Annotated in this window: 92 protein-coding genes, 3 tRNA genes and 1 pseudogene (1 of these 96 running past the window's edge); 53 read left to right on the top strand and 43 right to left on the bottom strand. The window is 40.4% G+C overall.

The features are described 5' to 3' along the window. A protein-coding gene (locus VK159_RS20010) for a glycerol-3-phosphate dehydrogenase/oxidase (RefSeq protein WP_324231948.1) crosses the window boundary here: on the top strand, positions 1–981 show its 3' portion. The gene continues 570 nt to the left of window position 1, outside the view; the window shows 981 of its 1,551 coding nt (coding positions 571–1,551); the start codon falls outside the window, past its left edge; it ends in the stop codon at positions 979–981. Positions 982–1,102: 121 nt separating this feature from the next. Continuing rightward, complete coding sequence (locus VK159_RS20005; protein WP_324231947.1) at positions 1,103–1,813, top strand: MIP/aquaporin family protein; 711 nt, start codon at positions 1,103–1,105, stop codon at positions 1,811–1,813. On the opposite strand, the gene arsB is transcribed toward VK159_RS20005, so the two are convergent. The 3 genes from arsB to VK159_RS19990 are packed head-to-tail and all read right to left on the bottom strand — an operon-like array spanning position 1,814 to position 3,897. Further along, on the bottom strand, positions 1,814–2,890 hold the full coding sequence (gene arsB / locus VK159_RS20000) for an ACR3 family arsenite efflux transporter (protein ID WP_324231946.1): 1,077 nt from the start codon (positions 2,888–2,890) through the stop codon (positions 1,814–1,816). Between the two features lie 6 nt (positions 2,891–2,896). Continuing rightward, complete coding sequence (locus VK159_RS19995; protein WP_324231945.1) at positions 2,897–3,514, bottom strand: protein-tyrosine-phosphatase; 618 nt, start codon at positions 3,512–3,514, stop codon at positions 2,897–2,899. A gap of 47 nt (positions 3,515–3,561) precedes the next feature. Beyond that, on the bottom strand, positions 3,562–3,897 hold the full coding sequence (locus VK159_RS19990) for a metalloregulator ArsR/SmtB family transcription factor (protein ID WP_324231944.1): 336 nt from the start codon (positions 3,895–3,897) through the stop codon (positions 3,562–3,564). Positions 3,898–4,089: 192 nt separating this feature from the next. Between VK159_RS19990 and VK159_RS19985 the strand changes: the two genes are divergently transcribed. Both VK159_RS19985 and nifJ read left to right on the top strand, forming a co-directional pair. Next, on the top strand, positions 4,090–4,596 hold the full coding sequence (locus tag VK159_RS19985; protein ID WP_324231943.1) for a DinB family protein: 507 nt from the start codon (positions 4,090–4,092) through the stop codon (positions 4,594–4,596). Between the two features lie 300 nt (positions 4,597–4,896). Then, entirely contained in the window at positions 4,897–8,454 is a 3,558-nt protein-coding gene (gene nifJ / locus VK159_RS19980) for a pyruvate:ferredoxin (flavodoxin) oxidoreductase (protein ID WP_324231942.1), read from the top strand. A gap of 78 nt (positions 8,455–8,532) precedes the next feature. Here nifJ and VK159_RS19975 read toward each other — a convergent pair whose 3' ends face one another. From VK159_RS19975 to VK159_RS19895, 17 genes are all read right to left on the bottom strand, one after another. Beyond that, positions 8,533–8,778 (bottom strand): hypothetical protein, encoded by a 246-nt coding sequence (locus tag VK159_RS19975; RefSeq protein WP_324231941.1) that lies wholly within the window; start codon positions 8,776–8,778, stop codon positions 8,533–8,535. Between the two features lie 55 nt (positions 8,779–8,833). Further along, a complete protein-coding gene (locus VK159_RS19970; protein WP_324231940.1) occupies positions 8,834–9,286 on the bottom strand; it encodes a DUF1569 domain-containing protein in 453 nt (150 codons plus the stop codon). Further along, positions 9,277–9,684: a hypothetical protein gene (locus tag VK159_RS19965; RefSeq protein ID WP_324231939.1), complete on the bottom strand. Its 408-nt coding sequence runs from the start codon at positions 9,682–9,684 to the stop codon at positions 9,277–9,279. The genes VK159_RS19970 and VK159_RS19965 overlap by 10 nt, the downstream gene beginning before the upstream one ends. Before the next feature lie 22 nt (positions 9,685–9,706). Further along, positions 9,707–11,110, bottom strand: coding sequence for an NADH-quinone oxidoreductase subunit N (locus VK159_RS19960; protein WP_324231938.1), 1,404 nt, complete (start codon positions 11,108–11,110; stop codon positions 9,707–9,709). Between the two features lie 9 nt (positions 11,111–11,119). Further along, complete coding sequence (locus VK159_RS19955) at positions 11,120–12,610, bottom strand: NADH-quinone oxidoreductase subunit M (RefSeq protein ID WP_324231937.1); 1,491 nt, start codon at positions 12,608–12,610, stop codon at positions 11,120–11,122. A 1-nt stretch (position 12,611) separates the two neighbouring features. After that, positions 12,612–14,543, bottom strand: coding sequence for an NADH-quinone oxidoreductase subunit L (gene nuoL, locus VK159_RS19950; RefSeq protein WP_324231936.1), 1,932 nt, complete (start codon positions 14,541–14,543; stop codon positions 12,612–12,614). Between the two features lie 3 nt (positions 14,544–14,546). Next, complete coding sequence (gene nuoK, locus VK159_RS19945; protein ID WP_324231935.1) at positions 14,547–14,861, bottom strand: NADH-quinone oxidoreductase subunit NuoK; 315 nt, start codon at positions 14,859–14,861, stop codon at positions 14,547–14,549. After that, positions 14,858–15,373 (bottom strand): NADH-quinone oxidoreductase subunit J, encoded by a 516-nt coding sequence (locus VK159_RS19940; protein ID WP_324231934.1) that lies wholly within the window; start codon positions 15,371–15,373, stop codon positions 14,858–14,860. The genes nuoK and VK159_RS19940 overlap by 4 nt, the downstream gene beginning before the upstream one ends. Positions 15,374–15,401: 28 nt before the next feature. Then, positions 15,402–15,881: a 4Fe-4S binding protein gene (locus VK159_RS19935; protein WP_324231933.1), complete on the bottom strand. Its 480-nt coding sequence runs from the start codon at positions 15,879–15,881 to the stop codon at positions 15,402–15,404. Between the two features lie 9 nt (positions 15,882–15,890). Continuing rightward, positions 15,891–16,967: an NADH-quinone oxidoreductase subunit NuoH gene (gene nuoH, locus VK159_RS19930; protein ID WP_324231932.1), complete on the bottom strand. Its 1,077-nt coding sequence runs from the start codon at positions 16,965–16,967 to the stop codon at positions 15,891–15,893. A 71-nt stretch (positions 16,968–17,038) separates the two neighbouring features. Beyond that, positions 17,039–18,154, bottom strand: a complete 1,116-nt coding sequence (locus VK159_RS19925) for an NADH-quinone oxidoreductase subunit D (protein ID WP_324231931.1) — start codon at positions 18,152–18,154, stop codon at positions 17,039–17,041. A 3-nt stretch (positions 18,155–18,157) separates the two neighbouring features. Further along, positions 18,158–18,616 (bottom strand): NADH-quinone oxidoreductase subunit C, encoded by a 459-nt coding sequence (locus tag VK159_RS19920; protein ID WP_324231930.1) that lies wholly within the window; start codon positions 18,614–18,616, stop codon positions 18,158–18,160. After that, on the bottom strand, positions 18,613–19,155 hold the full coding sequence (locus VK159_RS19915) for an NADH-quinone oxidoreductase subunit NuoB (RefSeq protein WP_324231929.1): 543 nt from the start codon (positions 19,153–19,155) through the stop codon (positions 18,613–18,615). The genes VK159_RS19920 and VK159_RS19915 overlap by 4 nt, the downstream gene beginning before the upstream one ends. 35 nt (positions 19,156–19,190) lie before the next feature. Continuing rightward, entirely contained in the window at positions 19,191–19,541 is a 351-nt protein-coding gene (locus VK159_RS19910; RefSeq protein ID WP_324231928.1) for an NADH-quinone oxidoreductase subunit A, read from the bottom strand. Positions 19,542–19,752: 211 nt separating this feature from the next. Continuing rightward, positions 19,753–20,472: an FAD-dependent oxidoreductase gene (locus tag VK159_RS19905; RefSeq protein ID WP_324231927.1), complete on the bottom strand. Its 720-nt coding sequence runs from the start codon at positions 20,470–20,472 to the stop codon at positions 19,753–19,755. A gap of 260 nt (positions 20,473–20,732) precedes the next feature. Further along, entirely contained in the window at positions 20,733–21,152 is a 420-nt protein-coding gene (locus VK159_RS19900; RefSeq protein ID WP_324231926.1) for a lipocalin family protein, read from the bottom strand. Positions 21,153–21,344: 192 nt separating this feature from the next. Further along, positions 21,345–22,181, bottom strand: coding sequence for a dienelactone hydrolase family protein (locus VK159_RS19895; RefSeq protein ID WP_324231925.1), 837 nt, complete (start codon positions 22,179–22,181; stop codon positions 21,345–21,347). A 405-nt stretch (positions 22,182–22,586) separates the two neighbouring features. Here VK159_RS19895 and atpD point away from each other — a divergent pair, with 405 nt between their 5' ends. From atpD to VK159_RS19875, 4 genes are all read left to right on the top strand, one after another. Next, on the top strand, positions 22,587–24,086 hold the full coding sequence (atpD, locus tag VK159_RS19890; RefSeq protein ID WP_324231924.1) for a F0F1 ATP synthase subunit beta: 1,500 nt from the start codon (positions 22,587–22,589) through the stop codon (positions 24,084–24,086). A 21-nt stretch (positions 24,087–24,107) separates the two neighbouring features. Continuing rightward, positions 24,108–24,359, top strand: a complete 252-nt coding sequence (atpC, locus tag VK159_RS19885; RefSeq protein ID WP_324231923.1) for an ATP synthase F1 subunit epsilon — start codon at positions 24,108–24,110, stop codon at positions 24,357–24,359. A gap of 101 nt (positions 24,360–24,460) precedes the next feature. Beyond that, a complete protein-coding gene (locus VK159_RS19880) occupies positions 24,461–26,344 on the top strand; it encodes a mucoidy inhibitor MuiA family protein (protein WP_324231922.1) in 1,884 nt (627 codons plus the stop codon). Positions 26,345–26,512: 168 nt separating this feature from the next. Continuing rightward, positions 26,513–27,571 (top strand): VOC family protein, encoded by a 1,059-nt coding sequence (locus VK159_RS19875; protein WP_324231921.1) that lies wholly within the window; start codon positions 26,513–26,515, stop codon positions 27,569–27,571. 37 nt (positions 27,572–27,608) lie between these two features. On the opposite strand, the gene VK159_RS19870 is transcribed toward VK159_RS19875, so the two are convergent. Both VK159_RS19870 and VK159_RS19865 read right to left on the bottom strand, forming a co-directional pair. Next, positions 27,609–28,235 (bottom strand): TIGR04282 family arsenosugar biosynthesis glycosyltransferase, encoded by a 627-nt coding sequence (locus VK159_RS19870; protein WP_324231920.1) that lies wholly within the window; start codon positions 28,233–28,235, stop codon positions 27,609–27,611. Positions 28,236–28,606: 371 nt separating this feature from the next. Then, entirely contained in the window at positions 28,607–29,158 is a 552-nt protein-coding gene (locus tag VK159_RS19865) for a YqgE/AlgH family protein (RefSeq protein WP_324231919.1), read from the bottom strand. A 167-nt stretch (positions 29,159–29,325) separates the two neighbouring features. Between VK159_RS19865 and VK159_RS19860 the strand changes: the two genes are divergently transcribed. Continuing rightward, positions 29,326–30,654 carry a HAMP domain-containing sensor histidine kinase gene (locus tag VK159_RS19860; RefSeq protein WP_324231918.1) on the top strand — a complete coding sequence of 443 codons (1,329 nt, stop codon included), beginning with the start codon at positions 29,326–29,328 and terminating at the stop codon, positions 30,652–30,654. On the opposite strand, the gene VK159_RS19855 is transcribed toward VK159_RS19860, so the two are convergent. Continuing rightward, complete coding sequence (locus VK159_RS19855) at positions 30,655–31,065, bottom strand: hypothetical protein (RefSeq protein ID WP_324231917.1); 411 nt, start codon at positions 31,063–31,065, stop codon at positions 30,655–30,657. A 220-nt stretch (positions 31,066–31,285) separates the two neighbouring features. On the opposite strand from VK159_RS19855, the gene mraZ reads away from it, so the two are divergent. The 13 genes from mraZ (at position 31,286) to ftsZ (ending at position 48,118) form a co-directional block, all read left to right on the top strand. Beyond that, positions 31,286–31,744 carry a division/cell wall cluster transcriptional repressor MraZ gene (gene mraZ, locus VK159_RS19850; RefSeq protein ID WP_324231916.1) on the top strand — a complete coding sequence of 153 codons (459 nt, stop codon included), beginning with the start codon at positions 31,286–31,288 and terminating at the stop codon, positions 31,742–31,744. 3 nt (positions 31,745–31,747) lie between these two features. Next, positions 31,748–32,704 carry a 16S rRNA (cytosine(1402)-N(4))-methyltransferase RsmH gene (gene rsmH / locus VK159_RS19845; RefSeq protein ID WP_324231915.1) on the top strand — a complete coding sequence of 319 codons (957 nt, stop codon included), beginning with the start codon at positions 31,748–31,750 and terminating at the stop codon, positions 32,702–32,704. Positions 32,705–32,761: 57 nt separating this feature from the next. After that, positions 32,762–33,088, top strand: a complete 327-nt coding sequence (locus VK159_RS19840) for an FtsL-like putative cell division protein (protein ID WP_324231914.1) — start codon at positions 32,762–32,764, stop codon at positions 33,086–33,088. Then, on the top strand, positions 33,088–35,193 hold the full coding sequence (locus tag VK159_RS19835) for a penicillin-binding protein (RefSeq protein ID WP_324231913.1): 2,106 nt from the start codon (positions 33,088–33,090) through the stop codon (positions 35,191–35,193). The genes VK159_RS19840 and VK159_RS19835 overlap by 1 nt, the downstream gene beginning before the upstream one ends. Continuing rightward, positions 35,193–36,659 (top strand): UDP-N-acetylmuramoyl-L-alanyl-D-glutamate--2,6-diaminopimelate ligase, encoded by a 1,467-nt coding sequence (locus VK159_RS19830; protein ID WP_324231912.1) that lies wholly within the window; start codon positions 35,193–35,195, stop codon positions 36,657–36,659. The genes VK159_RS19835 and VK159_RS19830 overlap by 1 nt, the downstream gene beginning before the upstream one ends. 75 nt (positions 36,660–36,734) lie before the next feature. After that, positions 36,735–38,012: a phospho-N-acetylmuramoyl-pentapeptide-transferase gene (gene mraY, locus VK159_RS19825; protein WP_324231911.1), complete on the top strand. Its 1,278-nt coding sequence runs from the start codon at positions 36,735–36,737 to the stop codon at positions 38,010–38,012. A gap of 235 nt (positions 38,013–38,247) precedes the next feature. After that, positions 38,248–39,588, top strand: coding sequence for a UDP-N-acetylmuramoyl-L-alanine--D-glutamate ligase (gene murD, locus VK159_RS19820; protein WP_324231910.1), 1,341 nt, complete (start codon positions 38,248–38,250; stop codon positions 39,586–39,588). A 47-nt stretch (positions 39,589–39,635) separates the two neighbouring features. Next, positions 39,636–40,877: an FtsW/RodA/SpoVE family cell cycle protein gene (locus VK159_RS19815; RefSeq protein WP_324231909.1), complete on the top strand. Its 1,242-nt coding sequence runs from the start codon at positions 39,636–39,638 to the stop codon at positions 40,875–40,877. Then, positions 40,874–41,968, top strand: coding sequence for an undecaprenyldiphospho-muramoylpentapeptide beta-N-acetylglucosaminyltransferase (gene murG, locus VK159_RS19810; RefSeq protein ID WP_324231908.1), 1,095 nt, complete (start codon positions 40,874–40,876; stop codon positions 41,966–41,968). The genes VK159_RS19815 and murG overlap by 4 nt, the downstream gene beginning before the upstream one ends. Further along, positions 41,965–43,335: a UDP-N-acetylmuramate--L-alanine ligase gene (gene murC, locus VK159_RS19805; protein WP_324231907.1), complete on the top strand. Its 1,371-nt coding sequence runs from the start codon at positions 41,965–41,967 to the stop codon at positions 43,333–43,335. Before murG ends, murC begins: the two co-directional genes overlap by 4 nt. Before the next feature lie 5 nt (positions 43,336–43,340). Then, complete coding sequence (locus VK159_RS19800) at positions 43,341–44,552, top strand: hypothetical protein (RefSeq protein ID WP_324231906.1); 1,212 nt, start codon at positions 43,341–43,343, stop codon at positions 44,550–44,552. A 195-nt stretch (positions 44,553–44,747) separates the two neighbouring features. Continuing rightward, positions 44,748–46,148, top strand: coding sequence for a cell division protein FtsA (ftsA, locus tag VK159_RS19795; RefSeq protein WP_324231905.1), 1,401 nt, complete (start codon positions 44,748–44,750; stop codon positions 46,146–46,148). Between the two features lie 110 nt (positions 46,149–46,258). Next, positions 46,259–48,118, top strand: a complete 1,860-nt coding sequence (gene ftsZ, locus VK159_RS19790) for a cell division protein FtsZ (RefSeq protein ID WP_324231904.1) — start codon at positions 46,259–46,261, stop codon at positions 48,116–48,118. 175 nt (positions 48,119–48,293) lie between these two features. Here ftsZ and VK159_RS19785 read toward each other — a convergent pair whose 3' ends face one another. Continuing rightward, positions 48,294–48,701, bottom strand: a complete 408-nt coding sequence (locus VK159_RS19785; RefSeq protein WP_324231903.1) for a hypothetical protein — start codon at positions 48,699–48,701, stop codon at positions 48,294–48,296. A 573-nt stretch (positions 48,702–49,274) separates the two neighbouring features. Between VK159_RS19785 and VK159_RS19780 the strand changes: the two genes are divergently transcribed. Then, entirely contained in the window at positions 49,275–50,003 is a 729-nt protein-coding gene (locus VK159_RS19780; protein ID WP_324231902.1) for a hypothetical protein, read from the top strand. 86 nt (positions 50,004–50,089) lie between these two features. Beyond that, a complete protein-coding gene (locus VK159_RS19775; RefSeq protein ID WP_324231901.1) occupies positions 50,090–50,938 on the top strand; it encodes a hypothetical protein in 849 nt (282 codons plus the stop codon). 257 nt (positions 50,939–51,195) lie between these two features. Here the strand turns inward: VK159_RS19775 and VK159_RS19770 are convergent, their stop codons facing one another. Next, a complete protein-coding gene (locus VK159_RS19770; protein WP_324231900.1) occupies positions 51,196–55,350 on the bottom strand; it encodes a hybrid sensor histidine kinase/response regulator transcription factor in 4,155 nt (1,384 codons plus the stop codon). A gap of 712 nt (positions 55,351–56,062) precedes the next feature. On the opposite strand from VK159_RS19770, the gene VK159_RS19765 reads away from it, so the two are divergent. The 8 genes from VK159_RS19765 to VK159_RS19730 all read left to right on the top strand — a co-directional run bounded on the left by VK159_RS19765 (position 56,063) and on the right by VK159_RS19730 (position 69,391). Beyond that, positions 56,063–56,671, top strand: a complete 609-nt coding sequence (locus VK159_RS19765) for an RNA polymerase sigma-70 factor (protein WP_324231899.1) — start codon at positions 56,063–56,065, stop codon at positions 56,669–56,671. 150 nt (positions 56,672–56,821) lie between these two features. After that, positions 56,822–57,055, top strand: coding sequence for a hypothetical protein (locus tag VK159_RS19760; protein ID WP_324231898.1), 234 nt, complete (start codon positions 56,822–56,824; stop codon positions 57,053–57,055). 208 nt (positions 57,056–57,263) lie between these two features. Continuing rightward, positions 57,264–60,368, top strand: a complete 3,105-nt coding sequence (locus tag VK159_RS19755) for a TonB-dependent receptor (protein WP_324231897.1) — start codon at positions 57,264–57,266, stop codon at positions 60,366–60,368. Between the two features lie 18 nt (positions 60,369–60,386). Further along, positions 60,387–62,213: a RagB/SusD family nutrient uptake outer membrane protein gene (locus VK159_RS19750; protein WP_324231896.1), complete on the top strand. Its 1,827-nt coding sequence runs from the start codon at positions 60,387–60,389 to the stop codon at positions 62,211–62,213. 85 nt (positions 62,214–62,298) lie between these two features. Further along, the gene (locus VK159_RS19745) at positions 62,299–65,298 is read left to right on the top strand and encodes a SusC/RagA family TonB-linked outer membrane protein (RefSeq protein ID WP_324231895.1); all 3,000 of its coding nucleotides are present in this window, start codon (positions 62,299–62,301) and stop codon (positions 65,296–65,298) included. Between the two features lie 30 nt (positions 65,299–65,328). Further along, complete coding sequence (locus VK159_RS19740) at positions 65,329–67,086, top strand: RagB/SusD family nutrient uptake outer membrane protein (RefSeq protein ID WP_324231894.1); 1,758 nt, start codon at positions 65,329–65,331, stop codon at positions 67,084–67,086. Between the two features lie 31 nt (positions 67,087–67,117). Further along, complete coding sequence (locus tag VK159_RS19735) at positions 67,118–68,146, top strand: DUF5627 domain-containing protein (protein WP_324231893.1); 1,029 nt, start codon at positions 67,118–67,120, stop codon at positions 68,144–68,146. A gap of 111 nt (positions 68,147–68,257) precedes the next feature. After that, positions 68,258–69,391: an endo-1,4-beta-xylanase gene (locus tag VK159_RS19730; protein ID WP_324231892.1), complete on the top strand. Its 1,134-nt coding sequence runs from the start codon at positions 68,258–68,260 to the stop codon at positions 69,389–69,391. Between the two features lie 593 nt (positions 69,392–69,984). Here the strand turns inward: VK159_RS19730 and VK159_RS19725 are convergent. Together VK159_RS19725 and VK159_RS19720 are read right to left on the bottom strand one after the other, a co-directional pair. After that, positions 69,985–70,068: transfer RNA gene (locus tag VK159_RS19725), tRNA-Leu, on the bottom strand. Between the two features lie 88 nt (positions 70,069–70,156). Then, positions 70,157–71,305, bottom strand: coding sequence for a HAMP domain-containing sensor histidine kinase (locus VK159_RS19720; RefSeq protein ID WP_324231891.1), 1,149 nt, complete (start codon positions 71,303–71,305; stop codon positions 70,157–70,159). 39 nt (positions 71,306–71,344) lie between these two features. Here VK159_RS19720 and VK159_RS19715 point away from each other — a divergent pair, with 39 nt between their 5' ends. The 5 genes from VK159_RS19715 (at position 71,345) to VK159_RS23705 (ending at position 73,305) form a co-directional block, all read left to right on the top strand. Next, on the top strand, positions 71,345–72,385 hold the full coding sequence (locus VK159_RS19715) for a glycosyltransferase family 2 protein (RefSeq protein ID WP_324231890.1): 1,041 nt from the start codon (positions 71,345–71,347) through the stop codon (positions 72,383–72,385). 52 nt (positions 72,386–72,437) lie between these two features. Continuing rightward, a complete protein-coding gene (locus VK159_RS19710; RefSeq protein WP_324231889.1) occupies positions 72,438–72,641 on the top strand; it encodes a hypothetical protein in 204 nt (67 codons plus the stop codon). A 124-nt stretch (positions 72,642–72,765) separates the two neighbouring features. Then, a tRNA-Gly gene (locus VK159_RS19705) sits at positions 72,766–72,838 on the top strand. A 91-nt stretch (positions 72,839–72,929) separates the two neighbouring features. Then, positions 72,930–73,015 (top strand) — tRNA-Leu (locus tag VK159_RS19700). Positions 73,016–73,053: 38 nt separating this feature from the next. Further along, positions 73,054–73,305, top strand: a complete 252-nt coding sequence (locus VK159_RS23705; protein WP_414672833.1) for a GIY-YIG nuclease family protein — start codon at positions 73,054–73,056, stop codon at positions 73,303–73,305. Positions 73,306–73,482: 177 nt separating this feature from the next. Here VK159_RS23705 and VK159_RS19695 read toward each other — a convergent pair whose 3' ends face one another. Further along, positions 73,483–74,322 (bottom strand): hypothetical protein, encoded by an 840-nt coding sequence (locus tag VK159_RS19695; RefSeq protein ID WP_324231888.1) that lies wholly within the window; start codon positions 74,320–74,322, stop codon positions 73,483–73,485. Between the two features lie 70 nt (positions 74,323–74,392). On the opposite strand from VK159_RS19695, the gene VK159_RS19690 reads away from it, so the two are divergent. The 3 genes from VK159_RS19690 to VK159_RS19680 are packed head-to-tail and all read left to right on the top strand — an operon-like array spanning position 74,393 to position 80,063. Continuing rightward, positions 74,393–75,517 (top strand): DUF3667 domain-containing protein, encoded by a 1,125-nt coding sequence (locus tag VK159_RS19690; RefSeq protein ID WP_324231887.1) that lies wholly within the window; start codon positions 74,393–74,395, stop codon positions 75,515–75,517. A 3-nt stretch (positions 75,518–75,520) separates the two neighbouring features. Next, positions 75,521–76,303 carry a nucleoside triphosphate pyrophosphohydrolase gene (gene mazG / locus VK159_RS19685; RefSeq protein ID WP_324231886.1) on the top strand — a complete coding sequence of 261 codons (783 nt, stop codon included), beginning with the start codon at positions 75,521–75,523 and terminating at the stop codon, positions 76,301–76,303. 4 nt (positions 76,304–76,307) lie between these two features. After that, positions 76,308–80,063: a sensor histidine kinase gene (locus VK159_RS19680; protein WP_324231885.1), complete on the top strand. Its 3,756-nt coding sequence runs from the start codon at positions 76,308–76,310 to the stop codon at positions 80,061–80,063. Positions 80,064–80,099: 36 nt separating this feature from the next. Here VK159_RS19680 and trxA read toward each other — a convergent pair whose 3' ends face one another. The 4 genes from trxA to VK159_RS19660 form a co-directional block, all read right to left on the bottom strand. Further along, on the bottom strand, positions 80,100–80,474 hold the full coding sequence (trxA, locus tag VK159_RS19675) for a thioredoxin (RefSeq protein WP_324231884.1): 375 nt from the start codon (positions 80,472–80,474) through the stop codon (positions 80,100–80,102). 87 nt (positions 80,475–80,561) lie between these two features. Continuing rightward, positions 80,562–81,329 carry a glucose 1-dehydrogenase gene (locus VK159_RS19670; RefSeq protein ID WP_324231883.1) on the bottom strand — a complete coding sequence of 256 codons (768 nt, stop codon included), beginning with the start codon at positions 81,327–81,329 and terminating at the stop codon, positions 80,562–80,564. A 108-nt stretch (positions 81,330–81,437) separates the two neighbouring features. Next, a complete protein-coding gene (locus VK159_RS19665; protein WP_324231882.1) occupies positions 81,438–81,998 on the bottom strand; it encodes a dihydrofolate reductase family protein in 561 nt (186 codons plus the stop codon). Positions 81,999–82,026: 28 nt separating this feature from the next. Further along, on the bottom strand, positions 82,027–82,590 hold the full coding sequence (locus tag VK159_RS19660; protein WP_324231881.1) for a GNAT family N-acetyltransferase: 564 nt from the start codon (positions 82,588–82,590) through the stop codon (positions 82,027–82,029). Between the two features lie 216 nt (positions 82,591–82,806). Here VK159_RS19660 and VK159_RS19655 point away from each other — a divergent pair, with 216 nt between their 5' ends. The 10 genes from VK159_RS19655 (at position 82,807) to VK159_RS19610 (ending at position 99,094) form a co-directional block, all read left to right on the top strand. After that, positions 82,807–83,022 (top strand): hypothetical protein, encoded by a 216-nt coding sequence (locus tag VK159_RS19655; RefSeq protein WP_324231880.1) that lies wholly within the window; start codon positions 82,807–82,809, stop codon positions 83,020–83,022. A 65-nt stretch (positions 83,023–83,087) separates the two neighbouring features. Further along, positions 83,088–83,798, top strand: a complete 711-nt coding sequence (locus tag VK159_RS19650; protein ID WP_324231879.1) for a DUF421 domain-containing protein — start codon at positions 83,088–83,090, stop codon at positions 83,796–83,798. A 556-nt stretch (positions 83,799–84,354) separates the two neighbouring features. Beyond that, positions 84,355–84,960, top strand: a complete 606-nt coding sequence (locus VK159_RS19645) for an RNA polymerase sigma-70 factor (protein WP_324231878.1) — start codon at positions 84,355–84,357, stop codon at positions 84,958–84,960. A gap of 60 nt (positions 84,961–85,020) precedes the next feature. Further along, positions 85,021–86,253 (top strand): hypothetical protein, encoded by a 1,233-nt coding sequence (locus VK159_RS19640; RefSeq protein WP_324231877.1) that lies wholly within the window; start codon positions 85,021–85,023, stop codon positions 86,251–86,253. A gap of 89 nt (positions 86,254–86,342) precedes the next feature. Beyond that, positions 86,343–87,545 (top strand): FecR family protein, encoded by a 1,203-nt coding sequence (locus VK159_RS19635; RefSeq protein ID WP_324231876.1) that lies wholly within the window; start codon positions 86,343–86,345, stop codon positions 87,543–87,545. 229 nt (positions 87,546–87,774) lie between these two features. Then, the gene (locus VK159_RS19630; protein WP_324231875.1) at positions 87,775–91,143 is read left to right on the top strand and encodes a TonB-dependent receptor; all 3,369 of its coding nucleotides are present in this window, start codon (positions 87,775–87,777) and stop codon (positions 91,141–91,143) included. Between the two features lie 10 nt (positions 91,144–91,153). Next, positions 91,154–92,932 carry a RagB/SusD family nutrient uptake outer membrane protein gene (locus VK159_RS19625; protein ID WP_324231874.1) on the top strand — a complete coding sequence of 593 codons (1,779 nt, stop codon included), beginning with the start codon at positions 91,154–91,156 and terminating at the stop codon, positions 92,930–92,932. Between the two features lie 194 nt (positions 92,933–93,126). Beyond that, positions 93,127–94,689: a sulfatase gene (locus tag VK159_RS19620; protein WP_324231873.1), complete on the top strand. Its 1,563-nt coding sequence runs from the start codon at positions 93,127–93,129 to the stop codon at positions 94,687–94,689. A gap of 330 nt (positions 94,690–95,019) precedes the next feature. Next, a complete protein-coding gene (locus VK159_RS19615) occupies positions 95,020–97,884 on the top strand; it encodes a glycoside hydrolase family 2 protein (RefSeq protein ID WP_324231872.1) in 2,865 nt (954 codons plus the stop codon). Between the two features lie 4 nt (positions 97,885–97,888). After that, complete coding sequence (locus VK159_RS19610) at positions 97,889–99,094, top strand: hypothetical protein (protein WP_324231871.1); 1,206 nt, start codon at positions 97,889–97,891, stop codon at positions 99,092–99,094. A gap of 229 nt (positions 99,095–99,323) precedes the next feature. On the opposite strand, the gene VK159_RS19605 is transcribed toward VK159_RS19610, so the two are convergent. Beyond that, positions 99,324–100,388 (bottom strand): hypothetical protein, encoded by a 1,065-nt coding sequence (locus VK159_RS19605; RefSeq protein WP_324231870.1) that lies wholly within the window; start codon positions 100,386–100,388, stop codon positions 99,324–99,326. A 281-nt stretch (positions 100,389–100,669) separates the two neighbouring features. Here VK159_RS19605 and VK159_RS19600 point away from each other — a divergent pair, with 281 nt between their 5' ends. Next, positions 100,670–101,527, top strand: a complete 858-nt coding sequence (locus VK159_RS19600; protein ID WP_324231869.1) for a helix-turn-helix domain-containing protein — start codon at positions 100,670–100,672, stop codon at positions 101,525–101,527. A gap of 19 nt (positions 101,528–101,546) precedes the next feature. Here the strand turns inward: VK159_RS19600 and VK159_RS23700 are convergent. Together VK159_RS23700 and VK159_RS19595 are read right to left on the bottom strand one after the other, a co-directional pair. Beyond that, positions 101,547–101,888, bottom strand: a pseudogene (locus tag VK159_RS23700) (DUF2441 domain-containing protein); the annotation flags it as partial. Between the two features lie 104 nt (positions 101,889–101,992). Continuing rightward, positions 101,993–102,178, bottom strand: a complete 186-nt coding sequence (locus tag VK159_RS19595) for a hypothetical protein (protein WP_324231868.1) — start codon at positions 102,176–102,178, stop codon at positions 101,993–101,995. Between the two features lie 9 nt (positions 102,179–102,187). On the opposite strand from VK159_RS19595, the gene VK159_RS19590 reads away from it, so the two are divergent. Beyond that, the gene (locus tag VK159_RS19590; protein WP_324231867.1) at positions 102,188–107,728 is read left to right on the top strand and encodes a PAS domain S-box protein; all 5,541 of its coding nucleotides are present in this window, start codon (positions 102,188–102,190) and stop codon (positions 107,726–107,728) included. A 103-nt stretch (positions 107,729–107,831) separates the two neighbouring features. Here the strand turns inward: VK159_RS19590 and VK159_RS19585 are convergent, their stop codons facing one another. The 3 genes from VK159_RS19585 to VK159_RS19575 all read right to left on the bottom strand — a co-directional run bounded on the left by VK159_RS19585 (position 107,832) and on the right by VK159_RS19575 (position 111,055). After that, entirely contained in the window at positions 107,832–108,380 is a 549-nt protein-coding gene (locus VK159_RS19585) for a hypothetical protein (protein WP_324231866.1), read from the bottom strand. A 120-nt stretch (positions 108,381–108,500) separates the two neighbouring features. Further along, the gene (locus VK159_RS19580; RefSeq protein ID WP_324231865.1) at positions 108,501–110,147 is read right to left on the bottom strand and encodes a helix-hairpin-helix domain-containing protein; all 1,647 of its coding nucleotides are present in this window, start codon (positions 110,145–110,147) and stop codon (positions 108,501–108,503) included. 419 nt (positions 110,148–110,566) lie between these two features. Beyond that, positions 110,567–111,055: a hypothetical protein gene (locus tag VK159_RS19575; RefSeq protein ID WP_324231864.1), complete on the bottom strand. Its 489-nt coding sequence runs from the start codon at positions 111,053–111,055 to the stop codon at positions 110,567–110,569. Between the two features lie 147 nt (positions 111,056–111,202). Between VK159_RS19575 and rimO the strand changes: the two genes are divergently transcribed. Beyond that, positions 111,203–112,522, top strand: a complete 1,320-nt coding sequence (rimO, locus tag VK159_RS19570) for a 30S ribosomal protein S12 methylthiotransferase RimO (protein ID WP_324231863.1) — start codon at positions 111,203–111,205, stop codon at positions 112,520–112,522. Between the two features lie 334 nt (positions 112,523–112,856). On the opposite strand, the gene VK159_RS19565 is transcribed toward rimO, so the two are convergent. From VK159_RS19565 to VK159_RS19545, 5 genes are all read right to left on the bottom strand, one after another. Continuing rightward, the gene (locus VK159_RS19565) at positions 112,857–113,342 is read right to left on the bottom strand and encodes a Spy/CpxP family protein refolding chaperone (RefSeq protein WP_324231862.1); all 486 of its coding nucleotides are present in this window, start codon (positions 113,340–113,342) and stop codon (positions 112,857–112,859) included. Positions 113,343–113,352: 10 nt separating this feature from the next. Further along, positions 113,353–113,655 carry a hypothetical protein gene (locus VK159_RS19560; RefSeq protein WP_324231861.1) on the bottom strand — a complete coding sequence of 101 codons (303 nt, stop codon included), beginning with the start codon at positions 113,653–113,655 and terminating at the stop codon, positions 113,353–113,355. Positions 113,656–113,693: 38 nt separating this feature from the next. Then, positions 113,694–114,248, bottom strand: coding sequence for an RNA polymerase sigma factor (locus tag VK159_RS19555; protein ID WP_324231860.1), 555 nt, complete (start codon positions 114,246–114,248; stop codon positions 113,694–113,696). 76 nt (positions 114,249–114,324) lie between these two features. Beyond that, positions 114,325–115,071 carry a LytTR family DNA-binding domain-containing protein gene (locus VK159_RS19550; protein ID WP_324231859.1) on the bottom strand — a complete coding sequence of 249 codons (747 nt, stop codon included), beginning with the start codon at positions 115,069–115,071 and terminating at the stop codon, positions 114,325–114,327. Beyond that, positions 115,068–115,343, bottom strand: a 276-nt coding sequence (locus tag VK159_RS19545) for a hypothetical protein (RefSeq protein ID WP_324231858.1), incomplete at its 5' end; no start/stop codon positions are given. The genes VK159_RS19545 and VK159_RS19550, both read right to left, overlap by 4 nt.

Genomic DNA, 115,343 nt, shown 5'->3' with positions numbered 1-115,343 from the left:
TTGATTCATGAACAAGGAAAAGTAGCAGGTGTACATATTCATGATTGTTTAACCGAGGAAACATACGAAGCAAGAGGCACTGTTGTGATCAACGCAACAGGTGTGTTTGTAGATGATGTGTTGAAGATGGATGATGATGGGTTAACAAAAACGGTATCGCCTTCGCAGGGAATTCATATTGTAGTAGAGAAAACATTTTTCCCCGGCGATCAGGCTTTGTTTATACCACGTACTGATGATGGACGTGTATTATTTGCCGTTCCGTTTCATGATAAAGTAATTATCGGTACAACAGATACCAGTGTTGAGACAGCGGTGATTGAACCATTACCATTGGAAGATGAAGTGGAGTTTGTGATCAATCATTTCAACCGCTATGTGCATACCGGTTTAAAACGCAGCGATGTAAAAAGTGTGTTTGCCGGTTTGCGTCCGTTGGTGAAAGTGCCCGGACAAAAGAAAACGGCTGTGCTTCCCCGTGATCATACCATTTGGGTATCAAAAGGAGGCATGATCAATATCAGCGGTGGTAAATGGACCACGTATCGGAAGATGGCACAAGAGGTCATTCTGAAAGCACACTATGAAGGTGGGCTTGCATACACCCGTTGCCAAACAGAAACCATGAAGCTGCATGGCTGGATGAAGAAAGTTGATTTTGATGATCCGCTTCATTATTATGGAAGTGATGCAGCCGCTATTCGCTATCTGCAACACCAGGGTTATTCGCAATTGATTCACCCAAATCTCCCGTACACCGTTGCAGAAGTTTTTTGGGCTGTGGGTCATGAAATGGCAATGACGTTGGAGGATGTATTGTCGAGGAGAACAAGAGCATTGATCCTTGATGCAAAAGCAGCGATTGAAGCAGCGCCGTTGGTTGCGGATATTATGATGAAGGAATTGAATAAAGATGAAGTGTGGAAACAACAACAGATCGAAGCGTTCAATGAAGTGGCGAAGGGGTACGTGTTGAAGTAGGGACAGAGTTGATAGTTTGTAGTTTTTTGTTAACTGCACTCTCAGCTGTCAATCTCAATTTGTAAAATTTGAATTGCGGGCATAACTACCAACTATAAACTACAAACCAAACGACTGCCATATGTCACCCTTCCTTGCAGAATTCATCGGTACCATGTTTATCATCTTACTTGGTAATGGCGTTGTTGCCAATGTATTATTAGCGAAATCAAAAGGACAAAACGGGGGATGGATCGTCATCACATTTGGATGGGCCATTGCTGTATTTGTAGGAGTGTACAGTAGCGCAACCGTAAGCGGCGCACATCTCAACCCGGCTATCAGTATTGCGTTGGCAGCAATTGGAAAATTTGAATGGGCTTCTGTTCCGTACTATATACTTTCACAGGTGTTGGGTGCTATGACAGGTTCTTTTTTAATGTGGCTTGCTTACCGGAAACATTTCGATGAAGTGAATGATGCAGATGCTATGATGGCGATCTTCTGTACAGCCCCTGCTATCCGGAATACAATTGCTAATCTCACGACAGAAATCATTGGGACATTTGTATTGATGTTAGGAGTGTTATTTATTGCAGCACCACAAAATAGTTTAGGTGCATTGGATGCATTGTCTGTTGCATTACTGGTGTTGGGAATTGGTTTGAGTTTGGGCGGACCAACGGGTTATGCCATTAATCCCGCACGTGATCTTGGTCCACGTATCATGCATTTTATTCTGCCGATAAAAAATAAACGCAACAGCGATTGGAGTTATAGCTGGGTGCCGATTGTTGGTCCACTCATCGGCGCATTGATTGCTGTTGGAGTCTGGACCTTGCTGCAAGGCTGATCATACAGCCTGTTTTTGAATGTAATATTTATCCCGTAACCAAAACGCAACATTCACCAAGGCGATCAAGGCAGGCACTTCCACCAACGGACCAATTACACCGGCAAAAGCTTGTCCGCTGTTGATGCCGAATACACCGATGGCTACTGCAATCGCTAATTCAAAATTGTTGCCTGCTGCTGTAAATGCAATGGATGCATTGGTAGAATAATCAGCGCCCATTTTTTTACCGATGAAGAAACTCACTAAGAACATAATAGCAAAGTAGATCACCAACGGAATTGCAATGCGTACAACATCTAATGGAATTTGCACGATCAATTCACCTTTCAAACTGAACATCACGATGATGGTGAACAACAATGCAATTAATGTGATGGGTGAAACAAACGGAATAAATTTCGTTTGATACCATTCTTCCCCTTTCAGCTTTAATAAAAAATAACGTGTAAGAAAACCAGCTAAAAACGGAATGCCTAAATAAATAGCAACGGTCTCTGCAATTTCGCCGATCGTGATATTTACAACTGATCCGCTGAAACCAAACAGTGGAGGCAACACAGTAATGAACACATAGGCATAGATACTGAACATCAGCACCTGGAAAATACTGTTCAGCGCAACCAGTCCTGCTGCATATTCACGACTGCCTTCTGCCAGTTCGTTCCAAACAATCACCATGGCAATACAACGAGCAAGGCCAATCAGGATCAATCCAACCATGTATTCCGGATAGTCGTGCAGAAAAATAATTGCCAGCGCAAACATGAGTATGGGTCCAATGATCCAGTTGAGCAGCAATGAAACACTCAACACTTTTGTATTCTTAAATACTTCTTTCAGTTTGTCGTATTTCACTTTCGTAAACGGCGGATACATCATCAGGATCAATCCAATGGCTAATGGAATATTGGTGGTGCCCGATGAAAATGAATTGATGAACGTAGCCGAAGAAGGAAAGAAATAGCCAATGCCAACACCAATGGCCATTGCTAAAAAGATCCACAAGGTTAAATACCTGTCTAAAAAGCTTAACTTCTTTCGCTCGTGTGCAGGGGCACAGTTGTTTGCACTCATAATAGTTTAGTTGTTTACAACTTTTGAAAATACATACAAGCATTCCATGGCAATCTGATTGCTGCGTTCTGTATATTTTTCATCCTGCAGAATGGTAGTATCAAATGCTTTTGGATCGTTGTAGGTAGTACCGATTCGCAGATCACAACCGGGAATGAACGGACAATTATCTTCTGCATCGGAGCAGGTCATGATGGCTGCAAAGTTTTGCGCTGGATTTATTTTGTGGTTGTATACTTTTGAAAAACAAGTGGTGAATTCATCTTCAGCAAAGTACACTTCGTAAACAGGGTTCGTTGTTTCCGTTGTTTTCTTTACGGTGAATCCTGCTGCTGTAATTGCCTTGATCGCATTTGGGTTGAACGCAGTTGCTTCTGTGCCGCCGGAAAACGTATGCACATTGCTTATGTTATAATAGGCTGCTGCTACTGCAGCCCACACCTGGCCTAAATGGCTGCGACGGGAATTGTGCGTACACACATAAACAAGATTGATGGCTTCGTTTATTGCAGCTTTGCCGCTGATGTAAGCCGCAATTTTTTCCAGCAGTTCTTTACGCTCTGCCGGAATTTCTTTAAAGTTTTTTACCAGTGCTTCGCAACGTTCTTTGATTGGTTGGTACATGTATGATGTATTGTAAATTGAAATAATTTTTTAATCGAAGAAGATGTTTAACAGCATCCGTTTTCTTTTGCCGCAGGAAGACTATGAAAGAAACCTGTAACCAGTGTTTCTACTTTTTTCCATTCCTTTTCATTAATACAATAGCTTACACTTGTGCCTTCGGTGCAGCCTTTGATGATGCCGATCTGTTTTAATTCTTTTAAATGCTGCGAAATAGTAGCCTGCGCCAAACCCAGTTCTTCCACCAGACTGCCGCAGATGCAATGCTCTGCTTCCAGTAAATGTTGCAGAATGGCAATACGAGCCGGGTGCGCCAAAGCTTTAAGTGTAGCCGCCAGCTTGTTTTGCTTTGCTGTAAAAATTTCTGTTTTAGTTGTTCCCATTTCATCGCAATATTACGATCGATAGGGGAGCTGGCAAATTAATTTTGTTTGGTTGAAGATTAGTAGCCAAGTCTCGTTCCTTACAATAACCATTATTGAGCTGTTACTGGCAGCGATAATAAAAACTGCCATTCATTATTATGTAAACAAGCCTTAAATTTATAGTTCAACAAAAACCTAAAAAAACATAACATGAGCTTACAGTCCGTAATAATTAACAACGTTGATTACAACGTGTGGGTATCACAACAGTTAGTAAATTGGCTAAGTAAACATCCCGAGGAAGTGCTGAATAAAGAATGCCTTTCAAGTTTTAGTTCCATTGCAAAAACGCTAAAGCACATCAGCGATACTCAATTATACTGGTCGTCTATGATAAGAGAAACAGCAACACCACAATTTGATTATATAGCAACCGAAGTGGATGTTAAAAACGAAATGGATAACCTCGTGAATGAAGCTTTACTTTTGGCTGCTTATGTAAAAGAGAATGTGGCAGCTATGCATGAGAACTATTTAATTGAGTCGCCGTGGTTTTCTTCCAATTTTCCGAAGTATGAATACTTACAACACTTAATCATCCACACCACTTATCATCGTGGGCAAATAGTAACCATTGGCAGGAATACAGGAATCACCGATGCTCCAATGCTGGATTACAATTTTTGGAATGTAAAGCAGCAGGCGAATCAGCAATAAATTCGGTTTCATTAATCATCGTATTGGAAATAAAGGCGGGTAAACTTGCAGTCGCAATTTGCGGTTGCAAGTTTTAGGTTATTTGCAAGGGTTGCAGACCAATGCGTCTGCAACCCTTGCAATGCTGCAAATGATATGTGGTACAAGAGTGCGACGCAACAGTTGATGCCATAGAACACAACTGCTGACCAACACCCATGCTTTCCCTGTTTTCCTCACCGCAATTAGTTTTTTTACTGATAAGCGTCATTCACCACCCATGCAGGGTCGGGTAATTTCGTTGCTTCAAATCAACTGAACATGGAAGCAACAACCAACCCCGTAGCACAAGACAAAGCATTGTATGAAGTAATGGATGGCAATGAGGCCGCCGCTTATATTGCCTATAAATGCAATGAAGTATGCGCCATTTATCCTATTACACCTTCGTCAACAATGGGCGAGTGGGCCGATGAATGGAGTGCCAAGGGCATGAAAAATATTTTTGGTACCGTTCCCCGTATTATGGAAATGCAAAGTGAAGCGGGTGCGGCAGGTGCTATCCACGGTGCCTTACAAGGCGGTGCATTGGCTTCTACATTTACAGCATCGCAGGGTTTGTTGCTGATGATTCCCAACATGTACAAAATTGCAGGTGAATTAACGCCTACTGTATTTCATATTGCCGCACGTAGCTTGGCTACGCATGCGCTTTCTATTTTTGGTGATCATAGTGATGTGATGGCGGTACGTTCAACAGGTTTTGCCATGTTGTTTGGTAACAATCCGCAGGAAGTAATGGATATGGCATTGATCGCTCAATCAGCTACATTAAAAGCAAGAGTTCCTTTTCTGAATATTTTTGATGGCTTCCGTACTTCGCATGAACTCAATGAGGTTGAAGTAATCCCTGATGAAATCATTGAACAAATGATGGATATGGAAGCCATTCATGCACATCGTAACCGTGCTTTGAATCCGAACAATCCTTCGATTCGTGGTACGGCACAAAACCCTGATGTGTTTTTCCAGAACAGGGAAGCGGCCAATACCTATCATGCAAATGTTCCTTCCATTGTACAATCAACCATGGATGAATTTGCAAAACTGACCGGACGTAAATACAGTTTGTATGAATATTACGGACATGCACATCCTGATCGTGTAATTGTGATCATGGGTTCCGGTGCAGGTGCAGTAAAAGAAACCGTTGATTATTTAAATGAGCGTGGATCGCATGTCGGTATGATCGTTGTGCGTTTGTTCCGTCCGTTGGATGTGCAGGCATTTATCAATACGATTCCAAAAAGTGTGGTAAGCATTGCTGTACTCGACAGAAGCAAAGAGCCAAACGGAATTGGTGAAGCACTTTACATGAACGTGGTGAATGCATTGAATGAAGCACAGGAAAATCATCATGCACATGTGATTGGCGGACGTTATGGTTTATCGAGCAAAGAGTTTACACCGGCGATGGTGAAAGCAGTGTTCCGTGAATTGAAAAAAGACAAACCAAAAAATCACTTTACCATTGGTATTGATGATGATGTTACGCATACAAGCTTAGAATACGATAAAACATTTAACCTGGAAACACAACATAAGTTCCGTGGTTTGTTTTTTGGATTGGGTGCTGATGGTACAGTGAGTGCCAATAAAAACTCTATTAAAATTATTGGTGATAAAACCAACGATCATGTGCAGGGATACTTTGTGTACGATTCAAAAAAATCAGGATCGTTAACGGTATCGCATTTACGTTTTGGTGAAAATCCGATTCACTCAACTTACTTAGTGCAATCTGCAAATTTTGTTGCTTGTCATCACTTCAACTATCTCACGAAGTATGATATTTTGAAAGATGCAGAAGAAGGAGCAGTGTTCCTTTTAAACGCACCGTATGATAAAGAGGAGCTGTGGGGTATGTTGCCGAAGAAAATCCAGGAAGAGATCGTTCATAAGAAATTAAAATTCTATGGTATCAATGCTTACACCGTAGCGAAAGAAGCCGGTATGGGTAACCGTATCAATACCATTCTGCAAACCTGTTTCTTCGCCATCAGCAATGTATTGCCGAGAGAAGAAGCGATTGCAAAAATTAAAGAAGCGATTTACGATACGTATTGGAAGAAAGGTGAAGCAGTGGTGCAGAAGAACTATGAAGCAGTAGATCAAACGCTGGCGAATTTATATGAAGTTGATTATTCAAAATATTTAATAGGTAACAGACCGATTGGTGATGCCGTGCCTGATTCTGCACCTGACTTTGTAAAAGAAGTGTTGGGTAAAATTATTGCAGGCGAAGGTGATGAATTGCCTGTGAGTGCGTTCCCGATTGATGGTACATTCCCAAGTGGTACAACCAAATGGGAGAAACGCAATATTGCAGATGCAGTGCCTGTTTGGGATACATCGTTGTGTACACAGTGTGGTAAATGTTTTATCATTTGTCCGCATGCAGCCATTCGTCCGAAAGTGTACGACAAATCATTATTAGAAAATGCACCTGCAGGTTTTCAACATGTAGATCCGATTGGTAAAGAGTGGAACAAAGAAACTGAAGCATACACATTGCAGGTGTCAACAGAAGATTGCACCGGTTGTACATTGTGTGTGGAGTTTTGTCCCATTACCAGCAAAACCGATCCCGGTCATAAAGCCATCAACATGATGGATAAAACGCCTATCCAGGAAAAAGAAAAAGAGAATTGGGATTTCTTCCTGAGCATTCCTGAAGTAGATCGTACAAGGGTGAATAAAAATACCGTGAAAGGTTCGCAGTTTTTTCAACCATTATTTGAGTTTAGCGGTGCATGCGCCGGTTGTGGTGAAACACCATACTTGAAGTTGTTGACTCAATTGTTTGGTGAGCGTATGATCGTTGCCAATGCAACAGGATGTTCTTCCATCTTTGGTGGTAATCTTCCCACCACACCATGGACAACGAATAAAGCAGGTGTTGGACCGGCATGGGCTAACAGCTTGTTTGAAGATAATGCGGAGTTTGGTTTGGGTATCCGCATGGCGAGTGAAAAGAAGAAAGAAATGGCGTTGCAATTAATGGATGAGTTACGTCCGATGATTGGTGAAGAGCTGGTTGATAAGATCATCAATACAGATGAAACAACAGAAGCAGGCATTCATGAAAAACATGAATTGGTACTTGAACTGAAAAACCGTTTGAAGCATGAACGCTCCATGGCTGCGTTGAACCTGTACCATCTTGCAGATTTTCTTGCAGAGAAATCGATCTGGATCATTGGCGGTGATGGTTGGGCATATGATATTGGTTATGGTGGATTGGATCATGTATTGAGCACAGGTGAAAATGTAAACATCATGGTATTGGATACTGAAGTGTACAGCAATACCGGTGGACAAAAATCAAAATCAACTCCGTTAGGTTCCAGTGCGAAGTTTAGTGTGAATGGAAAGACAACAGGTAAGAAAGACCTGGCGATGCAGGCCATTGCACATGGTACAGCGTATGTTGCACAGATTGCGATGGGTGGAAATGATATGCATACCATCAGAACAATTCTTGAAGCAGAAGCATATCCAGGTCCGTCTTTGATCATTGCTTACAGTCATTGTATTGCACACGGTATTGATATGGCCCATGGTGCAGAAGAACAGGATTTTGCTGTGAAAAGTGGTTACTGGCCTTTGTTCCATTACAATCCGATGAAACCAAAAGGACAACGCTTTGTGGTTGATTCAAAAGATCCTTCACTCGACCTGGCTGAGTTTATGTATCATGAAAACCGTTTCAATATCATTAAAGCAAAAGATCCTGAACTCGCTGCACGTTTTATGGAACAGGCACAGGATGCAAAAGTGAGCAGATGGGAACGTTTGGAAACATTAAAAGGATTATAGTGTATTGACCCATATGAATAAAGAAAAGGGAGTTTCGTGAGAAGCTCCCTTTGTTGTTTTGGGTATTCAATGCTTGATTTATTTCTTTCTCGAATCCAACTCTGCTTTAATCTTTTTCAGATTCATGAAGTTAATGATTGCAATAGGCATAAAGGCAAATGGTAAGATAGCCGTAACGCTGAAGCCCTTTTTCATGTAAGAAAAAACAGCAGAGATAAACATGATGATGATGGAGACAATAATTACTGTAACTGCGATCGTCATCATCCGCATGTTTTTCTTTAACTCTTCGTCGGTCATTTCCGAAAGTTGCTTCTGCGCCATGGTATGTGGTTGGTTTGATTGAAAAAAGAATGTGCTGCAAAATAATGCAAAAGGATTACACTCCAAACTGGCGTAGATGATGATCGAGATGTTTCCACATACTCTTGCCCCATTGCTCTGCTTTCATGGGACCAAACGTAGGATGCATTTTATCGCCAATGCCATTTGCTCCTCTTTCATGAAATGCTTTTACGATGGAAAGCATTTCTGCTTTTTCTTTTTCAAAATCACGATCGTCTTTAATAATAAAGTTGGGGGCAGTTGGTAAACTTTTCCGGTAAGGTCTTGAATTATACAACACAGGACGAAAGATCCAGCCGATATAACTGATGGGCAGTCGCTTTAATTTTTTACTTGTGAGCGGAACTTTATAGGCCTCTTTGCAATGGGCCAGCATTTGTGCAGCTGTCATCTTGCCCCATTGACGTTCACTGGTTGCCGTTAGGTTTTGCAGACGAATGATGATCTCTTCATAAGCCTGCTGATCAAACAAATTCTTTACTTCCATTGATGACTGTTTTCGTCTACAGAAAAGTAAGGGATATTGTCGCTGCTTGTTGTTTCTTCCTGTTGCCAGTAAGCCAGCGTTACAACACGGTTATCTTTTGTTTTCAATAAACGACCGAAGACGGCGTTCGTTGCATTGAATGTAACATCAGTAACACCAACCGTAAATGTTTCAGGTGTCGGTGGGGCAGGCGCTGCTTCTACCGGAGCTTCACCTTCTACAGGTTTTGGAGCAGGAGCTGCTTTTGGCGGAGGCGATGGAACAACAATTACTTTATAGCGATTGAATTCAAGCAAGTCTTTTAAAAACGCAACACGTTCTTTTGATGCATTCTTTTGCACGACAGCACATTTTACACCGTCCAGGTCTTCGAATTCATGATTTTTATTAATAGCCATACACGAAAAGTTAAACACGAATTTATTTTACCAATGAATAAATGTATTCATAAGCACCGCTTGCAATGCCGGTGATCACAATACCGGCCACACAAATTGCCATTGAAAGTTTTGGTGCCCAGGTCATCTCTACTTTTTCAATCGGCGTTTCATTGGCATCCATAAACATGGCTTTGATGATACGCAGATAATAATAGAGCGATACCACCATGTTCAACGCTGCAATGGTAATAAGCGGATAATTATTTTTTCCTGCACCTGCCAGTATCAAAAAGAATTTACCAAAGAAACCGGCTGTTGGTGGAATACCTGCCAGCGAAAACAAAGCGATCGCCAATACCCATGTCAACAATGGATTGGTTTTATAAAATCCTTTGAAATCATCAATCGTTTCTTTTCCTTTTTCCGAACTTACCAAGCTTAACACGCCAAACGCAGCAAGGTTGGAGAAGATATAAATAAGTACAAAATAAATGACCGAACTGTGTCCGATGGCACTTGCGCCGGTTACACCAATCAAAATAAAACCAACCTGCGAAATAGAAGAGAAGGCGAGGAATCGTTTTACATTTTGCTGACGGATGGCGAAGAGATTACCGACGATCATTGATAGAACAGCCAGCACAGCAATGATATTATACCAGTGAAAAATTAATTGACCGAAGACAGTGAACAACACTGTTGTCATGGCAAAGATCATACTGCCTTTGGAGATCACGGATAAATAGGATGTAACTGCAATGGGTGAACCTTCATACACATCGGCTGTCCATAAATGAAAGGGAACTGCTGATATTTTAAATCCAAAGCCAGCCAGGATGAGGATAAAAGAAAATAAGAATAAAGGTTGATCAGACGCTGCTGTTTGTAATTCTGCAAAACTCACCGTGCCGGTAACACCATACATCATAGAAATACCAAATAATAACAAGCCGGATGCAAATGCAGACGACATAATGTATTTCATGGCTGCTTCAGATGAACGTCTTTTCTCCAGGTCGAAATTGGCCAATGCTGCCAGTGGAATACTTGCCAGTTCCAACCCTACATAGAACATCAAAAGATTACTGCTGCTCAGCATAAAGAACATGCCCAGCAAGGTAGAGAGCATCAGCAAATAAAATTCTGTTGCATGTTTGTGTTTTAATAACCAGTTGTACGATTGCAAGGAGATAAGTAAAGTGCCGAGGTTGAGAATATTTTTTTCGAGTCGAAGCAGATCATTTTGCTGAAACATATCGCCAAACAAAATTCCTTTTCCTTGAAAGAAAAATCCGGCAGCAAGGTTGATCGCTAATAAAACATTCACTACCAGCAACACATTCTTTGTCTTCCATTCCACTGTACTCAGCTTCATGAATAGTAGAATAAAGATGATTGCTGTTAACAGCAATTCCTGTTGCATCAAAAGAAAAAAGTTACTCATTGCTTCGTTTTACTTTATCGATCCTAACTTTTGTATAATTACTTGTGTCCCAGGGTTAATAAGATCTGTTAACCAGAAAGGCACAATACCCATCATTAATATTCCAACCAATAGAACAACGGCTGCTGTTTTTTCATTCCAGCCGGCATCACTTAATTGCAGATGTTCATTATTTTTTATTGGTCCCATGATCGATGAACCAACTGCTCTTAAAATATAAACCGCTGTTACTACAATGGAAGCACAGGCAACAATCGTAGCTGTGTGATAGAATGCACCTGCACGTTGCCAGCTACCCATGAACACGGTCATCTCTGCAACGAAACCACTAAGGCCGGGTAAGCCAAGTGAGCACAAACCTGCAATTACAAATACAGATGAAATAAATGGCATCACTTTTAATAAGCCGCCAAGTTGTGCAACCTGTCTTGTATGTGTTCGATCATAGATCATGCCGATGACAGCGAAGAAAAGGGCCGTCATCAAACCATGACTCACCATTTGCAATACCGCACCATTGATGGATGTTTTGGTTAACATGCCAATACCCAGCAATACAAAACCACAATGGTTTACGGAAGAGTATGCATTGATGTATTTGAGATCGGTCTGCATCATCGTCGCAAAGGCACCGTATAAAATTGCAATGCAGGATAAGATGATAATGATGGTTGAATAATACTCAGCGGCATCAGGCATTAAATACGTTGCTACACGTAAGCAACCATAACCACCAAGCTTCATGGAAATGCCCGCCAAAAACATTGATGCTGCTGTTGGTGCACTTGAGTGACCATCGGGCACCCATGTATGAAATGGAAACAGTGCAGTGAAAATACCAAAGCCAATAAATGCAAAGGGGAAGAATAAATTCTGCAATGCGGGTGAAATATTCTGTTTTGAAATCTCTAAGAGATCAAACGAATGAACGCCGTTGATGCTGGTATTAAAATATAAACCGGAGAGTCCCACAAACACTAATGCAGAACCGGCCATCAACATCAACGCCAGTTTCAGGGCACTGTATTCTTTCTTGCCGCTTCCCCAAATACCGATCAACAAGAATTTCGGGATCACTGCAACCTCCAGGAAGAAGAACATTGTAAAGAGATCGAGTGAAATAAAGAATCCGTATGCGCCTAAACTTAAGAAGAGCAGTAAGAAGAAAAATTCTTTGTGCATTGTTTCCTGCTTCCATGAAACCAACACACCTGCCAATACCACGAAAGCTGTTAAGAGTATCATCGCTACTGAAATACCATCTACGCCAACATGATAACCAATGTTGAGTGCTTTGTACCATGTATGATTCTGTTCAAACAAAAACGCTGCATTGTTCGTTGCCCGTTCTGCAAGGAACTGAATCAACAGGAATAAACCAGCACCTAATTGTACAACGGCTGCAACTAAAGCAACGAGGCGTACCTGTTTTTGTCCCTTCACTACTAACAACAGCAGCGAAAACACAAGTGGCAATATGAGTAGTAACGTGAGGTTCATATTATGGTTTCCAGAAGTAAATAAATATGATTAAGAATGCAGCAAGTCCACCAAAGAAATACAAGGTGTAGTTCTGTATTTTACCTGATTGCAGATTTTTGATAAGGCTGGATATTTTTCCTGTGCTTGTTGCAATACCATTCATCAACCCATCAACAATATTACGATCGATCCATGCGGCTGGCCGGCCAATAAAATTGAAGATGACCTTTTTTGTAATGAAGAGGTACAATTCATCTATATAAAATTTCTTATAAGCTGCTTTGTACAATCCGCCGAGTGCAGTTGCAACCTGCTGTGGTTTGTTGTTTTCATTTTTGTACATCAGCATGGCAATTAAAATACCAGCAAGGCCAAGCGCCACGGGTGCAATAGAGAAACTTAAATGAAAATGTGATTCGAGTGCTTTGCCATCTGCGGAAACAAATACGCCAAACGGAATAAAGCCGGCAGCAAGTGTACAAACTGCTAAAAGGATCAGCGGAAGTTTCATGGAGAAAGTTCCTTCACCGTGGTTGTTGTGAACTTCTGTTTGTTTATTCCAGAATATAGAAAAATACAAACGGAACATATAGAAAGCAGTTAGTCCTGATGTTAGCAATGCAACCACATACACAATCATACTTGAATTATATGCCGCCAACAGAATTTCTTCTTTGCTGAAGAAGCCTGCAAATGGAGGAACACCTGCAATAGCAAGACATGCAATTAAAAAGCTGATATGTGTAATGGGCATGTATTTGCGCAAGCCGCCCATATCTTTCATGTCGTTGCTGTGAACTAAATGAATAACAGCACCTGCACCGAGGAACAATAATGATTTAAAGAATGCATGTGTAAATAAATGAAACATGGAAGCTGTGTATCCTAATCCATTTTCACCACCGGTACCACTTACACCTAATGCAAACATCATGTAGCCGATCTGGCTCATGGTAGAGTAGGCGAGCACACGTTTAATATCTGTTTGTGTACAAGCGATCACCGCAGCAAACAATGCAGATACTAAACCAACAATTGTAACAATGGACAGTGCTTCTTCATTTACTGCGAACAAAGGGAATAATCTTGCAACTAAATAAACACCAGCCACCACCATTGTTGCGGCATGGATCAATGCAGAAACAGGAGTAGGACCTTCCATTGCATCGGGTAACCAGATATGTAATGGAAACATCGCACTCTTACCGGCACCACCCATAAACACCAGAGTTAATCCCCACGTTAAGGCTGATACACCAATGAATGATGCAGAAGTGATGGCAACAAACTGTGATGATTGCTGTGCCGTTAAATTTTGCAGAATGGTATTAAAATCCAAGCTTTCACCATAAAATGCCAATACCAATATGCCGATGAGAAAACCAAGATCAGCAAAGCGTGTAACAATGAACGCTTTTTTTGATGCTGCCACTGCTGATGGTTTCTGGAAATAATAGCCAATGAGCAAATAAGAAGATGCACCAACTAATTCCCAGAACATGTATATCTGGAAGAGATTAGATGACACCACCAATCCCAACATTGAAAAAGTAAACAGGCCAAGGAATGCATAATAGGTTGCAAAGCGTTCTTCGCCTTTCATATATCCAAGGCTGAAGACGTGTACCATCAGTGAAACAAATGTTACCACTACCAACATCATCACCGAAATTGGGTCGAGAATGATGCCCATATCGATGGAAACATTTTCAGAAAATGATAACCAGGTAAATTTAAATGCAGTGATGGTTTGATAGGTGTCGCCCACTTTACCATCAACAAAAAAATACTGATAGGCAGTGTAAATAGAAAGCACAGTTGAGATCAACAGCAAACCTGTTCCGATAATGCCTGCTGACTGATTCATGTATTTCCTGCCAAACATACCGAGCAACACAAATGCTGCAAGTGGTAATAAAGGAATCAATGCGATGTATGAAGCGTAATTCATGTCTTAGTATTTCAGTTCAGTGGCGTCTTCCACATCAATTGAATTATGACTGCGGTAGAGATTGATGATGATGGCAATCGCTACGGCTGCTTCGGCAGCAGCAATCGTAATAATAAAAATGGTAAAGAAGATGCCGTCTAATTTATCGGGATACAAATATTTGTTGAATGCTACAAAGTTGATATTAACACTGTTCAGCATTAGTTCAATGGCCATGAGCATGGTGATCAGGTTTCTTCTTGTAAACAAACCATACATGCCAATGAAGAACAGGGCCGTGCTGACGAATAAAATATGTGAAACAGGAACTTCGCTCATTTTTCTTCAGGTTTTGTTTTTAATGCAATAACAATACAACCAACCATGGCTGCCAGTAATAACATACTCACTACTTCAAATGGTAAGGAGTAGCCACCTTGTTCTGTATTCAACATTGCTTTACCAATGCGTGCAACATCATTATCAAAGGGCTGGTCAATGGTGACAAAGCCATATTGATCAATTAACAAATAAGTAAACGCAAAGCCAAACAATACGGCCAATGCACCGGCGATAGTTCTTACCAATGGTGCTTTAGGCATTTCCTTGCCCGATTGCTGCGTTAGAAAAATGGAAAAGATAATGAGTACAACAATACCCCCTACATACACTACAATTTGTACTGCAGCAATAAACTGCACATCCATCCAGAAATAGAGACCGGCTATACCAACTAAAGAGAACAGCAGCCAGATAGCCGAACGGAAAATTTTTCTCGTGGTTACTGATAGCACACCCATGCTCAGAATAAAAGCTGAGATGAGATAAAATATAATTTGTGATGCAGTCATTTCAGTTCGTTATAAAACCAATATTCAATTATTCAACACCCGCCCTGATCTTCGATCCGGGTTGGTTCAATGTCTTTGTAAGTTTACTTCTGTCGAACACACTGTGTTCAAATGTTTGCGCCATCTTAATTGCACCTGTTGGACAAGCCTCTACACATAAATTACACATGGTGCATAATTCAAGATGATAGACGAATGTGTCAATCGCCTTTTTCTTCTTGCCTGTTTCTGCATCCACATCAAACTTGGTAATGATCTTGATGGTGGCGTTGGGACAAGCCAATTCACAAGCAGTACAACCCGTGCACGCATGTTCATTGTTCTCATCATGTATCATTACCACTTCGCCTTTGAAGCGTTCGGGCAATACCAATGTATCCCTGTTGTCAGGATATTGTTCGGTGATGATCTCTTTGTGGTGGGTGAAATAATAGCCGGTACGTTTCATACCTGTTGCTAATGATTTCATTGCACCCCAGACGTCTTTTATGTATTGTTTTAAAAACATAATGCTATATTAAAAATGCCAACCCAATATGGCGATCACCGTTACCAGTAATAAATTAAACATGCTGATCGGCAATAAATATTTCCACTCAAGATTCAATAACTGATCAATACGTAACCGTGGGAATGTCCAGCGGAACCACATGATCAGAAATATTAAAAAGAATGTTTTTCCAAAGAACCAGATGCTTGATGGAATATAATCCATCACATGATTGAATGCTTCCCAGTTACCAATGTGAAACGGCATCCATCCGCCTAAAAATAAGGTAGCACCAATTGCACAAACAATAAACACATTCACATATTCAGCCAGGAAAAAGAGTGCGAATTTCATTCCTGAATATTCTGTATGAAAACCTGCTGTTAATTCACTTTCTGCTTCCGCCATGTCAAATGGTGCACGGTTCGTTTCTGCTGTTACAGCAATAATGAAAATGATGAAGGAGATAATAGCAGGAATATGTCCTTTAAAAATCCACCAGCCATCGGCTTGTGCATTAATGATATCGCTTATACGCAAGCTTCCTGTTAAAACAACAATTGCAAGGATAGCAAGACCGGCAGATAATTCATAACTCACAATCTGTGCACCGCTGCGCATTGCACCAAGCAACGAATATTTATTGTTGCTGGCCCAGCCTGCCATTAAAATGCTGATGACTGAGATAGATGATACTGCGGTAATATACAATACACCAATGTTGAGATCCCATAGTTGAAAATCTTTGGCAAAGGCGATGGGCGCCATCAACAACATTGCAACAATCATGGCCACAAACGGTGCCACATTAAATAATAATTTATCAGCGCCACCGGGTGTCATTCCTTCTTTCACCAATAACTTTAAGGTATCTGCTAATGATTGAAACATTCCCTTCGGACCCACACGGTTCGGTCCTAAACGGATTTGTATCCATGCCGATACTTTGCGTTCCATGATCACCAATATTAATCCCAGCATTGCAAATAAGCCAATCACTGCCACACCTGCTATCAGCATTTCAAGTATAAGTGCCAATGTTGGGTTAAAGGTTTCATTGAGCCATTGATCAATGCTTGTTGCTATGTTACTTAAGCTCCACATTCAATTTTCGATTTATGATTACAGATTGCGGATTTAAATCTAAAATCTGCAATTGCTAATCTGCCATTAAACTATCTGTCAATATCCGGTATCACCAGATCCAATGTTCCCATTGCGGCAATCAAATCGCCGATCTTTCCACCTTTCACCAAATGATTCAATGCTGATAAATTGGAGAATCCGGGTGAACGGAATTTAATACGGTAAGGAGTTGTTCCGCCTTCGCTCACAATGTACACACCCAACTCGCCACGTGCTGTTTCTGCTTTTGTATAGAATTCACCTTTGGGTAATTTCAACACAGCTTTTGTTTTTGCCTGAAAATCACCTTCCGGAATATTATCAATTAATTGTTCAATAATGCGGATCGATTGTTGCATTTCACGAATGCGAACCATGTAACGTGCAAACGAATCGCAACCTGTTTCCAACACTTCATCAAATTCCAGCTTGTCGTAAATTTCATAAGGATATAATTTGCGCACATCGCTGCTTACGCCGCTGCCTCTTGCTACCGGTCCAGTACAACCGTAGGAGAGCACATCTTCCGGAGAAATAATACCAACACCTTTCATCCTGTTCTGGAAAATGATGTTGCCGGTTACCATTTCATCGTATTCGTGAATTTTACTTTTGTATTGCTGGATAAAATCCTTCACCCGTTTTTGAAAGTTGGGATGAAGATCGTGCATCACACCACCGGGCACCATGTAGTTCATGGTCAATCGTGCACCACATGTTTCTTCCATAATATCATTGATGCTTTCACGTTCACGAAACGCATGAAAGAAAGGAGTGAAGGCACCAAGATCCATCGCCATTGCTCCCCACCATAATTCATGTGAAGCAATACGGGTAAGCTCATCCATCAACACACGGATCACTTGTGCTCTTGCAGGAACTTCTATTTGCATTCCCTTCTCCACACACATGGCACATGCATGATTATTGATGTGTGCAGAAAGATAATCCATGCGACTGGTTACATAAATGAATTGGCGGTAGGTGAGGCTTTCGCACATTTTTTCAATCGAGCGATGAATATAACCAAGATGCGGTTCTACATTCTTAATGGTCTCGCCGTTTAACGTAATTACCAAATGCAACACGCCATGTGTAGCAGGATGCTGTGGTCCTACGTTAATGATTAAATCGCCTTCTGTTGTTGTACCTACTTCTTCAAACATAAATTAGAGTCTGATCATGTTAATCGGATCTTCAAAATCTTTCAGCATGGGTTTCTTTCCTTCCCATCCATCGGGTAAGATCAGCAAACGCAGATCTGGATGATTCAGGAATTTTACACCAAACATTTCATAAACTTCACGTTCGTGAAATTCTGCAGTGCGCCAGATATGGCTCACGGTTTCTATTTCAGGATTTGTTCTGTCGAGTTTTGCTTTAACTACTATTTCATGACGATGAATGGTGGAACGCAGATGATACACCATTGTGAGGTGCGTTTTCCAATCAACACAAGTCAAACAAAAAAGAAAATTGAATTGCATTGATGGATCGTTCCGCAATTGTTGTGCGAAGGCTAACCAATCAGTTGCATCAACGTTGATCGTCAGGAAATCGCTGCCATCTTCAATTACTGCAGAAGCTAACAGCGTTGGAATACTTGTCTTTAATTCTTCGTTCGTCATATACTTTCTTTTCCTTCCTTTATTTGTTCTCTTGTTAAACCACTTTTGATCTTTTCCTGCAATGAGATCAATGCATGTAATAATGCTTCGGGGCGTGGCGGACAACCGGCCACATATACATCAACCGGTATTACATGGTCTGCACCTTTTACAACGGAGTATGTATTATAAAAGAAAGGGCCTCCGCTGATGGCACAGGCACCCATTGCAATCACATATTTTGGATCGGCCATTTGATCATACAAACGTTTCAGCACCGGTGCCATTTTATTTACAATGGTACCTGCAATAATAATAACATCGGCCTGGCGTGGTGTGGCACGTGCTACTTCAAAACCAAAACGGGAAAAATCATATTTGGCACCTGCGGTACTCATCATTTCAATACCACAACAACTGGTGGCAAACGTAAGTGGCCATAATGAATTGGAGCGTGCCCAGTTAATTACATCATCCAATTTGCTGAGGACAATACCACCGCCCGGTGTTTCGTGGATCTGTCCGGGAAAATCTGTTGCGGTATGTTGTTGTTCTGTCATCTGGTACTTTTGGTTGGGTGTAGTTTATGATTATTTTATTTCCATTTCAATGCACCTTTTTTATGTGCATACAAAAAGCCCATAAATAAAATGAAGAAGAAGATCACAATTTCAATGAGTGCCAGCCAACCCACTTGTTTGGCTGCAACGGCCCACGGATATAAAAAGATCAGCTCCACATCAAAAATTAGAAAGATGAGAGCGAATAAATAATAACCTACATTAAATTGAATCCAGCTGGGGCCAACGGTTGGTATACCGCATTCGTATGGTTCAGCTTTTTGTTGATTTTTTGTGGCTTTCGTCACCACTTTTGCGATAAGAATAGCACCCGCCGAAAAGGCGCAGGCAGCAAGTATTAACAGAATGAGTGAGGCAGCACCCATAAACAGATTGGTTTGTTTGTGGTTAAATTACATCATTTCTTTCTTTCACCTGTCGTTATTGTTTAAAAACTTATTCAGAATTGTTGTTATGAATAAGTTTCCGACAAGCGATTATAATTTGAAAGGCGAAAGGTCGCAGTTGAATGAGTTGCAGCAATTGATGACAGTCATCAAAAAAACTGTTTCCTCTCATCTGTTACAATGATGAATATTATCCATATAATTCCTGATGAATCGCTTTCTTATCGTAACCCATATCCATGATTCGTTTCTTTGTTTCATCGATCATGGCTTTCCATCCGCATAGATAAAAACTTGCTTCTTGTCTATCGCTGCATAACTCTTCGTAGATCGGGTGTACATAACCTGTGCGACCTTCCCATTCCTCACGTGACAGAGTAGGGATATACTGAAAGCCCGGAAGATCCTGCTCCAGTTGTTTTAATTCTTCGTAATAAAGCAGGTCAGCTTTTTTGCGTGTGCCAAACAACAGGTAAATATTTTTATGCGGGAGATTATGCAACTTAATATAATGTGCCATACTGCGGAATGGAGCAATGCCGGTTCCCGTACAAATAAAGAAAAGATCTTTTTCAATCGGGTCTGGTAAGGTAAACACACCCATAGCACCACGTACAGGAAACTCGGTTCCTACAGTTGCGTTATTAAATAACCAGGTTGTGCCTGCACCTGCTTCATTTAATACAATGAGCAGTTCAAATACATTGGTGCCGTCGGGCCATGATGCAATGCTGTAACTGCGTAGGCGTTTGCTTTGCTGTTCGTGAATCGGAAATTCAAGCTGCACAAATTGACCGGGCTTAAAATCAAACACGTCCAGTTCTGAAAGTTGAATCCAGTAACGTTTTGTATTGGGAGTTTCGTCAACAATACGAATGATCTTGCCGGTACGCCAGGGTTGAAGCGCCATGAGTTGGTTGTTTTAGTGCCTCAATTTATTTTATATGAAGGTATTAACCAATCTTTTTTACGAAAACGAGTGCGTGCTGATACGTATTTTAAAGAAAAATGTTTTATATCATAGTTTGATGAAGCTGATTGGCAGGTTGAGGATTTGATAAAACTTGCCGGTTAATGTTTACCGTGGAGAATTATAATTTAGAGTAGCAAGAAACGAAAAAGGGAACCGATAATTCGGTTCCCTCTTATTTTACAAAAAGAGATTAGAAATTACTGCTTGGTAAAAGTAGTAACAAGCTTATAGTTTCCTCCGATATCTTCAGAAACTTCAAAACTGTTACACTTATTAACTACAGTTCCACTAAAATCATATCCGCCACCAGAAGTTTGAGAAATCGTTAGGGAACCACCAACAACATCCCAATCGCCGGCACCATCTCCTGAAGGATTACATTGGGTACCAGCATCGTCAAACACGAGCGTTTTATCCGCTTTAAGTTGATAAACATCATCTTTTTCACAAGCATCCAAATACTGATCTATAACAGATTGACCAGCTAATGTAATATTTGTGATTTTGTAATTACCCGCAAGAGCAGCAACAGTGTTGTCGCAAGATGTTTTGTCGTTCTTTTTGCAGGAAAACAGGAGAGCAGAGGCAGCAACTGCTGCGAAGAAATAATTTTTCATGAGATACAATTGATTTTGTTTCGACGAAAATAGTCGCTGGCATTTAGAATTGCTCATTTTTCAAAAGTCAATTAGCAACTGCGCAGAAATTGAGATAAATGTGTTTTTTAAATGCTTGTTCTTCGGAATTTACGGGTTCAAATAATAAAAAAGGGCTTTCAAAAGAAAGCCCTTCCATCAATCGACTGATGATTACGGTTGTTGGAACAGCGACGTAAAAAAGTCTTTCATATCCTTCCAGCTGGCGGTATCGGCAGCTGCATTGTACTTGATCGGTATGTTGAATTTCTCGCCCATGGCTGTTGCGTTGGGGTTAGTAAATGCATGTACTGCATCTGCATATTCTTTAAATGTATATTGTATGCCGGCAGAATCCATTTGTTGTTTGAAGGTAGCAACTTCAGTTGCCGGTACAAAAGGATCGGCTGCGCCATGACAAACCAGAATTTTAGCTTTCAACAAGTCTTTATTTAAAGGAGTGCCAACTACGTTGCCGTGGAAACTTACCACTCCTTTTACATCCAATCCCATACGGGCTGTATTTAATACCATCGCACCGCCAAAACAATAACCGATGGCGGCAATATTAACAGCATCAGTTTGTGGATAGCTTTTAAGTTTTGCAATAGCTGCTTCCATGCGTGTTTTTGCCATTTGCGGGTTTTGATAGAATGGACCTGCTGCTGCACCTGCACTATCGGGGTTATCAGCTATTTTACCATTGCCATACATATCCATTGCCATAGCTATATAACCAAGCTTCGCCAACTCACGGGCACGCATCATAGCATAATCGTTCAAGCCCCACCATTCAGGTACGATCAGAACTGCCGGACGGGCACCTTGAATATTCTCATCATATACCACAAAGCCATTCATAGTAATGCTGTCGCCGGTATAGGTAATACTTTCTTCTTTCAGAACAGGCTCTTTGGTTTCAGTTGTCGCTTTTGTTTCTTCATTATTACAGGCTGCCAGGGCAACAATTGCCAAAACAGGCAGCAGGAAACGGAACTTCATTTTTTTCATGATTCTCATTTTAAGTTTAAACATTGGCCTTAATAACCACAAAGGGAACAAAAAGTTTGGAAAGGTGAAGCTGTTATTTTGCTGAGGCAGGCACTCGGTTCATGGGCTGCCGGACAGCAGCGGTAGCTCCCCGCCCCAAGCGGGGACTACGAGCGGATGGCCAGAATCAAAGTTGATGAAGGAAAACTAGGATGAAAGCCCCCAACTTAAAACAATTATAACCAGCAGATTCGGGCTTTTTCCAAAGTTTTCCTCATTTCTAAATTATCCTATTTTCCATTTTTCATTTCCCCTTCAGCCCCTTACCTTTGCGGCCAAATAAAACAAAGGTTTTATTCAGCGAGGCAAAAAGAAATAAAAAATAACGAGCTAATTTTAAAACTCTCTTTTTTAAATACATTCAATATGGCCAATACTGGTAAGGTAAAACAGGTTATCGGCGCCGTTGTAGACGTTCAGTTCGACGGCACACTCCCCGAAATTTACAGCGCTCTTGAACTTAAACGCCCTAATGGTGACGTACTCGTAATGGAAGTACAGCAGCACTTGGGAGAAGACAGTGTTCGTACCATTGCAATGGACGGTACTGAAGGTCTCGTTCGTGGTATGGAAGTAACTGATACAGGTAAGAATATTACCATGCCTACCGGTGAATTGATCAGCGGCCGATTATTTAATGTAACAGGTGATGCCATTGATGGTTTGCCACAAGTAAGCAAAGAAGGTGGTCGTGCAATTCACGCCAAGCCACCGGCTTTCGAACAATTGAGCACAACCAACGAGATATTATTTACAGGTATCAAAGTAATTGACCTGATCGAACCATATGTAAAAGGTGGTAAGATCGGTTTGTTTGGTGGTGCCGGTGTGGGTAAAACAGTATTGATCCAGGAATTGATCAACAATATTGCAAAGGGTTACGGTGGTTTGTCGGTATTTGCCGGTGTGGGTGAGCGTACCCGTGAAGGAAACGATCTGTTGCGTGAAATGATCGAAGCAGGTATCATGAACTATGGTGATGCATTTAAGCACAGCATGGAAGAAGGTGGATGGGATCTGAGCAAAGTGGATATGGAAGGTTTGAAACAATCAAAAGCAACCTTCGTATTCGGTCAAATGAACGAACCTCCAGGTGCACGTGCTCGTGTGGCGCTTTCTGGTTTGACAATTGCCGAGTATTTCCGTGATGGAGATGGTACAGGTAAAGGAAAAGATATCCTGTTCTTCGTTGACAATATCTTCCGTTTCACACAAGCCGGTTCTGAAGTATCGGCGTTGCTAGGCCGTATGCCTTCAGCGGTGGGTTACCAGCCAACGCTTGCAACTGAAATGGGATTGATGCAGGAGCGTATCACTTCAACACGTAACGGTTCAATTACATCTGTACAGGCGGTATATGTACCTGCGGATGATTTGACCGATCCGGCACCTGCAACAACTTTCGCTCACCTGGATGCTACTACGGTATTGGATCGTAAGATCGCTGACTTAGGTATCTATCCAGCGGTAAGTCCTTTGGAATCTACTTCACGTATCCTTACTCCACAAATTGTAGGTGATGCACATTATAATACAGCAAACCGTGTGAAGTTGATCCTTCAGCGTTACAAGGAATTGCAGGATATCATTGCGATCCTTGGTATGGATGAATTGAGTGAAGAAGATAAAATGACTGTATTCCGTGCACGTAAAGTACAGCGTTTCCTTTCTCAGCCATTCCACGTAGCGGAAGCGTTTACCGGTTTGAAAGGTGTATTCGTAAGCATCGAAGACACGATCCGTGGCTTTAACATGATCATGGATGGTGAAGTGGATGAATATCCTGAAGCATCATTTAACCTTGTTGGTACAATTGAAGATGCCATCGAAAAAGGTAAAAAGTTAATGGCAGCAGCGAAAGGATAATTCAAATTTTCAAATTAGCGTATGAATCTCGAAATATTAACTCCACTCGGAAAAACATACAGCGGCGAGGTAATTGGTGTACAGTTGCCTGGTATTGCCGGTAGCTTTGAAGTACTGGATAACCACGCTCCGTTAGTAAGTGCGTTGAAAGCCGGACAGTTAAAAATACTGGTTGAAAAGAACCGTAACGAACTGTATAAGATCCAGGGTGGTTTTGTAGAAGTGCTGAACAATAAAGTAACAGTACTGATTGAAGGAAGTGAAGCTGTGTAAACAGATTTAGATAAGTTTTGAAAGGTCCCACGTTAACAGTGGGACCTTTTTTTATGTAATTGTATTTCTCCCTGCATCCATCGTTCATAAAACAATTGTTTATGAAAACGAAATGGCTGCAATTCCTCTTGTATGTTCTCCCTGTTACATTAGTTGCCCAATCAGTAAAACGTATTCCTGTTGAATCAAAAATGGAACAGGTAACCGTGTTTATGAAAGGGGCACAGGTTAAACGAACCGTGAAACAATCCATTTCTGCAGGCAAGCAGGAGATTGTGTTTACCGGTATCTCCACCGATATTGAAAAGCAAAGTGTGCAGGTGAAAGCCGATGGCAGACTCACTATTTTATCGGTGCGAGTTCAACGTGACTATTTAAAAGAACAGGAAGTACGGGAAGAGATCAAAACAACGCAGGAGAAATTTTTCCAACTAAATGACAAGATCAGTCTTACATCCAAAGTGCTGGAAGTATTTAAGCAGGAAGAAGCAATGATCATCAAGAACCAGCAGATAGCAGGATCAACTGTTACATTGAAACCCGAAGAGTTAAGGCAATCACTCGATTTTCAAAGAACAAGATTAACTGAAGTGTTGAAGCAACAACTGTCGTTGCAAAAAGAGATCGAGGAGTTGAATAAAGAGCGAAACAAACTATCGAATCAACTGGCTGAGATGAGCAGGAAGATCGATCTCTCTACCAATGAAATTGTTGTTCTGGCTGATGTGAAAGAAACAGCAACTGTTCCGTTTGAAATAACATACCTCGTACAGAAAGCAGGATGGTATCCTACTTATAATATTCGTGTAAAAGATGTGGTGAGTAAGCTGCAATTGGAAATGAATGCCAATGTGTACCAGACAAGCGGCGAGAACTGGAATAATATTAAACTGGTATTATCAACCGGTAATCCGAATGATAATAATTCAAAACCACTGATCAACCCATGGTTTATATCTTATGTTGATGCGCAGATGAGTAATTATATGAAGCAATGGACCATCAGCGGAAGCGACCAAATGTTGATGGGAAGAGTAACGGATGATAAAGGAATACCTATTTCTCATGCAAGCGTGGTGATCAAAGGCACAACACAAGGGGTAACAACTGATGCGAATGGATTCTATCGACTAAAAGCAAATGGAAATACACAAACTTTGGTTGTGTCATCAGTTGGATTTGAGCAATATGAGTTTGCTACCGGAAGAAGCTTTGTTAGTGTAGCAATGAAGCCAATGGCTAACAATCTGCAAGAGGTAGTTGTGGTTGGTTATGGTGCCAAAAGCGGGTATGATTCTGAGCCTTCAGAATTTATGAAAAAGGAAGTAAGGTCAAAATCGAATTCAATTCCTTTACAAGTCATCACAACTTTTCAACCCATCACAACTCAATACGAAATACAGGAAATAGCAACAGTAAATAACGATGGTAAAGTATATACAATGAGCATCAATGACAAAAGCATTGAAGCGTATTATGAATATTACGCTGCGCCAAAACTCGATGAAGCTGCATACCTCACTGCCAAGATTATTAATTGGCAGGATCTTAATTTAATTCCCGGTGAAACAAATTTATTTTTCGAAGGAACATTCCTCGGCAAATCTTATCTCGATCTGTCAACCGATTCTGATTCCTTGTCACTTTCATTGGGTGTTGACAAAGGCATTACGGTTAAACGAACTTTGTTGAAAGAGTTCAGCAACAAGAAATTCCTTGGAAATAATCGGACGGATACCAAGCAATATGAAATAACTGTTCGCAACAACAAAACTGTGCCGGTGAATATAATTGTGGAAGATCAGTTTCCAATTTCAACATTAAAGGAGATAGAAATTGACGACCTGAAATACGATGGAGCCAAATTGAACGATGAAACAAAGATCATCACCTGGACCTATACCATCGATCCAAAACAATCGAAGAAAATGGAAATGAAGTATAGTGTAAAATACCCCAAAGAAAAGAAATTGCAACTTGATTAGTAAAATTGAATCACGAAGGCACGAAGACTGAAAGGCTCACAAAGAATAGCAGATTGTATTCTTTGTGCTACTTAGCGACTTTGCGCCTTTGTGGTTCAAAAACTTACTTAGAAGCAACCTCTATTTTCTGCATCTTTCCTATCTTCACGCACTTCAAAAATTAATGATATGCGCAGGATCATCAGTGGTATTCAGCAGGTAGGTATCGGTGTTACTAACGCCGACGAAGCATTTATCTGGTACAACAAACATTTTGGAACCGATGTGGTGGTGTTTAAAGATGCGGCCCGTGCTGAGTTGATGAAGCGTTATACCGGAGGTGAAGGTCATGAACGTTATGCGATTCTTGCATTGAATATGCAGGGTGGTGGTGGATTTGAAATTTGGGAATACCGCAGCCGTAAATCGCAACCCGCTGCATTTGAAGTGCAGTTAGGTGATACAGGTATTTTCGTAATCAAGATCAAATGCAAGAATGTGAAAGCAGCTTATGCTGAATATCAGAAGGCTGGCTTAAATCTCTTGAGTGCACCAAAAGAAAATCCCGGTGGCATCGAATCGTTCTTTATGAAAGATCCTTACGGCAATATTTTTGAAGTGATGGCTGATGATAATTGGTTTGGTGACACCGGTCGACATACAGGTGGTGTTTGTGGCGTAACCATTGGCGTTAGTTCTATTGCAGAGGCGCTTCCTTTTTATGAAAAGGTGTTGGGCTACGATAAGCAATTGTTTTTAGATGAAGGACATTACGAAGAGTTCAGCAAAATACCAGGTGGGCAACATCATTTCAAACGTGTGATGTTAGGTCATACACGCAAACAGGAAGGCGCTTTCTCAAAATTACTCGGACCAACTTATGTTGAATTGGTTGAAGTGACTGATCGTACACCGAAGAAAATTTTTGAAAACCGTTACTGGGGCGATCAAGGATATATTCATGTATGCTTCGATATTAATGGTTACGAAGAGCACGAACGAATTTGCAACGAAAATGGTTTTCCATTTACAGTTGACAGCGCCAATAGTTTCGACATGGGTGAAGCTGCAGGTCATTTCTCTTACAACGAAGACCCTGATGGTACATGGATCGAATATGTAGAAACACATCGTGTACCCATTCTTAAAAAGATCGGTTGGTATTTGGATTTAAAAAACAGGAAGCCTGAAAAGCCATTACCCAACTGGATGGTGAAGAGTTTAAGTTTCTCCAGGGTTAAGGTGTAGACGTAGAACTGAGGCTAAATTGAAAAACCGCAAGTATTTATTTTGCTAACGGCGAAATTTTCTGGTCGTTCAGCAAGTGTTTTAGATCAAGCCAGTCGCTCACTGTATCCACAACTCTTAATTGATCAACTGTTGCAACAGTTAAACCTGCTGCTTCCGCATCCTTTAATGTACTGTTGTAAACTGTTTGACTGTTCCATTCCTTGTTAATAAAGAAAGGAGTGAAGAGGGAACGAAGACCAAGCAAATAATAGGCTCCATTCATATTTGGCCCAATACATACATCATGTGTTTTTAGCAGATCAAATGCTTCTTGCAAATGATGAGAAGAAAGTTGTGGGGAGTCGCTATGGATCATCAAGACCTTTTCATATTGCAACTGAAATATGAAAGCAAACGCATGCTGCATCCGTTCTCCAAAATTTTCTCCATGCTGTATTTGTTTATAGAAAAGAGTATTTTCCCAAAGATCAAGACGGTTTAAATCTTCTAAATAGAAAACAAATTTATCTGCATCTACTTTCAGTAACAAATCATGGGTATGTTGCAGTAATTGTTTATAAGCATCTGCTGCTGCAGCATTGCCAATATCTTTTGCCAACTTTGTTTTTACCTTTCCGGGTTCCGGATTTTTCACAAATACAATTACAGCTTTTTGTTTCATATAAGTTTTATTAACAGCATTCTATACCGAAATATAGTAAGCCTCAACACTCGTCTGATTTTTTAATTAACGCCAACATACACTATACTTTTGTTTTTCAAGGTGCCTGTTGTATGAACGGTATGTTATTTTCTTCACCCCGCTTTGCATGCACAATTGAATAATTTGTATCAATAATTGAGCCGTACATACCGGCCTGTGATTTCTTTTGCCTACTTTGACTAGAAGGCTGATGTCAAGCACTATTTTTTTGACAATTTTTAGTTGATATACGAGGGTTTTAAGAAAGCGGTTATTGGGTAAACTGAATTTTGATCAAGAAGTAATTTTCATCGACAACAGGGCAAATGATTGCAGTATTTATTGAAACATCAATTTAATTGCGGATCAATAGGATAGTTTATGATTTGAGTGTATTCGCCGCCCATTGATTTAACAGCTTCCTTCCAGATACTGTCTGTTTGGTTATGAAAAACGATATTGCGACTGGCGTTCACCGTTAGCCAGCTCTTTTCTTTCATTTCATCTTTCAGCTGGCCATTGCTCCAGCCACTGTAACCAAGGTAAAAACGTATTTTGTTGAGGTCAAGCGTTTCGTTTTTCAGTTTACTCAGCACGATATCAAAATCACCACCCCAAAAAATGCCTTTTGTTATTTCCTGACCACCGGGTATTTCATCGGGAAGTTGATGTAAAAAATGCAATGTATCCATTTGCACAGGTCCGCCATAATAAACAGGTACAGTATATCCTTCAAGATCGGAGATTAATTCGTTGAGTGTTTGCTCAAATGTGCGGTTGATCACCAACCCAAAACTTCCTGCTTCATCATGCTCGCATAGCAAAACAACGGTCCGCATAAAATTCGGGTCCTTTAAAAATGGATCAGATATCAGTAATATGCCACTAGCCGGTTCAATCATACACTTAATTTACAGCGGAATTTTCAATTTTCCATTTTTTCGCACATGTTCTGTCAAAGCCTCGTTAAAAGAAACAGGTGTTTAGAAATAGATGATTTCCTGTTACTTTCACAGGTATTTTTGCAGATAGCCCAAAAAGGGTGAATGCACAACCGTAAACAATACGCATGAAGAAAACGTTTCCCATCATTATTGCTTTGATCACACTGTCGTTAATGGGGATCATTTATATACAGGTGTCTTGGTTGAGAAACCTGGCTTTTCTACGGGAGGAGCAGCTAAAAGAAAAACTGTCGGCAGTTATTCAGCAGGTGGGTGAGGAGCTGGTGGTGCAGCGCAGCGATGCGTTTAATAATCTTGGCCGCATGCCCGGTATGAAGTTTCCGGGTGATGGTTATGATATCTACAAACAATTTTCTGTTACAAACAGGTTTACTATTTACGAGATCAGGGAAAAACTTCAAAAAGCTTTTATCCGGAATAATTTAAAAGACACGGAGTTTGAATTTGCAGTGGCAAGTGATAATGTGTTTGGTCATTATGAATTAAAGTCGCCACGGTTTATGGATATGGCTTCCGATACAGTGCATAATTTAAAAGCATGGTATCCGTTGGTGGCAAGCAGCGGAAGTATACTCGAAAGCTTGGCGCCCGATGAAGTTTTTGTAATTGTGGTACCCGACGTAAAAAGTTATGTACTTCAATCGCTGGGTTGGATGATTGCCGGATCAATTTTATTTACACTCATCATTATTACTGCCTTCTTCCTCACTATTCGTACGCTGTTGCGGCAAAAGAAATTGGGCGATATGAAGAATGATTTCATTAACAACATGACGCATGAGTTGAAAACTCCATTGGCAACTATTTCTCTTGCGGTTGATGCGTTAAAAAATGAAAAAGTATTGGGCAATCCTGAAAAGCTTGGATACTTCACGAACATGATCAAGGATGAGAACAAACGCATGAATAAACATGTGGAATCAATTCTGCAGGCTGCACAAATGGAACGCCAGGAAGTGCAGTTGAATTTACGTGAGCTGCATGTGCATGACATTATACGAAATGTATTAACCAATCTTCAACTCCAGATCGAAGAGAAACAGGGCAAGGTTGATGTACAGCTTTCAGCAACAAATGATCTGATGGATGCAGATGAAGTTCATCTCACCAATCTCATCAACAACCTTGTTGATAATGCACTGAAATATTCAAAAGATGATTCGTTTCAACTGCACATCAGTACAAAAAACATGGGTAAGTTTATTCGTATAACTGTAGAAGATCATGGTATTGGTATGAATAAAGAAACCCTTGCACGTGTGTTTGAAAAATTCTACCGTGCACATACCGGCAATGTACATAATGTAAAAGGTTTCGGACTTGGTCTCAGCTATGTAAAGACAATGGTGGAAGCACATGGCGGTAAAGTAAAAGCCGATAGTGTAATTGGGAAGGGAAGTACGTTTACGGTTGATCTGCCGTTGAAGAAATAATCATCGTCTTTTCGCAACTGGTATTACCAATTTCAAACCACTCCATTGCTCAGTAACAGCACACACTTTCACATCAACAAGATCGTGTGTTAATGCAAACCGGCGTATCCAATCTTCATTGAGGTCAGTAGCAATGCCCGCACTCTTTTTATACCAGCTCACCCAAAAGCTAACGTTGCCGCTCAGGCGCTTTTCAATTTGCTTGTAAAATTTCAGAAATTCTTTTTGCGATGCTGCAAACAGATGAATAAACTCAGGCCGTTCTTTTGTGCCACATAATTGTTCCGGGTAATCAGCAGATATCAATTCCCAATACGCATCAATTCCACCCGGTGGGTTAAGGATGAGGAGTTTCATCTCATCCGTAATTCCAAGTTTCTTTATAAGGGGCGTACCCGAGTAGCCTGTCATGGCAGTTTGTTTAATTCACAATGATTCTTTGGTTTTCCACAGGCTATTCACGCTAATCCACATCGCTTTTCACAAAAATGAGGGTTTAAAGGTCTCAATCCCTTTGCCAGTAAGGCTCAGGGAGTTGTGGAAAAAATAAAACTTCCCAGTTTTGGTTCAAAAGTGGGAAAAAGTGTTATTTTGTGTGTAATTGTGTAGGATTATTAATAAAATCGCTTAAATGATTGGTTTTCTGGGTGAATATGAGGTTACGCTCGACTCAAAAGGTCGCTTCCTGCTCCCGGCTGGCTTTAAAAAGCAAGTTCCGGAAGACTGGAACAACCAGTTTGTTATCAGTCGTGGCCTGGATTCATGCCTCAATTTATACCACAGCAAACACTGGGAACCCATTTTCGCCCACATCAGTTCTTTAAACGATTTTGATCCGAAGGTAAGGCAATTTCAACGCTACTTTTTGAACGGAGCAACCACCATCGAGCTTGATTCTGCAGGTCGTTTACTGGTGCCCGCTCAACTGAAAGAATTTGCAGGGCTTGATAAAGATGTGGTGTTGTTTGCCAAAGGAAACAAGATAGAAATATGGGATAGTAATAAGTACAAACAGTTCTTTGAAGCCCTTTCAGCCAACGATTTCAGCAACCTGGCGAATGAGGTGATGGTGAAACCTCCGGTGGTGTAAGAGATGGCGAAACAGAAAAAAATACAAGCTGCAGACCCGCAAAAGGTCGATCAGCAACAGGATGTTTATCACATTCCTGTAATGTTGATGGAAGCTGTAGATGCGTTAAACATAGATCCCGATGGTGTTTATGTTGATTGCACATTTGGCGGCGGCGGTCACAGCAGGGAGATTTTAAAACGTTTGAGTAAAGACGGGAAGTTGGTCGCTTTTGACCAGGACCCTGATGCCAAACGTAACCTGCCTGATGATGAGCGTATTGTTTTTGTTCCGCACAACTTCAAACATCTTACCCGCTTTTTAAAACTCAACGGTTTTGCAAAAGTGGATGGCATTTTAGCCGATCTGGGAGTTTCGAGTCACCAGTTTGATGAAGGTACAAGAGGTTTTTCTACAAGGTTCGATGGCCCGCTCGATATGCGGATGGATCCATCGCAACCGGTAACAGCTTCTTCTATTCTTCTCACTTATTCGCAACAGCAACTGCACAAATTGTTTGAACAATACGGTGAGGTAACAAATGCAAAAACGCTTGCAGCAACGATCGTTCAGCAACGTAACACCAATCCATTTCTAACAATTGAGCAGTTGAAACAGGCATTGCAACCGGTGGTAAAGGGTAATCCCAATAAATATTTCGCCCAGGTGTTCCAGGCATTGCGTATTGAAGTGAACGATGAATTAGGTGTGTTGAAAGAATTGTTAGAGCAACTGCCCGGTATCCTGAAACCCAAAGCCCGAGTGGCTATCATTTCCTTTCATTCGTTGGAAGACAGACTGGTGAAAAACTTTTTTAAAAAAGGAAGTTTTGAAGAGGAAACGTATAACCCATTTGAACGGGAAACAAAAGAACAGGTATTTAAGATCATTTCGAAGAAACCAATAGAACCATCGGCTGAAGAGCAGAAACTGAACTCAAGATCCAGAAGTGCACGGTTACGAATAGCCGAAAAACTTTAACCCTTGTAAAAACTGAAGAAACAAACAAACTGAACACAGGAAATTACAAACAAACCAATGGCAGTAAAAGAGCCGAAGATCGATTTTAAAAAGTGGTTGAATTACCAGTGGATCGTGAAGAACGTTCCATACTTTCTCTTTCTCTCCCTGCTGGCGATCATTTACATCGCCAATGGCCATTACGCCGATAACACCATCCGCAACATTAACAAAACCACCAGGCAATTAAAAGAACAGGAGTATGAGTACAAAACACTCAACGGAAAACTCATGTTCCAAAACAGGTTGAGTGAAGTGGCAAAAGCAGTTGAGCAAATTGGTTTAAAAGAAAATATACAACAGCCCATCAAATTAACTGACAGCACAAAACTGAAAGACAATTAATGGAAGTTAAAAAAGACATATTGTGGCGTGTTTACCTTGGCTTTCTCGGCTTGGGTGTATTTGGCTTCCTCATTTTAGGGAAGGCTTTTTACACACAACGAATTGAAGGAAGTTATTGGAAGAGCATGGGCGATAGTCTGCATACAAAGATTCTTGATCTTGATGCTGAACGTGGTACAATTTACAGTGAAGATGGAAGTATGCTCAGTACATCGTTACCGCAATTTGATATCTATATTGATTTTGGTGCTGATGGTTTGCGTGCAAAAGCCGGAAAGAATTTTAAAGAGAATATCGATTCATTAAGTATTGCGCTTGCAGGTTTGTTCAACGATAAAACATCTGCTACTTATAAAAAGGAATTAACGCAGGCTTATAAAGAGAAAGAACGTTACTACCTGCTGCATAAAAAAGTATCTTTTGAAGATTACAAACAACTCCGTGAGTTTCCATTGGTGCGCTTAGGTCGTAACAAAAGCGGTTTTATTGCTGAAGTAAAAACGAAACGTCTTAATCCGTTTGGTGAGCTTGGTTTCCGAACCATTGGTTTGTATCGTGAAAATTCAAAACTCGTTGGGCTTGAACGGTCATTCGATAGTGTGTTGCGTGGTACAACCGGTAAACGCCTGGTGCGTTACGTAGCAGGAGGAGTAATGATGCCTGTAGAAGGTTTTGAAGTGGAACCTGAGAATGGTGATGATGTGTACACAACTCTTGATGTGAACATCCAGGATATTACAGAGCGGGCATTGATGCGTACAATGACCACCAATGAAGCATTGGAAGGAACTTGTATTGTTATGGAAGTGGCAACAGGAAAGATCAAAGCCATTGCAAATCTGGGTCGCACAAAAGATGGAACTTATTTCGAAACAGATAATTATGCATTGCGTACTTCTGAACCTGGTTCAACAGTAAAATTGGTAACACTTCTTGCTGCATTGGAAGATAAGCATGTAACCATCAATGACAATATAGCTATCCATGGTGGTCGTTGGAATTTAAATGGAAGAACAATTGTTGATGATCATCATGGTCCGGAAGTAACAAGTATTAAAGCAGCATTTACGCAAAGTTCGAATGTTGCAATGAGTAAGCTGGCTTATCAGTATTACACAAAAGATCCCAAAGAATATTACAAGCATCTGAAGGCACTTCATCTTACTGCAAAAACAGGTATTGAGCTCAACGAAGAATTCAGTCCGCTTATAAGGAATCCCAATAAAGTGAAACCAAAGAACTGGCATCCGCAAACATTGGCATCATGGGGTTTTGGATATGAGCTGATGGTGTCGCCTTTACAGATGCTGATGGTGTACAATGCTGTTGCCAACAATGGTAAGATGATGAAGCCTTACCTGCTCAACGAAATAAAAAGTTACGGAACAGCGATCCGTAAAAATGAACCTGTTGTTTTGAATGAAGCAATAGCAAGTGAATCAACCATCAAACAATTACAGGAATGTTTAGCTGCTGTTTGCACAGAAGGTACGGCAAAGAAACAATTTGAAACTGCTCCTTATAAAGCAGCAGGGAAAACAGGTACAGCAAAAGTGAATGATGGAAAGTATAAATATCGTGATGGAGTATATCAATCAGCATTTGCAGGTTATTTCCCTGCAGAAGCACCAAAGTATTCCATCATTGTGGTGGTAAAAAACAAACCACATGCAGCTAACTACTATGGAGGATCTGTGGCAGCTCCCGTATTCAGAGAAATTGCTGACCATCTTTATAAATACAGCCAGGAACAGCAACCTTATCAATTACCTGCCATTGCTGATTCTATGCTGTACACATTCAACGGAATGAAAAAAGAACTGCAGGTGATTGCCTTGCAGTTTGGATTTAATTACGCTGATCAACTGGCAGGTAACTGGCGCAGATCTTACCTCAAGAATAATAGTGTGCAACCTATGTCAGCTGAAGCAAAAGAAAAGCTGGTGCCTGATGTAAAAGGAATGGGATTGAAAGATGCATTGTATGTAATGGAAACAGCAGGTGTAAAAGTAAAAGTAACAGGAAAAGGAAGAATCAATAATCAATCGATAGCAGCAGGCACACCTGTTGCAAAAGGACAAGAAATAATGTTGTATCTCAACTGATGGCAGTATTAAAAGACATATTATACAAAGTGCACCTGCGCAGTGTTCATGGATCAACCAATGTTGATGTGAATGATCTGCAGATCGATTCACGTATGGTGAAGCCGGGCACTTGCTTTATTGCCATTAAAGGTGTGTCGGTTGATGGTCATGAATTTATCAACAAAGCTATTGAATCAGGTGCCACAGCTGTAGTGTGTGAAGTGTTACCTGATCAACTGAATGATGATATAAACTATATACAGGTTGCCAACAGTGCAGAAGCAGCAGGCTTTATGGCCAACCAGTTCTTTGGAAATGTGAGTGAGCAAATGAAAGTGATTGGTGTAACAGGCACCAATGGAAAAACAACCATCGCTACATTATTATTTAAACTGTTCAGTGGTTTAGGTTACAGGTGTGGATTGATTTCAACAGTTGAATATCACGTAGGTGATCAAGTATTTCCATCAACACATACAACACCTGATGTAATTAATTTAAACAGCTTATTAAAACAGATGTACGATGCCGGTTGCACTTATGTTTTTATGGAGTGCAGCAGTCATGCTATTCACCAGCATCGTATTACCGGTATCCATTTCGCCGGCGCATTGTTCAGCAATATCACGCACGATCACCTCGATTATCACAAAACTTTTGATGAATACATCAAAGTAAAAAAGAGCTTTTTTGATGGACTTGGGGCTGATGCGTTTGCGATCAGTAATAGAGATGATAAAAGAGGTGAAGTGATGTTGCAGAATACAAAAGCAAAGAAGTTGTATTACGGGCTGAAGAATATCGCTGATTTTAAAGGAAAGATCCTGGAGAACAGTCTCACCGGTTTGCAGATGATGGTGAACAATGATGATGTTCATTTCCGTTTGATCGGCGAATTCAATGCGTACAATTTGCTTGCTGTTTATGGAGCAGCTATATGTCTGAAGGAAGATAAATTAAAAGTGTTGCAGGTGTTGAGTGGAATCACAGGTGCGGAAGGAAGATTTGATTACCTCATCTCGCCAAAGGATCTCATACTCGGTATTGTTGATTATGCTCATACGCCCGATGCATTGCAAAATGTATTGGCAACCATTAAAAAATTAAGAAGAGGTCATGAGCAGATCATCACAGTTGTTGGTTGTGGCGGCGATAGAGATAAAACCAAACGTCCGGTGATGGGTGAAGTGGCTTGCGAATTAAGCGACCGTGTGATTTTCACCAGTGATAATCCACGCAGTGAAGATCCATTAGAGATTCTGGCTGATATGGAATTTGGTTTGAGCAGTGCAGCAAGAAGAAAATTTATTTCAATCGCAGATAGAAAAGAAGCAATTAAAACTGCTGTGAGTCTTGCCAGGCATGAAGACATCATCCTTGTTGCCGGCAAAGGACATGAAAAGTACCAGGACATTAAAGGAGTGAAGTACGAGTTTGATGATAAGAAGGTATTGGAACAAATGTTTGAATTATTAGAAAGATGAAAATGAGTGATGAGTAATCAGGGATGAGTAAACACTCACCATTGACCATTCACCACTCACCATAAAACTGAATACATGTTAAAGAACTTATTTGATTGGTTGAACAGTATCGGGATCAAATTCCCGGGCGACAATCTGTTTCAGTTCATCACCAGCAGGGTGATGCTGGCGGTATTGTTATCACTGATCATTTCAACTGTGTTCGGCAAGAAACTCATCAACTACCTGCGCAAACGCCAGGTTGGTGAAACGGTTCGTGATCTTGGTTTAGCCGGTGAACAACAAAAGAAAGGCACACCAACAATGGGTGGGCTCATCATTATTCTTGCGATTGTTGTACCAACCTTACTGTTAGCTGATGTTAGCAAAGTCTATATCCTGCTCATGTTGTTTGCAACAGTATGGATGGGTATGATCGGTTTTATTGATGATTATTTAAAACTCCGTGCAAAACGTTTGGCTCAGGAGCAAGGTGTTAATTATAAGAAAGGCGATAAAGACGGATTAGCAGGTTGGTTCAAAGTATTAGGGCAAGTTGTATTAGGTGTTGCAGTTGCAACCACATTAATGTTTAATGATTCAGTAAGTGCTTATCGTGAGTTTAGAGGAACTGAATTGCCGGCAGGTTCTGATGTGAAAGTGGTGAAGCTCGATGGTAAGGAAAGAACAATGGTAAAAGCAAATGAACCGGTTACCACTATTCCATTTGTAAAAAATCATGAGTTCAATTATTCAAAACTATTACCCAAAGCTATTCGTGGAGCAACATGGTTGTTGTATGTCTTGATCGTGATCTTCATTGTAACAGCAGTATCAAACGGTGCAAACATTACCGATGGCATTGATGGATTGGCAACGGGCGTATCGGCAGTGATTGGAATATGTCTTGGCATTTTTGCTTACGCAAGTGGCAACATGCGACTGGCTGATTATCTCAACATCTTATATATACCCGGCATTGGTGAGTTATCCATTTTCATTGCAGCAATGGTTGGTGCATGTATCGGTTTTCTTTGGTACAATTCCTATCCGGCACAGGTGTTCATGGGCGATACCGGTAGTTTAATGTTAGGTGGTGTAATTGCATCATTGGCATTCTTAGTAAGAAAAGAATTATTGATACCCATTTTCTGCGGAGTGTTTTTAGTAGAAAACCTGAGTGTGGTGCTGCAGGTTGGCTACTTCAAATACACAAAGCGAAAATATGGTGAAGGCAGGAGGATATTCTTAATGAGTCCGCTGCATCATCATTATCAGAAAAAAGGATTTCATGAGAGTAAGATCGTCACCCGCTTTTGGATCGTAACGATCCTGTGTGTGGTGCTGGCGATTGTAACACTCAAAATCCGCTAAAGAGGTTATTGAAAAACCACCCCTGGTTTTCAATCCTTACCCAACCAATCCTATGTAAGACTTAGAAGAGAACCATCTATGTAGCACCTCTGAGATCCTGTACTAACCCATACTTGTGAAGAGCCTTTTTTATTTCTCTTGGGAAATAAGAAAAGTAGAAAAACCAAAAAAGAAAATGTTACCGGTATCCGGTTACCGGTAACATTTATCAGGAAACCGGATACTTGAAATGAACATGGCACACAAATGTTACATACTTGGTGGCGGCGAAAGTGGAGCAGGCGCTGCTATTCTTGCAAAGAAGCAAGGGTATGATGTATTTGTGAGCGATGCTGGACCTATCAAAAATATTTACAAAGAAGAACTGAAAGAATACGGGATTGAATTTGAAGAGAGCATACACAGCGAAGAAAAAATTCTGAGTGCAGATGAAATTGTAAAGAGTCCCGGTATTCCAGAGAAAAGTGAGATGATGAAGAAGATACGCAAACAAGGTATTCCTGTAATTAGTGAAGTGGAGTTGGCGTATCGTTTTAAAGGTAACAGCAAGATCGTTGCAATTACCGGAAGCAATGGTAAAACAACCACTACATCATTAGCGTATCACATTTGCAAACATGCAGGATTGGATTGCGCATTGGTTGGCAACATCGGTATCAGCATTGCAAAACAGGTCGCTATCGATCCAAAGGAAGTGTATATCGCCGAGCTTAGCAGTTTTCAGCTCGATGATATTAAAGAATTCAAAGCAGAGATCGCTGTGCTTACAAACATCACGGAAGATCATTTAGACAGGTACGAGTACAAATTCGAAAATTATATCAACGCAAAATTTAAGATCACCAATAACCAAACGAAAGACGATTTTTTCATTTACTGTGCCGATGACCCGGTTACAGCAAAGTATTTAAAAAAACTTACTCTCCAATCAACCCCATTACCATTCACCATGAAACAGGAACCACAAAAAGGCGCTTTCATCAAAGACGGCACCATGACGATTGCAGTGAACGACGACAAAGTAACAATGAGCGTAGACGATTTTAAGATCAAGGGTAAACACAACCAGTACAACACCATGGCAGCAGGTATTGCAGCGGCTACTTTAGGTATTCGCAAAGAAAAGATCAGGGAGGCCGTTACCACATTCGAAAGCCTTGAGCACAGAATGGAAATGGTGGCAATGGTAAAAGGAGTTGAATACATCAACGACAGTAAAGCAACCAACATTAATTCTACCTGGTATGCACTGGAGAGTATGACGCATCCAACCATTTTAATTCTTGGTGGTGTTGATAAGGGAAATGATTACGAAGTATTAAAAGAACTGGTGAAGGAAAAAGTAAAAGCAATTGTTTGTCTTGGGTTAGACAACAGAAAAATTCACGAAGCATTTGGTGATACGGTTTCATTGATCGTGAATACCACCAGTGCGGAAGATGCAGTAAGAGCAGCTTATCATTTTGCAGAGAAGGGGGATGCAGTATTACTGAGTCCTGCATGCGCCAGCTTCGATCTGTTTAAAAATTACGAAGACAGAGGAAACCAGTTTAAGCAAGCAGTAAGAGATCTGTAAAGAGAATTACGAGGTACGAAGTAAGAAATACGAGGAAGAAAAACGAAATGAGTCAAATCGCAAACATATCATCTAAATTTTCAACAGCTGGGTTGCGGGATAAAACCCGTGGCGATAAAGTGATCTGGGCAATCGTGGTTGTATTGTCGCTGGTGAGTTTACTGGTAGTGTACAGCGCCACCAACTCATTAGCTTATAAATTATACAAAGGCAATACCTACGTTTATCTCTTTAAACAGATTGCCTTTATTTCCTTGGGTATTATCATCGTTTACTTTGCACATAGAGTAAACTATACCATTTATTCAAGGGTAGCGAAGATGTTGTTTTACATCTCCATCCTGTTACTCATTTATACGTTGTTCTTTGGTACTAAGATCAACGATGGCAGCCGTTGGATCAAGTTGCCAATCATCAATCTCACCGTACAAACATCCGACATTGCCAAGCTGGCTTTGTTCATGTACCTGTCGAGATTGTTATCGAAGAAGCAGCATGTCATCAAAGATTTTAAGAAAGGATTTATTCCAATGATGATTCCGATTGTGGTCATCTGCGGATTAATTGCGCCGGCAAATCTTTCAACAGCATTGCTTACGGGTGCAACAAGTATGTTGTTGTTGTTCATCGGTCGTGTAAGTTTCAAACACATTGCAATAGTTGCTGCAACAGTGGCTGTTCCGGTGATGATACTCATTGCTATTGCCGGAGCTTATTATGATAAAGAAGAAGGAAAGATGAAAGAATTGCCTGCTGTTTTATCTGCAGGTCGTGTGCCAACATGGATCAAGCGTGTGCAGGATTTTATGTATGCAGGAAAAGGAGAAGCGCCTTACCAGGTACAACAGGCAAAGATCGCTGTTGCAAAAGGCGGTGTTTTTGGATTAGGACCGGGTAACAGTGAGCAGCGCAATTTCTTACCACATCCTTATTCTGATTATATCTATGCCATCATCATTGAAGAGTATGGATTAATCGGTGCAGCATTCATTGTGTTCATCTACATGGTGTTTCTTTTCAGGAGTATACGGTTGTTTAGAAAATGTCCGTATGCATTTGGTGCATTCCTTGCGTTGGCGTTGAGTTTTACGTTGGTGATACAGGCCATGACAAATATGGCAGTGAATGTGGGATTATTTCCTGTAACAGGTGTAACACTTCCACTGGTGAGTATGGGTGGTAGTAGTTTTCTGTTTACCTGTTTGTCCATCGGTATCATTTTAAGTGTAGCGAGAAATGTGGAAGATGCAGAAGGGAAAGCTGAGAACGTTAAAGAAGAATTGGCATGAGTGTAAAGATCATACTTGCGGGAGGAGGCACAGGCGGGCATATTTTTCCGGCCGTTGCAATTGCCAATGCGATCAGAAAACAACAGCCCGATGCTGAGATATTGTTTGTGGGGGCGAAGGGAAGAATGGAAATGGAAAAAGTGCCGCAGGCAGGTTATGAAATAAAGGGCATAGATATTATAGGTTTTAACAGAAGTTCTTTGATAAAAAATGTGGGTTTGCCGTTTAAGTTGATACGAAGTTTTGTTCAGGTGCGGTCGATCATCAACCAATTTAAACCAGACGCAGTGATAGGAGTTGGCGGCTATTCCAGTTTTCCGGTGTTGCGTTTTGCACAGAGTAAAGGCATTGCATCCTTTATTCATGAAAGCAACTCGTTTGCAGGAAAAGCAAATATTATGTTAGGAAAGAAAGCAACAAAAGTATTTGTAGCCAGCGATGGGATGGAGAAGTTTTTTCCTGCGCAAAAGATCATGATCACGGGTAATCCTGTTCGTGCTTCTATTTCGCTATCTACTATAACGAAGGAAGAAGGTTTGAAATACTTTGGTTTGGAAACAACAAAGAAAACGGTGCTGGTGGTGGGTGGAAGCCTGGGTGCAAAGAGTATTAACGAAGCGATTGATGCAGGCCTTGATGAATTTGAAAAGAATAACCTGCAACTCATTTGGCAAACAGGAAAAATATATGCCGACAAAGCAAAGGCAAGAGCAGAAGGGAAATACCATGTGTGGGTGAATGAGTTTATCAGTCAAATGGAACATGCTTACTCTGCAGCTGATGTAGTGATTTCGAGAGCAGGTGCCATGGCCATTGCTGAGATATGTTTGGTGGCAAAGCCGGCTGTGTTTGTTCCTTATCCGCATGCAGCAGAAGATCATCAAACGGTAAACGCTAAACATTTGGTTACGAAACATGCTGGGCTGATGGTGAAGGACAGTGAAGCAAGAGAAAAATTAGTGAGCAGCATCATTGCATTGGCAAAAGATGAAGCAATGCAAAACGAATTGAAACAACATATTGCAAAGCTGGGTGTGGCAAATGCTGATACAGTGATTGCATCAGAAGTATTGAAGTTGATAAAGAAATGATTCAGTTGAACGATATAAAAGCAGTGTACTTCGTAGGAATAGGTGGCATTGGCATGAGTGCACTGGCAAGGTTCTTTAATGAAAAGGGAGTGAAGGTGAGTGGTTACGATAAAACGGTTACACCGCTTACATCGCAACTGGAAGTAGAAGGAATTGAAGTGAATTATAGTGAAGATGTTGATCGTATTCCGAAGGATGTACAATTGGTGATTTATACACCGGCTATTCCTAAGGAGCATAAAGAGTACCAGTATTATTTACAGAATGGGTACAGTGTAGTAAAGAGGAGTGATGTGTTGCAGATCATTACGCAAAGTTCTTTGAATATCTGTGTAGCAGGTACACATGGTAAAACAACCATCAGTACCATAACGGGCCATTTGTTGCGCCACAGTGGATTTGGTTGTAATGCTTTTCTCGGCGGTATTGCCGTGAATTACAACCGCAACTTCTGGGCAAGTGATAACAATGTGTGTGTGGTGGAAGCAGATGAATATGATCGTTCATTTCATAAGCTGAGCCCGGATATCGCAGTGATCACTGCAATGGATGCAGATCATTTAGATATCTACGGAACTGCTGAAGCAATGGAAGAAGCATTCATTGAGTTTACAAGAAAAATTAAACCCGGTGGATGGCTCATCAGTAAGCATGGATTGAAACGATACAATGATCTGGTTGCAGAGAATCACATCACTTATCATCTCAATGATACAAATGCAACTGTACACTCGCTGAATCTGAAAGTACAAAACGGCAGTTATGTCTTTGATGTGGTATTTGGTGATTGGATATTGAAAGATGTGTTGTTGAATGTTGGCGGCTTGCACAATGTTGAAAATGCATTAGCCGCTATTGCGGTAGCACATGTGTTGAAGATAGATGATAAAAAAATTAAAGAAGCAGTAACTGCATTTAAAGGAGTAAAGAGAAGATTTGAATATGTGATTGCGCCGGGTGAAGGTGAGGTTGCATTTGTAGATGATTATGCACATCATCCGGAAGAGTTGAGGGCATTGATCGCCGGTGCAAGAAGTTTGTTTGCAGATAAAAAACTGGTGCTGGTATTTCAACCACACCTGTTTACAAGAACTAGAGACTTAGCTGATGGTTTTGCGGCAAGTCTTGATATGGCTGATGAAGTAGTTCTCTTGCCGATTTACCCGGCACGTGAATTACCGATTGAAGGAGTAACAAGCGAACTCATCTTAAACAAGATGAAATTGGAGAAGAAGCAGATATTATCAAAGGAAGAGTTGTTGAATGAGGTAAAGAGTAAAGTAGATAAAGATGTGGTATTTGTAACAGCAGGTGCAGGAGATATTGATGCGATGTTACAAGAGTTAAAAAAGAAGATAGAAGCATAATTATAATGAGCAGTAAGAAATTTTCGTGGAAAAAGTTAGTACTCACTGTTATGTGGACAGTGGTTTGTACGGCAACAATTGTGCTGCTGGTTGCTGCTGCCCGTAACAAAAATGGCAAACGCTGCAAAGATGTTATTGTAACCATCAAAGGTGTTGATGGAACGGAGTATGTGAGTAAAAAGCAAATACTGAATACGATCTCCGGTGGTCGTCCTGATCTGATGAAAGGGGCACCTATTAAAACATTTGATCTGCAACAGCTCGAAGAATTATTGGAACGTAATCTTTGGATTCGTAATGCAGAATTGTTCTTTGATAATAATGATGTACTGCATGCTGATATTACCGAGCGTGAACCAGTGGCAAGAGTGTTTATGGTAAATGGTCAGTCGTTTTATATTGATGATATGGGCGAACAGCTGCCAATCACAAATGACCAGGTTGCACGAGTGCCTGTGTTTACTTCTTTCCCGAATGAAACAACAGTTTCAAGAAAGAAAGATAGTTTGTTACAGGAACAGGTAAAAGAGATGGGTCACTATTTAATGAAGAATGATTTCTGGATGGCGCAGGTTGACCAGGTGAACATCAACAACTATGAATTTGAATTGGTGCCCAAACTTGGTAATCATCTTATTCAGTTTGGCAATACCGAAAAGATGGAACAGAAGTTTAATCGCTTGCTGTTATTCTATAAAAACATCATGAATAAAACCGGTTGGAATTATTACAGCGCATTAGATGTGCGTTACGATAAACAATTAGTGGCGGTAAGAAGAGATAGTGTAAGCCTGTTCAAAAGTTTTGTGGTGGAACAAAACAATTATGAAGTGAGCAGGGCTATCGATACAAGTTATATTAACAGTGATACAACATTGACAACTGAAAAACCAATTATAAACCAAGAACCAAACAGTTTGCTTACCTCCGGGGCCTATAAGAGTGCACCAACACCTACAGAGCCCGTTTTAAAGTCCGCTACTGTGAAACCAGAGACAAATGAAAATCGCAATGCGATGAAGAACCAACTCCCTACCCCTGCAAGCAGCAAGGTAGAAGGAGAGAAGACACTAGTAAAAGTCAGTGCGCAAAATCCAAAACCAACTGAACAAAAACCTAAGCCTAAGACCGAAGAAGAAAGTGTATTGAATGAGGCGAAGAGCCAACCTGTGAAAAAACAACCTAAAGCAGTGATGAAGAAGAAAGAGAATGAGTGATGAGTAATGAGAGTGTTCATCCCCTCCAGGGAGGGGCGATAGAGTGTAGCACTAAGGAATGATGAAAGGGGTGGGTTGAAGATGAATGTAAGAAAGGCGTACAAGAGTGCGACGCAACGGAGATGAAACACGCACAACAGTTGATAACTATAAAAACAAAAAAAAGTTCACACAACTAAAAAACAACATACAACTATGACAACGGAATCACCCACAAACGGAACAGCAATGAGCGCACCGGCTGTCAATAACAACCCCATCATCGTGGGATTGGATATTGGTACAACCAAGATCGCTGCTATTGCCGGACGTAAGAATGAATTCGGCAAACTTGAAATTCTCGGCTTTGGTCGTGCAAACTCCAGCGGTGTACAACACGGTATGGTGTTAAACATCGATCAAACGATTAAAGCTATTGAACAGGCTTTACAAAATTGCTATGCAAGCAACCCAAATCTTGAGATCAACGAAGTATACGTTGGTATTGCAGGCCATCACATTAAATCATTGCAAACACGTGGCGATATTGTTCGTCAGAACAACGAAGAAGAAATTGCGCAACGTGAAATTGATCAGCTCATCGGCGATCAATACAAAACATATATTCCTGCAGGTGATCAGATCATTGATGTGATACCACAGGAGTTTACAGTGGATAACTTTCAAAACATTCCGAACCCGATTGGTTATAGTGGCGTGAAAGTTGGAGCAAACTTCCACATCATCACCGGCGATAAAAATGCGATCCGCAATATTAATCGCAGTGTTGAGAAGAGCAATTTGAAAGTAAGAGATCTTGTATTACAACCATTGGCATCTGCTGCAGCTGTTATGTGCGAGCATGATCTTGAAGCAGGTGTTGCTATTGTTGATATTGGTGGTGGCACAACTGATCTTGCAGTTTTCTATGAAGGTATTTTAAAGCATACTGCAGTTATTCCATTCGGTGGTGAGAATATTACCAACGATATTAAAATGGGATTAGGTGTATTACGTACACAGGCAGAACAAATGAAAGTGCAGTTTGGCAGTGCGTTGGCTGATGAAGCAAAATCAAATGCGTTCATCACCATTCCCGGTATTCGTGGAATGGCGCCGAAGGAGATCAGTGTAAAAAACCTTGCACACATCATCCAGGCACGTATGAGTGAGATTATGGATTTTGTAACCTATCATTTAAAGCAGGTTGGTTTAGATAACCGCATGCTTAATGGTGGTATCGTGTTAACAGGTGGTGGTTCACAATTGAAGCATCTTATTCAGTTAACAGAATATGTAACAGGATTGAATGCACGTATTGGATTCCCGAACGAACATTTAGCCCCCGGTCATATTGATGAGTTGGCTAAGCCAATGTACTCAACCTGTATTGGTTTGATCATGAAAGGCTATAATGTATTTGAGAACACACAGAACAAACTGAAAGGAATAGAAATAAAAGAAGAGCCGGTTGCAGAAGTGGTGAATGTGTACGATGAACAATCTGAAACGCATGTGGTGCGTGTGAAAAAACGCAAGAGCCTGAAAGGATTTATGGATAGCATTAAAGACGGATTGATTGATTTGTTTAACGAAGAAGAAGATCGCAAGCTTTAAATACAGTCTGCAGCCGATAGTCCTTAGTAAATAGTATAGGGCTATCAACTAACTACTATCGGCTACCGGCTTCAATAAAAAACTTACTAACCCAGCAAACCCGGAAAGTTATGATACATTTTGATCTGCCAAAGGAAAAGTCATCCATCATCAAAGTAATTGGTGTTGGTGGCGGTGGTAGCAATGCAGTAAATCACATGCATGCTCAAGTTATTGAAGGAGTAAATTTTATTATTTGTAATACAGATGCACAGGCTATTGCACAAAGCATGGTGCCAAACAAAGTGCAGTTAGGTCCGCATTTAACGCAAGGCCTTGGTGCAGGTGCCAATCCTGAAATTGGAAGGCAGGCAACTGAAGAAAGTTTAGAAGAATTAAAAACCATGCTGGAAGTAAATACCAAGATGGCGTTCATCACTGCTGGTATGGGTGGTGGTACAGGTACAGGTGGTGCACCTATCATTGCAAAAATTTGTAAAGATCTTGGCATTCTTACTGTTGGTATTGTTACAACTCCATTTGGTTACGAAGGAAAGAAACGTATTCAACAGGCAGAAGATGGTATTGGCCGTTTGAAAGAATATGTTGATACCTTACTCGTGATCAGTAATGATAAACTGCGTCACCAGTTTGGTAACCTGAAAATGAAAGAAGCATTTTCAAAGGCAGATAATGTATTGGCAACTGCTGCGAAATGTATTACTGATGTTATTAACAGCACCGGGCAGATCAATGTCGATTTTGCGGATGTATGCACCGTAATGAAAAATGGAGGCGTGGCTATTCTTGGTAATGCCAGTGCAAATGGCGATAACCGTGCACAGCGTGCTATTGAAGAAGCATTGAATTCACCATTGCTGAATGATAACGATATTAAAGGCGCAAAATGGATCCTTATTAATATCAACAGTGCAGAAGGTGATCATGAATTCACCATGGATGAAGTAGAGATCATTCAAAACCATTTGTTATCACAGGCTGGTGAAAACACTGATGTAATCCTTGGTTTAGGCTATGATAGTACGTTAGGTGATAAGATCGGTATTACTTTGATTGCAACAGGTTTTGAAGCAAAAGATCCATTCGATAAAAAACCTGCTGTTGTTGAAGAAGTAAAACCGAAAACAGAAAAGATCGTTATGACTTTGGCTGAGCCAGAGAAAAAAGCATATAGCCAGCCCGCTCTTTTTGCGGAGGAGCCGAAGCCAACTCCGGCACCTGCTCCGGCTCCTGTTGAAAATGTTGCCCCTGCCGTTACTAAAGAGGTAAACCTGCAGCCAGTTTTATCAACTGAAGTACCTGTTGCAAAAGTAGAAGTGACAGCAGCACCGGTTGTTGAAACAGAAAAGATCGAATTTGTATTAGAGCCTGTTGCTCCTGTACAAACTATGCAGCCTGAAATAACAGCTCCTGTTGCTGAAGTGAAAGAAGAAGTGGTAATGCAACAGCCGGCACAGGAAGTAAAATCTACAAGTGGTTTCCTGAAGAAGCCAACCATGATTTATGTAGAAACAGAAGAAGAATCCATTCCGGAAATAAAGGCCGAAGAAAAACCGGTTGAAGCTCCAGTACAACAATTGCACATTGTAAAGGACGAGGAAGAGTCGTTCGACATGCAGTTGGTGGAGAAAAAAGAACAACCAACGGCGGAGAAAGAGCTTAGGGCCGATCAAAATGTTCATCTTGCTTCTTCGGAAGAGCCTCCGGTAACGGATGAGGCAGAAGAGCAACGGAAAAAAGCAGCCGATCGTTTACAGAAGTTGAGAAACCTCTCGTTTAACATCCATGGCAGCGATCCGAATAATGAGTTTGACACTGTGCCGGCATATCTCCGCCGTAATTTAGAACTGTATAATACAATATCGCCTGCAGAAAATTTCTACAGCAATTATACTGTACAGAGTGATGAAAATAACCAGGCACAAATCAATACCATCAATACATTTTTAGATGGTAAAAAACCAGATTAATGATTTGCTCTATGTTTCAACATAGAGGAATCTTTGTTTTATAGTTGTAAGGTGAATTTTTAGAATCGTTGATTTTTATTAGTTGTGTAAAACCCCTCTGCTTGCAGAGGGGTTTCTTTTTTTGTCAAACCTTAAACATGAGAAAACGAAAGTCAATAATTATACTTAAACGAATCTAAACATGCATTCTTGAGAAAATAATTCCGGCGATCAATGCCTGGAAAAAACCGTACAGTAACCATGTACCAATAGTGAGTAATGAAACATTAATGGCGCTATAGGTAATTAAAAGGGATGGAATTGTTGCAATTACAACATAGATCAACGCCATTTCAATACCCTGCATCAGTGTATTGCCCTTCAGCAATGTTTTAAACCTGTTCCAGAACCAGGCAAGTCCAAAAGCTAAAAAAACGGGATGAACATAATAAAGCAGGTTGCGTGATTCATCATTTACAAAAGCGGGATTATAATATTCTTCTGCCACTTTCGGTAACAGGATAGGCATCACCAATAAACACAGATACGCAAACAGAAGTAAAACTATGCTTGCAACAAAACCGGAACTGATGATTTTTTTCATTTGAATTTATTTGCATACGAAAATAAAAGCGAGGGGCTTTCATGCTGCTGACAGCGATAGGTGAGAAAGATGATCTTGATCATAGTTTAGCATATTAATGATACAGGCTTAGGCTCATTGAGAAATGGGAAATACAAATATAGTTTAGGCAGAGTGGCTAAAAATATACTGCGCCTTGTCATATTCAATAATAATAGACAGTGCGATGTGATATGAATAAGAAATGCTTGAAATCTAATTATGGGCGAAAAAAACCTTTATTTACGTAATTGATTTTTTTCTGGATTTAACCCTGCAAAAAAGCTTTTTATAAGCTGATAATGTGTAAGAGTATCTATCTTTTTTATTCTTCTTTAATCACGTCTTATACATTGATTTTGAATACGAATTACATGTTATTGTTTATGATAAGTAGATGAGATTTTCTCTTGGCACAGTTTATGATTTTATGTGGGTGTTGATTAAAAAAAACTTTATCAACATATTTAAACCTCTGAAAATATCCTCTGTCTGTATATCCGTTGAAAAGCTCACAAAGCTTTTATACTTATTCAATCATCAAAACAAAACAGTATGAAGAACAAGATGAAACAGTTATCAGCCGCGGCAGTTGTAATGCTTTTTGCAAACGCTGCTCTTGCACAGGTGAACCTTAATCTTAACAGCACAACAAGCGCTGTTACAAAAGCAACTGTAAGCACAAGTAAAGTAGCAGATGTAGTCAGTAAAACAACACAGGCTACAACAAGAGTGGTAAATGCTACAGGTAAAGTGGTGCAAACAACTGCAAATGTTGCCACACGCACAACAGCTAATGTTTCTGCAAAAACAAATGCTGCTGCAAATGCAACATTAAAAAGCAGTAATGCGAAAGTAACAAATGAAACAGCTGTTGATGCACGTTTGAAATCAGAAACAAATGTGCCCGAGCAAGGGAAAGGTATTTCTGCTGAAGTAAAAGAAATGGTAGTTGCTGAAGCACAGGGTATCCGTACAACAGAAAAAGAATTACGGAACGATGTGAAGCCCGGCTTAAACATCAGCAGCAATACCAATGCGAATGCAAACGGTGAAGTAAGTTCAAACAATGCATCTGCCAATGGCGAGATTAATGGTAATGCAGAAGTGAAAACTGATGCCAAAGCGAAAGCTGATGCAATGAAAGAAAAAGCAGAAACAAAAGCTGCCGATGCAAAGAAGAATGCAAAAGCTACAGTTAAGAAAGTAAAGAAAATAAAAGTAAACGCTAATGCTGAAGTATCTGTAAACAGTAACTCAGCAGTTTCAACAGGTCGTCAGTAAGGTGAATATTTTGTATTGACGATTGGGAAAGAAAGTCCCGCCATGGCGGGACTTTCTTCTTCAAACCTTTATCAAACCGTAAAACCATGAAAAAGTATAAACAACTGTTTTTATTTCTTGTGTTTGTTAGTCCGCTAATTATTTCTGCACAAAGTGACAGTGCCAAAGCTGATACAAGAAAGCCTGTGTTTACAGCCAACATTGCTCATCAGTCGCTTGTACATTTTCTTGGCCGTACAGATAGTTTGAGTAGTAATGCAACACTACCTATTGTCAGTTATCAATTAAAAAACGGCCTGTATGCACAGGGAGCAGCTATATTTATTGCAAACAGTGCATTGCCTTTTCAATATACCGGTGGAAGTGTTGAACTTGGATATCGTTTTCCTGAGAGCGATAAATTTTCGGGCAATGTGTTTGTGTCACGGTTTCTGTATAAAGAAGAATCAGTACTGGTGCAATCAGCATTAAAATACCAAACAGGAATTAATACGTCCCTTCAAAATAAAATTGTCAATATAAATCTTGGTGCGGATCTTAAGTTCAGCAACAATACTGATGTCGGTGCAACAGCAGGACTTGATCATTTATTCATTATACCATTAAAAGAAGGAGAGGCAAAAGCATTTGCCATCAATCCAACTATAACAGCTTACGGCGGCACGCAACGCTTTAGCGAAACATATCAGAAAAAGCAAAACGGCACAGTAGGAGGTTTGCCGGTTGGCCCGCCTCAAACGGTAACTGAAACCAGGAATGTAAATACATTTTCCATCCTTGCTTATGAATACACAATGCCACTTGTATTGGTGTGGGGAAAGTTCAATGCAGTTTTGAGTCCATCTTATGTGATTCCGCAAAACCTCATTACTTCGAACGGTGAATATGGACGCAATCGGTTTTATGTAACTGCAAGCGTGGGTATCCGCTTATAATCAACAAACAAATACAACTCCGCATATACAAAAGCCCCGATTATATGATCGGGGCTTTTGTATATGCCCGGGAGTAGCGTGGAGCGAATCACTCTGGTATCGATTTGCCGAGTTTCGAAAACTATGAAATTCAGGTTGAAATGAATAGCATTTGATATCTCACTATTAGTTCAGGCTGATAGAGGTATGTTATTCGTTATTGTCCCTTTTTTAATAATTTTCTGTGATGATCGGATTCTAACTTTGTATTACGGCATTCACTTTTTATCTCCGTCCTGATTAGATTTTCTCATCTTGTTTAAATACTCAGAAGGCAGCATATTAAATTTTGCCTTAAATGACTTTGCAAAATAATTCGGAGTGGAGAACCCTGCCGAGTAGGCTACTTCTGCAATGGTGAGCTCATTATTTTCTAAGAGCTCGGCAGCTTTGTCAAGTTTAACTGAACGAATAAATTCTACGGGTGTTTGACCTGTTAACTCAAGTAATTTATTATAAAGTGTACCTCGGCTCATGCCCACATGCCGGCTTAAGGTTTCTACAGACAACTGCGTATCTGTAAGATTTTCCTCGATATAAAGTACAATTTTTTTAATTAGTTTATCATTGTATGATTCCGCTTTTACTTTGGGAGTTAACACCTCAACTCTTTTTGTATAGGTATTCTTTAGTGTATCATTCAGTACTAAAATATTTTTTACCTTGGCTATAAGCACTTCAAAGTTGAATGGCTTTGTGATGTAGTCGTTGGCTCCGGTTTTCAAACCTTCGATTTGATTTTTTTCATCGGTTAAAGCAGTTAACAGAATGACCGGTATGTGGCTGGTTCTTTTATCTTCTTTAATTTTTTTGCATAGTTGAATGCCGTCCATGTATGGCATATTAATATCACTTACAATCAAACTTGGGTGCACGGACAGAGCTTTTTGCCAACCTTCTAATCCGTTGGTAGCTTCAAAAACTTTATACTGCAAACGAAGGTTTTCTTTGAGATAAAAACGGAAATCATCATTGTCTTCCACCAATAAAAGTGACGGTATGATTGACGTTGTATTGTCTTCAGCATATTCCTTTATTGCTTCTTCAACTATGACAGGCTCTGCAAATTCTGACTCTGTTTCAGTTGGTCGAACCACCTGTTGGTTTGTTGTTTGCAACTCCGTAAAGGGAAGATGTATGGTGAATGTACTTCCTTTTCCAACCTCACTTTCCACTTCAATTCTGCCGCCATGCATTTTTACAAATTCTCTGGTAATTGCAAGCCCAATTCCGGAACCTTGGTTCAATATTGATTCAGCCGTTGTATTCTGAAAAAAGCGTTCGAAAATAATTTCTTGTTTGTCCGGTGGAATTCCAATCCCTGAATCTTGAATTTTCATCGCTATCCATTCCACCTGGTCGGTAGTGGTGCTATTCCTCTTTTCAATCTCAAAAAAGATGCTTCCCCCTTCAAATGTAAATTTGAATGCATTGGATAAAAGATTGAAGAGTATACGTTCAACTTTATCGTGATCAAATAAGGTATTGAATTTTTCGATGCTGCAAGTAAATGAAAAACTAATTTTCTTTCTTTCAGATAAGTCCTGGAACGAATCAAAAACATCCTTCGCAAAGAAAATAAGGTCACCTTCTTTTACCTGCAATTTCAATTCCTGTTCTTCCATTTTACGGAAATCGAGCAGTTGGTTTACCAGGTTCAACAATCGTTTACCATTACGCTTGATCATATTCAGTTGAACCTTGAAAGCGTTGTTTTTTTCCTCTTTAATAAGGCTGTCAACAGGGCCAAGTATCAACGAAATAGGCGTACGGAATTCATGACTTAGATTGGTTAGAAATTTAAGTTTTAATTGATCCAGTTCATGAATTCGTTCAGCTTCTTTACGTTCCTGCTCTGCATGAAACCGTTCCTGCTCAAGTATATACTTACGTCTTATTTTTTCAATACTTCTGTGACGGAAATAGGTAAGTGCAGCAATAATGATCAACGCATACAACAGATAGGCATAAATGGTGCGCCAGAAAGGAGGTTGTACATTGATCTTTATAGACGCTCCCTGTGTATTCCAGACGCCATTGTTATTGCTTGCTCTTACACGAAAAACATAATTACCGGGAGATATATTTGTATACGATACGGTTGAAGCGTTGCCAATATTGATCCAGTCCCTGTCAAAACCTTCCAGTTTGTATTCATACTGGTTTTGTTCAGGAGCCGTATAGTTTAAGCCCACAAAATTTAAGGCAAAGTTTTGCTTGTACTTGAGATTTATTACTGCAGCAGTGATAATATTTTCCTGTATGGGTCCATCTTCGGAGGGAACTACCGACGTATTAGAAATTTTCAGGTCGGTAATGATCACAGGCGGTACAATTTCATTCCGTTTAAGGTTTGCAGGATTGAAGTAGTTGAAACCTTCGTGGCCTCCAAAAAACAAATCACCGCTTCGTAATCGTAAGCCTGATCCACGAATAAACGTATTGTTTTGAATGCCGTTATGATGATTATAGTTGTTGATCTTTTTACTGTCTGTATCAAAGCTGCTGAGCCCTTTGTTTGTACTGATCCAAAGAAGCCCGTTGTTATCTTCAAGAATTTTGTAGACATTATTGTTGTTGAGTCCTTCTTTTTCGGAGTAAGAAATGAACTCGCTTGTTTTCCGGTTAAATAATCCCAAGCCTCCGCCTAACGTACCGGCCCAAATATTTCCTTTCCTGTCTTCCAATAAGGTCAGCACCTTGTCGTTCGGCAATTTTCCATTAAAAGTTGTGTAAATCGTAAATTTTTGAGACATAGGATTATAAACGGCGACTCCTCCACCATGCGTGGCAATCCACATATCACCATTTTTAGCTTCCAGAATGTCACGAATATATCCGTTGACGGGCAATTTAATATCATTCGGCAAAGTGGGGTTAGGCGTAAATTTGAATAACGCCTTATTATCTTTCGTTAAAACCACAATGCCATTTCCGTTAGTCCCGATCCATTGGTTTCCTGTTTTGTCCTCTTTAATACAATAGATCTGATTGGAATTAATGTCTGTCGGTTTTGGTCCCCGAAGCAACTGTTCATACTTACCTGTTGAAGGATCGTACACAAAATAACCGTCACCATAGGTTCCGATCAACAGTTGATGATTCCTTGACATTGTCAAAGTCATGATCGCAAGCCGGTTGCCTCCGGGGCGACTGGATTTAATATTGATCTGCTGAAATAATTTTGTTTTCGGATCAAACAAGCTAAGCCCTCCTTCGTCTGTGCCAATAAAAACCTTCCCATCTTTAGCTTCTGCGAACGATGTAACAATGGAAGCGTTCAACCCTTGTTTGTCGAAAGGGTTGCTTTGTACCAAATTAAACAGGGTAAGATTTTTATCATACTTGCTGATACCGCTTAAAAACGTACCGATCCAGCAAATACCTTCTTTGGAAAGGTAAACACAACGAATACTATTGCCTGAAAGACTATTTGTATTTCGTGGATCAAACGTATAACCTGTAATGCGTTTTGTTTTCAGATCCAGAATGTTCAGCCCCTTTGATGTACCGATCCACAGTTTATTTGAATCATCAGCAACAAGCGAATAAATGACGTTGCCGTTGAGTGTTTGTTGATTTCCTTCGGTATGCCTGAATCTGATAAATTCTTTACCATTCTCAGCTAAGATATTTAACCCGTCGTGTGTGCCGATCCATATCGTTCCATCTTTGTCTTCCGTTATGCTGAGCACGAGGTTGTTACTTAAACTTGTTGGATCATTTGCAGAATAAACGAATTGACTGAGAGCGTTTGTTTCCGGTACATATAGAAACAAGCCTTCAGAACTTCCAATCCACATTCTGTGTTTGCTGTCTTCAAAAAGTACATTGCAGTTTTTTGTAAAACGGGAGCGGTTACCGGTGCTGAAATCGGAAATACGTTGCTTTTTTTTATCCATTATACTTATACCCTCGTAATGACCGATCCATAATTTTCCCTGGAAGTCGGTGCAGATACTTGGTATTACATTATTTCGAATGGCATTTTTGCCCAGGTAATTAGTCGGAAAATTAATGAAGTGATCTTTTTTTCGATCGTATAAACTTAGAGAGCCGCCGCTTGTACCAACCCATAAATTACCGTCTTTGTCCTCATGGAGCGATAAAATTTCATTGGCTTGCAAACTGGTAGAATCCATGGGTATGTTACGGTAAACCTTAAAATTGGCGCCATCAAATCTGTCCAATCCATCGTCGGTGGCAAACCACATAAACCCATACCTGTCTCGAAGAATTGCGTTTACATTATTTGACGACAGCCCGTCTTTGGTGGTTAGGGAAGTGAAATTTATATCCTCTTGGGCAGTGGCTGTCGGCAACCAGGCGAAGAAACATAAGCAGAAAAGTAAAAGAGATGTATTCTTTGACATTTGGGCCGTCAGGCAATTGCTTTAAATGTTACACAATACTGCATTAATTGAACTACAACTCTTCAGTTAAATTAAAATGCGATCATTTGTTTTGAAGGACTACTTGAAAACCTGTTCCGTTAGTTGATTCGAAAGATTTACTGTTTACTCAAAAGGCTGCTTTCCCTAAAACTTTAAAAAAGAACTCATTCTGGTGCACACAAAACTTCTACAAAACAGAAAGTAAAACTCATCCTCACACGGCCATTTTCTATTCAAAACAAAAAAGTGATCACAACTGCTAAAGTAAAACTTGTTTTCTAAAGTTGCGCATTGTTCTAAAAATAGGTAAAAATACAACTGATTGAATATCAATCAATCTAATCGGTTGCATAAAATCGAAATTGAACATTTGTTCTATAAGTTTCAACAAATGAGCCAGCCCTTAGAGGATTCAAAAATTAGTTTTGGATACACAAGAAGAGTTTTTAGCACGGATGATTTTTTTAATTGAATTGCTGAAAAAAATTTGAAGTGTTACCCGGCTGTATTCGGGCAAAAGCAAGGTTGACAAAATAAAGATTTGAACCCTCGCCAGCCATGTTTTATCCGGCATTCGAACGATTGTGTAGATAACCAAACATTAAAAGTTGAGCCAGCTGCTTTGAACATCAAGAGAAAGTCTTCGTGATGACATTGCATGTGATTCAAGTTTACCATTACTAATTGCCATATGGAAGTAGTTAAAGATTTGCAACGCCAAATTGCCGTACATGAGGACATGCGTGCATATAAGGAACTGTATATGCTCTTGTTTGATGGACTTCATCGATTTTCTTATACCCTCGTCAAATCACGGGAAGGCGCAGAAGAAATTGTCTCCGACGTATTTATTAAATTATGGCAGATCAGAAGTCAGCTTCTTCAAATCGATAATCTAAAGGCCTACCTCTATACCACAGCCCGTAATTTTTCCCTCAACTATATCGAAAAAAATGCAAGAAACCCGGCATCTCAGCTGCATGATGTAGATATAGAAACTGTTGTTGAGTTCAACAGCCCGGAAGATTTATTCATCTCGAATGAAACGATAAAAGGAATCGAACAAGTGGTACAGGGGCTCCCCACCCAATGTAAAATTGTTTTTCAATTAGTAAAGGAGGAGGGGTTAAAATATAAAGAAGTAGCGGCTGTATTGAATATTTCTGTTTTTACCGTACGTAATCAAATGTCAATTGCTACAAAGAAAATTGGAGATGCTCTGTCGTACCCGGTTTCTGCCCGATATGGTATGGTCATTCCAAATTTGATACGGAGCGGTAGTCCTGTACAAACAGACTAGGCGGATTACGGGTTTGCTGCTGACAACTTTTCTATAGATGGTCTCTTTTTTTCAGACCGTCAAAAGCTCTTTCAAATAAAAAATAAATGTCTTTAGTACATTTTAAATTCTTCGCTGTCTATGCTTATATAAAGCTACACAGTAATGTTTTTGGATCAGCGACTCTGGATATTATACAGTTTAAAGTTAAATGGCGAAGCAGGCAACGATAAAGAGAAATTGAACATGCTATTGAATCAATATCCTGATTATTTCAGCCGCATGATGATGCTTGAGAATTTACGGAACAAAACGGTGAACGATTCAAACGGAAGAAAAGAAAAAGCTTACGAAAAACATTTGCAACGTTTAAGAAACCACCTGGTTGAGTCATCTGAAAAATAATGAGAAGAAAGATTTAACCGGTAGGCATGTTAGCTGAAGCTTATGTAAACACACCCAATGCATAAGTAATAAACAAAGGATTTACTTATTTGAAACGATTGAAGTAGTTGCAGGAAGATGAAGTAAACGAATAATCATGAAGCATTCCGCAAGGCATGTTTCCAAAACTGACAAAATCAAGGCTTTGTATAAATTAAAAAAATCAAGTATGAAATGCGTGGCAAACAACTGGCTGCATAAGCTGACACTTGCTCTTTTCGGGATTTTATTGGCGGGGTTACCGGTTATGGCACAAGTAAGTGCTCAAACGGTTTCGGGGTCAGTTAAAGATTCTTCGGGTGTTGCCCTTTCCGGGGCTACCGTTAAGGTAAAAGGTACTGCTATTGCAACCACAACCGATGCGGCTGGTAATTTCAAAATAACTATTCCATCAAAAGACAAAACACTTTTGATCAGTTATGTTGGAATGGATGAACTCGAAGTGAATGTTGGAGATCAAAGTATCATCGAAGTCAGGTTAAGTGTTGCCCGCTCTACATTAGAAGACGTGGTTGTGGTGGGTTATGGCCGACAGAAGAAAGAGAGCGTTGTAGGCGCTATTACTCAAACAACCGGTAAGGTACTTCAGCGTGCCGGGGGTGTATCCAATATAGGTGCCGCACTTACCGGTAATGTACCGGGCGTTATAACTGTACAGGGAACAGGTATGCCGGGTGCTGAAGATCCGCTCATTTTTATACGGGGTCAGGGAACATGGAACAGTGCAGGACCACTCATTTTGGTGGATGGTATTGAACGTCCTATGGCCGGAGTTGATATCGGTTCAGTAGAAAGTGTTTCAATATTAAAAGATGCATCTGCTACAGCCGTGTTTGGTGTAAAAGGTGCAAACGGTGTTGTTCTTATCACTACTAAAAGAGGTGTGGAAGGTAAAGCCAACATTAATATTACCGTTAACTCTACAATGAAAGTTCCTTCCCGTTTGCCAGAGAAGTACGACGCATATGATGCATTAACAATCAGAAATATGGCGATCGAACGGGAGTTGGCCGTGAGTCCGGCATCATGGCAGGATTATACACCACAAGCAATTATTGAAAAATATCGTAACCCTGCAAATGCACAAGAGGCACAGCAATATCCAAATATTGACTGGCAGGCTGAGTCATTGAAGAAAATGGCGATGGCACAAAATGCCAACATCAATATTTCAGGCGGATCAAGTTTTGTAAAATATTTTACCTCCGTAGATTTCCTTCACGAAGGCGACATCATGAAAATTCCGAACAATGGTAAAGGTTACAAGCCGGGATTTTTTTATGACAGGTTAAATATTCGTGCAAACCTTGATTTCAAACTAACAAAAAGCACAACACTCTCAACTAACATTTCCACACTTTATGGAAAAAGACAGGATACCTGGAGTGGTTTTGAATATTCCTGGTACCAGGGAATTTATGGTCTTGCACCTGATCTTTTTTATCCGCAGTATAGTGATGGATCCTTCGGTTACTATCCGCTTGATCCGGTGTCAACCAATAACCCGGCTCAAATTCTCTCAAATAACGGGGTAAGAAATACGAAGACTACCCAGATGACAACCGATTTTATACTGGCGCAGGATTTAGGTATGTTGGTAAAAAATCTGTCCTTCAGAGGCACATATTCTCTGGATAACACATTCGTTGCACAGGGTGGTCAATTTGACGACGGAAGTTCGATTGTTAAATGGATTGCTCCTGATGGAAGAGTGCAATACAGAAATACAGCAGGTCCTAACCAGTTCGACTATATAGTACCGCAATGGTCAGTACGTCCCGATGCATTCCAGAACGGACAAACAAGAAGAAGGCGTGTGTATCAGTTACAACTGAATCATTCGGCTAAAATAGGACGTCATAATATCACAACCATGGGCTTGTTTATGCGCAATGAAAATGCACAGGGCAGCTCGTTTCCTGAGTTTCGTGAAGACTGGGTGTTTAGAAGCACATACAATTTTGCAAACAGATACTTTGCTGAGATCAATGGAGCCTACAATGGTTCACAAAGATTTGGTCCGGATTACAGGTTCGACTTTTTCCCTTCTGCCGCAGTAGGTTGGACATTGACGAATGAAAAATTCATGGACAGATTGCCTTGGGTATCCACGTTGAAAATCCGTGGTTCATATGGTCTGGTAGGTAATGACGCCATCGGTGGAAATTATCTTTATCTAACGCAGTGGGCCTTCGGAGGTCAATCACGCATGGGCGATAATAATGCAAACAGTCCGTATGTATGGTTCAGAGAAAGTACAATTGGGAACCCGGATATACATTGGGAAACTGTGGCCAAGGCCAATATTGGTTTAGATTTCTCATTATTCAGAGGACTCATTGAAGGTACTTTCGAGGTTTACAGAGATCAAAGAACCGATGTGTTGGTAGCCGGAAATCAAAGAGCGGTACCTGCTTATTTCGGCGGTACTCCACCAACGTCTAACCTGGGTAAAACAATCGTACAGGGATATGAAATTGAACTGAAATTCAATAAAAATTTCGGCAGAAAAAGAGAAATGCGTTTATGGGGAAATCTGGCGTTGACGCATGCAAAAGATGAAATTATCGATCGGGATGATCCTCAATTATTGGATGATTATTTAAAGCAGGCGGGTTACCAGATCGGCCAGTACAGATCGCAATTGCGTTCAGGTTATTACAATACCTGGGATGAGGTTTACGGTAGCAGTGTTGTGGATCAAAACGATAATAATAAATTGCCAGGCAACTTTAATCTGATTGATTTCAATGGTGATGGTGTAATTAACAACTTTGATAATGTACCATATGCATATCCGGAAAGACCTCAAAATACATACACTGGCAGCGTGGGATTTGATTACAAACGTTTCTCAATTTTCGTTCAGTTCTATGCAGTAAATAATGTAACAAGGAATCTTGCGCAAACAAACTTCGCTGCAAATCTGAACTCAGTTTTCAAGCAAGGAGATTATTGGACGAAAGAGAATACAGATGCCGCTTCACCACTTCCCCGTTGGAAGTCACGTTTATATAGCTATGGTGATTTCTTCAACTACGATGGTTCTTATGTTCGTTTAAAAACAGCGGAAATATCTTACACGTTAGACCCATTATGGTTAACAAAGGCGGGTATTCAATCAATGCGTCTTTATGTAAATGGTAACAACCTTCTTTTTTGGAGTAAGATGCCCGACGATCGTGAAGCAAATGTTGGTTCAAGCAATTTTTCCGGTCAGGGTGCATATCCAACCGTTCGCAGGATCAACTTTGGAATTAACCTCAGTTTATAATTGATAAATACTATGATTATGAATAATTCTGTAAAATTAGCCTTAGCTACAAGTATTATACTTATAGTGTTTGGATTACCGTCTTGTAAAAAATACCTCGACCGGCCACTGGATGCAAACATCTCAGAGAAAGACGTGTTTACCAGTTTCCGAAGCTTTCAGGGTTTTACCGAAGAGTTATATTCCTGTTTGCCTGACATGTCTAAATCTACATGGAACAGTGAATGGAATATGGGGGATGATATTTTGTCAACCACAAACGCCAATTACAGGCTCAGTTCAGAATTTGATAATGGTAATTACCGGGCTTGGCAATCCGGCGGAGGTGGCTGGGATAACAGTTGGCTCGACGACAGAGGCGCCAGCACCAATCCAAATGAATGTCATGACAAAGGACTGTGGCCATTAGCCTGGTATGGTATACGTAAAGCGAATCTTGGGCTGGCCAATCTGGATATGCTGAGTAATGCAACGCAAAATGAAAAAGATGTAATAAGAGGACAGTTATTGTTTTTCCGTGGTTTTTTCCATTTTCAATTAATGAGTTTCTGGGGTGGATTACCTTATATCGATACTGTGTTATCCAGTTCAGCAAGGCTTGAATTACCGAGATTAACCTATCGGGAAACAGCTCTTAAAGCAGCGAAAGACTTTGAGGAAGCTGCAGCTTTATTGCCAAGCAATTGGGATAATTCTCCGGTAGGGCAGGCAACAATGGGTAATAACCAACAACGTGTAACAAAGTCAATGGCACTGGGCTTTAAAGGTAAAAATCTGCTTTATGCTGCAAGCCCAATGATGAATCAGTCATCTACAGGAAATGCCGGTTACGATGTGGAATTGTGTAAGCAGGCAGCAGATGCATTTGCGAGAGTAATCAAAATGTCAGAGACTGGTGAATCCTATCATAAATTATTGCCTTGGGATAAATACAGTGAAAACTGGTTTACTATCTCCAACTACTCAAAACATCCGGGTTACCCAGAGGTAATCTTTGGCCCTCCAACCTATGTGGGATGGAAATCACGCTGGTCTTTAGTGAACATGTTTATACCGCCACCATTAGGCGGTGAAGCAGGTATTTCATCACCGGCAGCGAACTATGTAAATTATTTTGGAATGGCCAATGGTCTCCCAATCGATGCAACAGGATCTGGCTATGATATAGCTGATCCTTGGACGGGTCGTGATCCTCGTTTTTACAAATCAATTACATATGATGGAGTACGGTTAATTCGTGGTACTGCAAATGCTGCCTATCGTTTTGCCAATCTTTTTAACGGAGGAAACCTGCGTCTTGATAATACAGCGAGCCGTAGCGGATATCTTGTTCGCAAGTTTGTAACAGACGGTTGTAACAACACAGACAATGAGTGGAACAATATCAATATTGTAATTCCTTATCTGCGTTTAGCAGATGTTTATCTCATGTATGCTGAGTCGGTATTGCATGGATACGGAACACCTCAAAGCAGTCACCCTGGAAGTTTAACAGCGGAAAGCGCTGTAAACACCATAAGGGGAAGAGCAGGTGTGCCTCCTGTAGATGCCAGGTTCCTCGGCTCTAAGGATGCTTTTATGAGTGAACTAATGAGAGAGAGAGCAGTTGAACTCGCCTTCGAAGGTTTGCGTTGGCACGACCTTCGTCGATGGATGATTGCTGATCAGAAAAAATATGTTGAAAAAACTGTTATCGATTTTGACCGTGGTTCAAACGGTAAACCGATTAATCTGAGAGAGAGAGTTGTTGTAACAAGAGTGTTTGAAAAGAAACACAATTGGCTGCCTTTACCAACAAGCCAGGTGAATCTTTATCCAACCTTCGGACAAAATCCGGGATGGTAATGAACATCTGTTGATAACAGGAACAATTCAAAGATTGATATCGATTAAGCACAAACGAAACTCTTTAAGCCTTAAAAACTAGTTAATGAAGTATATTAAAATATGCGTGGTACTCTGTGCGATTGTCTCTTGCTTTACCCTTAAGTTAAAAGCGCAGGATGTTCCCCAGGTTAACATCACGTCAGTTGTTTACGATGATAAGGGTAAGCCCGTTTCCGGAGTACTGGTGTCAGGTAACGAGGGCAAAACCGTAGCTTATACGGATAATGCCGGAAAATTTTCGATTACAGTACCTGCAAATTCTGTGCTGGTGTTAACCGCCAAGGGTTTCAGAATTCAAACATTGAGAGCTACGGCAATACCGGCAAGCATCAGCCTTGCAGTAGAAAATGGATCGCAGGAAGAAGTTTACCTTCCTTTCAGGAAGATTCAGAAACAGGATGTGTCAGGTGCTATCAGCATTTTAAACCCGGATTCATATATTGATCGGGACTTTAACCTTAACGTTGAAGGTGGTATGAATGGAAGGGTAGCCGGTTTATTATGGAGTAATAATATTTGGGGATTGGAGAATGCGATTGTAATGATTGATGGTGTACGCCGTGAATTTAGCGATATCACTCTTAACGAGGTAGAACAGATTTCTGTTTTGAAAGGAGTAAACGCTGTTGCACTTTATGGTAGCCAGGCAGCGAAAGGCATTATTTTCATTACGACAAAGAAGGGTGTAGCAAATGGTCGTAAAATCGGCGTGCGTGTAAACACAGGTGTTGCCACTCCGAGTGCACTTCCTAACTACCTGAATTCTGCTGATTACATGACATTGTATAATGAGGCACGCCGTAATGATGGCCTTGCAGATCTTTATAGTGCCACTACCATTCAAAATCATCGTACCGGAAATACTTTTCGTTTTCCAAGTGTAGATTATTATTCCTCACAGTACCTGAAAAAATATCAGAATTTCACAAATGCGAATGCTGAATTTTCAGGAGGAAACAGTAATGCACGGTTTTATTCAAATGTCGGTTGGTCAAACAGTACAACCTTGCTGAATATCGGCGAAGGTAAAAATGAAAATGACAATCGTTTGAATGTAAGAGGTAACGTCGATTTAAAGCTGAATGATAAGATTTCGAGTTCTGTTTATGTATCAGCGATTTTTAACGAAAGCCGCCGGGCCCGTGGTAATTATTGGGGCAATGCTGCTTCATTATTACCTAACAGGTTTACTCCGCTTATCCCAATAGATCTGATATCCCCCAACGATAAAGTGTCTCTTGGAATTGCAAATGCAAGTCGTAACCTGATCGACGGTAAATACTTACTGGGTGGATTACAAAGTTTTCAAACGAATCCCATCGCCGACCTGTATGTTGCCGGCTATGATATAAATATCAGTCGTGTATTTCAGGTAACAAATGAAATCAATGCTGATCTCGGTTCGGTGTTGAAGGGTTTATCTTTTCATACGTTGTTCAATTTAGATTATGCAAATTCTTACCTGCAATCGATCAACAACACCTACGCAGTGTATAACCCTATTTGGAGTGCTACTGCCGATTCATTATCCCTGAGCACGAGCCAGAGATTTGGTGCAGACGCCCGTCCGGGTACGCAGAATATTAATAACTCTGCGCAAAGACAGAACATTGGTTTTTCTACCTGGTTAAGCTATGACAAAACGATAAACAGTAATCACAATATTACTTCGAAGCTGTTGGGTTATACCTCATCTACTACTGTAAATGATATCTATCAGCCAATTACCAATTCGCATCTCGGTTTGCAGGTTGGTTATAATTACAAGCATAAGTATTGGGCCGATTTTAGCGGAGCTTATGTAAACTCAACAAAGTTACCGGATGGTAACCGCACAGGTTTTTCTCCAACCATGAGCTTAGGATGGTTAGTTAGCGGAGAAAACTTTCTGAAAAATTCAAAGGCAGTAAATTATTTGAAATTGTCTGCGTCTGCAGGTATTCTAAGTACCGACCTCGATATCGCCGATTACTATTTGTATAACGATATTTATCAAAGAGGTGGATTTTTTACATGGAACGATGGTGTAGCAGGACAAAACCAAACAACGACTTCTCGATTTGGTGCGAGTCCTAATCTTTCATTTCCACAGCGAAAAGAGTTGAATGCAAGTTTGGAAGGAGCTTTGTTTAATAATCTGCTGACTTTTCAAACAACTTTTTTCAGGACACAAATGGCTGGTCTTCTTACACAGCGTTTTTCACAGTATCCAAACTATTTCAGCACGTTCATCCCTTATACCAACTACAATACAAATCAACGTACCGGTTTTGATTTGATGCTGAATGTTGATAAGAAGTTTGGAGATGTTCAATTGAATGTTGGAGCTGTCGCTACTTACTCACAATCAAAAGTTACAAAACGTGATGAACTGTTTCTGGATGATTATCAAAACAGAACCGGTAAACCTGCTGATGCCATATTTGGTCTAGTGAATGATGGCTTCTTTATGGATCAAAACGATATCAACAGCAGCCCACGACAATTGTTCAGTGAAGTAAAACCAGGCGATATTAAATACGTAGATCAAAACGGTGATAACGTGATTGATGGCAGAGACGAAATAATGATCGGTCGTTACATTGCGCCTTTTACTTACGGAATCAACTTCACCGTTGGATATAAAAACTTCAGCCTGTTTGTGCTGGGTACAGGAAACAACGGGGCTAATGGTATTACCAATAACAATTACTATTGGGTAAGCGGTGATCTTAAATATTCCGAAGTTGTACAGAACAGGTGGACAGAAGCTACAAAAGCCACTGCCACTTATCCCCGCCTCAGCTCACAGCAGAATAACAACAATTTTCGCAATTCCGATTTTTGGTTGTATAAAACTGACCGGTTTAACCTGAGCAAAGTGCAGCTTACTTACAATTTTTCTAATAGAATATTACGTAGCGCATTTGTAAAGGATCTGGTAGTGTACGTTTCAGGTGCCAATTTGTATACGTTCTCGCAAAACCGGAAAATTCTCGAGTTGTCAGTTGCCAGTACACCTCAGTTCAGGAATTACAATATCGGAATCAGAGCCAAATTTTAAAGTATGATCTCACGTAGTAAAATGATAAACATGTTTAAAAAATTACTGATACTTTTTGTTGTTGGTTTAGTGCTGGTAGGGTGTAAAAAAACACTCGCTCCACTTGACGATAACCATCGCACACTGGAAGATATTTATGGTGATCCTTATTATGCAGAAGGCATATTGATGAATGCCTATACAAGACTTCCAACAAATGGATATTCATTTAACGAAGTAGCCACCGATGATGCAGTAACCAACGATAAGTTTAATCCGCTGCTGAATATGGCAACGGGTTCATGGTCTGCTGCCAACAACCCCGTAGATCAATGGAATAATTCTTATACTGCCATTTTATATTTGAATCTGTTTCTTAGGGAGGTAGATAGTGTAAACTGGTCGCCTACCAGTAAAGATGTGCGGACTTTATTTACCGATCGTTTGAAAGGAGAAGTATACGGGTTAAGAGCACTCTTTATGTTTAACCTGCTTCAGGCACATGCGGGTTACACTGCCGGCGGTGAGTTATTGGGTGTACCCATTATAACCGAAGCGCTTGAAGCGAATTCTGATTTCAGAAAACCACGTAATACGTTCGATCAATGTGTACAGCAGATCTATACTGATCTTACAGAGTCTGAAAAATATTTACCACTCGATTATGTGAATATTACTGCCGGACAATTACCTGCAAAATATAGCAGCATGGCGGTGGCAGATTATAACCGTGTGTTCGGAACATTCAGCAGACAGCGTATTTCCGGACGGATTTTAAAAGCGATAAAAGCAAGAACGGCATTGCTGGCTGCAAGCCCTGCATATAACCCGCAGGCAACTGCCAGCAAATGGGAAAATGCAGCAAATTATGCAAGTGAAATTCTTAATTTGAATGGAGGCATCAATGGTTTAGATCCTCAAGGGGCTTTGTTTTACACCGCAGCGAATGTAAATGCAATTAATATCAATCCATCTGCCGGTGCACCAATTGAACAGCGGGAAATGTTGTGGAGAGGTAATATTGTTAACACAAATAATTTAGAGATCAATAATTTCCCTCCTACACTTTTTGGAAACGGAAGAGTGAATCCAACACAAAATCTGGTTGATGCATTCCCGATGGCCAATGGATTGCCAATTACAGATCCTGCCAGTGGTTATGTTGCAACAAATCCGTATGCCAACCGTGACCCGAGATTAAGAAACTATATCGTAGTAAACGGTGGTACTATTTCAAACAGAACGATTTTCACGAAAACAGATGCGCCTACTAATGATGCGGTGAACATACTTCCTACATCAACAAGAACCGGCTACTATCTGCGTAAATTACTTAGAGAAGATGTAAATGCGAATCCTGCTTCGAGTTCAACGCAAAAGCATTATCCTGTTCACATCAGGTATACAGAAATATTTTTGATTTGTGCTGAGGCTGCGAATGAAGCCTGGGGACCCGATGGAACAACTACACATGGACTCTCTGCCCGCAACATCATTGCAGCTATCCGGAAAAGAGCAGGAATTGCACAGCCGGATAACTATCTGGCATCCGTTACTACAAAAGAGGGTATGCGTGATTTGATTCGTAATGAGAGAAGATTAGAATTATGTTTTGAAGGGTTTCGTTTTTGGGATCTCCGTCGTTGGAAAGCAAACCTCACTGAGCCCGCAAAAGGAGTAACTATTAACAACAACGTGTTTAGCATACAGACTGTAGAAAACAGACAATATTCAAATGATATGTACTATGGTCCTATTCCGTTAACCGAGGCGTTAAAAGCCAACCTTCAACAAAACAAAGGGTGGTAACACCTATCTATAATTATTAATGCTTAATAATATGAAACGAGTTTTTTTAATATCTTTTACGTTGCTCTTGATAGTAACTGCCTGTAATAAAAAATGGGAGTTTCCAGACTACAAATACTCAACTGTTTATTTCCCGTATCAATCACCGGTAAGAACGCTTGTACTCGGAGAAGATATTATTGATAACACATTGGATAACCAGCGCAAGTTTTTGATCATGGCCACAATGGGTGGTGTGTATGAAAACAAAAAGAATATCACACTTACAGTAGCCTTGGAAAATACACTTGCACAAAGGCTGAAGTTTGGTTCTGCAAACGGTAGTGATGTTGTTGCCATGCCCAGTAACTATTACGTTCTGCCGCAAGACATGAAGATTGTTATTCCTGCAGGCAAAGTAATGGGTGGACTTGAAGTTCAGTTAACCGATGCGTTTTTTGCTGATCCACGGGCTATTAAAAATACATTCGTAATTCCCTTGAAGATTCTGTCTGTTGTAAATGCAGATTCTGTTTTGAGAGGTTCAACCACAAAACAATCTCCAGATCCCCGTTTGGCAAGCGATTGGGGTATTGCTCCAAAAGACTTTGTTCTGTATGCTGTTAAATATGTAAATCCTTACCACGGTGTTTACTTACGCAGAGGCGTAGACGAAGTAAAGGGTGGTGCCGGTAATACCGCATTAGACACAACAGTTGTGTACCGCAATGCTTTTGTTGAAAAGGATGAAGTATGCAATCTTTTTACCAAATCATTGATGCAGGATAGTATTTCCCTGAACGCTAAGAATAAAGGTAATATCAATGCTCCTTTTCAGTTAGTACTGAATTTTGATAATACCGGCAAGTGTACAGTTGCAGGACCGGCTTCAGCCAGTTACACGGTTAGCGGCAATGGTACATTTGTAAAGAAGGGCGATATGTGGGGTAATCAGAAACGAGATGTATTGCATCTGAAATATCAAGTCGATTTTGGAACAACTGTACACAACTTTACCGATACGTTGGTGCTGCGTGACAGGGGAGTAAAATTTGAAACGTTTACTCCTTTCGTGTACTAAAAAATTTCGAAAGCAGAATTAACAGATCCTTGTTTCTATTGCAATGAGCAATAGAGCTGTTAGCATTTTGCTTATAAATTCTATTCAGAACAAATCAATTTCAAAAAAAGCATGCGCACAAAGTATTTAAATATTCTCTTCGTTGTTTTCGGCGGCATTACATTCTTGAATTGCAGTAGTGTTCAGAAAACAACAGGCGCATCAGGCACACCTTCGCTGAAAGCAACTTTTAAAGATGATTTCTTCATCGGTACTGCATTGAATAATGCACAGATTGAAGAAAAAATTCCCGGCGCAGCTGTTTTAGTTCCCCAACAGTTTAATGCAGTAACACCTGAGAATATCATGAAAGCTGAGGTGATGCACCCGGAATGGAACAGATATAATTTTGACCTTTCTGACAAACTGGTTGCTTATGCCAAAAAGCATAACATCGTTGTGAATGCACATACATTGATTTGGCACAGTCAATTACCGCCATTTGTTCGTCGAATGAAAGATGCAGATTCGGTTCGTTTATTTTTTAAAGAACACATTAACACCATTGCCGGCAGATACGATGGCCAGGTGTATTCGTGGGATGTGGTGAATGAAGCATTGAATGAAGATGGCACAATGCGTAAATCTATTTTTCTTGAAAAGCTGGGAGATGATTTTGTTGTAGAAGCTTTTCGCCTGGCACAGAAAGCCGCACCCAACACAAAGCTTTACTACAATGATTATAATATTGAACAACCCAAAAAAAGAGCAGGTGCTATTGCGCTCATAAAAAAAATACAGGCTGCCGGTGTACGCATTGATGGTGTGGGTATTCAAGGACACTGGCATGTAAAAAACATTCCGTTGAAAGATATTGAGCAAAGTATTCTTGAATTTTCTGCGTTGGGTATTGATGTAATGTTTACTGAACTCGATGTAAGTGTATTGCCTAATCCCCGTGACATCGTCGGTGCCGATGTAAATCAACGTGCCGAATACGAGGCAAAGCTGAACCCTTATACAGCAGGGTTGCCTGATTCTATGCAGGTATCGCTCGCCAACGGATACGAAGATATTTTCCGTTTGTTTTTAAAACACAAGAATAAAATCAGCCGTGTTACTTTTTGGGGTGTCGATGACGGACAGTCCTGGCTCAATGGTTTCCCTGTTCGTGGAAGAACCAATTATCCACTGCTCTTCGATAAAGAGTTTAAACCTAAACCTGCTTTTTATAAAGTCATTGCATTAAAAAATAAAAATAAATAGACTTTTCCCTGCTTTATTCTGCAGAGTCTATTGAATATACTGTAAAGAAGTTTATATCTCGCATAGCAATCGATAGTTAATCGTCCGCCGTTTCTACAGCGGACTTTGCTTTAATGACAAATCAATAACAGCACAACTTCATCGTTGATCATTTCAGCGCAACTATAATGTAGCAGGCAGGAAGTAAAACAGTTCTTCCATCAAATCCGATAAAGTTTTGATAACATCCTGTATTCAACAATAAGATTGCGTATGATAGCATTACGAAAAGTAGACAGATAATAATTTTAATAGCAACGTAACTACATCGATCAAGAACAAAAGCATAACCGGTTTTATTTCATTCATGCACCTTAAAAAATTATGGGGCAGTAACAAGATGCCAACAATAGCATTAGTCAAATGTGACTAGTTTTGAAACAGTACGAAGGTCGCTTTCCAGCGGCCTTCCTTTTTAATTTAATTGAGGGATTACCAAATCGATTGCCCGGCTCAATGAACTAAGCTGTTCAAATGAATGCAGTCTGGAAAGACGCTTAGTAAAAATGAAAAAGGACAAACCGAATCAATTTTCGATTTGTCCTTTTTATTCGTGCCCGGGACTGGATTCGAACCAGCACGTCCTTTCGAACACCACCACCTCAAAGTGGCTTGTCTACCAATTTCAACACCCGGGCTTTAAGGGCAGCAAATGTAAAATGAAAAGTGCAAAGTGAAAAATTAAAAACAACCAACAACTTTCGGCTAATGGCTACCTGCTTCCACTTACTTCTTCAAAACAATCCTGAACGTAGTGCCTTTTCCCGGCTCAGAGTGTTTTACGTACAGTTGTCCTTTATGGTATTGTTCAATAATACGTTTGCTCAGCGACAAACCTAAACCCCAGCCACGTTTCTTGGTGGTAAAGCCCGGCTTAAACACACGGTTGATGTTTTGCGATACAATCCCTTTGCCCGTATCCGTTACATCAATGATGATGGTGCGTTCTTCCTCATGCATATCAACTGTAATATTTCCTTTTCCATCCATCGCATCAAGCGCATTCTTCAGCAGGTTTTCAATAACCCAATCGAAGAGCGGGGGAGAAACAGCAGCGATCATATCCGCTTTGTTCTTCTTCACTTCCAGGTGAACTTTTCCGGTTGCCCGTTTGCGGATGTATTCCACCATTTCTTCTACTTGCCGAACTACATTATTCGGTTCTAATTGTGGTGTGCTGCCGATCTTTCCAAAACGATCACTCACCAAACGTAACCGTTGTACATCTTTCTCGATCTCAGTTGCAATTTGCGATTGTGCATTTTCTTCTTTCAACATTTCAACCCAACCCTGTAACGATGAAACGGGTGTACCCAATTGGTGGGCAGTTTCCTTGGCCATACCGGCCCACACCTGGTTTTGGGTTGATTTGTTTCTGATCTGCAAAGAGAAAATTGTAATGATGATGAACAGGGCTACAATAAACAACTGCACCATTGGGTAATAACGCACCTGTTGCAGCAATACAGAATGACCGTAATAATATTTATTTATGAGCAGCGGATCTTTGCTGATCTCCAGAATGATGGGTTGATTCTGACCTTTGAATTCTTTTAGTTTGGAAGCGAGGTAACCTGGATTGTCTGCAATTTTTGCACTGTCGATATTAATATAACTGACGATGCTGTCTTTCTCATCTGTTTCAATAATGGGTATTGACTTCTGTTCGTTACGAATGAGTGAAGGGAGTTTTGTATCGGCATCAATTGGTGCCATGATCAGGAATTTACCTGCTTCCACCCATTGCTCTACTTTCAACCGTTCATCAACGGCAATTTTATCGGCGAGATAGTTCGAATAGAAAATGGTACCGGTTACAATGCCAATGGCAATAATTGCCAGTAATGTTCGCCAGTTAAAATATTGACCAAGCATGCCCTAATTTAGACAAGGTTTCACTCTCAACCGCTATTTTTGAAAAAATATTTACCACACTTGCAAACCCTCCCGTCTGTTGCTGTTGTTATTCTTAACTGGAATGGAAGAAATTTCCTGCAGCAGTTTCTGCCTTCTGTATTAGCATCAACGTATGGTAATCTGCGGGTGATCGTTGCTGATAATGCATCAACAGATGATTCGGTGCAGTTTGTACAACAAACATTTCCTTCGGTTGAAATATTAACCAGTAAAGAGAATTATGGATTTGCAAAAGGATATAATTTTTTTCTGCAACAGGTAAAGGCCGATTATTATGTGTTGCTGAACAGTGATGTGGAAGTAACGAAGAATTGGATCGAACCAATTATTGATTTGATGGAAGCAGATAACACCATTGCAGCCTGTCAACCAAAACTGCTGGCATATCACCAGAAAGATACATTTGAATATGCGGGTGCAAGTGGTGGGTGGATCGACACATTGGGTTATCCTTTTTCACGTGGCCGTGTGTTTGATGTGTTGGAAAAAGATAACGGACAATACAACGATGCAGTGCCTGTTTTTTGGGCAAGTGGCGCTGCACTGTTTATCAGGTCACAATGTTTTCATGAGATGAAGGGATTTGATGAATTCTTTTTTGCCCACCAGGAAGAGATCGATCTGTGCTGGCGATTACAGCGGAGTGGATATAAAGTATATGTATGTCCACAATCAGTCGTGTATCATGTTGGCGGTGGCACCTTACCAACTGGCAGCAGCCAAAAAGTATTCCTCAACTTCCGTAACAACCTCGTGATGATCTGCAAAAACCTGCCTTGGTCTGAATTATGGTGGAAGTTTCCGTTGCGGGTTGGGTTAGATGCAGTATCTGCCTGGAAAGAATTGCTCAGCGGCAAACCAGGCTATTGGCTGGCGGTAGTACAAGCTCATTTTGCCTTTATTAGTTGGGTATTCAGGCCAAAACAATCTTCTTCCAACGCATATCCCCGTTTAAAAACTATGTACCGGGGATCGGTTGTATGGCAGTATTTCATCCGGAAAAAGAAGATTTTTTCTGAAATTGTAAAGCTTGTCTGAAGGGTTGTAACACATCATCCCTTACATTTGCAACTGTAAAAACCTCACTAATATGGCTCAAGAGATCATCGACGAAAAGCAAAAAGATATCACCAGCAATTGGGTAACATCATCCCGCTTCCTGTTTTATGTACAGGTGTTTTGTATTGCAGCGTTTTTGCTGGGTGGATGTTACAAATTGTACAGCTACCGTTATAAAGGAAAGCCGGAGGTGCAAATACCAGAAAGCACGCTTTATAATCCCAAGTATAAATAAGAATCAAGTCATTATAAATGATCCCTTCAGCAACTGAAGGGATTTTTTTTGAAGATTTTTTGCTCTCTTTTTTGTCAATTAATAGAACGTCCCTTACATTTGCACCCCAATCGTTCTTTTACAAGCGGAAGTAGCTCATTTGGTAGAGCACGACCTTGCCAAGGTCGGGGTGGCCGGTTCGAGCCCGGTCTTCCGCTCACAGTCCCGCTCTCATGCGGGATTTTTTTTCACCTTACTGGAGACACAGGTGTTGAAAAAGCTGGATCTTAAAATATTTTTACATCACTTGCCCCGGTGGTGGAATTGGTAGACACGCAGGACTTAAAATCCTGTGACCCGCAACGGTCGTAACGGTTCAACTCCGTTCCGGGGCACAACTAAAGCAACGAAAGTTGCTTTTTTTGTTTATAGCATGTCTTATTTCGTTTACATACTTTATTCTTCTAAGTGCAACCGTTACTATATCGGTTACTCAAATGATGTTCAGGAAAGAGTAATGCGGCATAATGCAGGGAAAGTAACGGCTACACGAAACTGCCGACCATATGAACTAAAAGCGAGTAAATCATATGAAACAGAATTAGAGGCGCGCCGTGAAGAGATACGGTTAAAAAAAATGAAGAGCAGGATTTATCTCGAAAGCTTAATTAACGGTAATTGGTAGACACGCCCCGATTTTAAATCGGGGTGACCCGCAACGGTCGTAACGGTTCAACTCCGTTCCGGGGCACAAAAAAAGCGACGTTCTTCGTCGCTTTTTTTATTTATATCAATTTCAGATTTTATTTTAGTTTTTAGGTAGCATTAAGTTCATCATTGACCATTCACCATTGCCAATTGACTATTCATACCTATACGTCACATATCCCATCAACTGCTTCTGTTTACTGAAACAACTCTCTTTTGTTTTCAATCCCTGCGGATTATATTGATAGCGCCAGGTAACATAATCACTGCCGCCACTTTGCACAGAGATCATTTGCGTAAGCAAAGATTGTTCGTTGTATTCATACACATAGTCGGGCAACAAACGGCGTGCACGATCATTAAAGCGTACAATATCTGTTAAACGGTTTTGTGCATCGTAATAGTAGTACCAGTTTTGTGTTTCCTTTCCTTTTGCGGTAATGATCTCTTCACCCACATTTCCTTTTTCATCAGCTTTAAATTGTATAAACGAAGTGTCGGTTCCGTTTTTGATGCGCAACATCGAAACAGGAAATCCGGTTGAATCGTAAGTGTATTGATGGCGCACTGTTTCTTTTGTTTTGTAAGCATATGCCTGCGATACATTTTCAACAACTGCTAATCGTCCAGCAGCATCATAGGTATAACTCGAAACATTCAATGTTGTGTTACTGCTATCGGCACTGCGTATCAATTGACCTTTTGCATTGAACTGTGTTACCAATACCGATTGCATGGTGGCCATCGTTTGACTGAATGTTTTAATGATATTGAAGGATGGATTTATTTCCTGGAAGCAGATGAACTGTTCAACAGGTTCGCCGGTTCCTTCAAACGACTGCAACACCACTTTACGCACTTTGTTGGCTTTATATTGTTTGATCTGCTCCATTGTTTGGCGTGTACTGAGGATGTCTTTCTGATAGTACTGGCTTTGGCCGGCAAAAGGTAAGAGGGCAAGTAAAACGAAGGCGGATATTAGTTTGTGCATCATGTGTGGCAAAGATATTCCTGAAATAAGAAACGTATGGGTGAATCTTTTTATTTTAGCCAAAACTAAGGCTATGTCGCACGGCGAGGGAAGGAAAGAAAAAAACTGCTTAAACTGTAATGCAAGGGTCTTTGGCCGTTATTGCCATGTCTGCGGCCAGGAAAACGTTGAGCCAAAAGAAACAGCCTGGCATCTCGTGGTTCATTTCTTTAACGACATTACCCATTTTGAAGGGAAGTTCAGTAAAGCTATCCGTTACCTTTTGTTCCGTCCGGGTTTTTTACCTGCCGAGTATGCCCGTGGCCGCCGCATGAGTTATATGAACCCTGTTAGGATGTATGTGTTTACTTCTGCTTTCTTTTTTATCATTTTCTTTTCGTTGTTCAAAATAGATGATAGTGCCGTTGCGTTGAGTTATGCCAAACTGGAGCAACGGTTCAAAGACAGCGATGTGAATTTTGATGTGAACTTTATTTCAGGTGAGATCAGTGTAGGAAAACAGAGTGTTGGTAATCTCAACAGGATGGATAAACTCAATGAGCAGCTGATCGATTCGCTCATCAGGGCAAAAGCACAAAAGAAAGATTCAACACAGGCAGGAGATTCGGTGACAAAGAAAAGACCAAGAGCCTTGTTTGATTTTAATGGAAAGTTTGAATCTGTTGAAGTATATGACTCTACTCAGCGAAGCTTACCTGCAGAAGAAAGGGATGGTTGGCTTTCAACATTGGTGTTCAGAAAAGCAGCACGCATTAATGAGAAGTACGGCAAAACTCCCGGGCTTGCATTTGCACGAATTAGTGATGTGTTCCTGCATAAGTTGCCTACCATCTTTTTTGTATCATTACCCTTGTTTGCACTCATACTTTCGTTGTTATACATCCGCCAGCGCAGGCAATTTAATTTTGTGAACCATGCCATCTTCAGCATCTACTATTATATCTTCTGTTTTCTGTTGATGCTGATCTATTTTGCTGCAAACAAACTGGGTAACATGACGGGCTGGAGTATTTTCTTATGGTTGCAGATTGCTTTGGGTCTTTACTTGTTTATTTATCTCTATAAAGCCATGCGTAACTATTACCTGCAACGCAGGGCCAAAACCATCATCAAATACTTTCTGCTTAACTTCATCTTTTTCATAGTTGTTACTTTTCTTTTTGTTGGATTTTTAATTTTCTCAGCGTTTAATATTTAAATTATGCAAACAGCAACGGCCGATAGTTTTCTCCGTTTGGTAAAGATCATGGATGAACTGCGGGAACAATGCCCGTGGGACAGAAAGCAAACCATTCATACGCTGCGTCAACTCACCATTGAAGAAACCTATGAACTTACTGATGCAATTTCAGGGGAGAACTGGAAAGATATTAAAGAAGAGTTGGGCGACCTGATGTTACACATTGTCTTCTATTCAAAAATCGGAGCAGAGCAGGGACAGTTCACCATACCAGAAATGATCAATGGGGTTTGTGAAAAGTTGATTGCACGTCATCCGCATATTTACGGCGATGTAAAAGTCGATGATGAAGAAGATGTGAAACGCAACTGGGAAAAACTCAAGATGAAAGAAGGAAAAACTTCTGTTTTGAGTGGTGTGCCCAAAGGATTACCATCGATGGTAAAAGCCATCCGCATACAGGAGAAAGCTAAACAGGTTGGGTTTGAATGGGAAAATAAAGAACAGGTGTTTGAAAAAATAGAAGAGGAGATCAATGAATTAAAAGAAGTGGTGCAAACAGCTGAGCAGGAGAAAATAGAAGAGGAGCTGGGCGATGTGTTCTTCTCACTGGTGAATTATGCACGGTTTTTGCAGATTGATGCTGACCATGCGCTGGAACGTACAAATCAGAAATTCATACAGCGGTTTACCCAGATGGAGCAGGAAGCGATCAGTGAAGGAAAACAGCTGACACATATGAGTCTGGAAGAGATGGACGGTATCTGGAACCGCATCAAACAGAAAAACAGGGAAGCACAATAATATCTTGAGCCACATTACAACCATCCGCAACTTCATTTTCAAAAATGGCTACCTGCTTATTTTGGCCGGTTGGTTACTTACATTCTCTTATCTTTTTCAATATTACTGGTCGTACACTTCGGCACCTGTGCAGGTGAAAAAAACGTTACAGAAAGCCATTAATAAACGGGAAAATGATTTTACAAAAATTCTTGCTGATACTGCTTTACTGCTCGATTTGAAAAAGGGACGTGCAGAAAAGCAGGAAGTGATGAAGTTAATCAGTAAAGATTACTTCATCTTTATTGCTTCTGATGGTGCCGATGGTTTTCAAACACGCTTCTGGAATACACAAACCATTTTGCCAAATATTGAATTGTGGCAACGTGCAAATGGTATCTGGTTCGAGCAACTGATCAATGGCTACTATACTGTATATAAAGAAACAGTGAAACTGGGTGACGGCTCGTTTTGTTATGCGATGGCACTCATTCCCGTAAAGTGGAATTATTTTGTTCCCGCCAGTTATCTCAGTAACAGTTTTACTTATCTCGAAGGGATTGAAAAATATTACTCTCTCAGTGATGTGCAGCAAACAGAATTGCAGGTAAAAAGTACCGATGGTACAGGTCTGTTCTGGTTAAAAGAGCAAACTAATTTTCCGCAACCGCTGAATAAAACGACAGTTATATTACGATTGCTGGCGGTGTTTTGTTTCTTAATGTTTCTGCATAAAACAGCTGCGGCTCTTGCAAATAAGTATTCATTTCTTGTAGGTTTGTCTTTTCTTGTTGGCGCAATTATCATCATACGAACATTAAGTTATTATTTCCCGGTGCCGTTGAATCTGCGTCAGTTTAATTTGTTCGATCCTGCTGTATATGGTTCTAATAATATTCTTCGTTCCTTAGGCGATCTCTTTATCAATTCATTTTTATTGTTGTGGGTATTGTTGTTCATACGGCGGTATGGACGATCAGCAATACTGTTGCCGTTAAAGATCAACGACAAAGTTGGATTGGCTGTTACAGCAGTACTTCTGTTTACATTAACCATTCTGTTTGGAAATATTATCCGGAGTATGGTTGCTGATTCACAGATATCATTTGACGTTACGAATTTTTTCACACTCACTGTTTTCAGTTTTGCAGGGTTTAGTATCCTTGGCTCACTTGCATTGAACTATTTTTTATTGGCCGATTGGTTGTTTGGTTTCCTCAAGCGTTACAGCAATGGCAAACTCCAGATCCAGGTACTCGCCTTAACTGTTACCGGCCTGGTTTACCTCACATTTACCATCAGTTCCATTGCAGTGGTATATCATCTTATTTTGCTTGGATGGTTGTTGCTGTTGTTGATCTTAATGAACAGAGAAGGTTTGCAGTTGAGGTTCCTGCCATCAAATGGCCGGGTGATCTTCTGGCTGTTTTTCTTTTCTGTATCATTAACGCTTTTACTCATTACAGAAAATGGTCGTAAGGAATTGCAGAAGGCTACAAGTATGGCTGAGAAACTCAGTCTTCAGACCGATCCATCTGCAGAAAATCTGTTAAGTATCGCACTTCGCAATTTCAGACCTGAATTTCTTGACAATGAGTTTTACCGGTTCACTACTTCCGGTGGCAATCAGTTTTTAAAAGACAGCCTGATCAGCGAAAACTTCAGTGGATATCTTAATAAATTCGAAACAGAGATCTACACTTTTACCGGAGGAGAAGAACCGGAACCATTATTTAATATTGATTCAATTTCATTCAATACTCTCAACACTGTTTATAAACTGCAAAGTAAACCAACGAGTGTGCGAGACTGGCAGTATTACGAGGAGTCGTTTGATAAGTTCTATTACATTGCACGCAGGGATGTAACCGACAGGGAAACAAACCAGGTGATTGGTTATGTATTCATTATTTCACGCCCCAAACGTTATGCTGATGAAAAGTTTTATCCTGAACTTTTTTCCAGGACATTCAATTTGCTTCCCGATGATATGCCTTCCTATGCGTATGCCATCTACAAGAATAAAGAACTCATCAGCAGCGTAAATGATTATCCTTTCCCCATACATCTCAACGACACAAAGAAGGCCCGTTTGTTAATTGAACAGAAAAAGAAGAATGGTTATTCTGAATTGTGGTACAGTACTTCAAAAGATCTTACAGTAATTGTGGTGAAACCACAAAACAGGTTGCTGGAAGGAATTACCTTGTTTGCTTACCTGTTCTGTGTGTTCCTGATCATGCTTGCACTCTTCAGGCTTGTACAATATGTTCTGCAGTTGGGCATTAAACCTGAAAAGTGGAAAGAACACCTGCAGCTTACTTTCCGCACACAGGTACACACAACCATCATTGGTATCAGTATTTTTTCATTCCTCATCATTGGTGCATCAACCATCTTCTTCTTTATTAACAGGCATAGCCGTATTAATAAGGAACGGTTATCGAGAACAATCGGCATCATGCGTACAGAAGTTGAAGTGGCCTTAAACAATCATGCAGTTTTTGATGATGTGTTGAAAGCATATGATGATGCTGCATCAGCTGAACTCCAGGGAAAAGTTAACCGCATTTCAGAGATACATGGGGTGGATGTAAATATTTATGATCCTGCAGGCAACCTGCGTTTATCATCGCAACCTTATTATTACAACAAAGGATTACTGAGCCGTAAAACAGATCCGTTGGCGTATTATAAATTATCGCAGGAATATCTTGTACAAACAATTGAAGACGAAAAAGTAGGCAGCCGCTCTTACATGAGTATTTATGTGCCTGTTCGTGATTCCGACGGACAAACCTATGCGTACCTCAACATTCCATACTTCACATCTCAGAATGAATTGAAGCAGGAGATATCGAATTTTCTTGTAACACTCATTAACCTGAATGCTTTTGTTTTTCTTATTGCAGGATTGGTTGCATTTTTTGTAACAAGCCGCATCACTAATTCGTTTGCTATCATCAGTGAAAAAATGAAAGAGATAAAGCTGGGTAAAACAAACGAAGCCATTGTATGGAACCGTAATGATGAAATTGGTGAACTGGTGCAGGAATACAATCGAATGGTAAAGCAGCTGGAAGAGAGTGCTAACTTACTTGCAAGAAGCGAACGTGAAGGTGCGTGGCGTGAAATGGCAAGACAGGTAGCCCATGAAATCAAGAATCCGCTTACGCCTATGAAATTAAGTATCCAGTATTTGCAAAAAGCAGTTGATTCAAATTCGGCCGATGCAAAAAGCATTTCGCAAAGTGTGGCAAAAACATTGGTGGAGCAGATCGATTATTTATCAAACATCGCATCTGATTTTTCCAACTTCGCCAACATTGGTAATCCACGCATGGAAAAAGTAAACCTGGTTGAGTCGGTACAATCGGTGGTTGATCTGTTTAATATGCATGAAGATGCACATATTGCTTTCAACACAAATGCAGAGACAGCTTTTGTTATGGCCGATAAAACACAGCTCAACCGTTTATTCACCAATCTTACACGTAATGCAATTGAAGCAGCACCTGCTGATGAAACAGCGCTTATAAAATTACAAATAGAAGTAAGCGATAGAAAAGTAACGGTTGCAGTTACTGATAATGGGCAAGGCATACGCCCCGACTTACAGGATAAAATATTCTATCCCAATTTCACAACCAAAACATCCGGTACAGGTTTGGGTCTCGCCATGTGCAAGAGTATAGTAGAGCAGATGAAAGGAGAAATATGGTTTGTTACCGAACAGGAAAAAGGCAGCACCTTTTTTGTGGAACTGCCGGTTATTCAATAATCACAATTTGAAAATTGCATATTGCCAATTGACTGTTTATTCTTTTGGTTCTGTTTGTTTCAACAAATGATCTTCAATAATTTCTTTAAATACTTTCTTTGGAAAAGCACCCGGCTGCATCATTGGATCTCCATCAACAGGGATAAATAAAAAAGTAGGAATACTCTGTATACCAAATACAGCAGCCAGTTCCATCTCTGCTTCTGTATCTACTTTGTAGATCACGATCTTTCCTTCGTATTCTGTTGCTAACTCTTCAAGTACCGGTGCCACCATTTTGCAGGGGCCACACCAATCAGCATAAAAATCAATGATGGCAGGAACAGAGCCGCTGTATTTCCAATCCTTTTCCGTTTCGTAATTAAAGACCTTGTCTTTAAAATCCTGTGCGGTGAGTTTGATAGTAGCCATAATTTGAATAATATAAATTTCATGCAAAGTTATTGATCATAACTGCATCTTGAGTGACAAATGTTACGCTTAAAAAGATGGGATAACTTAATAAGCTGTCCACCCTCCATCAACTGTAATAACGGCACCGTTAATAAAACCTGCATCATCTGTTGCAAGGAACAAAGCGGCATTTGCAATATCAGATGGTTCACCTGTTTTGGCGTTCAATACCATGCCGCTCATGATGCGGTCATTAATAAGTGGCGTGATCTTATTCATGTCAATTGTATCACCAATATTTGTATTGATAGCACCGGGTGCAATGGCATTGCAACGTATTCCTGTTTTCGCATACAGGTAACCTGTGTTTTTTGTAAGACCAATCAATGCATGTTTGCTGGCGGTATAAGCAGCACCTGCTCTTGCACCTTGTAGCCCGCCGATTGATGCGATGTTGATGATACAGCCACTGCCTTTTGCAAGAAAAATTTTCACTGCACTACGCATAGCTTTCATGGGGCCGGTAACGTTTATGTTCATCACTTTTTCCCACATGCTGTTATCAAGTTCTGCAACCGGGGCAAAATGATCCATGATGCCTGCATTGTTTACCAAGATATCCAACGTGCCATAAGTTGTAACAGCGGTATTGATCATACGTTCAATATCTTCTTCCAAAGCCATGTTGCATAGCAGTGTTGTAACATCTCCACCCTGGCCGGTAATTTCCTGGTGAAGTAATTGTAAACGTTCGGAATTAATATCAGTTGCTACTACTTTGCAATCTTCAAATGCAAATAAAAGGGCAATGGCTTTGCCCATGCCTGAACCTGCTCCGGTAACCAGTGCAGTTTTGCCTGCTAACTTTTTCATTGTTCATATTTTAAAACAGACAGCAACTGATTTTTTCGATGAGTTCAGCAAGCTAATTCCTGTTGAAATAAAAAACAATGACGAAGAAGATGATTGTGGTTAGGAAAATTAAACCCGTTCGTAGTTCATAAAAGCCACCCCTGATTTGGAAGTACTGATTTCTTTTAAGTTGAGATCGATTTTATTTTTGACAGTTGAAAAAAGCGGTTTGCCTTTACCTAAAATAACAGGATAAACTGCAAGCTGGAATGCATCAACAAGACCTTCATTCATAAAACTGCTGATGAGGCTGCCGCCACCATAAAGCCAGATATTACTTCCCGGCTCCTGTTTAATTTCATGCACACGTTCAGCTATTGCTGAGCTGATGAATATTGCTTTTCCATCTTCTGCAGGATGATTTGAAAAAACATATTTCGTTTTGCTGTGCACGTTTTGCCATAGATTTTTTTCTGCGGTGGTCGCATTGCTGTCCGGTTTATATTGTCCCCACAGGTCATAACTTATTCTGCCATAAAAAACAGCATCAACAGTTGCAAGAAATTGATCAAAGACAGAACCTTCACCCATTTCAGCAGCAGCATCATTGTTGATCCAGTCAATTTCTCCATTTGGACCTTCAATAAAACCATCAAGTGTTACAGCAACATTTACAATAATTTTCCGCATCTCTTTTTATGTTAATTGGTACATATCGTTATTGATCATTTCTCCAGTCCCAAACTACAACGATCCATTTGCTGTTGGCAGGATCTGTGTATGAATATATTTCCCTGAAGCCAATTCTCTTATGCGCCTGAAGCGAACGTTTATTTGTGCTTGCTATTTCAGTTATGGCAAGTTCATACTTGCTGCTGTAAAATTCTTTATAAGCTGCATAGCAATTGTCGAAAATACCCTGTCCACGATAGGACTTGGCAACACAAACCTGGCCAACAACAATATAATGAAGAGTTGAAATGATCTTTCCTTTATAAACGATCTGATCAAACACATCAAACATCGGGATCAGCACAGGAATATCAAATCTGGACTGTTTGGTCATAGCCAATACATAACCAATAACAGTTTCATCATCTTTTGCAATCACGTGTTTCTCAAGATCATTCATTTGCTTCAGCATATCATACCTGTGATGTACCGTTACAAAACCCTGGCTTTCTGCTTCATCAGGAACTAAACTCTTTGCTAAGTTCACCTGCTGAAGTGATAATATTCCGTCCAGTTCTTCTTTTGTAGTTGAAGTGGAATAACTGATCATGTGTTTGTGTATACGGTAACAAAGCTAAAGGGTATGCACGTTTTTTTGTAATTATCGATGCCTGTAAACCAAATTTCTCTTTGTGGCATTATAATTGGCTTAGTAATGAAAATAGATGCCATGAAATGAGGCATAAAATTTCCGTGCTATGATACTAAATGGCGATGAAAATTTTAAGCCGAATTCCATTTGGCTGCATGTTTAAAAAATATACAAATGAAAATAGTTGGAATTATTCTGATCGCAGCCGGCATTTTAATGCTGGTATTTAAGGGGTTCAATTTTACACAGGAGAAGAAAGTGGTAGACATTGGTCCGTTAGAGATCAATGCAAAAGAAAAGAAAACGGTGGCCTGGCCAACTTATGCCGGCATAGTTGCACTTGTTGCAGGTGTTGCCTTAGTAGCTTTAGATAAGAAAAAAGCAGGCTGAGAAGTGGTAGTGTAGAATATAAAGACATAGAGCGGAGGTATTGGCAGGAAAAGAAATAAAAATATATGTACTTATTGCAGGCTACTACGGTTTTCAATTGGAAAGAGATCTTGCTGGGCAGCCAACCCTGGAGTTTTTTACCGGAGGTGATACTGCGCACGATAATCATGTTTGTCATTCTTTTTGTGAGCCTGCGTTTGTTGGGAAAGAGGGGAGTAAAACAACTATCGATTTTTGAACTGGTGGTCATTATCAGTTTAGGCACTGCTGCGGGTGATCCCATGATGTATAAAGACGTGGGTGTGTTACCGGCACTGCTGGTTTTTGCAGTGATCGTGGGACTGTATAGTTTGATCACTTACTTTATCGGGAGAAATAAACACTTTGAGAAAATGGTGGAAGGCAAGCCGGTTTATCTCATTCGTAACGGTTTTTTTTCGATCGATAATTTTTCAAAAGAAGTGCTGGGGGAAGATGAATTTTTTGCTGAACTGCGGATGCAGGGTGTTTCACAATTAGGACAAGTGGAAGAAGCCATCGTAGAAAGCTCCGGTAATATCAGCATCTTTTACTATCCGGAGGAGGCAGTAAAGTCTGGACTGCCAATTATGCCCGATTCATTAGAAAGCGGACAACAGGAAATTAAAGAGCGTGCTCATTATGCCTGTACCTTTTGTGGTTTCACCCAACAGTTGAATCCTGCAGCCAATGCTATTTGCCCGGAATGTAAAAAAACGAAATGGGTAAAAGCCAGTAATAAAAAACGGATCCGGTAAAAATAATGCTGTTTCGTAACAAGGGGCTGACACCGCTTCGTCATGCATAAACAAACCATTGTAACTATACTTTATTAATCTCAAAGAATTGATCAGACACAATTCCGCATTCACCATTCAGCGGCACTTTCATAAAAGGATAGAACTCGTCTCTTTGCATTTGTAATTGTATCGATTAAGTTCGTACTTCACTTTGTTCGTTGCTTCATGAACAAATTAAAAATACTTCTGATTTATATTAGCAAGAATTGATGCCTGAGAATGTAACCCATTGAACGTTTCCATATTTTATTTTCTTTACTATGAATAAAGGGCACCATCACACAACTATGATGTTCAATTTTCATGAATCTGCAAGTTCAATGAACGTTATTTACATGAATAGAGTTTGATTATAGGTTTCTTCTATCTGTTTGTACAGATTATGAACCAGAACTGTAATATTTGTGTTATTTAGGTGAAGATCCTTTTGGGAAAATCTGTATGCCCTTATAGTCTGTATTTTGTTTCAGTATTTTCCTGTTATTTTGATTTTTGTGAATTTCGACGATTGCTCATGAACGATAACGCTAAGCCATTAGTTAATGATGAATATTGCCTCTCAAAAATAAAGGAGGGGGATGAGCATTTTTTTAACCTGATATTCGAAAAGTACCGAAATCAGCTGTTTGCCTATTTGTACAAGGTCACCAAATCAAAAGAACTGTCGGAGGAAATAGTGCTCGATGTTTTTTTAAAGCTCTGGCATGGAAGAGAAGCAATCACCGAAATACAAAACTTTGAAGCCTTTTTGTACAAGGTGGCACATAACAAAGCCATCGATTTTTTCAGGGCGGCCAAACGCAGCCAGGCTTTACAGCAGGCTTTATGGCAGGCAATTACCGAAGCCCCGGCCACGGATAATGCCGATAACCGGCTGATTTATAAAAACACCGATGCTTTAATAAAAGAAGCCATCAATCAATTATCTCCCCAACGAAAAAAAGTTTTTGAGCTGCGTCATTACGAAGATCTGAGCTATGCTGAAATAGCCGCAACCCTCAACTTGTCCTCCAATACGGTGCGCAACCACCTCGCTGCATCCCTGCAGTTTATCCGGGATTATTTAGAAAAAAACAACGCACTGTTACTGCTGCTTGCCATTTATTTTGAAAAAAAGTAGGGGCGGCATTAGTACATGCATTCTTTTCATTCGTCTGTATCTGGCACATACCACATTAATATGAAGAAAAGAATACCAATCCGGCTGTTATCGGTTTTAATCGTCTTTTTATTTTCCTGTGGCAAAAAAGATGTTGTAAACAACACGCCCAACGAACCACCAACAAATACGCTTCAGCAACTGGAGCCTTATAATTTTGTACTTGGTACACATGCCATATCGGGCAGTTATCAATTTACCACAGAAAACAAACTGGTGGAGCAGGCGAAGAAAGTGCGGGAGATGGGTTCGAATATCCTGAAAATTACATTGGGTAAAAACTCAGCAGATATTTATGGTATCAATGAGGTTACAAAAAGTACGACCACATTAGCGTTGTTCACGAATAACCTGCCGTATAAAACGGTTTGTAACATGGATTTTAAATACATCTTTTTTTGGGTACATACGTTAACCAATGTGGATTGGAAGAAGACCCTTACTGCTGCCGAAGAAAAAGTATTATATGATGAAATGTTCAATTTCGTTTCTCATTTACTTACAACCTATGATAACTCGGGTAAAACATTTTTAATCGGTAACTGGGAAGGCGACTGGTTGTTAATTCCCAACTACGACAGAACGGTTACACCTGCTCCCGAATTGCTTTCAAACATGAGCAAGTGGTTTCAGATAAGACAGAAAGCAATTGATGATGCAAAACTGGCATCAACAGCAAAAAATGTTTCGGTATATCATTACATTGAAGCAAACCTGGTATTAAAAGGAATGAATGGTGAGCCTTGCGTAGCAGAAAGTGTGATACCGAATGTTGATATCGATCTTATTTCCTATTCAAGCTACGAAGCAATAAAGGATAAAACCTTTGCAGCAAAAAAATCAGATCTGCAGGCGATTTTCACTTACCTGGAGTCGAAGCTTAAACCAAAAGCAGGATTGCCATTCAGCAGAAGGGTTTTCATTGGCGAATATGGCTATCAGGCCAATGCTTCCAAGCCTGAAACGTTTCAAAAACAATATGATGAAACAAAGGAAATTATGCGGATTTCATTTGAGCTGAATCTTCCGTTTGCATTGCATTGGCAGATGTATAATAATGAGTATGAGAACGGGGTATCGAAGCAGATGTCATTGATCAATGAGTCAGGATCCAAAACACGCCAGTATGGGCTGCACAACAATTTTTATAAGGCCATGAATACTTACCTGAAGGACGAAAAACAGAAAAACAATAAGTACCCGACGGCCGATGAATACAGAACAAAAGCGCTACAGGTGTTATCATCGCTTTAGATCCGGTATTTTTTTAAAAAAAGTTGAGGGCGCATTGGTACATATTTTCTTTTCGTTCGTCAACTATTTAGCATATTTCATTTCACTACATGAATAATAACAAGGAGAGCCTCTCCGATCTTATAAATAAATACCTGGATAACCGGTTAACTCCTGCTGAGTATACAGAGTTGTGGCGGTTATTGAACGAACAGTCCGATGAAACAGGCTTGAATGAAGAGCTGCAAAAACTCTGGCAGTCTGTTAAAACAGAAGCTCCGTTCATAGCTGCTGCTGAATGGGATCAAAAAATACAGGAAGCAAAGCAAAAACTTACAATATCTGATCAAGCAGAACAGCAACCTTCCATCGGCCGCTTCCAACGCTACCGTTGGGTTGCTGCGGCAGCTATTCTTTTATTGATTGTTTCTTCTGTTTTTGTTTTGATAAACCGGACTGAGAAAAACACAACTATCGCAAAAAAGACACAACCTCAATTGCAGAAAGAGGACAGGTTGCCCGGTGGAGACAGAGCCATACTCACATTGGCAGATGGTAGTTCTATTGTACTGGACAGTGCTGGTAATGGAATGCTTGCACAGCAGGGAACAACAGAGATCATAAAGAAAGAAGATGGGCAGCTGTTGTACAACAGTTCAGATAATGCAACCGATGCAGTTGCATATAATTTACTTCAAACACCCCGTGGCGGACAATATAAAATTACTTTGCCGGATGGCAGTAAAGTTTGGCTCAATGCAGCATCTTCTTTGAAGTATCCTGTTGTATTCAGCGGTAAAGAACGCCGTGTGGAAATAACAGGGGAAGCCTATTTTGAAATTGCGAAAGATGCATTACGGCCATTCAAGGTGCAGGTGAATCAAATGGAAGTGGAAGTGCTGGGTACACATTTCAACATCAACAGTTATACCGATGAAGAAAGTGTACGTACCACCTTGCTGGAAGGAAGAGTAAAAGTTACTACCGCAAGTGAAAATAAATTTTTACAACCCGGTCAACAGGCGCAACTGAAACCATCGGGTAACATGAAGATTGTTGATGATGTAAACCTGGAAGAAACAGTGGCATGGAAGGATGGAAACTTTCAGTTTGAAAATAGTGATATTAAATCGGTGATGAGACAACTGGCCCGTTGGTACGATGTAGAGGTAAGTTACCAGGGCACCATAAACAAACATTTTATTGGTGGCATTTCCCGCAATGTAAAGCTGTCGCAGGTGCTTTCAATGCTGCAGCAAACGGGTGAAGTGCGATTTATCATTGAAGGCAAAAAAATAATTGTTATGCCGTAAAAAAACAGAACAATGTAAACCGAGTATCGTAGCAAGGGCTCATAAAAAACCGGAAGTGGTTGCAACACTCCCGGCCAAAGATCAGGGCTCTCCAACAAGCAATCAAACCAATTGAGACTGTTTATCGTTAAACCCCAAAAACGAAGTTATGCCATTTACTGCTTTTAGTTTTCGGCACAAGCGAAAACTAACCAAAACATGCCCTCCTGTCAGGAAGGCACTATTGATTATGAAACTTATTGCTGTCTTTCTCTTCGTGGCCAGTATGCAGGTATTTGCAGAAGCCCACTCACAAACTGTAACGCTTTCAGTAAAGAATGCGCCCTTCCAGAAAGTATTAAAAGAAATCAGAAAACAAACAGGCTATAATTATATATGCACTGTTGAAATGATGGAACTGGTGGGCAATGTAAGTGTGAACGCCAAAAATGTTCCCTTACAACAGGCGCTGGATGAATGCCTGCAGAAAACGCCGCTTACGTTTACCATTGTAGAAAATACAATTGTAATAAAACGTAAGGTAACGGTACAGCAGCCTGCGGCAAATGTTACCAAAGAATCGCCACCTGCCGATATTACGGTTAAAGGAAAGGTAACAGATGACAGCGGAACACCGCTGCAGGGTGCTTCTGTAAATGTAAAAGGTACCGGCAAAGGTGTAAATACCGATGCTAACGGAGAATTTTCAATCAGTGTACCCGACAATTCATCCATGATACTGGTGATTTCTTTTGTGGGCATGGAAGCAAAAGAAGTGAGTGTAAAAGGTTTGACAAGTGTACAAGTTACCTTAAGCAAACAGGAAATTCAGCAGCAGGAAATTGTAGTGGTAGGTTATGGTACACAAAAGAAAGCAACGGTTACAGGTGCTGTGGCACAGGTAGGTGCAAAAGTATTGCAGTCAGCACCCGTTCCTAACGCTTCACAATTACTGGTAGGTCGTATGCCCGGTCTTTTGTCGAAAACAGCAAGCGGTTTACCCGGTGAGGATAATGCCAGCCTGCAGATCAGAGGTTACGGTAATGCACTGGTAATTGTAGATGGTTTGCCAACTCCGTTTAACCGTATTGATCCGAACGATATCGAATCTGTTTCAATATTGAAAGATGCATCTGCTTCCATTTATGGTGCAAGAGCAGGTAATGGTGTAATACTCGTTACAACCAAGCGTGGTAAAACGGGTGCACCACAAATTACGTATACCGGCACCTACACGTATCAAATGCCTTCTGCTTTTCAGAATACGGTAAATGCAGGCGACTGGGCTGAGTTACGCAGAGAAGCTGCACTCAATTACGGTTTGAGCCCCGGTGAATTTACCGAGGAAGTTGTACAGAAGTACAAAGCAGGTACGGAAGCCAACTATAAATCATATAACTGGCGTGATGCAATCTTCCGTACAGGTGCCCCCATGTTTCAGCAGAGTATGACGGTTAGTGGCGGTACACCCACTTTAAAATATTTCGGATCAGTTGGTATGACCGATCAACAAAGTGTTTTTACATCCGGTGATTATTTTTATAAGCGCTACAATACACGATTGAACGTAGATGCTACCATTGCCAAGAATCTCTCATTGCGTTTTGATATGCAATACCGTTTTGCTCAGGATCAAAAGGTTGGATCAATTGAAGATGTAATGGTTGATTTAAGTACAGCACAACCACGTTACAATCCCTACTTACCTGACCCGACTAAAAATTCATATACAGGTTTCCAGGGGCGTAACCCTTTACTGCGTATTGATGCAGAACGTAAAGGATACAACCGTACAAGCTCCAACTTTTTTAATGGCCAGATAGGACTTAACTATAAAATTCCTTTTATCGAAGGATTACGTATTGGTGCCGATTTACTGGTGAGTCAATCTGCCGATTACACAAAAGTGTTTAATATACCCGCTGAAGTAGTGGTGTATGATTATGAAACGCAGTTATATACAGCTCCGTTGGCTTCGCAGGGTAACTTTATTACCTTAAGAGAAACCAACTCCCGGTATTACCAGCTTTACCCCATGTTGAAATTGAATTATGACCGTGAGTTTGGTAACCACCGTGTAAGTGGTATGGCGATTGCTGAGCAGATTGAAAATGGTGGAAATACATTAATGGCCTATCGGCAAAACCTTCTGTCACCAGTTGTACAACAGCTCGGTTCCGGAGCGGTGGATCAAATGAATAACGACGGTTATCAATCCCAAATGTCAAGGGTAGCTTATATCGGTAAGATCAATTATGATTACAACGGGAAGTACCTGGCAGAGTTTATTTTGAGAGCGGATGCCAGTGCTAATTTCCCTAAGAATAAAAGATGGGGCTATTTCCCTGGTGTATCTGTTGGTTGGGTGTTTTCCAAGGAAAAGTTCATGGATAATACAGCCGGCTGGCTCAATAATGGTAAGTTACGATTGTCCTATGGACAGTCAGGGAACGATGGCACCAGCCAGTTCAGTTATCTTACAGGATATGAAATTGATAATAACAATGGTTATATCTTGGGTAATTTTAATTATGCTACCATCAGCACCATTGGGCTTCCCAACCCGGTTATTACCTGGGAAAATATTACCAATTACAACGTGGGTCTTGATTTAACCTTATTCAAAGGAAAACTACTGTTTGAGGGTAACGTTTTCTATCGGCTAAGAGATGGACTGTTAGCTCTAAAGGAAAGCAACATACCCTCAACTTTCGGGGCCACATTACCGGAGTATAACATCAATAAGCAAAGCAACAGAGGCTTTGAGTTGATGGTAGAATACCGGCCCAAAATCAGGAATGTACAGCTTTCCATCATGCCTACGTTCACCTTCACCCAAAACAGGTGGGAGTTTTTTGATGAAGAAGTATATACCAATCCTGATGATATCAGAACGAAAAAAAGAACAGGAAGGTCAACGAATCTTTCGTTTGGTTACATCTCTGATGGCCTCTTTATGTCGCAGGCCGAAATTGATAAACTCACCTTCAACCAGGATGGTGCTGGAAACACTACCCTGAAACCCGGCGATATACGCTATGTTGATGTAAATGGTGATGGCATTCTGGATGTACGTGATTATGATGTAATCGGAAAGGGTACGTTCCCGGAAGTAGTATACAGTTTAGTAATGGGTGCTACCTACAAAGGGCTGTCGTTAGAAATGTTGTGGCAGGGTTCTACCGGCTTTAATTTCTATGTAACCGGTGCAGCTGCATCTATGTTTTCCAACGAATCAATTCCCTACGATTATCATTACACCTATCGTTGGCAGGCAGATCCGGCAAATCCAACGCAGAACATCAATCCAAAGGCACAATTACCGGCCGCTTCCCTTGGTTTGAATCCGAACAACATCAAGCGTTCCGACTTCTGGATGAAGGATGCAACATTTATCCGTTTACGCAATGTGAATCTATCCTACAGCATCACAGGCAACTGGGTAAAGAAAGTTGGATTCAAAAATCTGCAGGTGTTTGCTTCTGGTACCAACTTGCTTACATTCAGTAAGCTTGGATTTTACAAGAACACGTTTGACCCTGATGCGAACTTAAGTGGTGAAGGACGTAACTATCCCATTCATAAAAATATTGCAGGCGGAGTGCGCTTAACATTTTAAATAAAAGGACATGAGACAGATAATCATTGCTTTCATTTTAACGGGCTTAGTGGGTTGCAGCAAAGTACTGGATATACAACCCCTGGAAATTATTCCGGAAACAGCCGTATTCAAGGATAAAAATCTGATTGAAGCTAACCTGCTTAGTTTATACGACCGTACCAAATTCCAGGAACTCGGCAACCAGGAAAACTTCAGAATGGGTTTACTCGCCGGACCGGGAGGCGAATGCAGAGCGTTTGGCGATTGGCAGGATCCTTACATTGCTTCCATTAAAATTTATGATAATTCCGGTGCAGGGTTGCTTGATTACTGGGCGTATGTTGCCATCCGACAAATCAATGAATTTATTGCTGGTGTGAATGGTTCACCATTTGAACAAAGCTATAAAGACCAGAAAATAAGTGAAGCCCGTTTTCTGCGTGGCTTTATTTATCATCAAATGGTGAAACGTTTTGGTGGTGTTCCCATTATCACCAAAGTGCAGAAAGAGACAGATCCCCAATCAGAATTATTTCCTGTGCGCAACAAAGAAGCAGAAGTATATGATTTCATTGGAAAAGAAATGGATGAAATAGCGCTTTTGCTTCCTGCTTCTTATGCTGCCAAGGATGTTGGCAGAGCTACCAGGTTTGCTGCATTGGCATTGAAAAGCAGGGCCATGCTTTATGCCGGAACTATTGCCAGATTTGGTACTGTTGATCTGAACGGCGTTGTAGGTATACCCGCCGGTGAAGCCGATAAATATTTTACCGCTGCCATGGCTGCTTCAAAAGCAATCATGGATAATCCTGCATTCAGTTTGTACAACAAAGTGTCGTCTGATCCGGTTAAAAATTTCACACAGTTGTTTACAGATGAAAATGCCAACCCCGAAGTGATCTTTAGTGTTAAATGGGATGCCTCCCTCAATCGTGGTCACTCATGGGATGCCTTGTGTACGCCGGCAGGCTTTACATCTGGCTGGAACTCCAACTTCAATGTGTTTCTCGAGTTTGTAGATCTGTTCGACTATCAGGACGGAAGATCCGGCGTGATGAACCGCTCGTTGCTTACAGGCACAAGGTTACATGATATTGATTCATTGTTTGGAAAACGTGATCCCCGTTTCAGAGCATCAACCTTTTATCCGGAATCTATCTGGCAGGGGAAGAAAGTATTTTTCCACTCTTCTACACGATACAGAAATTCAAGCGGACAGGTGGTTACCAGCACCAGCGAAACATTTGTGATCCCGAATTCTGTATCTCCGCAATTCCCGGATGGCATTACCGGAAGAGCACCCCTGCGTAATACACAAAGAACAGGTGTGCATGTACGCAAGCGTTGCGACGAGGCACTGACGCCTGCAGCAAGCGGACAATCAAGCACCGATTTTATAGTGTTCAGATTGGGCGAAATTCTGCTCAATTATGCGGAAGCCGCTTTTTATCTGAATCAAACTACCGAAGCTTTGAATGCTGTCAATCGGATCAGAGCCAGGGCAGCTATGCCATTACGTACAACTATTACGGAAGCAAACATCCGGCAGGAGCGTCAGGTAGAATTGGCGTTTGAAGAGCACAGGTATTGGGATTTACGCAGATGGCGCATTGCAGAACAGGAGTTAAACGGAAAGCGCTTCCAGGGTTTGAATTATGTGTATGATTTTGATGCAAAAAAATACATTATCACCTTAAGAAATGCCGAAGGTGTTGCCAGGGTATTCCAACCCCGTCACTATTACTTACCGTTGGGTATAGACCGTATTGCCGATAACCCAAGTTTGGTTGAGAACCCCGGATATTGATTTATTTTAGTGAATCTGCAATCAACCAATAAGCTCTTCTTCATTGCAAGAATCGCAATCGTAAAGTTTAGCTGATAATTATTATAGAGGTGCTTGAATGTTTATTTAAGCACCTCTATTAATACATGAAAATAGTTTACAGCTTTTCATCTGAAAAAGTAATTCAGTTGCAAAGGCGCTGAAAAAATTACAGTATGCAACATCAGAAGAAAAAAAACAGTAGCCGTAAGGCAATATTAATTGCTGTATTTTCCATTGCAGTTACAATTGTGTTTGGGTTTGATCGCAAGCAGAAAACGAATCCGCCCAAACCCATGAATGTGATTTTCATTTTAACCGATGATCACCGGTTTGATTTTATGGGTTTCACCGGTAAAGTGCCGTGGCTGGAAACACCGGCGATGGATCGAATGGCAAAGGAAGGAGTGTGGGTACGTAATGCTACAGTAACGACTGCACTTTGTTCTCCATCACGGGCATCCATTCTTACCGGGCAGTATGCACACACACATAAAGTGGTTGATAATTTTTCACCACTGCCTGAAAATTTAAACTTCTTTCCGGAGTATCTGCAGAAAGCAGGATACCGTACAGCATTTTTTGGTAAGTGGCATATGGGTCATGCTGGTGATGATCCGCAAAAAGGATTCAATCATTGGGAAAGTTTCAAAGGGCAGGGTGTGTATTACAATCCTTTGTTGAATATTAATGGACAGCGTGTACAATACAAAGACAGTACTTACATTACCGATCTGTTGACGGAACATGCTTCAACATGGATGCGTCAGCAACCGAAGAATAAGCCCTTCTTCATGTATGTATCGCACAAAGGTGTGCACGATGAATTTATGCCTGCACCACGTCATCGCAACAAGTATCATGGCAACCCCATCAATTATCCTTCTACCATCAACTTAACAGCAACTGAAAATAGCAAATTGCATGGTGATGTTTGTAAAAGTCCGATAGCAGCGATGGTGAAGAATGATACCAATTACAATGTAAAAGATATTCCGCAATGGGTATGGGCACAACGTAACAGCTGGCATGGTGTAGATTTTATGTACGATGGTCGTGTACAGTTTGATGATTTTTATTACCGCTATTGCGAAACATTATTGGCGATTGATGAGAGTGTTGCGAGCATCAGAAAAACAGTAGAAGAATTAGGTATTGCTGAGAATACAATGATCATTTACATGGGCGACAATGGTTTCCTCATGGGCGAACATGGACTCATCGACAAACGCAATATGTACGAAGAAAGCCAGAAAGTGCCTTTACTGGTATATGCACCCGGCATGTCGCACAATGGCAAAGCACTCGATCAGATCATCCAGGGAATTGATATTGCACCTACTGTACTCGAAGTAGCAGGTGTAACAAAACCTGCCAATATGCAGGGACAATCGTTCTTACCGCTGCTGCAGGATAAAACAGTGAACTGGCGTAACAAAGCATTTTACGAATATTACTGGGAGTTCTCTTATCCGCAAACACCCACAACATTGGGTGTAAGAGAAGGCTCTCATAAATTTATTTTCTATCCCGGTCTTTGGGATGTATCTGAATTTTATGATTTGAGTACGGACCCCGAAGAAAAGAAAAATCTCTATCGTCTTCCGGCATGGCAAAATGAAATTGGTCGTTTGCGCAAAGAACTATGGAGTTGGCTCCAGGAAACCGGTGGCTTACAAATTCCGCTAAAACCAATCAATGAAAAGCGAGGCGATTACGGTAGCAAGGGATTGTATTAAAAGCATATTTAAAAAATAAAACGTCGAATCTTTTGGCAAGCAGTCGGTAGCGATTGATAGCAACGGCGGCGGTCCGCAGTGGTCGGTGGAGACACCGGCCACAGATCGCCAATAAGAAATTGAGAACAGTATTTTATATGGACTCTCATATACTTTGTTGTAAAATATACAATCGTTGATGCTTTATCAATCCTATTCGCTGTTATGCAGGAGTAATCTTTTTTGCAATGGGATGATGCAAAAGATCTATTCATACGGTAGTTGTATAGCAACTATCTGACATTGTAATCAGCTGATAATTCTGTAACACATCGAACTATTCATTTTTTCATGAAATATTCTGTACATACTAAAATCGGGTTAGCTGTTTTTGTTGGTATGCTGCTGCTTTGTAAGAGCGATGTATTCGCTCAGAAGCAACCCAATTTTGGATTAACAAAAAAACAACCGGCGGCAACCTTGCCGAAAGGGAAAGCGCCGTTTCAAACAGCAGTTGAAAAACCAAGATCGGGAAAAGCGGGTGAAGCAACAGCGCTGGGCAATGCTAGATATTCGCTTACGAGTGGCTGGGAGTTGACAGATGATCTTACAACGCTGTTAGGTAATGCATCTGTGTTTACGGAAGCCATCAATACAAAAGGCTGGTACGATGCAGTGGTGCCGGGAACAGTGTTAACCTCATTGGTTGCGGCCGGAAAATTTCCCGATCCTTATTTTGGTTTGAACAATATGGCCATCACAGATTCATTGTGCAGGAAAGAATGGTGGTACCGTACAACATTTGAAACACCAAAAAATGAAAATGGAAAATTAGCTTGGCTTTGGTTCAACGGTATCAACTACAAAGCACGTGTTTGGTTGAATGGTAAATATCTTGGTGATATCAAAGCTGCATTCATACGTGGTAAGTTTAATGTAACTGATCATTTAAAAACAAACGGACGCAATGTGTTGCTGGTGCAAATATTGCCGCCGCATAACCCGGGAATTCCCGATGAACAATCTGCATTGTCGGGCATGGGAAAAAATGGTGGTGTACATACATTGGATGGTCCCACGTTTTTTGCAACAGAAGGATGGGATTGGATACCCGGTATCAGAGATCGCAACATGGGTATCTGGCAGGATGTACAACTTTCTTTCACCGGTAGTGTAACCTCTTCTGATCCGCAGGTAATCACTGATCTGCCGTTGCCTGATACAACCAGTGCGTCTGTTTCACTGCGTACTACATTAATCAACAACAGCGCAACAACACAGGAAGCAACGATTCATTTTTCGTTTGAAGGAGTAGCCGTTTCTAAAAAAGTAAAGCTGGCACCGGGACAATCATTGCCTGTTTCATTTACGCCTGCTGATGCTGCACAACTCAACGTAAAAAATCCACGCTTGTGGTGGCCCAATGGTTATGGGTTACCGAATTTGTACAATGCTACCATTAAAGTAACGGATGCGAAAGGAGTAGAGGAGATCAAACAGTTTCGCTTCGGCATCAGGGAGTATGCATATGAAATGATGGCGGATACAGAACAGAAGCAAGCGGTACGTTTTTCTTACAGTCCAACTGATAGTAGAATTGATAAACCCATCATAGACTATACAAAGCGCCGTGCATTCAAAGACAAAATTTTTATACCAACTCTGCGTAAAGAATTTCCATTCGAAAAGATGGAAGTGATACCAAACAACGACAACCCGTTTTTGGTGATCAAAGTAAATGGCGTTGCAGTGTATTGTAAAGGTGGCAACTGGGGGATAGATGATGCCATGAAAAAAGTAAGCCGTGAAAACCTGGAACCTGCCTTTCGTTTGCATCGTGAAGCAAACTTCAATATGATCCGTAACTGGACAGGTGAAAGTACAGAACCTGTATTTTTTGATCTGGCCGATGAATACGGCATGTTGGTGTGGAATGATTTCTGGCTGAGTACCGAAGGCTTCAACCTCAACCCAAGCGATGATCAATTGTTTTTGGATAACAGTTTAGACATGATCAGGCGTTACCGCAATCATGCATCCATTGCTATCTGGTGTCCGAGAAATGAAGGCTACGCACCGGCAGGTATTGAAAACGATCTGGCAACACAAATTGCAAAAGAAGATGGCACCCGGCATTACATCGGCAATTCAAGAGAAATCAATCTGCGACAAAGTGGTCCCTGGCATTTCTTTGTGAACAACAAAGATTACTTCACCAAACAAGGCGATGGGTTTACAACAGAGATCGGTACATTCTCTGTTCCTGAAGCCAGCACCATCCGCAAGTTTATAGCACCGGAAGATCAGTGGCCCATCAATGATGTATGGCACTACCACGATCTGCACACCAACAATCAAAACCTCGAAGGCTATCTGCATACAGCAGACAGTTTGTATGGAGTTTCGAATAGTCTTGATGATTTTAACCGCAAGATTCAACTCATCAATTACGACAGTCACAGAGCCATCTTTGAAGCATGGAATAATAAATTATGGAACAACAGCAGTGGTGTGTTATTGTGGATGAGTCATCCTGCATGGCCCAGCATGATCTGGCAAACCTATTCATGGGATTTTCAAACGCATGGTTCGTTTTACGGTTCGAAGAAAGGATGCGAACCTTTGCATATTCAACTGAATCTGCACAACAACCAGGTAATTGCTGTGAATACTTCGTTGAACAACGTGAAGGACGCAATCGCTGTGATGCAGGTATACACGATGGATGGAAAACTGTTGCAAAATAAAACTGCTCCTCTTGCTATTCAGGCAAATGCAAAAGCCGATCTGTTTACAGCAACATTGGATGAAGCCAGCTTGCCTGCTAATTATTTGGTACGTCTTTCCATAAAAAATAAAAAAGGAAATGTACTGACTGCAAATGAATACTGGAAAGCCAATACTGCAACAGGTCATTTTAAAGCATTCAACCAGTTGCCTGTTGTAACGCTTTCATCCAAAGCTATACGTCTTGCAAACAATCAGATTAAAATTGAATTGGAAAATAAAACCAAACATCCTGCTATAGGTATCAAGTTAGATGCACTGGACAACGCAGCACAAATTGTACTGCCTGCTTATTTCAGCGACGGATATTTTACATTGCTCCCCGGCGAAAAGAAAACCATTTTGCTTGAACCTTTTGATACAAAAGCTATCAAAGAAATAAAAGTAGCCGGTTATAATGTCACTGGAGTTGTATCCATTAAAAACTAATTACATGAAGAAGTCTGTTCTACTATCTGTTTGCGTTTTGCTGTTTACTGTTGCACAAGGGCAAAAAGTTGTTCCGTACGATAGCATCAAACCGATGGAGCCATATAATTTTATTTTGGGTACCAATACCATCGGTGGCCAGTACCAGTTTACAAACGAATCCAGGCTGTTGGAACAGGCAAAGCATGTGCGGGGTATGGGATCAAACATTTTAAAAATTTCATTAGGTGCCAACTCGCCGAAAAGTTATGCATTAACCATCGATCAAAAACCATCTACTACCTTGGAGTTATTCAACGCTTCGCCGGAATACAAGAAAGTAGTTGACATGGATTTCAAATACATTTTTATATGGGTACATACTATCACCGGTATTAACTGGAAGAAAGGTATTGACTCCGAACAGGAGAAACGTTTGTATAATGAGATGTTTGATTTTGCTACTTACCTGTTGAAGACTTACAACAACTCCGGTAAAACATTTTTAATCGGTAACTGGGAAGGAGATTGGCTTTTGCTTTCCGATTACAACCGCACTGCAGCTCCACCGCAGGAACACCTGCAAAATATGACGAAGTGGTTCCAGATAAGACAAAAGGCAATTGATGATGCAAAGAAGGCAGCTGCAGCAAAAAATGTTCAGCTCTATCACTACATCGAAGTAAACCTGGTGCTGAAAGGCATGAAAGGTGAACCTTGTATTGCTAACAGTGTATTACCGTATGTAAATGTAGACCTGGTATCGTACAGCAGTTACGAAGCTATAAAAAACAGAACTTACAGTGAAAAGAAAGAACAGCTGCAGAGCATTTTCGATTACCTTGAAAAACAATTGCAGCCAAAAGAGGGACTGCCGTTTTCACGCAGAGTGTATATCGGCGAATATGGTTATCATGCGAACAGCAATAAGCCCGAATCATTTACCAAACAGTACAATGAAACAAAGGAGATCATGAAGATTTCACTGGAGCTTAATTTGCCCTTTGCATTGCATTGGCAGATGTATAACAACGAATACGAAACCAACGGCGAGTCCAAACAAATGTCGCTCATTAACGAGCAGGGCGAACGAATGCCGTTGTACTTTCTGCATCAAAAATATTATCAGCAGACGAATCGCTTTTTGATCAACTATAAAGCAAGCAACAAGGCTGCACCTTCAGCTGAAGTATTTCGGAAAAAAGCATTGGAAGTATTGGATGCATTATAACGTTTTGGTTTATTTTTCTTTTTTATTCGTTGACGGGTCTATTGCATAGCACTCGTCGTATTTCATTTATTTCTTGTTGATTAAACGGCGATTCGCTTGCACCAGGAATCGCCTGTGAACATTAAGCGAGCGAGACTCGATTTCAAATGAAACGGCACTGTACCATCAACTAACAACTAACGACTATCGGCTGCCGGCTGTCGGCTTTTGGCTCATCATCAACCATTCCTCAACATCCTCTTTCCCTCGGTACCGCATAAATCACACCGCCTGAAACAGACAAATTGAAAACCTTTTTGTCAATGGAAGGAAGTATCAGTTTCCACGATTTTCCCTTGTCCGATGATCTGAAAATACCGGCAGGATGACCACAAAAAAAGTCTCCACCAACCTGCACAATGGAACTGATAAAGGCTTGTTCCGGAAGGCTCGTATTATTGTTAGGATTCCGGTTTGAATCAGTTTGATAAATTTGAGGCAAAGGATTTAGTACCGGAACAATAAATGTTTGAGCAGGAAAGCCCGCATCAATTGGCTGCCAGGTTTTACCGCCGTCGTACGATGTTCGTATTCTTCTCGTATTCGACTGTGTATTAAAAGTGATAGCAGCAAATCCGCCATCAATACGTGCTATATCAATGCCCACACCGCCCTCACTGATTACGGTCTCCCAGGTTTTGCCATCATCGGTTGATCTTATGATTCCGCTTTGGCCGGTTGCCATCAGCACACCGTTCCACTCTGCCAATTTCCATACGCCACGGGTAACTTCTTTCCAGCTTTTTCCCTTGTCAGTGGATCTGTAAAGGCCACGGCCACGGTCGCAAACAATAAAAACAGTGCCTCCGGCAGTTTCAAAAACATCGATTATCCCTTTCAACTGAAAATTCTCATATACAGGCTTCCATTCACCCGATCCGTTTATTTTTTGCCTGAACTTACCCTGGTGGTAGTCGTAGGCAAATATCCCGTTCTTGGCAGGTGCAATGTTGCTGTGTTCATCGGGGAAAATTTCTTTCTCCCAAAAAGGTGCCTTCTTGTTTGGTTTACTGTGATAGAGATAATTGCCGGAACGGAAATAGAACCCGCCATCATTTACAAAGAGACTACCCTCCAGCTTATCTCCGGGCAACCCTTCGCTGATGTCTTGCCAGCTTTGTCCGCCATCAGTAGATTTAAAAACCAGGTTCGCAACCCCGGGTTTAGCTATAGTTGATTTTTGCACATTATCCGTGATGGGAAATACAAAGGCGAATTGAAAAAGTAGTAAAAAAGCAAGACTGTAGATGTTCATGACTTGAATTGATTTGGTTAAACAATAAAGTAAAATATATCGTGCCCCAACTATCCCCGGGACTTTAGAAAACAATTGTCAATTGTCCATTAACCATTAACCATTAACTATTAACCACTCCCCACTTCCCACTCCCCATTAAAAATGATTTGCTGAAACAACGACGTAAATATATCGGGCATCTACAACCCTCATGCTTTTTTATAGTAAAGAGATGTAAAGGAACCGTAAAACATTTGTAAAACCCCTGAAAACCGTGGTTTAATAGATTAATTTGCAGAATGAAGCCGTTTGTTTTGTTAGCATCTTCAATCACCATCATTGTTATGTTGATCTCTGCTGTTGCAGTTATCAATACGCAGAAGGAGATCCCGGAGAAGCATATAGAAGTTGTATTACGTGATGTAGGACATCAGCTTTTGCTCACAGCGAATGATTCTTCATCCCGGGTGCTGCCGGTTAAGAAACTAAACGAAACTACCTACCAGATCTCTTTTCAAAATCACGTTGGCTTTATTTCAGATACACTCATCAATTTAGTGCAACGCACATTTCAAAAAAATGCACCGGCAACCAATTATATCGTCAACTTGAGGAATTGTAAACAAAATGAAACGGTCTTTGCATTCGAAATAAATGGTGTGGCAGGCGATTTAACGCCATGCAGGGGTCGCACGCTGGAGCTGGGTTGTTATCTTATTGAAATTGAATTGTTGCAGAAAAGCAGGTTTAATTCCGTTTGGTTCTTGCTGTTGCTTATTCCCTTGGGTTTGCTGGGTTTTTATATGAAAGACAGGTTTCGGAAAAAAGAAGAAAAAGAATCAATCACTGATAATAGTGATTACATTCAATTAGGAAGCTTTCGGTTTTATACAGCTGATAATGTTCTTGAAAGCGAACATAAAACCATTACGCTTTCCGAAAAAGAAACAAAAGCACTCAAAATTTTTGCAGAAAACAGGAACCAGATCGTGGAAAGAGAAAAACTGATGAAAGAAATCTGGGAAGATGAAGGCATCGTTGTCATCAGTAGAAATGTGGATGTATTGGTGTCTAAATTACGTAAGAAAGTAGGCGACGATAGCTCCCTTAAATTTATTAACGTACATGGCAGGGGTTACAAATTTATGATTGAGTAGATGCCGATTAAAATGGTCACTAATTTATTAATTCCTCAATAATATCCATTTTATCTACAAGCAGAATTTCATCCTTCAAGCCACCTGCGTCAGTTCCTTTCCAATAATTATGTGCCTTCAAGTATATTTCACTAAGCGGTATCGTACCCGTAATGAGCCAATGGTTTGCTGCTCTATGAATGATTCCTACAGTTTCAACTCTGAATATTCTTTTATTACTGCCATATACCGACTTCTTCCAAAACTCAAGAGACTGTTTATCGTCAGGACATAACCAGATACAGTTATGCCTGCTGGGCAATTCTGGATACAACTCTTTCCTAATAGCTTCGAAAATTAATTCACGGATGGTATTTATTGAAGGTACTAAAGAATCTGTTGCCTACTTAAGCGTAGCTACGGGTTTAAAATGGTAACCTTTCATTTGTATGGGCGGAGGTCCGCTTGTCAAATACAGGAATAAGTTTAGAGAATTACATAATTTTTTTGGTAACTTACTACAGCACCACCAAAATCAACACCAACTGCTTTGCCAAAAGTCCCCACTGTAATGAAGTTGAACTTCGCTGCCTGTTCAAAACTTAGAATTGGTTTTGAGTTGATGATGTCTTTTATACTCCACTGTTTTTTTTCTTTTGGAATCCTTAACACTACCCCAATATGACACTATTGCCAGCAATTGATTTCAGAACGCTATTTGAAACATCTCCCGGTTTATACCTTGTTTTGTTGCCCGATTTCACAATTGTTGCAGTGAGCGATGCATATCTCAAGGCCACCATGACGGAAAGGGAAGCAATACTTGGCGAAGGATTATTTGAAATGTTTCCCGGCAACCCAGATGATATGAATGCAGACGGCGTAGCAAACCTCAGGGCTTCACTGAATTATGTGTTGAAATATGGTAAGCCACATACCATGGCACTGCAGAAATATGATATACGCAACCCCGATGGAACATTTGTAGAAAAATTCTGGCGTCCTTTGAATACACCGGTATTTAATAAAAACAATGAACTGATTTATATAATTCACACGGTAGAAGAGATAACAGGAAACTACCAGGCTGCGCCCCCAAAAGATGGTAGTAAACTAAGTGAAGAACTTTTATTTCTAAATAAAGAAAAGGAAAAGCAGGCAGCTGAACTCATAAGCCAGAATAAAGAACTGCTTTTTCAACACGAGGATCAATTAAAAGAGATCTCCGATTACAAATATGCCTTGGATGAATCATCCATCGTAGCCATCACCGACCAGAGGGGAGTGATTAAATATGTGAATGATAATTTTTGCCGCATATCAAAATATAACCGTGAAGAACTGATCGGGCAGGATCACCGCATTATCAACTCGGGCCATCACTCTAAAGAGTTTATTAAGAATCTCTGGACAACCATCGCCAATGGAAAAATATGGAAAGGCGAGTTAAAGAACAAAGCCAAAGACGGAACTATTTATTGGGTTGATACCACCATTGTACCCTTCCTCGGTGAGCGAGGAAAACCGTACCAGTATGTTGCCATACGATCCGACATTACAGAACGGAAAACAATTGAACAAAACCTGGAAAAAAGTTTAAAAGAAACCTCCGACTACAAATATGCTTTAGAGGAATCATCCATCGTAGCCATTACCGATCAGAAAGGGATCATTAAATATGCCAATGATAATTTCTGCCGCATATCAAAATATAACCGTGAAGAACTGATCGGGCAGGATCACCGCATTATTAACTCGGGTCATCATTCCAAACAGTTTATTAAAAATCTCTGGACAACCATCGCCAATGGAAAAATATGGAAAGGCGAGTTAAAGAACAAAACCAAAGACGGAACCATTTATTGGGTAGATACCACCATTGTGCCCTTTCTTGATGAAAATGGAAAACCCTACCAGTATGTTGCCATACGATCTGATATTACGGAACGCAAAACAATTGAAGAGAATTTAGAGCGAAGTTTAAAAGAAACTTCCGACTATAAATATGCCTTGGATGAATCATCCATCGTAGCCATTACCGATCAGAAAGGGATCATTAAATATGTAAATGATAATTTCTGCCGTATATCAAAATACAGTCGTGAAGAACTCATTGGTCAGGATCACCGCATTATCAACTCGGGTCATCATTCCAAACAGTTTATTAAAAATCTCTGGACAACCATTGCCAATGGAAACATATGGAAAGGAGAGTTAAAGAACAAAGCCAAAGACGGAACCATTTATTGGGTAGATACCACCATTGTGCCTTTCCTCGATGAAAAAGGAAAACCTTACCAGTATGTTGCCATACGATCTGATATTACGGAACGCAAAACAATTGAAGAGAATTTAGAACGAAGTTTAAAAGAAACTTCCGACTATAAATATGCCTTGGATGAATCATCCATCGTAGCCATTACCGATCAGAAAGGGATCATCAAATATGTAAATGATAATTTCTGCCGTATATCAAAATACAGTCGTGAAGAACTCATTGGTCAGGATCATCGCATTATCAACTCAGGCCATCATTCCAAACAGTTTATTAAAAATCTCTGGACAACCATTGCCAAAGGAAACATATGGAAAGGCGAGTTAAAGAACAAAGCCAAAGACGGAACCATTTATTGGGTAGATACCACCATTGTGCCTTTCCTCGATGAAAATGGAAAACCCTACCAGTATGTTGCCATACGATCTGATATTACGGAACGCAAAACAATTGAAGAGAATTTAGAGCGAAGTTTAAAAGAAACCTCCGACTACAAATATGCACTGGAGGAGTCTGCTATTGTAGCCATTACCGATCAGAAAGGGATCATTAAATATGCCAATGATAATTTCTGCAGCATATCAAAATACAGCCGTGAGGAATTGATTGGCCAGGATCATCGCATCATCAACTCAGGACACCACGGCAAAGAGTTTATAAAGAATCTCTGGACAACCATCGCCAATGGAAACATATGGAAGGGCGAGTTGAAGAACAAATCAAAAGATGGAAGCATTTATTGGGTAGATACTACCATTGTTCCTTTCCTCGATGAAAAAGGAAAACCTTACCAGTATGTTGCCATACGATCTGATATTACGGAACGCAAACGGGTAGAGGAATTATTGCTCATACACAAAGAGCTGGTTTTTGAAAGTGAAGAGAATGAAAAACGTGCCGCTGAATTAATCATTGCAAATAAAGAACTGGCTTTTCAAAATGTTGAAAAGGAGAAAAGAACAGCCGAATTACTAATTGCCAATAAAGAATTGCTTTTTCAGTATGATGAGAAAGCAAAACGGGAAGCTGAATTAACAGAAACACTGGAACGTGTCAACTTCCTGGCCACCATCACCAACAATATTCAGGATATAATTATTACCTCCGATAATAATTTTAATATTACCAGGTGGAACGATGCTGCAGAAAAAATATTGGGATGGAAAAGTGAAGAGGTGCTTGGAAAAACCACAGTTGATATTCTAAACACGATTTACCTGGAGCAAAGCCGGGAACAAATACTGGCTGTTATAAACGAAAAGGGAATCTGGAAAGGAGAGCTGATTTATCATACTAAATCTGGCCAAAAAGTAAATGTAATTGCAACAGCATCGAAATTGAAAGATGCGGATGGTAATACAACAGGCAATCTTATTTTGGTAAGAGATATTACCGATCGGAAAAGAGCTGAAGAAAAAATAAAAGAGTTTCAGTATTTCTTTAATAACAGTAATGATCTTTCCTGCATTGCAAATAAAGATGGATACTTTGAAATTCTTAACCCAAGTTTTGAAAAGGTATTGGGGTATTCTCAAAATGAATTATCCAAAAATCCATTTATTGATTTTGTACATCCCGATGATGTTCCGGCAACGTTGCGTGAATACGGGAATCTGAAAGCTGGAGCAACTGTCATTCATTTTACAAACCGCTATCGCAACAAAAACGGTGAATATCGCTGGTTCGATTGGAATGCGTCATCGAACCCTCTTACCGGAAAATTGTATTGCATTGCCCGTGATATTACAGAACGTAAAAATGCTGAAGATGCCTTGCATAAATTAAATGAAGAATTGGAGCAAAAAGTGATGGACCGTACTGAAAAAATAAAGAGAAGCGAAGAACAGTATCGCCATCTTTTCCATAATAATCCAATGCCTATGTGGGTGATTGATTTAGGTAATTTCAAATTTCTTGATGTAAATGACATGGCTATAATGCATTATGGCTACAGCCGTAAAGAATTTTTATCAATGACTGCTTTGGATATACGGCCCGATGAGGATAAAGCAGCTTTTATAAAATCTGATCATTCGTACGTAACTAATCAAACAAATTACAACAAAGGAAAATGGAGACACCGCAAAAAAGATGGCAGTATTATCAAAGTAGAAATAATAGCACACGAAATATTATTTGAAGGAAATAAAGCAAGGCTTATTCTTGCACATGACATTACAGAACAGCAGGAGGCAGAAGAGAAATTAGCTGCAAGTGAAATACGTTTTCGTTCCCTGATCGAGAACAGTTCGGAAGGTATCACTTTAACTGATGCATCCTCAAACGTCATTTACCGGAGCCCCGGTTCACAAAGAATTACCGGCAATCTTCCGATTGAAAACTCGATTGACCGCACTCACCCCGATGATTTAGAAGAACTAAAAAGAATACATGCGCAAATATTGTGTAGTTCGGGTGTCGCAGTTCCTTTTCTTGGTAGGTTCCTTCACCAGTCTGGTACTTATATTTGGCTCGAAGGCACATTTAATAACCTGCTGAATGTAGATGGTGTAAATGCCATTGTTGCTAATTATCGTGATGTTACTAAACGAAAAGAATTGGAAACTTTGTTAAGTAAAGCCAACTCCCTGGCTCGTATAGGTAGCTGGGAAGTTGATTTAATGAAGGAAACTGTTTACTGGAATGATATAACAAGGGAAATTCACGAAGTTGAAAGCAATTTTGTTCCCGACCTGGCTACAGGAATTAATTTTTATAAAGAAGGCCCTAACCGGGATTTGATAGAGAAAAAGGTAAAAGAAGCAATTGAATTGGGGAATGCATGGGACATGGAACTACAGATTATTACTGCCAAAAATAATGAACGTTGGATACGTACCATTGGAGAGGCAGAGTTTGTTGATGGTAAATGCGTGCGCATCTATGGAAGTTTTCAGGATATAGACCAACGGAAAAAAGCAGAAGAGAAAGTAATTCGTTCTGAAACAAACCTGCGGGCTATTTTCGAAAATACTTCGGAGGGTTTTTTATTAGTTGATAGGGAGGGCCTTATTAAAACCTTTAATTCAAAAGCGATCGAGTATTCCTTTTTCAGCGGGGAAAATAATTTTCAGGTGGACCATTCATTGTTTGAATTTATTGAAGAATCAAGAGTGCCTGTTTTCCGGGAGTTTTTTTTACAAGTATTAAATGGGGAAAGCATTCATTTTGAGCGATCTTATGAAGCAGGTAATGGGAAGACCAGCTGGTTGGATTTTTCAATAACACCCGTCTGGGATGAAGGTATTATTTCAGGTGCCTGTGTTTCGGGAAGAGATATAACGCAAAATAAATTGATGGAGCAGGAAATACTTGCGCAGAAGATTCAGGAGCAACGCAAAATTTCAAGGGCCATCATTAAGGCACAGGAACGTGAACGAAACCACATGGGGCAGGAACTGCATGATAACGTAAACCAGATACTCGCAGGAACCAAACTGTACCTGGGTATGATTGGCAAGGATGAAGAATCAAAAGATCTGATCAAATACCCTATGGAGTTGATTGATACAGCTATTCAGGAAATTCGTTTGTTAAGCAGCAAAAAGGTAACACCCATTAAAAATATAAATTTAAAAGAATTACTGCAGAAATTACTTGAAGACCTCGAATCAGGCAGTTCTGTTAAAACCTTTTTTCAATGTAATATTACAGATCATGTAAACGACGATGAATTAAAATTGAATATTTACCGAATTATCCAGGAACAATTAAATAATATTATGAAACACGCAGCGGCAAAAACTGTAACCGTATCGGCAATTGCAAAAGATCATCGGGTTCGTATTGTAATAAAAGATGACGGGAAAGGATTTGATACCACCAAGAAAAGAAAAGGAATCGGTATTTCTAATATGATCAATCGTATTGAATCATTTAATGGTACAGTGGTAATTGAAAGTTCACGAGGTAATGGTTGTAAAACAGAAATTAATATTCCTTATTAAGCCCACAGGTATCTAATTTTTCTCATTCGCTGCCTTGGTTCGTGTCTTCACGATTCGAACCCTTAGAAAACCACATGTTGGTTGTAGGTTTTTTAAGAGTACTTTACCAAAACTTCCACCAAGGTTTAACGCCATTATTTTTCAATAGCTCTTTGTCTATTAATTCTTTCGTGACTAGTCCAAGTGATGCCCTTGCATTATAAGCTACTAAATAGTCTTTGTCATTAGTGTAGGATTCAATTCTTTCATTAATTCGTTTGTCGTTGAAAATAATCAGAATATGGAACAAGCTGATAAGATCATATTTTCCGTCAACTTTTACAAATTCTGAAAAAGCAATGTCTCTCATTTCAATTTCCTCAGGTCTGAGTCTGTAAATGTAACTAGCCCAAATAATCTTACTTATCGGATTTTTAGATTCATTCAATTTTTGTTTAAGTAACGGCAATGATCTAACAGATTTCATACTCGACAATGTCTCGCCAATTAAACAGTCATTTGATGTAGGCAATGTCTTGATTAAAGCTTCTTCAACTTGTATTTTTTCGTCTATTGATAGGTTGTCAATAATGTAGTTATTTGAAAATCCGTTTCTGTGGGTATAGTCAGAAGGTGGAATAATTTTATTAAGAAGGCTTTCGATGCTTGTCATTTGAGCAGTATCGTTTTAAACTTGTACACAACACAAATATCCATGATATAGGATGATGTGTTTTAAATATTTCGTAATTGAAATCAATACTGTATTGTTATTAGTATAATCCAATCTCAACTAGATTCCTTTCTCCATCCTCACATCCATGATATATTCTTCAAACTCCCGCAACGAAAAACTACTGAGGTTACGGCTCGCTGTTAGTCTTCCCTTTTGTGCGGCGAGGGTGCCATACTTCACATCGTTGTAACCACTCAGTTCATGTGCATCGGGGTTTATGGAAAGCAGAGCTCCTTTGTCTAACGCATACGGTATCCAGCGCCAGTCAATATCTAAGCGACGTGGATGTGCGTTCAGTTCAATCACCACACTATTGGCAACACAGGCGTCAATAATTTTTTTATGATCGAGTGGATAACCGGCACGGCTTAATAACAATCGTCCCGTCATATGGCCAAGAATGGTGGTGTACGGATTTTCAATCGCATTCATCACACGCATCATCGCTTTCTCCTCATTCATCTTTAAATTACTGTGAACGGATGCAATCACTAAATCGAATGTGGCCAGTGTTTCATCATCATAATCCAAAGATCCATCACCTAATATATCTGCTTCAATACTTTTGAAAATGCGGAAGCCGTTGAGTTTGCTGTTGAGCTCATCAATGTATTTGTGTTGTGCTTCAATTCGCTCCACACTTAACCCGTTGGCATAACCGGCACTCTTGCTGTGATCGCTGATCACCAAATACTCAAACCCTTTTTCCTGTGCATGACGTGCCATGGTCTCAATGGTTTCACCACCATCACTCCAGTTACTATGACTATGAATAATACCCTTAATCGACGAGGGCTGCACCAGATCGGGAATACCACCGGTCAGTAATTCTTCACGCAAACAGGAAGGAATAAACGCCACGCCTTTTTCTTCAAACAACAATTGTTCTTCCGCTGCTGTTGCCACAGTTCCCCATGATTGTAAAAACTCTTCTGAAGCGGATGTTTGAAATAATCTCGTTCCGAAATTCTCAGCCGTTGCCAAATGAAACTGCAATACAATATTTTCCGGTCCTTTTACGGAAAGAAAAGAATCAGTTGATTCCTTCACTTCAAAATTATTGTTGGTAAAGATGGGCGATAATACAGGCAATGGAGTAGTGGTTACCCATTCAAGCTGGTGAATGATTTCCATCTGTCGTCTGAACTCACCCGTTAGTTCAAAACGGTTGTCTTTAAAATGCTCACGCAGGTTTTTATCAACCGCCATGGCGTAGGCTTCCACATCGGCATACAAATGAATGTCTTTGTGCTTCAGGAAAAACTCGATCGACTCTTTTACATTAGCCTGCGTTTTTTCACCAAAGCCTTTAAAGAGCAACAAACGGTTCTCTTCACAAGCATATAACAACTCACCAATACTTTCAATTTCCATTTCTTTCCAGATGGTGGAAATTTTCTTAGGACCGATGCCTTTAATGGAAAGCATTTCAATAACACCGGGAGGCGTTCGTGCAATAATATCCGTGAGGGCTTTCAGTTCACCTGTTTGTAAGATCTCAAGTATTTTTTTCGATGTGCTTGCACCAATGCCTTTATAGGTAGAAATTTTTGCAGGTTCTACATCGGCAAGCTGCACCGGTAGTTTTTCGATATTAAAGGCAGCAGCAGCATAGGTCTTTGCTTTAAAACTGTCTTCGCCATGAATATCCATGAGTTTACTCAGCAATGAAAATAGTTCGGCGATCTGGTAATTATCGGGCATGCAATAAACATAAAAATTATTGAGCTAATTTATATCAATAGCGATGATAATTTTTATCGTTTATCCTATCTGGCCAAAAAAATAAAAATGAACAGATGAAAAGAAATTCTTTTTTACAAAGAAAATACTTTTCAGAAAGCATTGTTGAATTGGATAAAAACGAAGCGGCTTGAAAAAAGAAAAACTTCCATGCGGAAGTTTCTCAAGGGACATTGGCGGATGATCTCATCCGTTGTTTTTCATACGATACGGGATCATTAAGTTTTCGTTCAAGATTGGATTAAAATGGTTCTCTTATAGGGTAGTTGACTCTTGCCAACAAACTAAAAATACCACTGTTGCAACAGAAAAAAGGATACCCTCAAACTTTGTTTTTAAGTTTAAGAGTATCCTTTTACTCCCTTCACAGGATTTCCTGTTTAGAAGGTATAACGGATGGCTAAACCACCCCAGTTACCGCTGAAACCAGCTCCGTAATCACCAAATTCAAAGGAAGGCTGCCAGTCGAGCGACATATTAATCGGCGCTCCCTTGAACTTGTAATCAAGACCCAAAACACCATCAATACCTGCTACGGCTCCACCACGGTAATCGCCATACTCTCTTCTCCAGTAACGGCTATTCCAGAAACCAACGTGTGCACCGGGTCCAACATACCATTTTAAGCCGGGCGCTCCATTGATGTTACCATGAAACTCGTATAAACCTGTTATACGCATACCATTTCCCCAGAAATAGGCAATACCTTCCAGGGCAGCATTACTCTTCACAAAATGTTTGAGTGTGATTCCTGCACCGGGGTAAAATTTTACACCTAATGCTGTTTTGTAACTGCTTCCTTTTGCCTGTGCTGAGGCGCCTTGTGCAAATGCTGTTAACACAATGGCGGCCATAATAAGTCTCTTCATAAAAATGTGAGTTTTAGATGTAACACCCCCATTGAAAAAATGATGCCAAACTTTAACAGATCATGCTGAATAGCTCCCTTTCTGCCTGAATCTGTTACCTTTGCACGCTGAGAAAAACGAACGAAATTTCATCAGCAATACGATTCCATGAAAAGTAAGACATTAAAAAAGGACAAAGTGAACATCATTACTCTTGGTTGCAGCAAGAATATGGTGGATAGTGAAGTGCTGAGTGGTCAGTTATTGGCCAATGAAATTGATGTGGTGCACGAGAGCAGTAAGAAAGATCACAACATCGTGATTGTAAATACATGCGGCTTTATTGATAAAGCAAAGGAAGAAAGCATCAATACCATTTTGGACCAGGTGGAACTGAAACGCCGTGGTAAACTGGATAAAGTGATAGTAACCGGCTGCCTGAGCGAACGTTACAAAAATAACCTGGAAGCAGAGATACCTGAAGTAGATGCGTTTTATGGAACCATGGAACTTCCCATGATCTTAAAACAATTTGAAGCCGATTATAAAACGGAGTTGGTGGGTGAGCGTTTGCTGAGCACACCATCGCACTACGCTTATTTAAAGATCAGCGAAGGTTGCAACCGCACCTGTGCCTTTTGTGCTATACCATTAATGCGTGGCCAGCATGTGAGCAAGGGCATGGATGATCTGGTGAAAGAAGCAGAAGGCCTGGTAAAGAAAGGTGTAAAAGAAATTATGCTCATTGCACAGGAACTGACATATTACGGTTTAGACCTCTACAAAAAACGCATGTTGGGCGATTTAATGCATCGTTTGGCAGACGTAAAAGGTTTAGAGTGGATCCGTTTGCATTATGCATACCCGCATAAATTTCCATTGGATGTGTTGGATGTAATGCGTGAACGACCTAATATCTGTAACTATCTCGATATGCCGTTGCAACATGCAAGTGATAATATGCTGAAAGCAATGCGGAGGCAAATCACCAGAACTGAAACTGAAGAGTTGATTGCAGCAGTAAGAGAAAAAGTTCCGGGGCTTTGTTTACGCACAACATTGATCGCAGGTTTCCCCGGTGAAACATTGGATGATATTGAAGAAACAAAACTGTTTCTGCAACAACAACGTTTCGATCGTGTGGGAATCTTCACTTACAGTCATGAAGAAGGCACCAGTGGTTTTGATCTGGTGGATGATGTGCCAGCTGAAGAAAAAGAACGCCGTGCTCAGGAAATCATGGGCGTGCAGCAGGAAATTTCGTTTGAACTGAACCAAGAGAAAATAGGAAAGACCTTCAAAACAATTGTTGATAAGAAAGAGGCAGGTCGTTATCTCGGTCGCACCGAATTTGATTCAGTGGAAGTAGATAACGAAGTGATCATTCAAACAGATAAGCGTTTAAAGATCGGTGAGTTTGTAAATGTAAAAATTACAAAGGCGTTTGATTATGATTTGGAGGGAGAAGTTGTTAGTGAAGGCAAATAGGCAATAGTGAATAAGCAATTGGCAAGAAGAAAGCCAATTAGAAATTAAAAATGAAGAATGAGAAATGAAAAAGTGAAAGGCATGAAAAGCCGGCAGTGGTTAGGCAGAGGGAAATGAAAAATGAAGAATGAAAAAGTGAAAGGCTGCAGTTTGACGAATTGAAAGTTATTGCTGTGTGCAAAGGATAAAAGCAATAAACAATAAGCAAAGGTTGCAGCGGATGAAATCTACAATCACAAATCTAAAATCTGAAATTGGGAAAGTGCAACAAGCAATCGGGATGACTGTGGAGCAGTATTGCTAGCAGCTAGTAGCCAGCAGCGAATAGCTTTTTCTACTTTTTCTGCGGTCCTTTCTTATCGCCTCCAAAACCCTGTGTACGTCGTTTCTTCATTTCATCCAGGGTATTATTAAAGAGTTCCACTTGGTCAGGACGGCACAAAGCCCGTATCTGCAAAAAATGATTATGAAAGGCCAACTCAAATTTTTTCTTATTGGCTACGATTAATGTAAGAAGCGAATCAAGTCTTAAACTATCAGTTGAACCTTCTTTCAGCAATACAAATTTTGCTTCCTGCAACTGGCGGTCTTCTTTCCAGAGTTCGCCTAATTCCTGCTTATGTTTATCTCTTAATTCTTTGAGTTGTGCCACCTGTGCAGTGTCTAAATTTAATTTCTTAGTTAGGTATTCAGAGTAAGGTCGCCCACCACCAGGTCGGTTTTTAGGAGAATCTTTTTTCCCCAGCAAAAAGAAAAGGGTTACTGCGTTCAATACCAGCAACAGCAGTACGAGGATTATGAGAAACTTTGTCTTGTTCATGTTTCAACGATCAGGGTAAAGAAGTATAATTATTTTCCAGGTCGTATTCGTTGATCACTGTTTCAATACCAGTGGTAGAAACAGAATCATCACTGGCGGTAGAAGCATTCCAACCCAATACATTCAGCACTAACATAAAAACAAAAACTGTAACGGTAGCATATACCCATTTCAATTGAATGGGCTGCCGGGTAATGGGGTTTTGTAAACGGGCCATTACACGGGTGTGTAAATACGGATTGCCTTCAGCAGGTTGAATACCCTGCAGGCTACCCATTATTTCATCGATCCATTGTTCCTGATTTTTCTTCATTGCTGTACTAATTTGACGTTCATGATGTAAAAAACTTGCTATTCAGGTAAATTTTTATAGTAACCGGCCAGCAAACCCCGCAGGTTTTTGCGTGCCCGGAACAGTAATGACTCTATGGAAGATACGGAACTGCCGGTAATTTCGCTTATTTCGGCATAGCTCAGCCCCCCGGTTTCGCTCAGTAAAAAGGCAATTCGTTGTGTTTCAGGCAGCTGATCGATGGCTTTGTAGAGCATGGCTGCCTTTTCCCGATTTTCGGTCACCACGCCGGGATGCACAAAATCAGAAGCATCGCTAATGGGTTCGCCGCTATCATGAAACAGGCTGGTGAGGAAGGCAAACCGCTTTTTCCGCTTTTTGCTTCTTATATGATCAATGCTTTTATTTACGGTAATGCGGTAAAGCCAGGTGCTCACCTGTGCTTCGCCTTTAAAGGTGTGGGCCTTGTTCCAAGCCTCTATAAAAACATCTTGTGTAATTTCTTCGGCATCTTCAGCATTCTGCAACAGGTTCAATGCAGTATTGTACACCCGTGGTTGGTGTTGTGTGATAAAGTCTTTGAACGCCTGTTCGTTTTCTGAAAAGCTGAGCATGCAGGGTTAATGTGGCGGTCAAGATAAGAAGGAATGTGTGAATGATTAAAAAAATATGACCTGCGGGTTGATATGCTTAGATATTTTTCAATGCTTCCTGCACGTACTCTTTTTTTCGGCGAGCCACTTCCACTTCTGATCCATCACTCATTTTTAACCAGCCTTGTTTATCGTAGCTTTCAATATGTGTAGGGTTGATGAGATGCGATTTATGAGTTCGGAGAAAATGTTGCTCTTTCAGGATTTCATCATACTCTTTTAATGTTTTGGCCGAAACAAATACACGGTTTTGTGTGAGATGAACTTTGGTGTAGTTACTGTCGGCTTGTAACCGTATGATCTCATCGAGTGTAACATATTTCACTTCCGATGCATCGGCCAATGCGAGTTTGAATTTTTCTTTTTTGCCTTGCGAAATATTCTGAATGAAGTTGCGGAACAACTGCTGACCGGCCGGTGCATAAATTCGTTTCGCTTTAAAACGTTCAACTGCCTTTTTCAATTCTGTTTCATCAATTGGTTTCAGCAAATAATCCAATGCACTGAAGCGGATAGCCTGTATGGCAAATTCGTTGAAAGCAGTTGTGAAGATCACTTCAAAATTCCATTGATCGATGGTGGTGAGCAGATCAAATCCGCTTTGATGCGGCATTTGAATATCAAGAAAAACAATATCGGGCTGAAAGTTGTGAATAAGTGGCAATGCATCTTTTACACTGCGTGCACTCTGCACAACAGATATATCCGGGCAATATTGTGCAATCAACCATTGCAATAAGTCAATGCTCGATTGTTCATCATCAACGATCAATGCTTTTATCATGTTTCTTCCGGGTTATAATAAGGAATCGTAATAATTACTTTGGTGCCTGCCGCATGTTGTTGTGCATCAAACATGTCTTTTATTTCCACATGCGCCGGCTTGCCTGTTTTTTGTTGTAACAGTTGCAGCCGTTCTTCAATAATGCCAATGCCTTTGCTTTCATGTATTTTACTGCTGATCTTTTGTTGCTGAATTTCTGCCGCATTGCTGCGACCAATTCCATTATCTTCAATGGTACAGGTTAAATGATCATCACTATGGTTCACAAATTC

The sequence above is a fragment of the Lacibacter sp. genome, from assembly GCF_035299325.1.
Classification (GTDB): domain Bacteria; phylum Bacteroidota; class Bacteroidia; order Chitinophagales; family Chitinophagaceae; genus Lacibacter.
This window is presented reverse-complemented; position numbering and strand designations above follow the sequence as displayed.

Coding starts and splice junctions, on each gene's coding strand:
- VK159_RS19555 (WP_324231860.1), bottom strand. CDS start 114,248: ATGCTCAGCTTTTCAGAAAACGAACAGGCGTTCAAAGACTTTATCACA.
- VK159_RS19990 (WP_324231944.1), bottom strand. CDS start 3,897: ATGGGAACAACTAAAACAGAAATTTTTACAGCAAAGCAAAACAAGCTG.
- VK159_RS19860 (WP_324231918.1), top strand. CDS start 29,326: ATGAAGAAAACGTTTCCCATCATTATTGCTTTGATCACACTGTCGTTA.
- nuoH (WP_324231932.1), bottom strand. CDS start 16,967: ATGTGGAGCTTAAGTAACATAGCAACAAGCATTGATCAATGGCTCAAT.
- murC (WP_324231907.1), top strand. CDS start 41,965: ATGATTCAGTTGAACGATATAAAAGCAGTGTACTTCGTAGGAATAGGT.
- VK159_RS19565 (WP_324231862.1), bottom strand. CDS start 113,342: ATGAACAAGACAAAGTTTCTCATAATCCTCGTACTGCTGTTGCTGGTA.
- VK159_RS23705 (WP_414672833.1), top strand. CDS start 73,054: ATGTCTTATTTCGTTTACATACTTTATTCTTCTAAGTGCAACCGTTAC.
- mazG (WP_324231886.1), top strand. CDS start 75,521: ATGCAAACAGCAACGGCCGATAGTTTTCTCCGTTTGGTAAAGATCATG.
- nuoK (WP_324231935.1), bottom strand. CDS start 14,861: ATGAGCGAAGTTCCTGTTTCACATATTTTATTCGTCAGCACGGCCCTG.
- VK159_RS19735 (WP_324231893.1), top strand. CDS start 67,118: ATGAAACGAGTTTTTTTAATATCTTTTACGTTGCTCTTGATAGTAACT.
- VK159_RS19995 (WP_324231945.1), bottom strand. CDS start 3,514: ATGTACCAACCAATCAAAGAACGTTGCGAAGCACTGGTAAAAAACTTT.
- nuoL (WP_324231936.1), bottom strand. CDS start 14,543: ATGAATTACGCTTCATACATCGCATTGATTCCTTTATTACCACTTGCA.
- nifJ (WP_324231942.1), top strand. CDS start 4,897: ATGGAAGCAACAACCAACCCCGTAGCACAAGACAAAGCATTGTATGAA.
- VK159_RS19965 (WP_324231939.1), bottom strand. CDS start 9,684: ATGGCTATTAATAAAAATCATGAATTCGAAGACCTGGACGGTGTAAAA.
- murG (WP_324231908.1), top strand. CDS start 40,874: ATGAGTGTAAAGATCATACTTGCGGGAGGAGGCACAGGCGGGCATATT.
- VK159_RS19785 (WP_324231903.1), bottom strand. CDS start 48,701: ATGAAAAAAATCATCAGTTCCGGTTTTGTTGCAAGCATAGTTTTACTT.
- VK159_RS19730 (WP_324231892.1), top strand. CDS start 68,258: ATGCGCACAAAGTATTTAAATATTCTCTTCGTTGTTTTCGGCGGCATT.
- VK159_RS19875 (WP_324231921.1), top strand. CDS start 26,513: ATGCGCAGGATCATCAGTGGTATTCAGCAGGTAGGTATCGGTGTTACT.
- ftsZ (WP_324231904.1), top strand. CDS start 46,259: ATGATACATTTTGATCTGCCAAAGGAAAAGTCATCCATCATCAAAGTA.
- VK159_RS19910 (WP_324231928.1), bottom strand. CDS start 19,541: ATGGGTGCTGCCTCACTCATTCTGTTAATACTTGCTGCCTGCGCCTTT.
- VK159_RS19665 (WP_324231882.1), bottom strand. CDS start 81,998: ATGCGGAAAATTATTGTAAATGTTGCTGTAACACTTGATGGTTTTATT.
- VK159_RS19635 (WP_324231876.1), top strand. CDS start 86,343: ATGAATAATAACAAGGAGAGCCTCTCCGATCTTATAAATAAATACCTG.
- VK159_RS19620 (WP_324231873.1), top strand. CDS start 93,127: ATGCAACATCAGAAGAAAAAAAACAGTAGCCGTAAGGCAATATTAATT.
- VK159_RS19740 (WP_324231894.1), top strand. CDS start 65,329: ATGTTTAAAAAATTACTGATACTTTTTGTTGTTGGTTTAGTGCTGGTA.
- VK159_RS19830 (WP_324231912.1), top strand. CDS start 35,193: ATGGCAGTATTAAAAGACATATTATACAAAGTGCACCTGCGCAGTGTT.
- rimO (WP_324231863.1), top strand. CDS start 111,203: ATGAAAAGTAAGACATTAAAAAAGGACAAAGTGAACATCATTACTCTT.
- VK159_RS19645 (WP_324231878.1), top strand. CDS start 84,355: ATGAACGATAACGCTAAGCCATTAGTTAATGATGAATATTGCCTCTCA.
- mraY (WP_324231911.1), top strand. CDS start 36,735: ATGTTAAAGAACTTATTTGATTGGTTGAACAGTATCGGGATCAAATTC.
- VK159_RS19985 (WP_324231943.1), top strand. CDS start 4,090: ATGAGCTTACAGTCCGTAATAATTAACAACGTTGATTACAACGTGTGG.
- VK159_RS19925 (WP_324231931.1), bottom strand. CDS start 18,154: ATGTTTGAAGAAGTAGGTACAACAACAGAAGGCGATTTAATCATTAAC.
- VK159_RS19750 (WP_324231896.1), top strand. CDS start 60,387: ATGAATAATTCTGTAAAATTAGCCTTAGCTACAAGTATTATACTTATA.
- VK159_RS19770 (WP_324231900.1), bottom strand. CDS start 55,350: ATGTCAAAGAATACATCTCTTTTACTTTTCTGCTTATGTTTCTTCGCC.
- VK159_RS19960 (WP_324231938.1), bottom strand. CDS start 11,110: ATGAGTAACTTTTTTCTTTTGATGCAACAGGAATTGCTGTTAACAGCA.
- VK159_RS19655 (WP_324231880.1), top strand. CDS start 82,807: ATGAAAATAGTTGGAATTATTCTGATCGCAGCCGGCATTTTAATGCTG.
- VK159_RS19905 (WP_324231927.1), bottom strand. CDS start 20,472: ATGGCGCTTCAACCCTGGCGTACCGGCAAGATCATTCGTATTGTTGAC.
- VK159_RS19940 (WP_324231934.1), bottom strand. CDS start 15,373: ATGACTGCATCACAAATTATATTTTATCTCATCTCAGCTTTTATTCTG.
- VK159_RS19640 (WP_324231877.1), top strand. CDS start 85,021: ATGAAGAAAAGAATACCAATCCGGCTGTTATCGGTTTTAATCGTCTTT.
- mraZ (WP_324231916.1), top strand. CDS start 31,286: ATGATTGGTTTTCTGGGTGAATATGAGGTTACGCTCGACTCAAAAGGT.
- VK159_RS19880 (WP_324231922.1), top strand. CDS start 24,461: ATGAAAACGAAATGGCTGCAATTCCTCTTGTATGTTCTCCCTGTTACA.
- VK159_RS19670 (WP_324231883.1), bottom strand. CDS start 81,329: ATGAAAAAGTTAGCAGGCAAAACTGCACTGGTTACCGGAGCAGGTTCA.
- VK159_RS19695 (WP_324231888.1), bottom strand. CDS start 74,322: ATGATGCACAAACTAATATCCGCCTTCGTTTTACTTGCCCTCTTACCT.
- VK159_RS19560 (WP_324231861.1), bottom strand. CDS start 113,655: ATGAAGAAAAATCAGGAACAATGGATCGATGAAATAATGGGTAGCCTG.
- VK159_RS19660 (WP_324231881.1), bottom strand. CDS start 82,590: ATGATCAGTTATTCCACTTCAACTACAAAAGAAGAACTGGACGGAATA.
- VK159_RS19915 (WP_324231929.1), bottom strand. CDS start 19,155: ATGACAGAACAACAACATACCGCAACAGATTTTCCCGGACAGATCCAC.
- VK159_RS19765 (WP_324231899.1), top strand. CDS start 56,063: ATGGAAGTAGTTAAAGATTTGCAACGCCAAATTGCCGTACATGAGGAC.
- ftsA (WP_324231905.1), top strand. CDS start 44,748: ATGACAACGGAATCACCCACAAACGGAACAGCAATGAGCGCACCGGCT.
- murD (WP_324231910.1), top strand. CDS start 38,248: ATGGCACACAAATGTTACATACTTGGTGGCGGCGAAAGTGGAGCAGGC.
- VK159_RS19895 (WP_324231925.1), bottom strand. CDS start 22,181: ATGAAAAAAATGAAGTTCCGTTTCCTGCTGCCTGTTTTGGCAATTGTT.
- VK159_RS19710 (WP_324231889.1), top strand. CDS start 72,438: ATGGCTCAAGAGATCATCGACGAAAAGCAAAAAGATATCACCAGCAAT.
- VK159_RS20005 (WP_324231947.1), top strand. CDS start 1,103: ATGTCACCCTTCCTTGCAGAATTCATCGGTACCATGTTTATCATCTTA.
- VK159_RS19870 (WP_324231920.1), bottom strand. CDS start 28,235: ATGAAACAAAAAGCTGTAATTGTATTTGTGAAAAATCCGGAACCCGGA.
- VK159_RS19745 (WP_324231895.1), top strand. CDS start 62,299: ATGAAGTATATTAAAATATGCGTGGTACTCTGTGCGATTGTCTCTTGC.
- trxA (WP_324231884.1), bottom strand. CDS start 80,474: ATGGCTACTATCAAACTCACCGCACAGGATTTTAAAGACAAGGTCTTT.
- VK159_RS19720 (WP_324231891.1), bottom strand. CDS start 71,305: ATGCTTGGTCAATATTTTAACTGGCGAACATTACTGGCAATTATTGCC.
- VK159_RS19840 (WP_324231914.1), top strand. CDS start 32,762: ATGGCAGTAAAAGAGCCGAAGATCGATTTTAAAAAGTGGTTGAATTAC.
- VK159_RS19755 (WP_324231897.1), top strand. CDS start 57,264: ATGAAATGCGTGGCAAACAACTGGCTGCATAAGCTGACACTTGCTCTT.
- VK159_RS19610 (WP_324231871.1), top strand. CDS start 97,889: ATGAAGAAGTCTGTTCTACTATCTGTTTGCGTTTTGCTGTTTACTGTT.
- VK159_RS19615 (WP_324231872.1), top strand. CDS start 95,020: ATGAAATATTCTGTACATACTAAAATCGGGTTAGCTGTTTTTGTTGGT.
- VK159_RS19580 (WP_324231865.1), bottom strand. CDS start 110,147: ATGCCCGATAATTACCAGATCGCCGAACTATTTTCATTGCTGAGTAAA.
- VK159_RS19815 (WP_324231909.1), top strand. CDS start 39,636: ATGAGTCAAATCGCAAACATATCATCTAAATTTTCAACAGCTGGGTTG.
- VK159_RS19550 (WP_324231859.1), bottom strand. CDS start 115,071: ATGATAAAAGCATTGATCGTTGATGATGAACAATCGAGCATTGACTTA.
- rsmH (WP_324231915.1), top strand. CDS start 31,748: ATGGCGAAACAGAAAAAAATACAAGCTGCAGACCCGCAAAAGGTCGAT.
- VK159_RS19975 (WP_324231941.1), bottom strand. CDS start 8,778: ATGGCGCAGAAGCAACTTTCGGAAATGACCGACGAAGAGTTAAAGAAA.
- VK159_RS19590 (WP_324231867.1), top strand. CDS start 102,188: ATGACACTATTGCCAGCAATTGATTTCAGAACGCTATTTGAAACATCT.
- VK159_RS19605 (WP_324231870.1), bottom strand. CDS start 100,388: ATGAACATCTACAGTCTTGCTTTTTTACTACTTTTTCAATTCGCCTTT.
- VK159_RS19575 (WP_324231864.1), bottom strand. CDS start 111,055: ATGAAGAGACTTATTATGGCCGCCATTGTGTTAACAGCATTTGCACAA.
- VK159_RS19690 (WP_324231887.1), top strand. CDS start 74,393: ATGTCGCACGGCGAGGGAAGGAAAGAAAAAAACTGCTTAAACTGTAAT.
- VK159_RS19585 (WP_324231866.1), bottom strand. CDS start 108,380: ATGACAAGCATCGAAAGCCTTCTTAATAAAATTATTCCACCTTCTGAC.
- atpC (WP_324231923.1), top strand. CDS start 24,108: ATGAATCTCGAAATATTAACTCCACTCGGAAAAACATACAGCGGCGAG.
- arsB (WP_324231946.1), bottom strand. CDS start 2,890: ATGAGTGCAAACAACTGTGCCCCTGCACACGAGCGAAAGAAGTTAAGC.
- VK159_RS19780 (WP_324231902.1), top strand. CDS start 49,275: ATGAAGAACAAGATGAAACAGTTATCAGCCGCGGCAGTTGTAATGCTT.
- VK159_RS19865 (WP_324231919.1), bottom strand. CDS start 29,158: ATGATTGAACCGGCTAGTGGCATATTACTGATATCTGATCCATTTTTA.
- VK159_RS19800 (WP_324231906.1), top strand. CDS start 43,341: ATGAGCAGTAAGAAATTTTCGTGGAAAAAGTTAGTACTCACTGTTATG.
- VK159_RS19900 (WP_324231926.1), bottom strand. CDS start 21,152: ATGAAAAATTATTTCTTCGCAGCAGTTGCTGCCTCTGCTCTCCTGTTT.
- VK159_RS19935 (WP_324231933.1), bottom strand. CDS start 15,881: ATGTTTTTAAAACAATACATAAAAGACGTCTGGGGTGCAATGAAATCA.
- VK159_RS19625 (WP_324231874.1), top strand. CDS start 91,154: ATGAGACAGATAATCATTGCTTTCATTTTAACGGGCTTAGTGGGTTGC.
- VK159_RS19920 (WP_324231930.1), bottom strand. CDS start 18,616: ATGACGAACGAAGAATTAAAGACAAGTATTCCAACGCTGTTAGCTTCT.
- atpD (WP_324231924.1), top strand. CDS start 22,587: ATGGCCAATACTGGTAAGGTAAAACAGGTTATCGGCGCCGTTGTAGAC.
- VK159_RS19955 (WP_324231937.1), bottom strand. CDS start 12,610: ATGAACCTCACGTTACTACTCATATTGCCACTTGTGTTTTCGCTGCTG.
- VK159_RS19600 (WP_324231869.1), top strand. CDS start 100,670: ATGAAGCCGTTTGTTTTGTTAGCATCTTCAATCACCATCATTGTTATG.
- VK159_RS19855 (WP_324231917.1), bottom strand. CDS start 31,065: ATGACAGGCTACTCGGGTACGCCCCTTATAAAGAAACTTGGAATTACG.
- VK159_RS19775 (WP_324231901.1), top strand. CDS start 50,090: ATGAAAAAGTATAAACAACTGTTTTTATTTCTTGTGTTTGTTAGTCCG.
- VK159_RS19650 (WP_324231879.1), top strand. CDS start 83,088: ATGTACTTATTGCAGGCTACTACGGTTTTCAATTGGAAAGAGATCTTG.
- VK159_RS19630 (WP_324231875.1), top strand. CDS start 87,775: ATGAAACTTATTGCTGTCTTTCTCTTCGTGGCCAGTATGCAGGTATTT.
- VK159_RS19835 (WP_324231913.1), top strand. CDS start 33,088: ATGGAAGTTAAAAAAGACATATTGTGGCGTGTTTACCTTGGCTTTCTC.
- VK159_RS19970 (WP_324231940.1), bottom strand. CDS start 9,286: ATGGAAGTAAAGAATTTGTTTGATCAGCAGGCTTATGAAGAGATCATC.